The 114250-nt window shown below is 61.5% G+C and carries 105 protein-coding genes and 2 pseudogenes (1 of these 107 cut by a window edge); 57 read left to right on the top strand and 50 right to left on the bottom strand.

What is annotated here, in order from left to right; all coding sequences use genetic code 11:
- Nucleotides 1–534, top strand: partial view of a TRAP transporter large permease gene (locus IB264_RS28700; protein ID WP_025429163.1) — the end only. 729 nt of this gene lie to the left of the window's left edge; the window shows 534 of its 1263 coding nt (coding positions 730–1263); its start codon lies off the left edge, out of view; it ends in the stop codon at nt 532–534.
- Between the two features lie 30 nt (nt 535–564).
- Complete coding sequence (locus IB264_RS28695; protein ID WP_057220361.1) at nt 565–1560, top strand: TRAP transporter substrate-binding protein; 996 nt, start codon at nt 565–567, stop codon at nt 1558–1560.
- Nucleotides 1561–1714: 154 nt separating this feature from the next.
- On the opposite strand, the gene IB264_RS28690 is transcribed toward IB264_RS28695, so the two are convergent.
- Nucleotides 1715–1993: a GNAT family N-acetyltransferase gene (locus tag IB264_RS28690; protein WP_057220360.1), complete on the bottom strand. Its 279-nt coding sequence runs from the start codon at nt 1991–1993 to the stop codon at nt 1715–1717.
- A 62-nt stretch (nt 1994–2055) separates the two neighbouring features.
- Nucleotides 2056–2430: pseudogene (locus IB264_RS28685) on the bottom strand (integrase); the annotation flags it as partial.
- 123 nt (nt 2431–2553) lie between these two features.
- Between IB264_RS28685 and IB264_RS28680 the strand changes: the two are divergent.
- The 8 genes from IB264_RS28680 (at nt 2554) to IB264_RS28645 (ending at nt 12876) form a co-directional block, all read left to right on the top strand.
- Nucleotides 2554–3651 (top strand): branched-chain amino acid ABC transporter substrate-binding protein, encoded by a 1098-nt coding sequence (locus IB264_RS28680; protein WP_192434542.1) that lies wholly within the window; start codon nt 2554–2556, stop codon nt 3649–3651.
- A gap of 47 nt (nt 3652–3698) precedes the next feature.
- Nucleotides 3699–6167 (top strand): adenylate/guanylate cyclase domain-containing protein, encoded by a 2469-nt coding sequence (locus IB264_RS28675; protein WP_057219009.1) that lies wholly within the window; start codon nt 3699–3701, stop codon nt 6165–6167.
- 736 nt (nt 6168–6903) lie between these two features.
- On the top strand, nt 6904–8163 hold the full coding sequence (locus tag IB264_RS28670) for an ABC transporter substrate-binding protein (RefSeq protein ID WP_057219007.1): 1260 nt from the start codon (nt 6904–6906) through the stop codon (nt 8161–8163).
- Between the two features lie 121 nt (nt 8164–8284).
- The gene (locus IB264_RS28665) at nt 8285–9208 is read left to right on the top strand and encodes a carbohydrate ABC transporter permease (protein WP_192434540.1); all 924 of its coding nucleotides are present in this window, start codon (nt 8285–8287) and stop codon (nt 9206–9208) included.
- Nucleotides 9209–9215: 7 nt separating this feature from the next.
- Nucleotides 9216–10076, top strand: coding sequence for a carbohydrate ABC transporter permease (locus IB264_RS28660; RefSeq protein WP_025429155.1), 861 nt, complete (start codon nt 9216–9218; stop codon nt 10074–10076).
- 4 nt (nt 10077–10080) lie between these two features.
- Nucleotides 10081–11142, top strand: a complete 1062-nt coding sequence (locus IB264_RS28655) for an ABC transporter ATP-binding protein (protein ID WP_192434539.1) — start codon at nt 10081–10083, stop codon at nt 11140–11142.
- Nucleotides 11129–11899 (top strand): formylglycine-generating enzyme family protein, encoded by a 771-nt coding sequence (locus IB264_RS28650; protein WP_375154987.1) that lies wholly within the window; start codon nt 11129–11131, stop codon nt 11897–11899. The genes IB264_RS28655 and IB264_RS28650 overlap by 14 nt, the downstream gene beginning before the upstream one ends.
- Nucleotides 11878–12876 carry a ScyD/ScyE family protein gene (locus IB264_RS28645; RefSeq protein WP_192434535.1) on the top strand — a complete coding sequence of 333 codons (999 nt, stop codon included), beginning with the start codon at nt 11878–11880 and terminating at the stop codon, nt 12874–12876. Before IB264_RS28650 ends, IB264_RS28645 begins: the two co-directional genes overlap by 22 nt.
- A 79-nt stretch (nt 12877–12955) precedes the next feature.
- On the opposite strand, the pseudogene IB264_RS28640 reads toward IB264_RS28645, so the two are convergent.
- Nucleotides 12956–13196: pseudogene (locus tag IB264_RS28640) on the bottom strand (carbonic anhydrase); the annotation flags it as partial.
- A 254-nt stretch (nt 13197–13450) separates the two neighbouring features.
- Between IB264_RS28640 and IB264_RS28635 the strand changes: the two are divergent.
- The 3 genes from IB264_RS28635 (at nt 13451) to IB264_RS28625 (ending at nt 14651) form a co-directional block, all read left to right on the top strand.
- Nucleotides 13451–13696 (top strand): type II toxin-antitoxin system ParD family antitoxin, encoded by a 246-nt coding sequence (locus IB264_RS28635; protein WP_199197037.1) that lies wholly within the window; start codon nt 13451–13453, stop codon nt 13694–13696.
- Nucleotides 13689–13982 carry a type II toxin-antitoxin system RelE/ParE family toxin gene (locus IB264_RS28630; RefSeq protein WP_192434533.1) on the top strand — a complete coding sequence of 98 codons (294 nt, stop codon included), beginning with the start codon at nt 13689–13691 and terminating at the stop codon, nt 13980–13982. The genes IB264_RS28635 and IB264_RS28630 overlap by 8 nt, the downstream gene beginning before the upstream one ends.
- A gap of 324 nt (nt 13983–14306) precedes the next feature.
- Entirely contained in the window at nt 14307–14651 is a 345-nt protein-coding gene (locus tag IB264_RS28625) for a hypothetical protein (protein WP_192434531.1), read from the top strand.
- A 124-nt stretch (nt 14652–14775) separates the two neighbouring features.
- Here the strand turns inward: IB264_RS28625 and IB264_RS28620 are convergent, their stop codons facing one another.
- Nucleotides 14776–15918, bottom strand: coding sequence for a Xaa-Pro peptidase family protein (locus IB264_RS28620; protein ID WP_192434529.1), 1143 nt, complete (start codon nt 15916–15918; stop codon nt 14776–14778).
- Between the two features lie 36 nt (nt 15919–15954).
- On the opposite strand from IB264_RS28620, the gene IB264_RS34860 reads away from it, so the two are divergent.
- On the top strand, nt 15955–16530 hold the full coding sequence (locus IB264_RS34860; RefSeq protein WP_246811842.1) for a DUF6916 family protein: 576 nt from the start codon (nt 15955–15957) through the stop codon (nt 16528–16530).
- 15 nt (nt 16531–16545) lie between these two features.
- On the opposite strand, the gene IB264_RS28610 is transcribed toward IB264_RS34860, so the two are convergent.
- The 4 genes from IB264_RS28610 to IB264_RS28595 are packed head-to-tail and all read right to left on the bottom strand — an operon-like array spanning nt 16546 to nt 18760.
- Nucleotides 16546–17109: a GNAT family N-acetyltransferase gene (locus IB264_RS28610; RefSeq protein WP_192434527.1), complete on the bottom strand. Its 564-nt coding sequence runs from the start codon at nt 17107–17109 to the stop codon at nt 16546–16548.
- Entirely contained in the window at nt 17109–17642 is a 534-nt protein-coding gene (locus IB264_RS28605; RefSeq protein WP_192434525.1) for a phage tail protein, read from the bottom strand. The genes IB264_RS28610 and IB264_RS28605 overlap by 1 nt, the downstream gene beginning before the upstream one ends.
- A 33-nt stretch (nt 17643–17675) precedes the next feature.
- Entirely contained in the window at nt 17676–18206 is a 531-nt protein-coding gene (locus IB264_RS28600) for a phage tail protein (protein WP_192434523.1), read from the bottom strand.
- Between the two features lie 23 nt (nt 18207–18229).
- On the bottom strand, nt 18230–18760 hold the full coding sequence (locus IB264_RS28595) for a phage tail protein (RefSeq protein WP_192434521.1): 531 nt from the start codon (nt 18758–18760) through the stop codon (nt 18230–18232).
- A gap of 246 nt (nt 18761–19006) precedes the next feature.
- Between IB264_RS28595 and IB264_RS28590 the strand changes: the two genes are divergently transcribed.
- The gene (locus tag IB264_RS28590; protein ID WP_192434519.1) at nt 19007–24055 is read left to right on the top strand and encodes a putative Ig domain-containing protein; all 5049 of its coding nucleotides are present in this window, start codon (nt 19007–19009) and stop codon (nt 24053–24055) included.
- A gap of 497 nt (nt 24056–24552) precedes the next feature.
- Here the strand turns inward: IB264_RS28590 and IB264_RS28585 are convergent, their stop codons facing one another.
- Entirely contained in the window at nt 24553–25224 is a 672-nt protein-coding gene (locus tag IB264_RS28585) for a protein-L-isoaspartate(D-aspartate) O-methyltransferase (RefSeq protein ID WP_107027506.1), read from the bottom strand.
- A 482-nt stretch (nt 25225–25706) separates the two neighbouring features.
- Here IB264_RS28585 and IB264_RS28580 point away from each other — a divergent pair, with 482 nt between their 5' ends.
- The 5 genes from IB264_RS28580 (at nt 25707) to IB264_RS28560 (ending at nt 36217) form a co-directional block, all read left to right on the top strand.
- The gene (locus IB264_RS28580) at nt 25707–26711 is read left to right on the top strand and encodes a LysR family transcriptional regulator (protein WP_192434517.1); all 1005 of its coding nucleotides are present in this window, start codon (nt 25707–25709) and stop codon (nt 26709–26711) included.
- A gap of 116 nt (nt 26712–26827) precedes the next feature.
- Nucleotides 26828–27997 carry an HlyD family secretion protein gene (locus IB264_RS28575; RefSeq protein WP_246811841.1) on the top strand — a complete coding sequence of 390 codons (1170 nt, stop codon included), beginning with the start codon at nt 26828–26830 and terminating at the stop codon, nt 27995–27997.
- Nucleotides 27998–28015: 18 nt separating this feature from the next.
- Nucleotides 28016–29584, top strand: coding sequence for a DHA2 family efflux MFS transporter permease subunit (locus tag IB264_RS28570; protein ID WP_192434515.1), 1569 nt, complete (start codon nt 28016–28018; stop codon nt 29582–29584).
- A gap of 487 nt (nt 29585–30071) precedes the next feature.
- Nucleotides 30072–30968 (top strand): LytTR family transcriptional regulator DNA-binding domain-containing protein, encoded by an 897-nt coding sequence (locus tag IB264_RS28565; RefSeq protein WP_192434513.1) that lies wholly within the window; start codon nt 30072–30074, stop codon nt 30966–30968.
- Nucleotides 30969–31222: 254 nt separating this feature from the next.
- Entirely contained in the window at nt 31223–36217 is a 4995-nt protein-coding gene (locus tag IB264_RS28560) for an autotransporter domain-containing protein (protein ID WP_192434511.1), read from the top strand.
- Nucleotides 36218–36380: 163 nt separating this feature from the next.
- Here the strand turns inward: IB264_RS28560 and IB264_RS28555 are convergent, their stop codons facing one another.
- Nucleotides 36381–37268: a helix-turn-helix domain-containing protein gene (locus IB264_RS28555; RefSeq protein ID WP_192434509.1), complete on the bottom strand. Its 888-nt coding sequence runs from the start codon at nt 37266–37268 to the stop codon at nt 36381–36383.
- 114 nt (nt 37269–37382) lie between these two features.
- Here IB264_RS28555 and pobA point away from each other — a divergent pair, with 114 nt between their 5' ends.
- Nucleotides 37383–38555: a 4-hydroxybenzoate 3-monooxygenase gene (gene pobA / locus IB264_RS28550; protein WP_192434507.1), complete on the top strand. Its 1173-nt coding sequence runs from the start codon at nt 37383–37385 to the stop codon at nt 38553–38555.
- Here the strand turns inward: pobA and IB264_RS28545 are convergent.
- Nucleotides 38552–39073, bottom strand: coding sequence for a GNAT family N-acetyltransferase (locus IB264_RS28545; RefSeq protein WP_025429136.1), 522 nt, complete (start codon nt 39071–39073; stop codon nt 38552–38554). The genes pobA and IB264_RS28545 overlap by 4 nt on opposite strands.
- Before the next feature lie 102 nt (nt 39074–39175).
- A complete protein-coding gene (gene pcaQ / locus IB264_RS28540) occupies nt 39176–40102 on the bottom strand; it encodes a pca operon transcription factor PcaQ (protein WP_192434505.1) in 927 nt (308 codons plus the stop codon).
- Between the two features lie 93 nt (nt 40103–40195).
- Between pcaQ and pcaD the strand changes: the two genes are divergently transcribed.
- From pcaD to IB264_RS28515, 5 genes are all read left to right on the top strand, one after another.
- On the top strand, nt 40196–41008 hold the full coding sequence (pcaD, locus tag IB264_RS28535) for a 3-oxoadipate enol-lactonase (RefSeq protein ID WP_192434503.1): 813 nt from the start codon (nt 40196–40198) through the stop codon (nt 41006–41008).
- The gene (gene pcaC, locus IB264_RS28530) at nt 41001–41405 is read left to right on the top strand and encodes a 4-carboxymuconolactone decarboxylase (protein ID WP_025429133.1); all 405 of its coding nucleotides are present in this window, start codon (nt 41001–41003) and stop codon (nt 41403–41405) included. The genes pcaD and pcaC overlap by 8 nt, the downstream gene beginning before the upstream one ends.
- 13 nt (nt 41406–41418) lie before the next feature.
- Nucleotides 41419–42168 carry a protocatechuate 3,4-dioxygenase subunit beta gene (gene pcaH, locus IB264_RS28525; RefSeq protein ID WP_192434501.1) on the top strand — a complete coding sequence of 250 codons (750 nt, stop codon included), beginning with the start codon at nt 41419–41421 and terminating at the stop codon, nt 42166–42168.
- Nucleotides 42168–42782 (top strand): protocatechuate 3,4-dioxygenase subunit alpha, encoded by a 615-nt coding sequence (pcaG, locus tag IB264_RS28520; protein ID WP_057218973.1) that lies wholly within the window; start codon nt 42168–42170, stop codon nt 42780–42782. The genes pcaH and pcaG overlap by 1 nt, the downstream gene beginning before the upstream one ends.
- Before the next feature lie 117 nt (nt 42783–42899).
- Nucleotides 42900–43955 (top strand): 3-carboxy-cis,cis-muconate cycloisomerase, encoded by a 1056-nt coding sequence (locus tag IB264_RS28515; RefSeq protein ID WP_084815272.1) that lies wholly within the window; start codon nt 42900–42902, stop codon nt 43953–43955.
- A 99-nt stretch (nt 43956–44054) separates the two neighbouring features.
- On the opposite strand, the gene IB264_RS28510 is transcribed toward IB264_RS28515, so the two are convergent.
- The 3 genes from IB264_RS28510 to IB264_RS28500 all read right to left on the bottom strand — a co-directional run bounded on the left by IB264_RS28510 (nt 44055) and on the right by IB264_RS28500 (nt 45684).
- Nucleotides 44055–44390 (bottom strand): tetratricopeptide repeat protein, encoded by a 336-nt coding sequence (locus IB264_RS28510; RefSeq protein ID WP_084815273.1) that lies wholly within the window; start codon nt 44388–44390, stop codon nt 44055–44057.
- Nucleotides 44391–44423: 33 nt separating this feature from the next.
- Complete coding sequence (locus IB264_RS28505) at nt 44424–45014, bottom strand: flavin reductase family protein (protein ID WP_192434499.1); 591 nt, start codon at nt 45012–45014, stop codon at nt 44424–44426.
- Between the two features lie 61 nt (nt 45015–45075).
- Nucleotides 45076–45684, bottom strand: a complete 609-nt coding sequence (locus tag IB264_RS28500) for a superoxide dismutase (RefSeq protein WP_192434497.1) — start codon at nt 45682–45684, stop codon at nt 45076–45078.
- Between the two features lie 105 nt (nt 45685–45789).
- On the opposite strand from IB264_RS28500, the gene IB264_RS28495 reads away from it, so the two are divergent.
- Nucleotides 45790–46488: a metalloregulator ArsR/SmtB family transcription factor gene (locus tag IB264_RS28495; RefSeq protein WP_192434495.1), complete on the top strand. Its 699-nt coding sequence runs from the start codon at nt 45790–45792 to the stop codon at nt 46486–46488.
- Between the two features lie 147 nt (nt 46489–46635).
- Here IB264_RS28495 and IB264_RS28490 read toward each other — a convergent pair whose 3' ends face one another.
- Nucleotides 46636–47403 carry a 3-hydroxyacyl-CoA dehydrogenase gene (locus tag IB264_RS28490; RefSeq protein WP_057218967.1) on the bottom strand — a complete coding sequence of 256 codons (768 nt, stop codon included), beginning with the start codon at nt 47401–47403 and terminating at the stop codon, nt 46636–46638.
- Between the two features lie 598 nt (nt 47404–48001).
- On the opposite strand from IB264_RS28490, the gene IB264_RS35650 reads away from it, so the two are divergent.
- The 8 genes from IB264_RS35650 (at nt 48002) to IB264_RS28450 (ending at nt 56296) form a co-directional block, all read left to right on the top strand.
- Nucleotides 48002–48055, top strand: a complete 54-nt coding sequence (locus IB264_RS35650; protein WP_156408149.1) for a hypothetical protein — start codon at nt 48002–48004, stop codon at nt 48053–48055.
- A gap of 48 nt (nt 48056–48103) precedes the next feature.
- Nucleotides 48104–48763, top strand: coding sequence for an ABC transporter ATP-binding protein (locus IB264_RS28480; RefSeq protein ID WP_057218964.1), 660 nt, complete (start codon nt 48104–48106; stop codon nt 48761–48763).
- Nucleotides 48760–51168 (top strand): ABC transporter permease, encoded by a 2409-nt coding sequence (locus tag IB264_RS28475; RefSeq protein ID WP_192434493.1) that lies wholly within the window; start codon nt 48760–48762, stop codon nt 51166–51168. The genes IB264_RS28480 and IB264_RS28475 overlap by 4 nt, the downstream gene beginning before the upstream one ends.
- A complete protein-coding gene (locus IB264_RS28470) occupies nt 51158–52228 on the top strand; it encodes a lipocalin-like domain-containing protein (protein WP_192434491.1) in 1071 nt (356 codons plus the stop codon). The genes IB264_RS28475 and IB264_RS28470 overlap by 11 nt, the downstream gene beginning before the upstream one ends.
- Nucleotides 52229–52807: 579 nt before the next feature.
- The gene (queC, locus tag IB264_RS28465; protein ID WP_192434489.1) at nt 52808–53518 is read left to right on the top strand and encodes a 7-cyano-7-deazaguanine synthase QueC; all 711 of its coding nucleotides are present in this window, start codon (nt 52808–52810) and stop codon (nt 53516–53518) included.
- Complete coding sequence (gene queD / locus IB264_RS28460; protein WP_192434487.1) at nt 53518–53874, top strand: 6-carboxytetrahydropterin synthase QueD; 357 nt, start codon at nt 53518–53520, stop codon at nt 53872–53874. The genes queC and queD overlap by 1 nt, the downstream gene beginning before the upstream one ends.
- Nucleotides 53871–54599, top strand: coding sequence for a 7-carboxy-7-deazaguanine synthase QueE (gene queE / locus IB264_RS28455; RefSeq protein ID WP_192434486.1), 729 nt, complete (start codon nt 53871–53873; stop codon nt 54597–54599). The genes queD and queE overlap by 4 nt, the downstream gene beginning before the upstream one ends.
- A gap of 383 nt (nt 54600–54982) precedes the next feature.
- The gene (locus IB264_RS28450; protein ID WP_192434484.1) at nt 54983–56296 is read left to right on the top strand and encodes an alkyl/aryl-sulfatase; all 1314 of its coding nucleotides are present in this window, start codon (nt 54983–54985) and stop codon (nt 56294–56296) included.
- A 344-nt stretch (nt 56297–56640) separates the two neighbouring features.
- On the opposite strand, the gene pcaF is transcribed toward IB264_RS28450, so the two are convergent.
- The 9 genes from pcaF to IB264_RS28405 form a co-directional block, all read right to left on the bottom strand.
- A complete protein-coding gene (gene pcaF, locus IB264_RS28445) occupies nt 56641–57843 on the bottom strand; it encodes a 3-oxoadipyl-CoA thiolase (RefSeq protein ID WP_192434482.1) in 1203 nt (400 codons plus the stop codon).
- The gene (locus IB264_RS28440) at nt 57840–59819 is read right to left on the bottom strand and encodes a 3-hydroxyacyl-CoA dehydrogenase NAD-binding domain-containing protein (RefSeq protein ID WP_192434480.1); all 1980 of its coding nucleotides are present in this window, start codon (nt 59817–59819) and stop codon (nt 57840–57842) included. The genes pcaF and IB264_RS28440 overlap by 4 nt, the downstream gene beginning before the upstream one ends.
- Before the next feature lie 11 nt (nt 59820–59830).
- On the bottom strand, nt 59831–60226 hold the full coding sequence (locus tag IB264_RS28435) for a RidA family protein (protein WP_025429118.1): 396 nt from the start codon (nt 60224–60226) through the stop codon (nt 59831–59833).
- 92 nt (nt 60227–60318) lie between these two features.
- Nucleotides 60319–61515, bottom strand: coding sequence for an acyl-CoA dehydrogenase family protein (locus tag IB264_RS28430; RefSeq protein WP_057204709.1), 1197 nt, complete (start codon nt 61513–61515; stop codon nt 60319–60321).
- A 2-nt stretch (nt 61516–61517) separates the two neighbouring features.
- Nucleotides 61518–62360, bottom strand: coding sequence for an enoyl-CoA hydratase family protein (locus IB264_RS28425; protein WP_192434478.1), 843 nt, complete (start codon nt 62358–62360; stop codon nt 61518–61520).
- Nucleotides 62361–62368: 8 nt separating this feature from the next.
- Complete coding sequence (locus IB264_RS28420) at nt 62369–63139, bottom strand: SDR family NAD(P)-dependent oxidoreductase (protein ID WP_192434476.1); 771 nt, start codon at nt 63137–63139, stop codon at nt 62369–62371.
- Nucleotides 63136–65457 carry a bifunctional salicylyl-CoA 5-hydroxylase/oxidoreductase gene (locus IB264_RS28415; protein WP_192434474.1) on the bottom strand — a complete coding sequence of 774 codons (2322 nt, stop codon included), beginning with the start codon at nt 65455–65457 and terminating at the stop codon, nt 63136–63138. The genes IB264_RS28420 and IB264_RS28415 overlap by 4 nt, the downstream gene beginning before the upstream one ends.
- 220 nt (nt 65458–65677) lie before the next feature.
- Nucleotides 65678–66202, bottom strand: coding sequence for a MarR family winged helix-turn-helix transcriptional regulator (locus IB264_RS28410; RefSeq protein ID WP_246811839.1), 525 nt, complete (start codon nt 66200–66202; stop codon nt 65678–65680).
- Between the two features lie 94 nt (nt 66203–66296).
- Complete coding sequence (locus tag IB264_RS28405) at nt 66297–67070, bottom strand: GntR family transcriptional regulator (RefSeq protein WP_025429113.1); 774 nt, start codon at nt 67068–67070, stop codon at nt 66297–66299.
- A 161-nt stretch (nt 67071–67231) separates the two neighbouring features.
- On the opposite strand from IB264_RS28405, the gene IB264_RS28400 reads away from it, so the two are divergent.
- From IB264_RS28400 to IB264_RS28380, 5 genes are all read left to right on the top strand, one after another.
- Nucleotides 67232–68212, top strand: a complete 981-nt coding sequence (locus IB264_RS28400) for an ABC transporter substrate-binding protein (RefSeq protein ID WP_192434472.1) — start codon at nt 67232–67234, stop codon at nt 68210–68212.
- A gap of 63 nt (nt 68213–68275) precedes the next feature.
- Nucleotides 68276–69055, top strand: a complete 780-nt coding sequence (locus tag IB264_RS28395) for an ABC transporter ATP-binding protein (RefSeq protein ID WP_025429111.1) — start codon at nt 68276–68278, stop codon at nt 69053–69055.
- A gap of 5 nt (nt 69056–69060) precedes the next feature.
- Entirely contained in the window at nt 69061–69984 is a 924-nt protein-coding gene (locus IB264_RS28390) for an ABC transporter permease (protein ID WP_192434470.1), read from the top strand.
- A 15-nt stretch (nt 69985–69999) separates the two neighbouring features.
- Complete coding sequence (gene kynU / locus IB264_RS28385) at nt 70000–71247, top strand: kynureninase (protein ID WP_192434468.1); 1248 nt, start codon at nt 70000–70002, stop codon at nt 71245–71247.
- 92 nt (nt 71248–71339) lie between these two features.
- The gene (locus tag IB264_RS28380) at nt 71340–72311 is read left to right on the top strand and encodes a threonine/serine dehydratase (RefSeq protein ID WP_192434466.1); all 972 of its coding nucleotides are present in this window, start codon (nt 71340–71342) and stop codon (nt 72309–72311) included.
- An 8-nt stretch (nt 72312–72319) separates the two neighbouring features.
- Here IB264_RS28380 and IB264_RS28375 read toward each other — a convergent pair whose 3' ends face one another.
- From IB264_RS28375 to IB264_RS28345, 7 genes are all read right to left on the bottom strand, one after another.
- A complete protein-coding gene (locus tag IB264_RS28375; RefSeq protein WP_057204698.1) occupies nt 72320–73006 on the bottom strand; it encodes an ABC transporter ATP-binding protein in 687 nt (228 codons plus the stop codon).
- Complete coding sequence (locus tag IB264_RS28370; RefSeq protein ID WP_192434464.1) at nt 73003–73752, bottom strand: ABC transporter ATP-binding protein; 750 nt, start codon at nt 73750–73752, stop codon at nt 73003–73005. Before IB264_RS28370 ends, IB264_RS28375 begins: the two co-directional genes overlap by 4 nt.
- Complete coding sequence (locus IB264_RS28365) at nt 73745–74716, bottom strand: branched-chain amino acid ABC transporter permease (RefSeq protein ID WP_192434462.1); 972 nt, start codon at nt 74714–74716, stop codon at nt 73745–73747. The genes IB264_RS28370 and IB264_RS28365 overlap by 8 nt, the downstream gene beginning before the upstream one ends.
- A gap of 7 nt (nt 74717–74723) precedes the next feature.
- A complete protein-coding gene (locus IB264_RS28360; protein WP_192434460.1) occupies nt 74724–75644 on the bottom strand; it encodes a branched-chain amino acid ABC transporter permease in 921 nt (306 codons plus the stop codon).
- A gap of 93 nt (nt 75645–75737) precedes the next feature.
- Nucleotides 75738–76877: an ABC transporter substrate-binding protein gene (locus IB264_RS28355; RefSeq protein WP_025429103.1), complete on the bottom strand. Its 1140-nt coding sequence runs from the start codon at nt 76875–76877 to the stop codon at nt 75738–75740.
- A gap of 42 nt (nt 76878–76919) precedes the next feature.
- Nucleotides 76920–77756, bottom strand: coding sequence for a tryptophan 2,3-dioxygenase (gene kynA, locus IB264_RS28350; protein WP_192434458.1), 837 nt, complete (start codon nt 77754–77756; stop codon nt 76920–76922).
- A 1-nt stretch (nt 77757) separates the two neighbouring features.
- Entirely contained in the window at nt 77758–79377 is a 1620-nt protein-coding gene (locus IB264_RS28345) for a benzoate-CoA ligase family protein (protein ID WP_192434456.1), read from the bottom strand.
- 326 nt (nt 79378–79703) lie between these two features.
- On the opposite strand from IB264_RS28345, the gene IB264_RS28340 reads away from it, so the two are divergent.
- Nucleotides 79704–80534: an alpha/beta hydrolase gene (locus IB264_RS28340; protein WP_057204688.1), complete on the top strand. Its 831-nt coding sequence runs from the start codon at nt 79704–79706 to the stop codon at nt 80532–80534.
- Between the two features lie 226 nt (nt 80535–80760).
- On the opposite strand, the gene IB264_RS28335 is transcribed toward IB264_RS28340, so the two are convergent.
- The 5 genes from IB264_RS28335 to IB264_RS28315 all read right to left on the bottom strand — a co-directional run bounded on the left by IB264_RS28335 (nt 80761) and on the right by IB264_RS28315 (nt 86068).
- Nucleotides 80761–81675: a sugar phosphate isomerase/epimerase gene (locus IB264_RS28335; protein ID WP_057204686.1), complete on the bottom strand. Its 915-nt coding sequence runs from the start codon at nt 81673–81675 to the stop codon at nt 80761–80763.
- A gap of 26 nt (nt 81676–81701) precedes the next feature.
- Nucleotides 81702–82823: a sn-glycerol-3-phosphate import ATP-binding protein UgpC gene (locus tag IB264_RS28330; RefSeq protein WP_057204684.1), complete on the bottom strand. Its 1122-nt coding sequence runs from the start codon at nt 82821–82823 to the stop codon at nt 81702–81704.
- A 41-nt stretch (nt 82824–82864) separates the two neighbouring features.
- The gene (locus IB264_RS28325; RefSeq protein WP_025429097.1) at nt 82865–83752 is read right to left on the bottom strand and encodes an ABC transporter permease subunit; all 888 of its coding nucleotides are present in this window, start codon (nt 83750–83752) and stop codon (nt 82865–82867) included.
- 7 nt (nt 83753–83759) lie between these two features.
- Nucleotides 83760–84650, bottom strand: a complete 891-nt coding sequence (locus tag IB264_RS28320) for a carbohydrate ABC transporter permease (RefSeq protein ID WP_057204681.1) — start codon at nt 84648–84650, stop codon at nt 83760–83762.
- 74 nt (nt 84651–84724) lie between these two features.
- A complete protein-coding gene (locus IB264_RS28315; RefSeq protein WP_192434454.1) occupies nt 84725–86068 on the bottom strand; it encodes an extracellular solute-binding protein in 1344 nt (447 codons plus the stop codon).
- Nucleotides 86069–86827: 759 nt separating this feature from the next.
- On the opposite strand from IB264_RS28315, the gene IB264_RS28310 reads away from it, so the two are divergent.
- The 5 genes from IB264_RS28310 (at nt 86828) to IB264_RS28290 (ending at nt 91720) form a co-directional block, all read left to right on the top strand.
- A complete protein-coding gene (locus IB264_RS28310; protein ID WP_192434452.1) occupies nt 86828–88000 on the top strand; it encodes an ABC transporter substrate-binding protein in 1173 nt (390 codons plus the stop codon).
- 391 nt (nt 88001–88391) lie between these two features.
- Nucleotides 88392–89258, top strand: a complete 867-nt coding sequence (locus IB264_RS28305) for a branched-chain amino acid ABC transporter permease (RefSeq protein WP_084815279.1) — start codon at nt 88392–88394, stop codon at nt 89256–89258.
- A complete protein-coding gene (locus tag IB264_RS28300; protein ID WP_192434450.1) occupies nt 89255–90259 on the top strand; it encodes a branched-chain amino acid ABC transporter permease in 1005 nt (334 codons plus the stop codon). Before IB264_RS28305 ends, IB264_RS28300 begins: the two co-directional genes overlap by 4 nt.
- Nucleotides 90259–91023 carry an ABC transporter ATP-binding protein gene (locus tag IB264_RS28295; protein ID WP_192434447.1) on the top strand — a complete coding sequence of 255 codons (765 nt, stop codon included), beginning with the start codon at nt 90259–90261 and terminating at the stop codon, nt 91021–91023. The genes IB264_RS28300 and IB264_RS28295 overlap by 1 nt, the downstream gene beginning before the upstream one ends.
- The gene (locus IB264_RS28290; RefSeq protein WP_192434445.1) at nt 91004–91720 is read left to right on the top strand and encodes an ABC transporter ATP-binding protein; all 717 of its coding nucleotides are present in this window, start codon (nt 91004–91006) and stop codon (nt 91718–91720) included. Before IB264_RS28295 ends, IB264_RS28290 begins: the two co-directional genes overlap by 20 nt.
- Before the next feature lie 305 nt (nt 91721–92025).
- On the opposite strand, the gene IB264_RS28285 is transcribed toward IB264_RS28290, so the two are convergent.
- Both IB264_RS28285 and IB264_RS28280 read right to left on the bottom strand, forming a co-directional pair.
- Nucleotides 92026–92367 (bottom strand): hypothetical protein, encoded by a 342-nt coding sequence (locus tag IB264_RS28285; RefSeq protein WP_107027537.1) that lies wholly within the window; start codon nt 92365–92367, stop codon nt 92026–92028.
- 194 nt (nt 92368–92561) lie between these two features.
- Nucleotides 92562–93248 carry a GntR family transcriptional regulator gene (locus tag IB264_RS28280; protein WP_107027558.1) on the bottom strand — a complete coding sequence of 229 codons (687 nt, stop codon included), beginning with the start codon at nt 93246–93248 and terminating at the stop codon, nt 92562–92564.
- Between the two features lie 205 nt (nt 93249–93453).
- On the opposite strand from IB264_RS28280, the gene IB264_RS28275 reads away from it, so the two are divergent.
- The 6 genes from IB264_RS28275 (at nt 93454) to IB264_RS28250 (ending at nt 100443) form a co-directional block, all read left to right on the top strand.
- Nucleotides 93454–94497 carry a 4-hydroxythreonine-4-phosphate dehydrogenase PdxA gene (locus IB264_RS28275; protein WP_192434443.1) on the top strand — a complete coding sequence of 348 codons (1044 nt, stop codon included), beginning with the start codon at nt 93454–93456 and terminating at the stop codon, nt 94495–94497.
- A gap of 74 nt (nt 94498–94571) precedes the next feature.
- Nucleotides 94572–95558 carry a tripartite tricarboxylate transporter substrate binding protein gene (locus IB264_RS28270; protein ID WP_192434441.1) on the top strand — a complete coding sequence of 329 codons (987 nt, stop codon included), beginning with the start codon at nt 94572–94574 and terminating at the stop codon, nt 95556–95558.
- Between the two features lie 98 nt (nt 95559–95656).
- A complete protein-coding gene (locus IB264_RS28265; protein WP_057223065.1) occupies nt 95657–96157 on the top strand; it encodes a tripartite tricarboxylate transporter TctB family protein in 501 nt (166 codons plus the stop codon).
- A gap of 35 nt (nt 96158–96192) precedes the next feature.
- On the top strand, nt 96193–97731 hold the full coding sequence (locus IB264_RS28260; protein WP_107027540.1) for a tripartite tricarboxylate transporter permease: 1539 nt from the start codon (nt 96193–96195) through the stop codon (nt 97729–97731).
- A 41-nt stretch (nt 97732–97772) separates the two neighbouring features.
- Complete coding sequence (locus IB264_RS28255) at nt 97773–98711, top strand: sugar phosphate isomerase/epimerase (protein WP_192434439.1); 939 nt, start codon at nt 97773–97775, stop codon at nt 98709–98711.
- 13 nt (nt 98712–98724) lie between these two features.
- A complete protein-coding gene (locus tag IB264_RS28250; RefSeq protein WP_084815284.1) occupies nt 98725–100443 on the top strand; it encodes a dihydroxyacetone kinase family protein in 1719 nt (572 codons plus the stop codon).
- Nucleotides 100444–100547: 104 nt separating this feature from the next.
- Here the strand turns inward: IB264_RS28250 and IB264_RS28245 are convergent, their stop codons facing one another.
- The 11 genes from IB264_RS28245 to phnG all read right to left on the bottom strand — a co-directional run bounded on the left by IB264_RS28245 (nt 100548) and on the right by phnG (nt 110890).
- A complete protein-coding gene (locus tag IB264_RS28245) occupies nt 100548–101096 on the bottom strand; it encodes a GNAT family N-acetyltransferase (protein WP_057220319.1) in 549 nt (182 codons plus the stop codon).
- Between the two features lie 152 nt (nt 101097–101248).
- Nucleotides 101249–103183: a DUF3604 domain-containing protein gene (locus tag IB264_RS28240; RefSeq protein ID WP_192434437.1), complete on the bottom strand. Its 1935-nt coding sequence runs from the start codon at nt 103181–103183 to the stop codon at nt 101249–101251.
- 83 nt (nt 103184–103266) lie between these two features.
- Nucleotides 103267–104310: a HupE/UreJ family protein gene (locus IB264_RS28235; RefSeq protein ID WP_192434435.1), complete on the bottom strand. Its 1044-nt coding sequence runs from the start codon at nt 104308–104310 to the stop codon at nt 103267–103269.
- Complete coding sequence (locus IB264_RS28230) at nt 104307–105125, bottom strand: peptidyl-prolyl cis-trans isomerase (protein WP_244494178.1); 819 nt, start codon at nt 105123–105125, stop codon at nt 104307–104309. The genes IB264_RS28235 and IB264_RS28230 overlap by 4 nt, the downstream gene beginning before the upstream one ends.
- A 547-nt stretch (nt 105126–105672) precedes the next feature.
- Nucleotides 105673–106287: a DapH/DapD/GlmU-related protein gene (locus IB264_RS28225; protein WP_192434433.1), complete on the bottom strand. Its 615-nt coding sequence runs from the start codon at nt 106285–106287 to the stop codon at nt 105673–105675.
- Nucleotides 106284–106991 (bottom strand): phosphonate C-P lyase system protein PhnL, encoded by a 708-nt coding sequence (phnL, locus tag IB264_RS28220; RefSeq protein ID WP_025429076.1) that lies wholly within the window; start codon nt 106989–106991, stop codon nt 106284–106286. The genes IB264_RS28225 and phnL overlap by 4 nt, the downstream gene beginning before the upstream one ends.
- 65 nt (nt 106992–107056) lie before the next feature.
- Nucleotides 107057–107833, bottom strand: coding sequence for a phosphonate C-P lyase system protein PhnK (gene phnK / locus IB264_RS28215; protein WP_025429075.1), 777 nt, complete (start codon nt 107831–107833; stop codon nt 107057–107059).
- Nucleotides 107830–108708, bottom strand: coding sequence for an alpha-D-ribose 1-methylphosphonate 5-phosphate C-P-lyase PhnJ (locus IB264_RS28210; RefSeq protein WP_057204658.1), 879 nt, complete (start codon nt 108706–108708; stop codon nt 107830–107832). Before IB264_RS28210 ends, phnK begins: the two co-directional genes overlap by 4 nt.
- Nucleotides 108705–109811, bottom strand: coding sequence for a carbon-phosphorus lyase complex subunit PhnI (locus IB264_RS28205; protein ID WP_107028360.1), 1107 nt, complete (start codon nt 109809–109811; stop codon nt 108705–108707). Before IB264_RS28205 ends, IB264_RS28210 begins: the two co-directional genes overlap by 4 nt.
- 3 nt (nt 109812–109814) lie before the next feature.
- Nucleotides 109815–110423 carry a phosphonate C-P lyase system protein PhnH gene (gene phnH, locus IB264_RS28200; RefSeq protein ID WP_057204654.1) on the bottom strand — a complete coding sequence of 203 codons (609 nt, stop codon included), beginning with the start codon at nt 110421–110423 and terminating at the stop codon, nt 109815–109817.
- On the bottom strand, nt 110423–110890 hold the full coding sequence (phnG, locus tag IB264_RS28195; protein ID WP_057204652.1) for a phosphonate C-P lyase system protein PhnG: 468 nt from the start codon (nt 110888–110890) through the stop codon (nt 110423–110425). The genes phnH and phnG overlap by 1 nt, the downstream gene beginning before the upstream one ends.
- Before the next feature lie 84 nt (nt 110891–110974).
- Between phnG and phnF the strand changes: the two genes are divergently transcribed.
- From phnF to IB264_RS28170, 5 genes are all read left to right on the top strand, one after another.
- Nucleotides 110975–111712, top strand: a complete 738-nt coding sequence (phnF, locus tag IB264_RS28190; RefSeq protein ID WP_025429070.1) for a phosphonate metabolism transcriptional regulator PhnF — start codon at nt 110975–110977, stop codon at nt 111710–111712.
- A gap of 101 nt (nt 111713–111813) precedes the next feature.
- Nucleotides 111814–112266, top strand: a complete 453-nt coding sequence (locus IB264_RS28185) for a hypothetical protein (protein WP_192434431.1) — start codon at nt 111814–111816, stop codon at nt 112264–112266.
- A gap of 119 nt (nt 112267–112385) precedes the next feature.
- A complete protein-coding gene (locus IB264_RS28180) occupies nt 112386–112985 on the top strand; it encodes a hypothetical protein (protein ID WP_057204649.1) in 600 nt (199 codons plus the stop codon).
- Nucleotides 112982–113575, top strand: coding sequence for a hypothetical protein (locus IB264_RS28175; RefSeq protein ID WP_084815291.1), 594 nt, complete (start codon nt 112982–112984; stop codon nt 113573–113575). The genes IB264_RS28180 and IB264_RS28175 overlap by 4 nt, the downstream gene beginning before the upstream one ends.
- A gap of 13 nt (nt 113576–113588) precedes the next feature.
- Nucleotides 113589–114128: a hypothetical protein gene (locus IB264_RS28170; RefSeq protein ID WP_192434429.1), complete on the top strand. Its 540-nt coding sequence runs from the start codon at nt 113589–113591 to the stop codon at nt 114126–114128.
- Nucleotides 114129–114250: the final 122 nt, after the last annotated feature.

Here is a 114250-nt window from a genome sequence, read left to right as displayed (position 1 = left end):
GTTGCCGCAATCCTCGTCGGGCGTTTCGTGACCGGCGATCTCCGCCTGAAGCAGCTTCCCGAGATGTTCGTCAAGGCAGGGGTCCTGTCGGCCGGCATTCTGTTCCTGATCGCTGCGGCTGCCGTATTTTCCTGGGTTCTCGTCTACGGAATGGTTCCCCAGCACGTGGCGGAATGGATCCAGACGATCGCGAAAGACCCGGTGACGTTTATGCTGCTGGTCAATGTGATCCTGCTCGTCATCGGCACGGTCATCGATGGCGCGCCCGGGCTGATCATGACAGTTCCGATCCTGCTGCCGATTGCGACAGAAGTCTACGGCATCGATCCGGTGCATTTCGGCGTCGTCGCCGTGATCAACCTGGTCCTGGGCTTTCTGTCCCCGCCGGTCGGCTTGAATTTCTTCATTGCCGCTGCAGTAACGGGGGCGAAGCCCGGCAAGATGTTCATCGTAACGCTGCCGTTTTTCCTGATCTGCTGCGTCATCCTCGTGCTGCTTTCGATCTTCCCGGCACTGTCGACCTACTTCTCCTAACCGATAAACTCACAACAGAGGGAACCTGCCATGAACATTACGCGTCGAACTTTGATGAAGAGCGTCTCGCTGGGAGCCGCGGCGGCTGTCTCCGCACCGTCGATCCTGCGTGCACAGACTGCAAAGATCTATCGTCTCGGCATCACCACGCCACCGGGCCACCCCTGGAACCTTGCGGCTGAAGCCGTCGGCAAGCGTCTTTCCGAAGAAACAAACGGGCGCCTCGCGATCCAGGTCTTCCCGTCGAACCAGCTCGGCAACGAAGGCGCCATGCTGCAGCAGATGCAGTCCGGTGCGTTGGATCTCGGCTGGATCATGACCGCGGAACTCGGCTCGCGCATTCCCCAGATCGCGGCCATCAATGCGCCGTGGCTCGTCAAGAGCACGGAGAAGGTCGCTGCACTCGTTCGTCACCCGGCCGCAATCAAGCTGCTGGACGTACTGCCTGCCCAAACCGGCACGATTGGACTTGGTTACGGCATCACCACCCTGCGCGTCGTCTTCACGGGTCAGGAAACCGGCGGCATTGAAGATATCAAGGGTATGAAGCTGCGTATCAACACGACGCCGGCCTACCGTGACTTCTATCAACTGCTCGGCGCAGCGCCGACGCCAATCCCGACGCCGCAGGTGTTTGACGCTATGTCCAACGGGCAGGTGGACGGACTTGAAGCCGATCTGGATCTCTCCTGGAACCAGCGATATGACAAGGTCGCCAAGACCATGCTGCGCATGAACGCCATCTTCATGCCCTGTGTCGCGCTGGCTTCCGGCCGCATATGGAAGGGCGTTCCCGAAGCGGATCGCGAACTTATCGCCCGCCTGACCCGCGAGGAGCTCGACAAACAGATCGACGCAACCGTCGCAAAGGAAGCCACCCTCCTGCAGAACTTCAAGAATACCGGTATCAAGATCGTCGATATAGACCTGCAGAACACCGCCGAGATCATCGCCGCCTATGACGAGATCTGGCTGCCGAAGGCGCCGGTTCTGAAGGAGCTTCGGGAAGTCGGCGCAAGCCTCTGACGGAAGCAGTTTCACGTAACAATACGGCTTTCCCTGGGGGGAAGCCGTATTGGCAAAGTCTGACATACCGCCGCCCTTGAGCACGGAACGCCGGAGGCTGAAGGCGGGGATCACACCATTTGCCTGAGACCGTCGGCAACTTGCCGCACCGAACTCATCCATCGAGCATCGCGCTATATTCCGGATGCTTTACCGCGAAGGCGGCCATGAACGGGCATTTGGCGATAATGCGAGCTTGTCTTTGGCGGAGCGTCTCGAAGACCCCACGCGCCAGCCGTGTGCCGATGCCTTGCCCGGAAAGTGCCTGTGGAACCTCCGTGTGGGTGAGAACGACCCGGCCGTCTTCGTTGTGGTAATAGGCAACGGCAAGCTCATCGCCGACAGCAAGCTCGAAGCGTGATGCCGCGACATTGTCGGTGATCGTGCCGTTCATTGTCTCACTCCAATCGTTCTCTTCGGCGGACGGTCGCCTGGGGCGGATCTCGCTCAATTCAGCGTGCGGCCAAGATGGATCGTCAAACACGACAGGGGAAGGGAATTTTTGCCTTTGCGATCGGCAAAAACTGGCTCCTCGTCGGTCAAATCCTCCACACGCAGGCCGGCGATTTCCGATTGTCTACGTCCACCTGCCTGATCGCGCAGATCAATCAGGCGGTTACTGGCGCGGGTCGCCAGCAACAGGACGAGAGTATCACCCGTAACGGCCTTTTTGCTCTTTCGCTGACGTGGGCGATTGCTGGCTCTCACGGCCAATCTGAGTGCACTTTTAAGCGATGGTGCGTCGAAGTACCCGGTGAGGCCACGCCAGTCCTTCCTTGCCGAGCTCGGCATGCAGTGCTGCGGCTGTTTCAGCCAAGAAAGCATTCTGCGCGGGCGGCCCGACGACGCTGACGCGAGGCAAGGCTGTTGCGGAACCGGCCGAGGTATCCGCACTTACGCAAAGGACTGTCGGCATCGACTTGATTAGCGTAAGCTAACGTTAGGGGTACAGTGATGCACCGCGTGGTCACCATAGCTGTTGCCGCGCTTGCGGCTATCTACATCTGCCCCGCGCAGGCGGAGGTAGTGATCGGGGTTTCGGCCGCGATGACCGGACGGCTCGCGTGGATCGGCGAGCAGGGTCAGCGTGGGGCAGAGATGGCCGTAGCCGACATCAATGCGGCGGGCGGCGTCCTTGGCCAGCAGGTGCGCGTCATCAACGTCGACGATTTCTGCGATCCCGAGCAGGCCGTGGCGGCAGCCAAGAAACTGGTGGCTGACGGAGTGGTGTTCGTCGTGGGACATTACTGCTCCGGCGCCTCGATCCCGGCATCAAAGATCTATGAGGAGGCGGCGGTTCTGCAGATTTCACCAGGATCGACCAATCCGCTGTTGACCGAACAGGGCCGTGACAACGTTTTTCGAGTCATAGGTCGCGACGATAAGCAGGGGATCGTGGCCGGCAACTACCTGGCCGATGAATGGGGCGAAAAGAAAATCGCGATCCTTCACGACGGCACGACCTATGGTATGGGTCTCGCCGGTGAGACAAGAAAGCAGTTGAACAAGCGGGGCGTAACCGAAGCTGTCTACGACGCATACACGCCTGCTAAGAACGACTATTCGGCGGAGATCGCTGCGTTACAGGCCGCTGGTATCGCCGTTTTGTATGTCGGCGGGTATCATGCCGAGGTTGCGTTGATTGTACGCGCTGCACGCGACCGCGCCTACGCGCTTCAGGTCATCTCCGGCGACGCCCTGGCAACCGAAGAGTTTGCGCTGATCGCCGGCCCGGGAGCCGAGGGGACCCTCTTTACGTTCTCCGCGGACTCGCGGCGAAACCCCGAAGCTGCCCCGGTGGTGGAGCGGTTCCGTGCCGAAAACTTCGAGCCCGCAGGTTACACACTGCTGAGCTACGCTGCCGTCCAACTCTGGGCGCAAGCGGTCGATAAGGCAGCCTCGCTCGAACTGCCGGCGGTCATCGCGACACTGCGCGGACAGGAGTTCGACACTGTGCTCGGCCCGGTCGATTTCGACGACAAGGGCGACCTCACAAACCAAAGCTGGGTGTGGTACGTCTGGCGGGGTGGAGAGTATGTGCCGGTTGAATAGCAGCCCGCCACACGCCGCCGCGTCACTTCAGATTAAGTGTCGCCGCGATGCTTGAACGCCTAGGCATACGCGGCCGCCTGTTGCTGGCTTTCTTCGGCATCAGCACCTTCGCGGTGCTCGCGACGGCAGCTGCTCTTTATGCCTTCCTCCAGGTAGGCGAGGTTGTCGACAGCATAACCAAGGATCGGGTGCCGTCGGCGCTGGCGTCCCTCCAACTGTCGCGTCAAGCCGAGCGGGTCGCGGCAACTGCTCCGTCTGTACTGAATTCAACGAGCAAGGTACGGCACAACGAGGTCTCGGCTGCGATCGGGGTCGAGATGGCGCGCCTAGAGGAACTGCTTGCCGCGCTCAAGGGGGGCACGCTTGGCACGGCGGCGGTGGCCGAGATCGAGGCGGCGGTGCTTGGTCTGCGGCGAAACCTCGACGCACTCGACGACCTTGTCGCCGCCAAGCTCACCGTAGTCGCGCGCAAGGAGGAGTTGTTACGTCGCTTATCGGCTACGACAATTGCAGGCCAACGCCTTCTGGCGGCCGGCATCCTGGTGATGAATTCCAAGCTTGCGCAATGGAGAACTGTCGCGGCCGACGCGTCGCTCGCCTCAGACCGACGCGCGGCGGCGACTTCCGACCTGGTCGAGGCGATTAAGGGCTACATCCCCCAGCAGAGGGCACACCAGGAGATATCCGCCGTCAACGACGCGCTGGTTAAGTTGGCGAACGCGCCGACGCCAGGCGATCTTGCATTGATGCTCTTTCCGCTGCGCCGGTCGCTCGCCGTCCTCGAAACGGTTTCAGCCGAGATCGACGAGAAGCTACGGTCCCGCTTCCAACAGCGGGTGGGCGAGTTCAAGGCGCTGATCGATGGTGGCAACAGCATACCGAAGGCTAGACAGGACGAGTTTGCCGTCCTGGCTGAGGGCGAAAAACTTCTGGCCGAAAACAATCGGCTGTCCCGCAGTCTCACCGCTGCTGTCGATCGCCTTGTCGCTGCGGCAAACCGTGAGATCTCCTCGTCCGGTCTCGAGGCCGCGGTCGTCCAGCGCTACGGCACCGGCGTTGTCCTTGGCTCGGCCGTTCTCAGCCTGTTGAGTTCGATTCTGATTGTCTGGCTCTATGTCGACCGCAGTCTTCTCGCCCGTCTGGGAAGCGTGAGCCAGGGCATGCTCGCGATCGCCGACGGCAATCTTTGTGCGCCATTGCCTGCCGCGGGCCACGACGAAATCGGCCGCATGGCTGAGGCGCTCAGGCTGTTCCGGGACACGGCTGTCGAGATCGAGGAAAAGAATCTGCGCGAGGTTGCTGAAGCACGCCAACGGCTCGTAGATGCCATCGAGAGCATCTCGGAGGGGTTCGCTCTCTATGACGTGGAGGACCGGCTCGTTCTCAGCAACAGCCGCTACCGCGAACTGCTCTACAGCGATGTTGCGATCGAATTGACGCCCGGCACCACATTCGAGCACATCATCCGCCGGTCCGCCGAGCGCGGCTACATCAAGGATGCCGAGGGGCGCCTCGAGGAATGGGTCGCCGAGCGGCTCTCCCGGCACCGCAATCCTGGTGAACCGTGGGTGCAGCGGCGAAGTGACGAGCGATGGATAATGATAGGCGAGCGCCGCATCACAGGCGGCGGCACGGTGGCCGTTTACTCGGACATCACGGAGTTGAAAAAGCGGGAGGAGAACCTCGCGGAGAAATCCGCAGCCCTCGAGGCGCTGTCGAGCAAGCTGGCGAAGTATCTGGCACCACAAGTATACAACTCGATATTCACCGGCCGTCAGGACGTCAGGATCGCCAGCCAGCGGAAGAAGCTGACGATATGCTTCTCGGACATTGCCGGCTTTACCGAGACCACCGACAAGATGGAGTCCGAGGATCTCACCCAGCTCCTCAATCACTACCTGACGGAAATGTCGAAAATTGCTTTGGAACACGGCGCCACCATCGACAAGTATGTCGGCGACGCGATCCTGATGTTTTTCGGGGACCCGGAGACCCGCGGCGTCAAGGAGGACGCGCTCGCCTGTGTTGAGATGGCTCTCGCCATGCAGAAACGGATGAGCGAACTTTCAGAAATCTGGCGCGACATCGGCATTGAAACGCCGCTACGATGCCGCATCGGCATTCATACCGACTACTGCACGGTCGGCAACTTCGGCAGTGAAGATCGGATGGACTACACGATAATCGGCGGCGCCGTGAATCTCGCCTCGCGCCTCGAGCAGGAGGCGCCGGCGGGGGCAGTGCTCATTTCCTATGAGACCTTTGCGCAAGTGAAGGACACAATCGCTTGTGTCGAGCTGGGGCATGTCCAGATCAGGGGTATCGCCTATCCCGTCGCCACATATCGTGTCCTCGATCTGAAGACCAATCTGGTCGCCGCACGCAGCGCCGTTCGAACCGAGCTGCCGCATCTCAGACTAGAAGCGGAACCCGAGTTGATGTCTGCTGGCGAGCGAGATGAAGCCGCGACTGCGCTTCGCGACGTGCTCGATCGACTTTGCCACAAGCCTGGGTAGCGTGGTTCGCTCGCACCCGGATCGACGACTACTACTGCGGTCACTTCGTCGACCAGCAGTGATGTATCGTCCCCATCGGGAGCTGAACTGCCCGGGTCTGCTACAGCCTGAGGCCCCCAGCATCGGCGGCTCCAATTCGGGCAGGATCTGCCATGGCCTCAGACGAGGCCTCGGGGATGCGCACAATCTGTGCTGTTCTAGCGATCTAATGATCGATTTTCATTCCCGGCCCATCTGAAACCGTGATGGTGGAACTCCCGTCCAGCGTTTGAACGTGAGCGTGAAGTGCGCGGAATCACCTTTGATGTGGGCAGAGATAACGAATCCGACCACCGCCTCACTGGAGACGAAGCCAATCTATCGCGTTTTTGAGGCCGCCGGGAATGCTGCGGACATATTATGATCCGGATCTCGGCCGGCACAGTCCCTACATTCCTATCAATTGAGATCACATTCCGACGTGGGCGAACATACGACGGTGTTCGGGAATTGAGAATTGTGATCACGCAATATGCAATAGTAGCGAATGCTAATACAGACTCTCAAAATAATGCTCCTGATGTGGTAAAATCGGCTTTGGGAGCAGCGCCGGCTCGAGGAGATGCCGGACGGCGTTTCAAGTTGTCGCGTGTCTGTTCGCATGGGCGTCGAGCTCGCATCTCCGCCGTACCGGATAGGGTAGGGCCCCCTACGAAAAAGCGGCCTTTGGATATCAACTCGGAATGGGAGGTGTACGATGGTTCGCAAACTGTTTCTCGTCTTAGCTGCCGCGGCGTCCGCGCTGGCGATCAACGGGGTCGCATGGGCCGATTTCACAGTCCTCGTGCCATCGAGCAGCGAGGGTGACGGCCTTAGGGCTGCTGCCGACGACTACTCGAAGATGAAGGGCACGAAGGTGGAGATCGTGCAGGCGCCTTATGCCAATGTGTTCGAACAGGGCGCCAATGCGGGGGCAACCAAATCCGGCGTGTTCGACATCATCTTGATGGATGACCCGTGGATTCCGTTTTTCGCCGAGAACGGACACCTCGAGGATTTGACGCCATACTTCAAGAATGCGGGCATGGAAGGCCCGGACAACGACTTCCTGTCGAAGTCGCTGGCGATCTGTCGCACCCCTTACAATACGGGACCTTATGTGTGCCTGCCCTATGTGGGAAACGCCCAGATGTTCTTCTATGACGCCGCCAAGTACAAGGAAGCTGGCGTCGAGGCTCCCAAGACCTGGGATGACGTATTGAAGGCGAGCCAGACCCTAACCAAGAACGGCGGAGGTCGCTATTTCGGTTATGTCTTCCGGGGCGGCCAGGGTAACCCGGTCGTGGCCGACTTCATGCCGATCTTCTGGTCCTACGGCGCCAATATGTTTAACGAGGATCGCACGAAGGTGACGATCGATACGCCGGAAGGCGCGGCCGCGATGAAGATGTTCATGGCGCTCCGCGACGTTTCTCCAAAGGGGATCGAGAGCTACAATGCCAACGAAGTGGGTACGGCGCTTGCTGCTGGTGCCGCCGCCTCGTCTATCAACTGGCCGAACTGGGTTGCGACCTTTGAGGATCCGAGCCAGTCGAAGATGGTTGGCAAGATTTCCTACGCCCCAATTCCGGCGGGCACGAAACCGGGCAGCTCCGAAATCGGCCATTGGACCATGGGCATCATGTCGGCCTCCAAGAATAAACAGGAGGCCTTCGACTTCATGGTCTGGGCGACCTCGGCTGAGCAGATCAAGATTTCCGCCACCCGCGGCAATCCGCCTGTCCGAGCCTCGGTCTTTGCCGATCCGGAACTGACCTCGCAGGAACAGTTCCGACACTATCCGGTGTTGATGGAGGCGATCCAGGCCTCGACGCCTCGTCCACGCCATCCGAAGTGGCCGGAGATCGAGAATGCCTTCGGTATAGAGCTTTCCAAGGCCGTCGCAGGCACGATTACGCCAGAGGAGGCGCTGAAGAGCTCACAGGCAGCAGTCGAAGAGATTACGGGCCTTAAATAGGCGGCGATGCGATCTGCGCGGAGCGGGGTTTTTGGGCCCCGCTCCCATGGTGGTGACGGCAATTACCCGTAGCGCTCGCGGGGTTTGAGGTGCGTATGGACAAGCTGTTCACGGGAGGGAGATGTTGACGCCCGATCAAGGCACATTGACCACGCCGCTTCGCATGGGCGGCGGTCTGGAGTGTTGGGCAGAGCGCCATTTGCGGATCCTCATGCTTGCGCCAACGGTCCTCATATTGCTCGGGCTGACGATCTTTCCCAGCCTCTATATGTTCTATGCCGCGGTTCACAAAATCAGCCCGAACCCCGATCTGCCCTGGGAGTTCGTCGGCACCGACAATTTTGCTCGACTGCTTTCCGACACGCAATTTCACGTCGCACTCTGGAACACGACTGTCTTTACAGTAGTGGCAGTGACGACCGAATTCCTCCTCGGTCTCGGCCTGGCGCTGCTCCTCGATAAATTCATCCGCCGACTAGCCTTTCTCAAAACCGTCCTGATGATCCCCATGATGCTGCCGCCGGTCGCCGTCGCGATCACCTGGAAGATCATCTACGAGCCACAGTTTGGCGTTCTCAACGAAATCATGTTCCGTCTCGGTCTTCCACTGCAAGCCTGGGCGGGCGACGTGAACCTCGCGATGTTTTCGATCATCGTTGCCGATGTTTGGCAGTGGACGCCCTTCATTTTTCTTCTGATGTTGGCGGGGCTGGCAAGCCTGCCGGTCGAACCCTACGAGGCCGCAGCGCTCGACGGCGCCTCGTCATGGCGGCAGTTCTGGGATCTGACGCTGCCCTTCCTGAAGCCGGTCATCGCCATTGCCTTGCTCCTGCGCGTCATGGATGCGCTGCGCCTTTTCGACCTGGTCTTCATCCTGACGGGGGGAGGTCCGGCAGACCGAACGAAGGTCTTGAGTCTATACATCTATCAGGTCGCCTACCGCTTCGCCGATCCCGGCTACGCTGCGGCGATCTCGCTCTTCGTGCTGTTCGTGACGATCGTGCTGAGCACCTGGTTCATGAAGCGCATGCGGCTGGCGGAGTGAGGCGACGATGGCGACGATAAGAACACGCAGCCGGGTCCGGGAGATGCTTCTCAGACTATCCGCCTATCTGGCGATCCTCATCGCGCTGATCTTGACGCTGTTTCCCGTTTATTGGATCGCGGCGAATTCGTTCAAGTTCGACATCGACATCTTCGCAGTACCGCCCGAATGGCTGCCGCGCAACCCCACATTGAAGCACTACGACGAAGCGTTCATCCAGCGGCCGTTCCTGCGCTACGCATTGAACAGCTTGCTCGTTGCGGCCGGAACCACGATCATTTCCGTAGGCTTTGGCACGATGGCTGGCTATGCCTTGGCGCGCTTCAGCTATCCGTGGCAGTGGCGAAAGCAGATTTCGTTCTGGATCCTCTCGACGCGCATGATGCCTCCTATCGTCAGCATCATTCCGCTGTACCTGTTTTTCAACTACTTCGACATGCTCAACACGAAGTCGGCGCTCATCGTCGCCTATACCGCCTTCAACCTGCCGTTCGCGACGTGGATGATGAAGAGTTATTTCCAGGACCTGCCGGTCGAACTGGAAGAGGCCGCGATCGTCGACGGGGACACGCGCTGGGGCGCATTCCTGCATGTCGCTTTGCCGCTCGCGCGTCCAGGGCTCGCGGCGACGGCCATCTTCTGCCTGATCATCTCGTGGAACGAGTTCCTGCTTTCCCTGATCATCACGCTCACCGAGCAGTCGCAGACGCTTCCGATCGGCATCGCCGGGCGGGTGACGCAGTACAAGACCTATTGGGGGGAAATCAGCGCCGCCGGGTTCATGGCCTGCGTGCCGATCGTCATCTTCGCTTTCATCGTTCAGAAGCATCTTGTCCGGGGGCTGTCTCTCGGGGCCGTCAAGGGGTGAGACCATGGCGTCCGTCACGTTCACCAATGTCTCCAAGAAGTTCGGCGAATTCATCGCGGTCGCCGACTTGAATCTAGAGGTCCGGGACAAGGAGTTTCTCGTCCTGCTCGGCCCCTCCGGTTGCGGCAAGACGACGACGATGCGCATGGTTGCCGGTCTCGAGGAGGCGACATCGGGCGATATCTACATCGATGCGGAACGCATCAATGGCGTCCTTCCAAAATATCGCGACGTCGCGATGGTCTTCCAGTCATATGCCTTGTATCCGCACCTCAGTGTCGAGGACAATATCGGCTATCCACTGAAGATCCGCAAAGTGCCCCCAGCCGAATACAAGCGACGAATAGCCGAGGTCGCGCGGCGCGTTGAACTCGACACGATGTTGTCGCGTCTGCCGAAGGAACTCTCCGGCGGTCAGCGCCAGCGCGTGGCACTCGCCCGCGCCATCGTCCGCACGCCACGTGTTTTTCTGATGGACGAGCCGCTTTCCAATCTCGACGCCAAGCTTCGTACTCAAATGCGCGCCGAGCTGAAGCATCTCCAGCATGAACTGCAGGTCACGACGATCTATGTCACCCACGATCAGATAGAGGCGATGACACTCGCCCACCGCGTGGCCGTGATGAACAAGGGCGTGATCGAGCAGCTCGGAACGCCGAGGGAAATCTACAACGATCCGCGCACCCTCTTCGTTGCCGGATTTATCGGCTCGCCGCCGATGAATCTGATCCCCGGGGAGGTGACAAACGGCGTGTTCGTTAGGGCCGGCCTAAGGGTGGCGGGTCTTGGGCGGGCAAACATCTCTTCCGCCGTTCTCGGTGTGCGTCCAGAGGACGTCCATGCGGCCGGAGCCGAGGATGCCGACGTCAATCTTGTTGCGCCGATCTATTCGGTGGAGCTCACGGGCGAGAACACGCTTGTAAGCCTGCAGTTAGGCGGCCAACTGATGACTTTGCGCGCCGACAAGAACTTCGCTGGCCAGATTGATCAGCGGATCGGCGTGAAGGTTGCGACAGATCGCGTCTTTCTGTTCGATGGAGGGACACAATACCGTGTCGACTTCTGACATCTGGACGGCGGCGATTGCAATCACAGTGGCATTCGCCGCGGCCGCCGCCGATGCCGGTCCCATCGACGGCAATCCGCTGATCGAGATCCCTGCCGGCGCGTTCGTCTTCGGTCGTGACGACGGCCCCGAAAATGAACACCCGCGCCGCGTGCTGTGGGGGCGGGCCTTCGCGATCAACCGTACCGAGATCACGAACCGACAATACGGACGCTTCATCGATCAGACCGGTCACCGCCCCGCCTTCTACACAAATCACCCGGTTCTGGGATTGGACGACCGGCCGGTCGTCGGGGTGAGTTGGGGAGACGCCGATGCTTTTTGCAGTCACTACGGGTTGGCGCTGCCGTCGGAGCAACAATACGAGAGAGCGGCACGCGGAACGACGGGCAGCGCATTTCCGTGGGGCTCGGCCTCTGGGGACTTGGTGCGGGCAAATTCCGGCGCGGATATCTGCTGCTCCGGCGACGCGCGCGACGGTTATCCGATGACCGCGCCAGCAGAGTCCTTCGCCGATGGCGCAAGCAGCGAGGGCGTCCTCAATCTTGTCGGCAACGTCTGGGAGTGGACCAGTGATGTTTACGCGCCCTATGACGGTGGGGCTGCGGCAAACGTTACGGGGCTATACCGCGTGCTTCGCGGTGGCTCCTGGAACAGCGATGCACGCCACCTTACGACGACCTATCGCCTCGCCTATAATCCGGAATTTCGTTTCTCAGCCAATGGTGGCTTCCGATGCATTCGCTCCGCGGCTTGACAATCATTGCTGGTCTTCTGTTCCTGGCAGTCGGCGCTAGCGCAGAGCCGGCAGTCGCACCCGGCTACCGGCTAGAGACCGTTAACCTGCCGGGTGCCGCGTTCGCCGGTATGTCCCGCGACGGCGAGGCTCTGCTCGTCACCGATCTGGCCAGCGGCCGGCTTTATCGCCGCGACGCGGAGGGTAAGCTCGTCGCATTCGGTCCGGTCTTTTCGCATGGCCTCGATGTGATCGGCGACCCGACCGGTCCCTACCGTGTCGTGCGTGCCGGTAACGTTCTTGTCGTCGCCCAAGGGTGGACGCCGGCCAACTCCGACGCAGGCCCGTATGATCACGCCCTCGTTGCGATCGATGGGGCTGGCGCGGTCCGCGTCATCAGCAGCGATTTCTGGAATCCGTTCGACTTCATCTTGGCGAACGGCGTTTACTACGTGATCGATGCCGCGCGAAACAGCGTCGAACGGGTGCAAACGGACGGGCAGAAGAACACGATCATGACGTTCCGCCGTATGGCCGAGGCGGCGACGGCACTGCAGGATCTTTCGCCGACAGAGTTCGCGACCGGGAACAGCTATGAAGTCGATGCTGTGCCGACCGGCATCGGGCTGCGCGACCGGCGCCTTTATGTCGCGCTGTTCGGCGGATTTCCTTTCCCTGCCGGTGCTGGAAAGATCGTGTCGATCCCCGAAACCGGTGGCGCGTCAAATCCGCGACTTGACGTCGAAGGCCTGAATGCGCCTGTTGCTATCGCCTTCGACAGTGATGGAGAGATGCTTGTTCTCGAACACGGTATCTACGATCAGCCGGAAGGTTTCCGGAAGGGCAGCGGTCGTTTGCTCAGACTCGACACAATGACGGGCAGCCGAAAGATCATTCTCGACGCTTTGACACGACCGGTGTCCGTCCTCGTCTGGGACGAGCGGCGGCTCGTCGTTTCCGATCTGGGCGGCAACCTCCATTTTCTGACACGTGAATAGGCGCACTGACTACCAGTGTGACGACCTATCGAGGCGAAGACGGTGTCGGGTCGCACTTCAAATGGGCAACGAGTGCTTCACCGCTGACAACTGCGCGAATGCCGCCGCAACCGTAGTAACCGCATATGATGATGTGTTTAACGCCAAGCTGATTGACAGCATATTTCACGACGGACAGCATGGGTCAGTCGGATCGATCAAGTTGGGAGGTTGCGGTGCAAGAACACCTCGCCAGACTCGAGGCCGGCGATGACGTTGGCCGGCACGCTGCTATCGGAACACCCGATCCATAGATACTCTGGCCGCGACACCGACGGTAGCGGAGCGTCAGGATATCGGCATCAAAGCGGCGGTTGTGGAACACGCCGAGAATCAACCCTCTCCGTTCGCTGTGCTTCGAGTTGCCGACGGGGCGCGCAGGAGCGGGGGCAACTCTGCGAAGCATGCCATCCTCTCGTCGTCCTGGTGCTAGTCCTACTGGGCACGTGAATTGATCGGTGCACCCTGATCGTTTACAAAGATTGTCAATCCTTGTAGGCTTGGGCGGTGAAAGGATGCCCACATGCATGTCTCTTTGACCGAAAAGCTCGATGAATATGTCCGCGATAAGGTGGCGTCGGGCCTCTACAACAATGCCTCGGAGGTGATCCGCGAGGCGCTGCGTCTCAAGATTGCGGGTGAAGAATCGGATGCGTCGAAGCTGCAGCAACTGCGCGAGGCGCTGGATCCTGCCTGGCGTCAGGCCGACGCGGGCGCTTGTGTCCCCTTTGATCTGACCGCGATTCTCGATGAACTCGACCAGGAAACGGCGCGTGCCTGAATTGGCGATCACGCCGCTTGCTCGTGAGGATGTGAAGGAAATCGGCCGCTACACCCAGCGAACTTGGGGAGTGGCGCAGCGCGATGTGTATCTGCGTGGGTTCGCCGCTCTGTTTGAGCGTCTGCGCACCGGCGCGATCGTCGGCCGGCTGCGCTCCGAGGTTCGCGATGGCTTGCTGTGCTACCCTTACAATAGGCACTTGGTGTTCTTTCGAAGGGACAGGCATGGTGACGTGGTAATCCTACGCGTCCTGCATGAGCGCATGGATTTTGAGCGGCATCTATAGCCCTCTCCAAGGCGACAGCAGGTCGTGTCGTTGCCAGTTAAAAGCGAGAATGCGGCTGAACCTCGGTCTGATTGGGGCTGTCGGCGGAATGGGTCATTTCCTGCCTGCGATATTGATCCGTGTAAGAAATTAGTGCGGGAAAGGGCAGACGAAAGGCGTTGATGCCAACCGGCAGCGATCGCGTGAAACGTCCAATGGTTGCCGCCTTCACGATTGTCATACGAAGGACGAGCGCGGCAACCGCCGTTGATGCCGGGGAACCTTACCTGGCCTTTGTCGTTCAGTTCTCAATAGGCTCAACTGAACTCTATTGAGGAGGCGGACATGCAAAAGTCCATTCATAACCTTTTGGCGGCAGGCCTGCTCGCGGTCGGCGCCCTCTCAGCCGTTTCATCCACGTCGTCGGCGCAGTCCCTCGACCTCTACATCGGCCCGGACGGACGTCCTGAGCTGCGCGATAGAGATCTGGACCGTCGATACTACGAGGACGAGTACGAGCGGCCTGGCTGTAGCGAGCGGCAAGCGCTTCGTCGTGCATCGAGACTTGGACTACGTGATCCGGAAATTCAGGCCGTGACACGCAGACAAATCGTCATCGATGGCGAACGGCGCGGGCGGTTCGTGACAGTCGCATTTGCCAACCGGCCCGGCTGTCCGCGCCTCGGCTAAGCGTGCTGCTTCATTAAACAGGCTGGACCGCCGCAAGTGCTCTATCATCGGCCAGTCAGTCAGTTCATCGCAGGCTTCATCGCCTGGACTGATGGCATCATGCCCCCGAGCGTAGTCATGTCGTTCAAGCAAAAGGCTGAGTTGGGCCGGTGGCGGGTTGTGTGAACCAGCGCGGTCCAGTGTCAGACATGAATATGTGGTCTTCGAGCCGGATACCGAACTGACCTGGTACGACGATCATCGGTTCGTTGGAGAAGCACATGCCGGCACGAAGGCGCGTGCCGTTACCGCGCACGATGTAAGGTTCTTCGTGGATCTCGAGGCCCAGACCATGACCGGCCCGATGGGGTAGGCCCGGTAATCTATAATCCGGACCAAGGCCCTCGCGCACGAGCACCGCTCGGGCCGCCTCATCCAGCATGCGAGCCTCCACGCCGATCTGCGCGGCTTCGAAGACCGCCTGTTGTGCCTCGCGCTCGATCGACCAGACGCGCTCAAACTCTGCGTCCGCCTCGTCCAGCATGTAGGTGCGGGTGAGGTCCGAGTGATAGCCGTCGATGCGTGTTCCCGTATCGACGAGGATCGCCTGTCCCTTCTCAAGCACCTGGTCGCCATCTGCCCCATGAGGCAGGGATGTGGCGGTTCCGAATGATACGATACAAAAGGTCGAGCCACCGGAGGCGCCGAGCGCGCGATGTTGTTCATCGATATAGCGCACGACATCGGATGCCCGTATACCCGGCTCCATCATGACGTGCGCGCGTTTGTGAACCTCGAGGGTGAGATCCATCGCGTACTGGATCAGCGCGATTTCGGCTGCTGACTTGCAGAGCCTGAGATCACGGATCAAACGAGCACCATCACCGATGCGATCAACGCCGAGATTCCTGACGAGCTCATGATAGGCAAACAGCGGCAGCGCATCGTCGAGCGCGAGCATATCAGTGGCTGCAAGCAGTGAAGCAATGAGCCGAGCGGGGCTTTCCTCTTCCTCCCAAGTGGCGATTTCGCCAGGCAGGTGCGGCAGTGTTTCCACGCGACTGCGCTCGAAACCCGGAACGATGTAAGTAAGTGCCGTGGGTGTCACCAGCGCACCGAGGAGACGTTCGCTTTGATGCCAGACAAGGCCAGTGAAATAGCGAAGGCTTTCTGTCGCTCCTATCAGAACGGCTGAGAAACCGGCAGCTTCCATGTTTTCGCGCAATCTTCCCAGTCGCGCATGTCTTTCCGTAGCGGAGATCGAGGCAGGGCGGGATGGCAAAGGCATGTCGGCTCCTATGTCAGAATCTTTGAGGCTTTGCCAATGTTCGAGGCCAAAACCCATCTGTCGATTTTATATATTTTATATGTAGGCAATTTGTCGACAAAGATATTGGCGCGCGACACCCACCAAACGAAACGAAGGGAACAGAAGCCGATGTTCTTGTTCTGTGCTGAAAATTTCGCTGAATGTACAAGGGGAACGCTAGCGGTCGCTTTCATAAGAGCGAAAGAACTCGAGATGCCCGAAGTCTTTTGCGCTCAACCGCAATGCTGTAGGTGTACAGCCATCGACCTAAGCGGGAATCATCGGGGAGAACAGCGCATGGAACTTCTGACGCTTCAAAATTTTGCGGGTTGTGTCGGCCAGGCGTTTGATCTGTCTCTTGGCGAGAGCACCGTGCCGCTGACCTTGGCGGAAGCTTCTCCGGGCACAACACAGATCCTGCCTGGCATGCGGCGCGCGCCTTTTTCCCTGGTGTTCCGCAGCAGTTCGGCGATCGTCCTGCCGCAGCAGATCTACCGCCTGAGGAATGCGTCGCTCGGCGCGCTGGAGATCTTCCTCGTACCGGTCGCCAGGGACAAGCAGGGCATCGTCTACCAGGCCGTATTCAATTGATGAGGTGAAAGGCGGTCAGAGACGCCCAGTCTCGGCGAGGTTGCAGCAAGACCATTCCATCTGGACGTGTGAACCACCATTCTCCTCGGCTCGAAAACCAAGACGATGGTAGAGAGCCTGCGCCCGGAAGTTATGCTGCTCGACGTGCAGGACGACGGCCTCGCAATCGGACACCGTCGCCTCGTGCTGAATGGCCGCCAACAGCGTGGTTCCGTGGCCTTGACGGCGCCATTGCGGCAAAAAACCGATATCGACGATGAGCCAACGCTCCTTCTTTGCATCAAGATAGACGCGGCCGGCTGGCTCGCCTCCGATCTCGACAACGAGAAAATCTGCGTCGGGAAACGTCGCCATGTAGTGGCGATGCTGGAACAGGAACTGCTGTTGGAGAAAGGCGTGTTTCTGTTCGATTGACCAAGGCACCGCCGCCAGTTCGTCCGCTCGAAACGACCGGTAGAGCTGTAGCAGAAACGGAAAATCCTCGGATGTGGCGTGGCGCAAGGACATGCCCGCGACCGGCAGGCGAGGCGGATCGAGGCGTGCCGGAAATCCGATCGTGGCAATGTCGGCTGGCAACATCACCCGAACGACGGGAAGGTGCCGTTGAGGGCAATGCAGAAGTTCACGGCAAGATAAGGCTGGCGGTTTTCATGCGGCACGTTGTTGCCCGCCAAGCCGATCATGTTTGACGCGAATTGGGCATTCGGCTGAGCGTCCTTTGCCGTGACCGAGCTCTCTATGGGCAGGGTCAACGCGTTGCCGGCAGAAGGTGCGCTTGCCCGTTTTGCCGAGTCGGTCTGGTTGTAGATCGTGAACCCGTGCGAATGCGCCGGCATTTCCGACGTGCTCAGTGTGACGTTGTTTTCGCCGAAAACCTCGCCGATGCTGCGTTGCGAAAGCCCAGGTGCCGTGCCCTGGTTGCAACCGGTGCGTCCGGTAAAGTTTGGCAGCTGAAAAGTGGTCGTGCCATCGCCTCCGTAGGCCACGCCCAGCAGTGAGAACAAAGCCGTGTTCTGCCGAATTGCAAGCGTCGCGCCATTGCAAAACGCCCAGTCGCGGGGTGCGAAATTGAAGCCGAATAGCTGGATTTCACCAATGAAAGGCTCTGACATTTCTATTCCCTTATCGTGAAATGGAGGTCCGCATCAGCCTTGCGACGGGAAGACGCCGAAGAGGGAAATGCAAAATTGTACCGTCAGCGTCGGCATCATGTTGTCGTGGGGGTGGGTGTCGCCGGTGGGCCCGGTCGAGTTCGGGGACGTATTGAACCCATTAAGTCCGGTGACATCAGTGGCATACATCGTGTTGCTCGAGAGTGCGCCGAGTTCGGCGTTCGTTCCGATCGCCCTCGCGTTAGCTGAAGTCGTCGTTGCAAACATCGGATGGTTGTGCGGCGGCAGTTGGGTGCTGAGCAGCGTCACGGTTTCCGTGCCGCCAATTTGACCGGGTAGGCGCGTGCTCTGGCCCGGCCCTGTGCCCTGATGCAGGGGTACGCGACCGCGAAGGTCGGGCACGCCGAACGTGTTCTGGCCATCGCCGCCATAGGTGGTCCCAAGCAGCATGTACAGTGTGTCATATTCCGCGATCGACAGCAGCGAGCCATCGCAAGCCTGCCAGCCGGTCGGCACGCGGGAAAAGCCGAACATCCGAATTTCCCCTAGATAGGGAGTGCCCATTGGTTATCCTCCGGCGGCTGGGTTCAATTGCGGGAAGGGTAGATGCCCTGCAGCGCAATGCAGAAATTGATGACGTTGAATGGCTGCATATTGGAGTGCGGTTGCCCGCCGCCCGCCGCCGCGACGCTCTGAGGCGACAGCAGAACCTGCGTTTCACCGGATGCCGCATAGATTGGCAAGGACGTGGTGCCGTAAAGCGTGTTCGTCGGGTTGCGTTGATTGGCTTCAGCAGTCGTTCCGTTGCCTTGATGCTGGTGTGCGGGAATCTGCTGCAAAGTCAGTGTCACGGCCTCAACGCCGCCGACCGCTCCGATTGGATAGGGTGTCGGCGCCCAGCTGGGATCGGCAGATGACCCGGCCGCGACCGGCGTGCGGCCCTGCAGATTTGGCAGGGCGAAGTTGGTCGTACCGTTGCCGCCATAGTACGTCCCCAACAAGGAGAACAAAACTTGGTTCTGGGCGATCCCCAATAGCTGGCCGTTGCAAAGCGCAAAACCGCGCGGTGCAAAGTCGAACCCGCACATCATGATCTGCCCCACAAAAGGTTCGGTCATGGTTGCCCCCATCCCAAGAAAGTTTGACGACTCTGGATTTACCTCTGCGGCGCACTCTCTCTCATAACGAGCATCTTGGGAAGGGTGGCCTGACAAACTTTTTTACCAGGATTCCCGCATACGTAGCACGATGCTGGGTTGTGTGACTCAAGTTTCCATGGCAATCAGTGGATGAGGCGGCGAACGGACTGATCGTGACGATGGACTTCCGTCCATGTGGCGCGCAGTGCGCACAGGGGCGGGACAATGGCTCAGAATTCGTTTGGGCGGGCAAATCTGGTGCGCGGTCATCGCACACCCGTCGCTTACTTCCTTGGTTTGTTGGTGTTCGTCTGTCTGGTGACGCTGTGGCCGGTATCAGCGGCGCAAGCGGCCTGTACGTCACCTCAGACCGCCACGATTGCGTCGGGCGGCACCGCGACCTTCAGCTGCGCCGATTTCGGCTTCATCGGCCCTGCTGACACGTCCCCGTCCCACGGCAGCCTGACATTCGGTACGCCTCAGAACGTATCTCTCCTCATCTATACCAACAACGGCGACGGAGCGGTTTCCGACACCTTCGTCGTCAAGGACGACTTCGGCATCCCGATTACCTTCAATATCACGATTACGCCTTCGACCTCGCCGCTGACAGTAACGCCAGCAAGCCTCGCGTCGCCCGCAATCGGTACGTCCTACAATCAGGCGCTCAGCACCACAGGCGGCACTGGCCCCTACAGCTATACGCATAATGTCGGCAATCTCCCCCCGGGCATCACTTTGTCGTCTTCCGGCGTGCTTTCTGGTACGCCAACGGGATCCGGTCCCTACAACTTTACTGTGCGTGTGACGGATTCAACCGCGCCGACGCCCCACACTGTCGACAAGAGCTATAGTGTGACGATCGCCGCGCCCACGATCGTTGTAACCCCGAGTGGCCTGCCGGACGGCGGGGTAAGCGTTCCCTACAACGTGCAGTTTTCGGCTTCCGGAGGGACCGCGCCATATACTTACACACGCGATGTCGGCAGTCTGCCGGCCGGGCTGACTCTTTCGAGCAGCGGGCTCCTGGCCGGGACGCCGACGGCGGCCGGTAGCTCGACGTTTACCCTGAAGGCCCAGGATAGCACGACGATTTCGACCGGTGGCGTGCACTTCAAGACGCAGAACATTACGATCACCATCAATAACTTCCCGCCATTGACCCTGTCGCCGGCCAGCGGTTCGGCGCTTTCCGCCGGTACGGTGGGCGCCGCCTATTCGCAAACAATCTCGGCCAGTGGCGGTTCGGGCTCGATCAGCTATGCGGTGACGTCGGGCGCTCTTCCTGCGGGCCTGGCACTGAATGGATCGACCGGTGCGATCATCGGCACGCCGACGGCGGGTGGGTTCGGCACGGCGAACTTCACGGTGACGGCGACGGCCGCGACCACCGGCTCCGCTTCGGCTAGCTACTCGATCGCGATTGCAGCACCGCCTGTGGTGCTGACACCGTCGAGCGGCGCCTTGGCGGGCGGCACGGTTGGCGTTGTGTATCCGGGTGTGTCAATTTCGGCGAGCGGTGGGTTGGGGACGATCAGTTACGCCGTGACATCAGGTGTTCTTCCTGCAGGCCTCGCCCTGAACCCGTCAACCGGTGCGATCAGTGGCACGCCGACGGCGGGCGGGTTCGGCACGTTCAACTTCACGGTGACGGCAACCGGCGCAACCGCGGGTTCGGCTTCGGCCAGCTATTCCATCACGGTGGCCGCGACGCCGGTGGTGCTGACGCCGTCAGATGGTACGACGCTAACGGCGGGAACCGTTGGCTCGGCCTATTCCGACGCATCGATTTCGGCGACCGGCGGCGCGGGCGCGATCACCTATTCGGTGACCGCTGGCGGTCTGCCCGCGGGCCTCACTCTCAATACGTCGACCGGTGCGATCAACGGCACGCCGACGGCCGGCGGGTTCGGTACGGCGAATTTCGCGGTGACGGCGACGGCCGCGACCAGCGGCTCGGCTACGGCCAACTATACGATCGTGATCGGAGCACCGCCGGTGGTGGTGACGCCGGCCACAGGTACGGCTCTGATAGCCGGCACCGTCGGTTCTGCCTACTCGCAGACGATTTCGGCAAGCGGCGGTGTGGGTGCGTTCACCTATGTGGTTAGCAGCGGAGCGCTTCCCGATGGCCTCACTCTGAATGCGTCGACCGGCGCGATCAGCGGCACGCCAACTGCCGGTGCGTTCGGTACGGCGAATTTCACGGTGACGGCGGCGGCGGCCACGGCGGGTTCTGCATCGGCGACCTACTCGATTGTGGTTGGAGCTCCGCCCGTGGTGCTGACGCCGGCAACCGGCACAGCGCTTTCCGGTGGCACGGTGGGCTCGTCCTACTCGGACACCTCAATCTCCGCGAGCGGCGGTGTCGGCACGTTCAGCTATGCGGTGACATCAGGCGCTCTTCCGGCGGGCCTTGCTCTTGATGCGGCCACCGGCGCGATATCAGGCACACCGCCGGCGGCCGGTTTCGGCACGACGAGTTTCACCGTGACGGCAACCGCGGCGACCAGCGGTTCGGCTTCGGCCAATTACTCGATCGCCATTGGAGCGCCGGCTCTGGTGCTGACGCCGGCTACCGGCACGGCGCTTTCGGCCGGCACCGCCGGCTCGTCCTATTCGGATACGTCGATCTCGACGGTCGGTGGTGTGGGGGCGATCAGCTATGCGGTGACCGCCGGATCGCTGCCGGCAGGCCTGAGCCTCAATGCGTCGAGCGGCGCGATATCAGGCACGCCGACGGCAGGTGCGCTCGGTACGGCGACCTTCACGGTAACGGCAACGGCGGCAGTAACCGGTTCCGCCTCTGCAAGCTACTCCATCGCAATTGGAGCCCCGACGCTGGTGTTGACTCCGGCAACCGGCACGGTGCTTTCAGCCGGAACGGTCGGCGTTGCCTACTCGGATACGTCGATCTCGGCGAGCGGCGGTGTTGGTACGATCAGCTATACGGTGACCGCCGGATCGCTGCCGGCAGGCCTGAGCCTCAATGCGTCGAGCGGCGCGATATCAGGCACGCCGACGGCAGGTGCGCTCGGTACGGCGACCTTCACGGTAACGGCAACGGCGGCAGTAACCGGTTCCGCCTCTGCAAGCTACTCCATCGCAATTGGAGCCCCGACGCTGGTGTTGACTCCGGCAACCGGCACGGTGCTTTCAGCCGGAACGGTCGGCGTTGCCTACTCGGATACGTCGATCTCGGCGAGCGGCGGTGTTGGTACGATCAGCTATGCGGTAACGGCCGGTTCGCTGCCGGTGGGCCTGAGCCTGAATGCGTCGAACGGCGCGATATCAGGCACGCCGACGGTCGGCGCGATCGGCACCGCGAACTTCACGGTGACGGCGACGGCGGCGACCAGCGGCTCTGCCACTGCGAGTTATTCGATCACGGTCGCAGCGGTGCCGGTAGTTTTGACGCCGGCTACCGGCGCGACGCTTTCATCCGGCACGCTTGGCGTCGCCTATTCGGACACGTCGATTTCTGCAAGCGGCGGCGTTGGTGGGTTTACCTACGCCGTGACATCAGGCGCCTTGCCTGGCGGTCTCATGCTGGATGCGTCAAGCGGCCGCATTTCCGGAAGGCCGTCCGCTGACGGCGACTTCCGCTTCACCGTGACGGCAACGGACGCGAGCGGCGCCACAGGGCAGGCGAACTACTCGCTCTCGATCCTACCCAGCAATTTTGTCTTCAGCCCGTCTGCCGGTGCGCTGCCAGACGCGATGGTCGGCGAAGCCTATTCTTCGCGCATTTCGGCGACCGGCGGCGTTGGCGCTCTGGTCTACAGCGTCAAGAGCGGCGACCTGCCGAAAGGCATGGTTCTCAACGTCTCCACCGGGGAATTGACCGGGCCACTCGCCAGCGACGCGACGCCCGACACCTACCGCTTCACCATCGCGGTGACCGACAGCCGCGGCGCCAGCGGATCGGCCACCTATACGCTGAAGCTGAACGGACGCTCTGTCACCGCGCCGGACTTCGTCGTCGACGTTCCAGCGGGTTCGGCGCCGAACAACGTTTACCTCAACAGCGGCGCGACCGGTGGCCCGTTCATCAGCGCCGCAATCGCCTCGGTCGAGCCTCCGATTGCCGGCAAAGCAGAAATCGTCGAGGGGGAACTTGCGGCCGCGGGCAGCTTCACACCGGTCGGCTACTATCTCAAGTTCACGCCCAACCCATCCTATTCCGGCTCTGCCGTTGTTGGTTACACGCTGCACAGCGCGTTCGGCTCCTCCAATGTCGGCCACGTAACCTATCGGATTGCGCTCGATCGCGTGGCAGTCGGAGAAGAGATCGACAGCCTCGTGCGCGACTTCGTCCGCACACGGCAGAACCTGCTGTCGTCGACGGTCCAGGTGCCGGGCCTTCTCGATCGACGTCGGGCTGCGGCGAGTACCGATCCGGTGACGACGGCTGTAACGCCCTCGGACAAGGGCGCACGGCTCGGCTTCTCCTCCAGCCTCGCCCAGATCCAGGCAGCACGTGATGCAGCCGATGCGGCTGCAGCCGGCCAAACCTTCGTGAAGACTGACCAGCTCTTTGACATCTGGGTGAACGGTAGCTTCCTGTTCCACAAGGATGAAGATGACAAAAGCGACAAATGGGGCAATTTCGCGCTGTTCTCAGTCGGTGCCGACTATCTCATCAACGACCGTGCTTTGGTCGGCCTGTCCTTCCACTACGACTACATGACGGATCCGACGGCGGAGGACGCCGAACTGACCGGCAATGGCTGGCTCGCCGGCCCCTATGCCTCGTTCGAAATTGGGCAGGGCGTCTTCCTCGACGCCAACCTGCTCTATGGCGGCTCGTCGAACGACATAGACACCGGCATCTTCGGCGGCAGCTTCGACACCAGCCGCTGGATGGCGGATGTGAAGCTCACCGGCGAATGGCAGCTCGACGAGCTCACAGTTCTGACGCCGAAACTCAGAGCCGTCTATTTCAACGAGGAGACCGACAATTACAGCGTCAGCAATGCCCTCGGCGAGACAATCGATCTCAAGGGCTTCATCGAGGAACAAGCCCGCTTCAGCATCGGCGTCGATGTCCAGCGGACGCTGGAACTGCAAAATGGGTTGACGCTGTCGCCAACGATCGGCGCGGATGTCGGCTATGCCTCGCTCGATGGCGAAGGACTATTCGGAAGGGTCTCGGCCGGGCTTGCGCTTTCCAACAATGACAACTGGGACCTCGGCTTCTCGCTGCTGTTCAACATCGAAGGCGACGGCTCGCAGTCGGCCGGTGCCAAAATCGGCGCGCGTGTCAGCTTCTGACAAACCGCGCGAGGAAACGCAGATGATCGGTGATAGCGGTCAGCCATCGGATATAAGGCGGCCAGTGACGGATTGTGCAGCGATTGCTGAGACGAACCACGTGGTGAGTGGTCTGAGGCACTGTCGATCGCAAAAGGGCGGGCCACCCCAACCTCGCAGGCGACGCTTTACATCGCCTTATTCCTCAAGCCTGCGAAAGCGCTTGTTCTGAACATCAGGTCGCACAATGTATCGATCGGATCCATTCCGGTCGCGGCACTCGATTTCATCGACCGGCAGAACAATACCCAGTATGGTTCTGCTGTTTCAACTCCACCCGCACGCACGTCAACACCGACCTGAAATCCTTGGCAAACATCGTGCAGGCAATGATGCTGGCTTTCGGTTCAAATCCCCTCACATCAGGTTTTGTCAATCAGCCGAGCGTCTGCATGGGCGTGGTAAACGATCCTCGGAATAGAATGTGAGGGTCTATTTGCCAGATGGCAACGCGGGCATCAGACCGTCTCGAGCCGGCCGAACCGAACCGGGATGAATTGCCGCGTCTCGAGTCGTCCCGCCGAATCCTTGTCAATGACAGTCAAAAACTGTTGTTCAGAGCCCATAGGAAGAACCAAACGGCCCATTGGCTTGAGCTGCTCGAGCAAAGCCGGCGGCGCCTCCTCGGCCGCCGCCGTAACCAGGATCTTGTCGAATGGCGCGCGGTCGGGCCAACCGCCAGACCCATCGCCGACACGAATGCCGACATTTGATATGCCGAGGCTCCGGAGGAGAGCCTCGGCATGGCTTGCAAATTCCTCGATGATTTCGACGCTCCAAACTTGCCCGGCGAGCTCCGCGAGGATTGCGGCTTGGTAGCCCAAGCCGGTGCCGATCTCGAGCACTGCCTCATGCGGTTGGGGATCAAGGAGATCGATCATGAGAGCGACCATGAAGGGCTGCGACACGGTTTTATCGAAGCCGATCGGCAGCGGCATGTCCTGATAGGCAAAGGGCGCAGCCGGGGCGGGCACGAAGAGATGCCGGGGCACCCGCAGCATCGCTGCCATCACCCGTTCATCGAACGCCGCCTTGCCCAGTTCTTCGCTTTCAAGGTCGGCATAGATCGCAATCACCTCGACCATGTGCCTGCGCAGAACCGCAAGGTGCTTTTCGTTCATTGGCCTCATGAGCGCGGGCCCTCCTCAGCCAAGTGGGTGCCAGCTAGGTTTCTCACATTAAACGGCCATGGGTATGCGATCGCAAGATCAAAAGGCCAACAATGGCCCCAGCGATCCGGCGCCTCACAGGCAAAGGCTTCAGAAGAGTGGAACTGCGGACCCAGCAGTGATGTCGTCCATTGTCTCACGCGGTCCCTTCTCTTGCGTGGACTGTCGCGCGTGGCGCAGTCTCGCTCAATTCAATGGGATTCCCATCCACCATAAAAGGCTCACCGAAGCCAGGTACAGGATGGCATCTGCAAGCAGCCTCTGACCGGGCTTCAAAGTGGCAGCGACCGTTTCATTCCGGCAAGGCCATTGCCGCACGTCTTCCTGCATCATCATTTCACACCTTCCCGTGGGTTCGCGCTCCAGCCCGCTCGCCGCGGCGGCGCGCATCTGACTGGCGGGATATGCGAAGCCCGGGTACATTAATCAAATGAAGTAGGGCCATGTCGAATATGCGTGACGTTCATAATCTCGATCTCAATCTCGTGCGGATCTTCAATGCGGTGCTGGACGAGCGTGGCGTCACCCGGGCAGCCGAGCGCCTGCATCTGACGCAATCGGCCGTCAGCCATGCCTTGGCGCGACTGCGCGAGATCATCGGCGACGAACTGTTCATCCGCGGTCCAGATGGCATGCACCCGACGCCCCGGGCGGCCGAATTGGCGCAATCGTTCAAGCCGGCTCTCGTCCAGATCGAGGCTGCGGTGTCCGAGCCGGTTTTCAATCCGGCAACGTCCGAGATCGAGTTTTCGATCTCGACCTCGGACTACATCACCGCAACGATTGTCCCGGATTTGATGTCGCGCATGCGCAAGGCGGCGCCGAACGCCCGCTGCCGCGTGCGCGCACTCAGTGAAATGAACATCACCGAGGAACTCGATCGCGGGACAATCCATGTCGCCATCGGCGTTTTCGGCAAGACGCCCTCGCGCTTCGTCAGCGAACCGCTGTTTTCGGACCAAAGCGTCTGGCTGATGTGCCGGGATCATCCCGCCGCCTCGGGCGCCTTCGGCCTGCGCGAACTTTCGCTCTATCCGCAGATCGACATTCTGATCTCTGATCAGATCCAGGCGGGTGCCGGCGCGACAATCGATCAGGGCGGGCTGGAGCGCGCCTATATCACCAGCAATCCGCGGCATATCGAGGCCTTGCTCGGTGCCGAAGGCCTGGTGCGCAAGGTCGGAGCCACCGTTTCTCACATTTTGGCCGTGCCCTCGCTGGTCGCCGCGACCGACATGATCGCCTTCATGCCGCTGCAATTTGCCAGGCGCGCGGCCAAGGTATTGGGTCTGACCTGGAGGGAGCCGCCCTACCAGGCGCCGGCGTTTCAAATCTCCATGCTGTCACATCGCACCATGGGCGCACATCCGTCGGTGCAATGGCTGCGCAACGAGCTGATCGAAAGCGCCAGCGCTATGGCGTGGAAGAATGACGCCGGCTATCTTTGATCTGCATGAATGACATTCATTTTTCAAATGCCAATTGATCATTTCATTCATTGCCGCTCAGGGCTCATATTGTCGAAATCTTGATCTGGTCCAATGGACCCAAAGGATTTACGGCAATGAACGCAGTCGTCACGGAACTTCCCATTCAGGACAAGCGAACGGCTCCGACGCAGACCCCAGCAACCGGCCGGTCGCAGAGCGACGAGCCGAGGCAGACGAAAAAGCCGCGCCGCAAGCGGAGCTATATTGCCCTTACGCGCTCCGCGGTCATCGTCATGGGCATAGGCCTTGCCACGGTCATACCGCTCGGCTGGGGGCAGTGGGTGGCCGGCTTCACCGACCAATCGACCGACAACGCCTATCTGCGCGCCGACACGACGCCGGTGAGCACACAGATCGGCGGACATGTCCGCGCCGTTCTCGTCAAGGATTTCGAGCGCGTGCACGCCGGCGATATTCTGGCCGAGATCGATCCTTCCGAATATCAGGCCAAGGTCAGCCGTGCGCGGGCTGCTGTATCGGCGGCCGAAGCGGCGATCCGCAACGTCGATAGCCGCGTGCAGTTGCAGCACCGCATCATCGCGCAGGCGCAAGCGAGTATTCAGGCGACGGCCGCAGACCGCGATCGCGCGGCCGCCGAGCATGGTCGGCAGAAGACACTCGCCCGCGACGGCTGGTCGACCGGCCAGAGGCTGGAAGAGGCGCTTGCCGCCATCCGCCGCTTCGAAGCCCAGATGATCGAAAAGCAGGCTGAAGTCGATGCCGAACGGCAACAGTTGGATGTGCTTGGCACGCAGCGTGACCAGGCATCGGCCGAGCTTGCAAGCCGGCAGGCGGAGCTTGAGCTCGCCGAAATCGAACTTGGCTATACCAAGGTCATCGCGCCGACCGACGGCGTCGTCAATGTGAGCAGTGTGCGTGCCGGCCAGTATGTGTCGGCGGGGACACGCGTGATCTCCGTCGTTCCGCTGCCGAACGTCTACGTCGTGGCGAACTACAAGGAAACGCAACTCGGCAAAGTCCGCGTCGGCCAGTCCGTCACGATCGCCGTCGACATGTTTCCGGGTGAACGCCTTGCCGGCCGCGTAGAACAGATCTCGCCGGCAAGCGGTTCGGAATTTGCCCTGTTGCCGGCCGACAACGCCACCGGCAACTTCACCAAGGTCGCGCAGCGCATTGCGGTGAAGATAGCGCTGACCGATGTGCCCGAGGGGCTGCGCCAGCTGCTGCGGCCCGGCATGTCGGTCGTATCGACCATTCACACCGATACTTCCGCCAAGGGTTGAGGACGGGGAGGGCTGACGATGACATCCGTTGCGATCGCAAAGCCTGGCGTACCGTTTCCAGGCCTGAAAACCATCGTGGCGGTCGGAGCCGTGCTTCTGGGCACCTTTACCTCGATCCTCAATTCGCGCCTGACCGAAATCGGGCTGGCGGATATCAGAGGCGCGCTGGGCCTCGGCTTCGATGAGGCGTCGTGGATCACGACGGCCTATGTCGTCGCCGAGGTTACGGCGATCCCGGCAGCGGTCTGGTTGCGTGGCATTCTCTCGCCGACGCGCGGGGTCATCATCGGCGCGGGGCTGTTTTCGATCTTCTCGCTGGTCATCCCGCTCAGTCCCAACCTGCAGGTGCTTTTGACATTGCAGGCGCTGAGGGGCTTGAGCGCCGGCATCCTGATCCCGATGGCTTATGCCGTCATCATGCGCCACTTGCCGCAGCAGCAGCGTCTCTATGGCTTGTCGCTCTATGCGCTCGTCTCGGCCGCCACGCCCAGTCTTTCGGTCTCGCTCGAGGCCTGGGTGATCGATCGCCTGTCCTGGCAGTTCCTCTTCTGGCTCAATGCCGTCCCCGGCGCGCTGACAGTCTTTGCCGCCGGTTATGGCCTGGCGCACGAGCCGATCAAATACATGCGTTTCCGCAAGGTGGACGGTTTTGGGCTCCTGGCACTTTCGCTTGGCCTGGCGGCAGCGGTAACGGCGCTCGACCAGGGTAACAGGCTGGATTGGCTACACTCGGGCCTGATCGTCGGGTTGCTTCTGGCCGGCGTGTTCCTGATCGGCGCCTACCTCGTCCACGCCGTGCTGCATCCGAACCCGGTCGTCAGTCCGAAGCTGCTTTGGCGGCGCAATGTCGGGCTCGGATTGCTGATGATGTTTGCCGTCAGGCTTGCCATCATGTCATCCGCCTTCCTGATCCCGCAATATCTGATCCGCGTTCAGGGCTATCGGGCGCTCGAAAGCGGCGGGCTGTTTCTCAATGCCGTGATCCCGCAACTGCTGCTGACGCCCGTCGTCGCTTGGCTCTGCTACAGGGTCGACCCGCGCAATCTCTTGGCCGTAGGCGGGATCCTGGCCGGCGGCGGCATCCTGATGGCGGTCAATCTCTCCAGTGTCTGGGCGGCCGGCGATTTCCTGATGCCGGTGATGCTGCAGGCGCTCGGGGCGCCACTGTTGGCGGTGCCGACCATGGTTCTGATCACCGAAGACATCCAGTTCCAGGAAATACCCTGGATCGCTTCCCTCGTGCATATCGTCAGGACTGTCGGGTCGGCCGTCGGCATGGCGCTTGTTGCTACGGTCGTGCGCGTGCAGGAGCAGGTTCATTCCAACCTGATCGGCCTTCATGTGCACAGCGGCAACTCCGAAGCGCTCATTCGTATAGAGACGCTCGCGCGCACGCTGCGGCCACGGGCGTCTGGCGAACAGGATGCGATAGGGCAGGCGACTGCAATGGTGGCCAGGGTGGTTCAACGGGAAGCCTATACAATGAGCTACGCCGACGCCTTCTTCCTGCTCGGCATCATCATGCTGCTGGCGACGGCGACGTCGCTCGCCATGCGCCGGCCATCGCTGCCGGGGCGGTTCCTGTAGCGGAAAAGCCACGTCTCCTTCGGCTTGTGGGGCGCGTCTGCTCTCTACCCGCGAAGCTTTCGCTCTGGCCCTGCGGCACAACCGCCGATATCGCTTCGTTTTGCCAACCATCGACCCAAAAAAGGGGGGCTTGGGCGATGCAGATGGCTCTTGCATTTTTCTCACGTTCAACCTCAACTGGCGGCCGTGGGCGGATGCTGCGTTGCGAAACGCTGCTGCATGACGATGGAGGGGGGCCATCGGAACGCGCGCACTTGAGTAATTATCGATTTCAGAGCTCCGCTTGTCGCCGCCCCTCGGCGATCATCGGACGTGTCCGTCGTTGTCACGCCATGGTTTCCTGGGGCGGCAACGACACATTGCGAAGCCTACCCCATTCCTTATTCACATATTGGTCGCCATGAACGAACAGTTTCAACCGTCCGACCTTTCCGACACAGCGCCGCCCTACGAGTTGATAGAAATTGCCGAGTGTTTCCAGCCAATCGTGGGACAGCCTTCGTATGACTGGGCCTATCTGGCGGCCACTCACCTCATCGGCTCGCCTGCCAACGTCGCGATTTCGGCAATCCTGGAGGAAACCGGCAGGCTCGCCGGCGCCGATCGCGCCTGGATGTTCGAATACGACGACGATCTTCTGCGGTTCCGCAATACCCAGGAATGGGCCCGCGAGGGCGTGTCGTCGCACGTAGAAGATCTGCAGCAGACGCCGGTGACGATGATCGGCTGGCTGCATCAGTGGCTGGTCGCCGGCAAGGCGGTCATGATCAATGACGTCGCCAACCTTCCGCGTCCCGCGCGCGTCCTTCAGGCGGAAATGCTGCGTCAGAACGACAAGAGCGTCCTGTGCGTGCCGGTCTTTCATGACGGCACCTTGCGCGCCTGTATCGGCTTTGATGCGACGCGCGCGAAACGCCGGTGGCCGGTGCCCGAGATCCACCAACTTGCCCGCTGTGCAAAACTGATCGGCATCGCTCGCTATGGGCGAGCCCCGACGGACGGTCAACGCGACGGAAGCACCGTCAGCGCACTCACCGGCACCGAGCCCCTCGTGCATCTGCATATGCCGGGGCGCACGCGCGGCGTTCCGCTGGCAGCGATCGTCGGATTGCGTTCCGCCAAAGACTACACGCAGATCTGGTTGAGAGACGAAGCGGCGGTGCTCGATCTACGGCCGTTGTCGTTTTGGATCGGCCTGCTTCCGAAGTCGAACTTCCTGCGCATCCACCGCACCACGGTGATCAACATTTCTCATGTGACCGAGTTGGACCGTCACGCAGGCCCGACCAGGCAGGGTTGGGTTGTGCGCCTGCGCAAGCTCAATACGCCATGGGCCGTATCACGGCCCTACAGGCAGGAATTGCGCAGCCGGCTGGGGATCTGAGATTGTCCACAATCGCCGACCTCCCGCTTTGTCGTTTCGTCGAACCTGTAGGTTGTTTCGTCGATTGGCCGTTGCCGCTTTAGGGTTGCCGTGCAAGCCAGCATCCTGGGATATTTGGGATGATGGCGAGGGGCAAGCCTTTGAAAAAGATCAATTGTACGAACAAGGGCTTGGCTGGCGGGCTTGAGGGTGAGGAGAGCCGGGGTAATCGGCCCTTGGCGAGACGTCGCCCGGTGGGCGGCAGGCAACGCCTCTTGCTGAGTAGCACAGCGCTATGGCTGTTTGCCGCTTCTGGTCTTGCCCTCGGCATGGTCGCGATCACGCCTTCGTCTGCTGAGGCGGCAGGAAAGGGCGGCAACGGCGGTAGCACAGGTGGTGCCGGTGGTGGCGTGGACGGAAACCTGCAGGGCACACCTGGCGCCGATGCGACCTATTCCGGAAATGGCGGCGGCGGTGGCGGGCCGGGTGCCGCCGGCGGCGCGGGAAGTCAGCTCGGTACCGGTGTTGCCGGCACTGGCGGCGCAGGCGGTACCGTTGGCAGCCCGAATGGAACGTCAGGCGGTAATGGCAGCGGCAGCAGCGGCAATTATGGTGGCGGCGGCGGCGGTGGTGGTGGCGCGCACGGCAGCGTTGGAGTTGCCGCTGGCCGCGGTGGCGATGGTGGTTCTTCGCCAAGTGGCGACGGCGGTGGTGGCGGTGCTGGTGGTTATGGCCGGATTGTCGCCTCTGGCAGCACCGATAGCATTACCGGAGCGACAGTCTCAGGCGGGCAGGGCGGACATGGCGGTGCCGGCGGGGGAGCGTCGGGAGGCGTTGGGATTGGTGGCAGCGGTGGTGACGGCGGTGATGGCGCCGCGCTGATCGGTGGCGGCACATTGACGGTGAACACGCAGCTTACCGGCGGCAACGGCGGCAACGCCGGCGCCGGCGGCGACGTTACTGAAAAGCGCAATGGTGATGGCGGCATCGGCATTAGCGCGTTGAACGGCGGCACGCTGATCATCAATGGCAGCGTGACGGGCGGCGTGGCAGGAAGCGGCGGGACGGGCGGCGCGCATGGAGCCGGCATTTTTGGCCGAAACCTGGATGTAACCCTGGGCGCCTCCGGGTCGATCATCGGCGGCAATGGCGGCAGCGCCAATGCCATGACCTTCGATGGTGGTGCGAACACGTTCCGGTTTCTCGCGGCGACGCCGGGTCTTGCGGGCAACATCGCGATCAACAATTCCGCCAGCCTGACGATCGACCAGACCGGTAGCGGCAGGATCAGCAATACGATTACCGGCAATGGCTCCCTCATCAAATCCGGCAACGGCACGCTGACGCTGACGGGGATGAACACCTATACGGGTGCGACGAGCATCGCGGCAGGTGGTACGCTTGCGCTTTCCGGCCAGGGGCGGATCAACGCCTCGAGCGGCTTAACCGCCGACGGCGTCTTTGACGTCTCGGCGGCATCTTCGGCACAAATCAACTCGCTTGCCGGCAGCGGGCAGGTGGTGCTCGGTGGCAAGACATTGATGATCAACAACGCCGCGGGCACTTTCTCCGGCGCGATCAACGGCACCGGCGGCATCTCGGTCAATGGTGGCACGCAGGTGCTGACCGGCACCAACGGCTTCACCGGCGGTGCCGGTATCGCTCAGGGTGCGACGCTGCAGATCGGCAATGGCAGCACCGGTGGTTCGCTCGCATCTGATGTGACCAACTACGGTGCACTGACCTTCAACCACTCCGACAATGTCACCTATGCCGGCTCGATCAGTGGCCCCGGCTCGTTCTCCCAGATCGGCAGCGGCACGCTGACCTTGACGGCGACCAGCAGCAGCCGCGGTCCGGTGACGATCGGAACGGGCAGCACGCTGCAGCTCGGCAATGGCGGCACGACCGGCTGGATCGGCGGAACCAACAACTTCGTCGGCTCGATCACCAACAATGGTGCTCTGGTCTACAACCACTCCAACAATGTCAGCTATGCCGGCAAGATCAGCGGTACCGGCACACTCTCGCAGGCCGGAACAGGCAGGCTCACACTGACGGGCGACAGCTCGTTATTCGGCGGCGCAATGTCGGTTACGTCGGGTACGACTTATGTCAACGGCCAGCTTGGCGGCAACGTCAATGTCGGCACCGGCGGTACGCTCGGCGGATCGGGCAGGATCGCAGGCGACGTGACGGTCGATGGCACGCTTGCGGCCGGAAACAGCCCGGGCACACTGACGATCGGTGGTGACCTGATACTGAACGGTGGCTCCACATCGGTATTCGAGCTGAACACGCCCGGTATCGCCGGCGGCGTGGGTGCTGGCGGAAACGACCTGGTGAAGATCGGTGGCAACTTGACGCTCGGTGGCGCGCTGAACGCTCAGGTGGCATCCGCCGGATATTACCGGCTGTTCGAATATGACGGTTCGCTGTCGGGTAGTTTTGCCGCGACCGCGGCGACATCGACGGCGCCGGGCTTCAGCGTTGCCAGCCATCAGGTCCAGACGGGCATCGCCAAGCAGGTCAACCTGTCGGTGCTCGGCAGCGGCCAGACCCTGCATTTCTGGGATGGAGCAGATACGGCCGGCAATGGCGCGGTCAATGGCGGCACCGGCACTTGGACGTCGGCCGGCACCAACTGGACGGGCGATCCGTTGCACGCCGGCATCAATGGCAGCTTTGGCGGATCCGTCGGCGTCTTTGCCGGCGCGACCGGTGGTGTGGTCAATGTCGTTGGCACGCAGAGCTTCGACACGCTGCAGTTCTCCACGACGACCGATGGCAGCGGTTACACCATCAATGGCGGCGTGCTCGCCTTCAATCCGGCAAGCGGCATGGCGGCAACGATCAATGTCGGCAGCGGCGTCGCAACGACGATTGGCACGGTGCTGCAGAACGGTGCAACCGGCAGCGGGCTCAACAAGGTCGGCAACGGTACGCTGACGCTGACGGGAATGAACACCTATACGGGCGCGACGAGCATTGCGACCGGCGGCACGCTTGCGCTGTCCGGCCAGGGGCGGATCAACACCTCGAGCGGCTTGACCGCCAACGGCGTCTTCGACGTCTCGGCGGCTTCATCGGCACAAATCAAGTCGCTTGCCGGCAGCGGGCAGGTGGTGCTCGGTGGCAAGACATTGATGATCAACAACGCCGCGGGCACGTTCTCGGGCGCGATCAACGGCACCGGCGGCATCTCGGTCAATGGCGGCACGCAGGTGCTGACCGGCACCAACGGCTTTACTGGCGGCGCCGGTATCGCTCAGGGTGCGACGCTGCAGATCGGCGACGGCGGCACGGGCGGATCCCTTGCATCGAACGTCACCAATTATGGCGCGCTCACGTTCAACCAGTCAGACAATGTGACTTATGCGGGTTCGATCAGCGGCCCTGGCTCGTTCTCGCAGATCGGCAGCGGCACGCTGACCTTGACGGCGACCAGCAGCAGCCGGGGTCCGGTAACGATCGGTACGGGCAGCACGCTGCAGCTTGGCAATGGCGGCACGACCGGATGGATCGGCGGCACCGGTAACTTCGCCGGCTCGATCACCAACAATGGTACCGTGATCTTCAACCGCTCGAACGACGTCAGCTTTGCCGGCACGTTTTCCGGCAGCGGTGCGCTGAGCCAGGTTGGTACCGGCAAACTTACGCTGACGGGCGTCAACACCTTTACCGGTGACACGGCCATCACGTCGGGTTCGCTGGTCGTCAACGGCTCGCTTGCAACCTCCCGCCTGACGACCATCTACCGCGGCGCTCGCCTCGGCGGCACCGGCACGCTTGGAAACACGACCATCCAGAGCGGCGGCGTGCATGCGCCCGGCAATTCGATCGGCACACAAACCATTGCCGGCAACTATACCAACAACGGCGTCCTACAGATCGAAGGCACGCCTGCGAGCACCGACAAGCTTATCGTTTCGGGCGCAGTTGATATTTCCGGTGCGACGCTTGATCTTCTGCTCTCTCCCAACACGGCGGCGAGCTGGAGCCCGGTCAACGGCCCGTTCATCCTCATCGACAAGCAGAGTTCAGGCGCCATAACCGGGACCTTTGCCTCGATCGTCGACAATCTGGTCTTCCTCGATCCGACCGTCGACTATAGCGGCGGCGACGGTAACGACCTGTCGCTTAAGCTGACCCGCAACGACATCAGCTTTGCCAGCGTCGCCCGCACGCGCAACCAGATTGCCGCTAGCACCGGTGTTGATGGACTGGGGGTTGCGAGCCCTATCGTCAATGCACTCTCGCTTGCAGCAACGCCCGAGGCCGCGCGCACGGCCTTCGACCTGCTTTCCGGCGAAGTGCATGCCTCCTTCCAGTCGATCCTGATCGAGGACAGCCGGTTCCTGCGCGACGCGGCAAACGATCGTTTGCGCTCGGTTCTTGGCGCCGTGGGTGCCAAGCAGACTTCCGGAAACAGCACGGCGGCTGAGACGGGCGAGCTCGCCATCTGGTCGCAGGGTTTCGGCTCCTGGGGCCGTTGGGATGGCGACGGCAATGCGGCAAAGGCGGATCGCTCCATCGGCGGCTTCTTCGTCGGTGCCGATACGCAGGTGGACGAATGGACCGTCGGCGCGCTTGCGGGCTATTCGCGCTCTTCGATGGACATCGACGCACGGTTTTCTTCGGCGACATCCGACAACTATCATCTCGGGCTCTATGCCGGTGGACAATGGGGCGACGCTTCGCTGCGAACAGGTGCTGCCTATAGCTGGCATGACATTGAGACGAGCCGCTCGGTTTCGTTCCCAGGGTTCTCCGATCGTCTTGACGCCGACTATGATGCCGGCACCGGCCAGGTCTTTGGCGAGTTCGCCTATGCCGTCAGGACCGGCACGGTCGAGTTTGAGCCGTTTGCCAATCTCGCCTATGTGCAGCTCAACCGCGATGGTTTTGCGGAATACGGCGGGGCAGCTGCGCTCGTGGGCAGCGACGCGTCGCAGGACACGACATTCACGACCCTCGGTCTGCGCGCAGCATCCAGTTTCGACCTCGGCGGTGTACTGGCGACGGCGCGCGGCACGATCGGTTGGAAACACGCCTTCGGCGATACGCTGCCGCTGTCGTCGAACGGGTTCTCGTCTGCGAGCACCTTTACCATCGCCGGTGTTCCGATCGCCGAGGATGCGGCGGTGCTCGAAGCCGGTCTCGACTTTGCTCTTACGCCGGATGCTAATCTCGGGCTGATTTACGCCGGACAGTTCGCCAGCGGCGTCAGCGATCAGACGTTCAAGGCAAATCTGAGCCTCAAGTTCTGAGGGATCCGATTCGACACAGACAGCCGCTTGCCTAGGTCCTGTGTGATCTTGGCCGGCGGCTGTTTCGTTTCGGAAACGGAGGCGAAAAAGCAGGTGGCCGCAATAGGCAGCGCCACCACCAGGAGCGCGCGGCCGGCTCGGCAATTGATTGCCATCAGAGTGCCTATGCTCCGAGCTTCGTGCGCTCGGCAAGCCGCCAGGCCCTCGGTGTCATGCCGGTCTGGCGCAGGAAGAAGCGAGAGAAATAGGCGGGATCGGCGAAGCCGAGCCGGAAGCTGATCTCCTGCACGCTGCCGCGGGTGAAGACGAGCTCGCGCCGTGCTTCGTCCGTCAGCTTGCGTGCGATGATCTCGTGGGCGCTTTGGCCGGTGATGCTGCGGGCGATACGGTTGAGATGCGTCGGCGATAGGCCGATCTCGCGTGCGTAGAACGCTGCAGGCTTGTGCGCGCGATGATGTTGCTGGACGAGGCTGAGGAAAAGTTCGACGCGCTGTTCGTTTTCTGTGTCGGCGGCGTCGTCCTCGACGGGTTGCGCTTCATCGAGGCGGGCGCCCAGCGTCAACGCCGACGTCAGATAGGCATCGAGCAGGTCGGTGCGGTGGCTCCGGCTGGCTTCCCATTCCGCACCCAGCCGCGCAAGGGTCAATGCCACATAGCGGCCGTCGTCGCTGCCGTCGAGGCGGGTGAGACGTGGCGTCGCCATCCAGGCGCCGAGCCGGCTGCGCTCGCCGGGCGATACCCTGAGATGCGTGGCGAGGACCGTGAACACGAACCCGTCGACATCTCGGGAAAAGCGGAAGCCATGGCTGATCGCCGGCGGCACGGTGATCATCACCGGGGGACGAATAGGGTGCGCCGTGTCGCCGAACACTGCGTCTCCCGATCCGCCGGCAATGTACAAGATCTGAAAGAAACTCTCATGACGATGCAGCCCGATCTCCCAATGATGCAGGCTGCTGCGCGACGGGATCGTCTCACAATGCAGCCAGAAATCCGGCCGTTTCAGCGATTGTTCGCCGTAAAGCTGGTAGGTTGGAACCGTTCTTTTCATCGCCCGCATCCGTTGGTGATGTTCGATTAGTGCAATTTCCTGACCGAAATGTCCATTGAGCCTGATGGCTCTCCCGAGCAGAGTCTTGTCAAAAGGCAATTTCGGGAGGAATGCATGCGCACACAGGTCGTCATCATCGGGTCAGGTCCATCGGGCCTTCTGCTCGGGCAATTGCTGACCGGTGCCGGCATCGACAACGTCATCCTCGATCGCGTGAGCAAGGACTACATTCTTGGCCGGGTGCGGGCCGGCGTGCTGGAGGAGGGAACGGTCAACCTGATGGACCTTGCGAAGGCCGGCAAGCGCATGCATGCCGAAGGCCTGCCGCATGACGGCTTTTCGCTCGCCTTCGATGGCCGGGATCATCGTATCGACCTCTACGACCTGACCGGCGGCAAGCGCGTGATGGTCTATGGCCAGACGGAACTGACGCGCGACCTGATGGAAGAGCGCGCGCTCACCGGCGCACCGTCGATCTACGCTGCGGCAAATGTCGAACCGCATGATTTCGATGGCCACAATCCATACGTCACCTATGAACTGGACGGCATAAGTCATCGTATCGATTGCGATTTCATCGCCGGTTGCGACGGCTTTCACGGGATCAGCCGCAAGTCGGTTCCTGAAAAGGCGATCCGCACCTTCGAAAAAGTCTACCCCTTCGGCTGGCTCGGCATTCTTGCCGATGTCCCGCCGGTCAGCCATGAACTGATCTACGCCAACCATCCGCGTGGGTTTGCCCTTTGCTCGATGCGCTCGCAGACCCGCAGCCGCTATTACCTGCAATGCGCGCTCGACGAGAAGATCGAGGCTTGGACGGATCAGCGCTTCTGGGACGAACTCAGGCGGCGATTGCCGGCGCACCATGCCGAGGCGTTGGTCACCGGCGCGTCGTTTGAAAAATCGATCGCGCCGCTCCGCTCCTTCGTCGCCGAGCCGATGCGTTTCGGGCGGCTGTTCCTGGTTGGCGACGCCGCGCATATTGTGCCGCCGACCGGTGCCAAAGGTTTGAACCTTGCGGCAAGCGACGTGCACTACCTCTTCGAAGGGCTGCTGGAACATTACCAGGACCGCTCGAATGCCGGGGTCGAGGCCTATTCGACGCATGCCCTAGCGAGAGTGTGGAAGGCGGTGCGGTTTTCCTGGTGGATGACCACGATGCTTCACCGTTTTCCGGATACCGGCGATTTCGACCAGAAGATCCAGGAGGCGGAGCTCGATTATCTCACCCATTCGCGCGCCGCCTCGACAGCGCTTGCCGAAAATTATGTCGGGCTGCCGTTCTAAGCCAGGTTGTTCGCCGCGAGATCGCTGCGCAGCATGCCGTAAATGGCGGTGTCCCACCTGATATCGCCAACCCTGGCCGACGACCGCCGAACGCCTTCCCCGATAAAACCGAGCTTCAGATAGGTGCGGATTGCGGCCGTGTTGAAGGTATAGACGTTGAGTTCCAGTCGCTCGAAGCGGGCGTCTGCGAAGAAGCGCGCGATGATGCGCTGGAGAAACGGATGGGCGAGGCCTTGGCCACGAAGCCGCGGATTGATCGCCACGCGGCTGAGCCGACCGACGCCATTTTCCCAGTCGAGCGCGACCTGGGCGTGACCGGCCAGATTGTCGTCGACAATGCCGGCAAACATCCAGCGCGTCGGTGCATCCCCGGATGTCGAAGCCTGCATCTCCTCGAGCTGCGTCTCATCAAGCGGAAAGCGGAGCCCGGGCCCGCCCCATTGAATGAGCGCTTCGGCAGTCGGGAACCAGTCCAGCATGTCGGCAATGTGGTGTCCGGCGAAGATTTCGAGCTGCATTGGATCGATCGCATGGTGGTTTCGGTGAACGGATGAGGGCCGCAATCTCGGCTGACGAGGAGGTTTTGTAAAGGTGGCTCGGTGTCCGTTACCGGACGACCGTCAGGCTTTCGGCGCGATAGCCGCTGCCGCCTCGCGGATGGTCTGCATCAGGATGGAAAGCGGCAGCGACGGAATGGCGTCCGCGCGCATCGTCAGGCCAACCGGGCCCTTTGTCTCGCTGGTGTCGATCGGCAGGACCGCAAGTGTGCCATCCTCGATGTCGCTGGCAACGACACCCGCCGAAATGATCCAGATCGCGTCGCTGGCGCGCACGAAGGCGCGGCCGAAGGCGTCGGAGACCGTTTCGATCTGGTTCGGCAGGCCCGGTATGCCGTTGGCAATCAGGAAGTGTTCGACGAAGGGGCGGATGATGGAGGCACGCGTCGGCATCAGCACCGGGTAGTCGCCGAGATGAGCGAAGGCCGATTGCGCGCCGGAAAGTAAGGGATGACCGGCTCGAGCGGCAAAAACCACCTGTTCGGAATAGAGGTGCTCGAAGGAAAAGCCGGTCATCTTTTCCGGCGCCGCCAGCCGGCCGACGACGAGGTCGAGATCGCCGACCCGCAACTGTTCGAGAAGCACGGCATTCTCGCCGGTGACGATCTTGATCCGTGCGCCGGTATCCTCCTTCAGGAACAGCGACATTGCCCGCGGCATGATCCGCGTCGAGACCGTCGGCAATGCTCCGATGCGCACCGGCAAGCCATCACCGGAGCGCTCCTGCGAGACCGAATCGAGCCCCTGGCGCAGTGCCGTTAGCGCCGCACCGGCATGGCGAAGAAAGACCTCGCCATAGCGGGTGATCTTGATGCCGCGTCCCTCGCGCTCGAATACCGCAACCCCCAGAACCTCCTCCAGCTCGCGGATCGTCTTGGTGACAGCCGGCTGGCTGACATGCAGGAGTTCGGCCGCCTTCATGACGCTCTTCTGCCGTGCGACCTCGACAAAAGTCTGCAGATGACGAAACTTGACCCGAGCGTTGACCATGGAATTCATAACTCGTGAGTTAATGGAATGCCGTGAAATATCATTTTACCTAACCAGATTAAACAGACAATTTGGTTGCAGAGGAGAAGCGCCGTGCAGTTTGCCCGCATCAACGACATCACAATCCACTATCAGGTCATCGGCGCCACGGCCGAGCGGCCGGTGCTGGTCTTTGCCAATTCGTTGGGCACCGACTTTCGCATCTGGCGTGACGTCATCGTCCGCCTTGCCGGCGACTATGCGATTGTTCTCTACGACAAGCGCGGCCACGGTCTCTCCGATATCGGTCCGCTCCCTTACGCGATCGAAGACCACGCCAATGACCTTGCCGGCCTACTCGACATGCTCTCGGTCAGCCAAGCGATCGTGTGCGGCCTCTCGGTCGGCGGGCTGATTGCCCAGTCGCTCTATCAGCGGCGGCCGGATCTCGTGCGGGCCCTCGTTCTCTGCGATACCGCGCACAAGATCGGCACGCCGGAACTGTGGGCGCAGCGCATCGCGGCCATCGAAGCCCATGGCATTGAGGCGATCGCCGACGGCATCCTTGAACGCTGGTTCACGCCTGAGTTCCGACGCCCTGAAAATGCAGCGTTGATAGGCTACCGCAACATGCTGATCCGCCAGTCGGTAACGGGCTATGCCGCCACCTGCGGTGCGATCCGCGATGCCGATTATACCGAAGCGGCTGGGCGCATCGCCGTGCCCGTCCTTTGCGTCGTCGGCGACCAGGACGGATCGACGCCGCCGGATGTGGTGCTTGGCACCGCTCGCCTTATTCCCGGCGCCCGCTACGAGGTCATCCGCGATGCCGGGCATATCCCTTGCGTTGAAAAGCCGGAGGCACTGACTGCGGTATTGCGCGCCTTTTTTGAGATTGTAACGCATGGAGACAACAGCCATGAGTGATGCCTTCGCGCCCTCCGACCGCTATCGCCAGGGCATGGCGACGCGGCGGGCCGTCCTTGGCGACAACCACGTGGACCGTGCGCAATCGGCCTCGACCGATTTCGACCGGCCGTTCCAGGAACTGATCACCGAGGCGGCCTGGGGACACGTCTGGTCGCGACCGACCTGGACGAAACGCGAGCGTTCGATCGTAACCATCGCGCTTCTGGCGGCACTTGGCCAGGACGAAGAGGTTGCCATGCACGTGCGTGCGACCGCCAATACCGGCGCCAGCCGTGACGATGTCTGCGAGGCGCTGTTGCATGTGGCGATCTATGCCGGCGTTCCGGCGGCCAACCACGCAATCAAGATCGTCAAACAGGTCTTTGCGGAAATGGACGCCGGCAAGGCGGCCTGACGGGAGCAACGAGATGTCCGATGGAGCCAACCGGAAGCCGGAGACCGGCGCCTTTTTTCCCCGCGACAGGAACTGGCATGCGCCGGCGCTGACGCCAGGCTACAAGACCTCGGTGCTGCGCTCGCCGCAGAAGGCGCTTTTGTCGCTCGACGGCACCATTTCCGAAATCACTGGCCCGGTCTTCGGTCATTCGATTCTGGGCGATCTCGACAACGATCTCATCCACAACTTCGCCAAGCCGGGCGAAAGCGCGATCGGCGAGCGCATCATCGTTCATGGGCGCGTACTTGACGAACGCGGCCGGCCTGTTCCCGGCGCTCTTCTTGAATTCTGGCAGGCCAATGCCGGCGGGCGCTATCGCCACAAGAAGGAAAGCTATCTCGCAGCGCTCGATCCGAATTTTGGCGGCTGCGGTCGCACGATCACCGATGAGGAAGGCTTCTATTCCTTCCGCACGATCAAGCCCGGACCCTATCCCTGGCCGAATGGTGTCAACGACTGGCGCCCTGCCCATATCCATTTCTCGGTTTTCGGCCACGGCTTTGCGCAGCGATTGATCACCCAGATGTATTTCGAGGGCGATCCGATGATCTGGAAGTGTCCGATCGTCAACACGATCGCCGATCGCCGTGCGATCGAGCAACTGATCGCGCCGCTCGATTGGGCAAACACCATTCCGATGGATGCGCGGGCATACAAGTTCGATATCGTCTTGCGCGGTCGCCGATCGACGATGTTTGAAAACCGCATGGAGGGCAATTGATGGTCCAGGCGCTCGGCTATTTCAAGGAAACGGCGTCGCAGACAGCCGGTCCCTATGTGCATATCGGCCTCACGCCGAATTTCTGCGGCATTGGCGGCGTCTATGACGCCGACCTCGGCACAACGATGGTGAGCGAACGCACGCTCGGCGAACGCATCACCGTCAGCGGCCGGGTGCTCGATGGTACGGGGACGCCGCTTCGGGATGCGCTGGTGGAAATCTGGCAGGCAGATGCGGCAGGGCTCTACAATTCGCCGTCGGAAATGCGCGGCGCGGCGGATCCGAGCTTCTCCGGCTGGGGACGGTGTCCGACCGGTGCAGAAGACGGCGTCTTCCGTTTCGACACGATCAAGCCGGGGCCCGTGCCCTTCAAGGACGGCCGGCCGATGGCGCCGCACATCACATTCTGGATCGTCGCGCGCGGCATTAATATCGGATTGCACACACGGATGTATTTCCCCGATGAAGCCGAGGCGAACGCCGCCGATCCCTTGCTTTTGCGCGTCGAGCATCGCCATCGCGTCGCGACGCTTGTCGCGACCGGCAGCGCCCCTAGTTATGTCTTCGACATTCACCTGCAGGGTGAGAAGGAAACGGTCTTCCTCGACATCTGAAGCCGGAATGTCACGCGAGAGGCCGATCCGTTGCATCTTGCTGCATGGACGGCGCAAGGCAGACCGTGGCATTCCGTTCAAGCGCGAGCGGGCATCGCGACATCAATCGGGGGGACCATGACCTATTCCGCTTTCGATCATCCCTATCTCTCCGGCCTTCTGGGCGACGAGGCGGTCGCCGCCGAGTTTTCGACTGCCGCCGACATTCATGCGATGCTCTCCTTCGAGGCGGCGCTGGCGCGCGCGGAAGCGATCCACGGGGTCATCCCGGAAAGTGCTGCCGACCGCATCACCGAGGCCTGTCGCGGGTTTTCTCCCGATGTCGCAGCGCTCAGGCGGGCCATGGCTGTCGACGGCGTCGTCGTTCCTGAACTTGTTCGACAGTTGCGTGCGGCCGTCGGCGGTGAGGCTGCAGCGCATGTGCATTTTGGTGCGACCAGCCAGGATGTCATCGATACGAGCTTGATGCTGCGCATGAAGGCTGTTGCCGAACTCTTCGGCACTCGTCTTGGTGATGTCGTTTCGGTGCTTGAGGAATGCGACGATCGATGGGGCGAGCGGATGCTGATGGGCCGCACGCGCATGCAGGCGGCTATACCAATCACGGTATCCGATCGCTTGCGCACCTGGATCGAACCCTTGCTCGATCACAAGGATCGGCTGCAGGCGATGGATCGCGACCTCTTTGCGGTCCAGTTCGGCGGTGCGGCAGGCACGCTCGACAAGCTGAATGACAAGGCCGACGATGTTCGTGCCACGCTGGCCGAGGAACTGGCGCTTGCCGACTTCCCGCAATGGCATAGCCAGCGTTCCGAAATTGCCGACTTCGCCAACGCGCTGTCGCTCGTCACCGGCAGCCTCGGCAAATTCGGGCAGGACGTCGCGCTGATGGCGCAGCAGGGCGATGAAATCGAACTTGCCGGTGGCGGTGGATCGTCGGCGATGCCGCACAAGCAGAACCCGGTTGCCGCCGAGGTGCTGGTGGCGCTTGCGCGGTTCAATGCGACGCAGCTTTCCGGCATCCATCATGCGCTGGTGCACGAGCAGGAGCGCTCCGGTGCTGCCTGGACGCTCGAATGGCTGATCATGCCGCAGATGGCGGGGGCAACCGCAGCGGCGTTGCGTCTAGCAGCCGAGCTTGCCGGCAATATCAGGCGGCTTGGCTCCGCCTGACGCCTAGCGCATCGCAATCCCTAGAAGTCGCGACTGCGCTTCAGGTTCTTGTTTTGCGCATGTCGGTATCGCCACTTTTGCGCGACATGCTTTGAGCCGTTAGGGCGAGCCTTTGTTCGCGGCCGCACACTGCTTGTCCAGCCGCTTGAGGAAGACGTTGATCTCGCGCGCCACCTGCAGGTCGCCCTTTTTCTCGGCCACGGATCGCCCCTCAGTCCAGATGCGCCGCGCCTCTTCGATGCGGTTCAGTTTCAGCATCGCCGCGCCGATGAGCTTCCAGGCGGCCGAATAGCTGGGATCGAATTCGATTGCACGCCTGAGGTGGAGAAGGGCGGTCTCGGCATCCGTCTCCTGCAGACAGATGCTGCCGAGGGTGAAGCGCAAGAGCGCGTCATCACGCCCGTCGTCCAGAAGTTTTTCAAGCACCTGTCGCATGGTCGCTCCCAAATGGGTGTCCGTTCGCGCCGCTCAGAGTGTTGGGCACGAGGTGGCCGATGGCAATGGGCGCCCGCCAGATGTGGCGGAAAAGGGCGCCGATCGCTCAAGTGCCTGGTATTGCCGCTCGCTCCAGAGCAGAGGGTCGGCATAGCCAGCGGTTTCCGTGGCGATGATTGTTCCGACAAAGAGCCGGTGGTCGCCAACAAGGATGGAAGCACTGAGGACGCAGTCGAGCCCGGCGGCGGCGCCGAGAAGACGCGGCCGGCCGGAAGGCCAGTCCGCCCAGATGCCGACGAGATAGCGGCTGGCTGCCGCGACCCGGCCGGCGAAGGCGTCGGCAACCAGTTCCTGCCCCTGGGCGAGCATCGCCAGCGAAAATCCATGCTGTTTCGATATGGCGTCGGCAAGCGCGCTACCCGCCTTGATCGAGACGACTATGGACGGAGGGTTTGCGGAAAGCGAGAAGACGGCGGTCGCCGTCCGGCCCTGGCACTCGGAGCCGCTGCCGGAGCTGACGACGCAGACGGTTGACGCCAGCCGCGCCATCGTGTCTGCGAACAGAGGTCTGGTGACGGCAAGTTCGGCGTGAGCGTCGATATCGACAGAGGTGGTCTGGGTCATGGGCGCAATCCGGCTGAGGCATGGGCGTGGTGCCGCCGGCGCGGCACCACGGAAGGCGTGATCAGGCGGACTTAAGCTCAGCCTCGGCGAACTCGTAGTTCGCCAACCGATCGAGGAAATTGCTGACATAGTCGGGGCGGCGATTGCGGTAATCGATGTAGTAGCTGTGTTCCCACACATCGAGACCGAGCAGGGCCTTGCCCTCATTGGTGGCGATCGGGTTCGAGCCATTGGCAGTCTTCGTCACCTTGAGCTTGCCGCCGGCGTCGAGCACGAGCCAGGCCCAGCCGGAACCGAACTGGCTGGTGGCCGCCGTCTTGAACGCGTCCTTGAAGGCGGCGACGCTGCCGAAGTCTTCCGCGATCTTCTTCTCAAGACTGTCCGGGATGCGCCCGCCCTTGGAGGAGAGATTGTTCCAGAACAGAATGTGGTTCCAATGCTGTCCGGCATTGTTGAAGACCGGCGCCAATTCCGCCTTGCCGTTGGCATGGCGAACGATGTCTTCCAGCGAAAGGCCAGCGAGAGCCTGGTCCTTTTCAACGAAGCCGTTGAGGGCGGTGACATAGGCCTGGTGGTGCTTGCCGTGGTGGAATTCCAGCGTCTCGGCGCTCATTCCGGCTTCGGCCAGAGCGCCGATGGAAAAGGGGAGGGAGGGGAGTTCGAAAGCCATGGTTGAAATCCTCTTCGGCCGGATGGAACGCAGCGAATGTCTTGTGCGAGATCCATCCGGTGTGTATTTAACAAGACAATTCTTTGTAAATCTCCGGGCAATAATATGTCAAGCGATCACTTGTTAAATCCGGATCAAAGCCAGGGACGTTCGCCGGCCGAACGCATCCTGCTGGCGCTGAAGCTGCATGGGCCGCAGACGGCGGCGGCACTCGGCAAGCGCCTGTCGATATCAGGTGAGGCGGCGCGCCAGCAACTCGTGCGCCTGGCCGAGGAGGGGCTGGTAAATTCCTGGTCGGAGGCGCGGGGCGTCGGCCGACCCTCGCAGTTCTGGGGGCTGACCGCCTCGGGCCATGCGGAATTTCCCGATACCCATGCGGAGTTGACTGTCCAGCTGCTGCGCACAATCCGCCAGACGCTCGGCGACGCGGCGGTCGATCGGGTCATCGCGGCGCGCGAGGAGGAGACGCGAACCGGCTATCGCGCAGCGCTCGACGGCGCCATTAGCCTGCGTGATCGGGTGGAGAAGCTCGTGCGCCTGCGAACCGCCGAAGGCTACATGGCCGGCTACGAGGAGACGGGCGACGGCACTTTTCTCTTCGTCGAGAACCATTGTCCGATCTGCGCCGCCGCTGCCAGTTGCCAGGGCTTTTGCCGTGCGGAGATCAATATCTTCCGCGACATTCTCGGTCGCGACGTCGCGGTCGAGCGCACCGAACATATTCTCGCCGGCGCACGCCGTTGCGCCTATGTCATTGCCCCGGTTCAATCGCGGGCGGTGCACGGTGAGCGTTCCGGCGCCTGATTTTCAGATGCTGTACGGAAATGCTTGTGGCGCCGCGCGACAAACACGGCGTCCAAGGGATGCCATACCGTTCGAAACACGCTGCCTGTTCAGACAGTAGCACATTTGGCCGGACGCAACGCGCATCCGGGCTCTCAGATATCAGTCTCAGCGTGCGCCCATGCGAAGCGCTCCGTCGAGGCGGATGACTTCGCCGTTCAGCATCCGGTTTTCGCAGATATGCTGGACAAGGGCCGCGAATTCCTCCGGCTTGCCGAGGCGCTGCGGGAAGGGAACGCTCTTGCCGAGCGAGTCCTGTACTTCCTGTGGCATGCCGGCCATCATCGGTGTTTCGAAGATGCCCGGCGCGATCGCCACGACACGGATGCCGTGCCGTGCCAGTTCGCGGGCAATTGGCAGCGTCATGGCGACGACGCCGCCCTTCGAGGCGGAATAGGCAGCCTGGCCGACCTGCCCGTCGAAGGCAGCGACAGATGCGGTGTTGATGATGACGCCACGCTCGCCGTCGTCGCCGGGCGCTTCCTTTTCCATCGCCGCCGCCGCCAGGCGGATCATGTTGAATGTGCCGATCAGATTGATGCCGACCGCACGCGCAAAGCTGTCGAGCCGATGAGGGCCGTCGCGCCCAAGTACCCTTTCGCCCGGCGCGATGCCGGCGCAATTCACCAGCCCATTAAGATGGCCGAAGGTATCAACGGCGGCGGAAACTGCGGCTGCGCCATCGGTCTCGCTCGTGACATCCGTCTTGACGAAAAGAGCATTGCTCCCAAGCGCCTCGGCCATCTCCCGCCCGGCGTCTTCGTTGATATCAGCAAGGACGACACGAGCGCCCTTGCCGTGGAGCAGGCGTGCAACGCCGGCACCAAGGCCAGATCCGCCACCGGTCACAATGAAGACTTTTCCGTCGATCAGCATTCCAGAACTCCTCCAATACCGAACTCCGCCACCGTTTGGCAGTTGTCGCCAACGACAGGGGCCGGAGTTCACCGCCATCAGGCGGTGATGGCGAGACGTTAGCCTCTTTGAAACGCGGCGGAAATCGGCCGAAGTGATTTTTGATTTTGTGTTGCCGATAAAATGGCGTCCCTCCTGCCGCCGTCAACGGCTGCACTCGTTGGTGGGCAAGGCTCTTGTAGAAAGACACGGCGTTTGACCTAACTGGTGCAACAAATTCAATCGCTTAGAATGACCTGCGCCATCGCAAAATATCCCAAATGTCAGCCTAATTTGACCGCACCTCTAACCTGTAGAAATCGCTATGATTTTTTGAGTGCTGTCGGGGTGCTTTTTTGATGGTTTCCTAGCGCTGGGGCGGTCGCGTAAATTAAGCGGAAGCGAACTCCGCCTTGACTTCCGCTGATATCCCGCACGTAGAGTCTCTCGCCACCGCCTTCATCTCCGAGCTCGTCTTGGTGGCGAACCAAGTCGCAGGCTTGACGGCCTTCGAACAGCGCCGGCTGCTTGAGCGTGCGGTAGTGACGATCCGTGAAATGCGCGAGAACGTCGGGATTTCATACGCCAACTATGCACCGCGCCTGTCGCTGTTGCCGTACCAGTAGTCAAATAGCAAGGTGAGGCGTGGTAACCGGCGTCGGTGCCGCTAGATTAACTCTCTATGATTCTGAACCTGACCGACATCACGAAATCCTACGACACCGCTGAGGGTCCGACTGCCGTTCTCCGGGGGGTTGATCTTCACCTCGACAGGGCACAGAGCCTGGCTCTTACAGGTGAGTCTGGAAGCGGTAAAAGCACATTGCTTCATCTGATAGGCGGCCTGGACAAACCGGACAGCGGCACGATCTTGGTCAACGGGCGTGATATCGGGCAGCTCGACGACAGCGGTCGCGCGCTCTACCGCCGAACTGAGGTCGGCGTCGTCTTTCAACAGTTCAATCTGATCCCAAGTATCAACGTTGCGGCGAACATCTCCTTCCATGCCAAGCTGGCGGGACGCTCCGATCCCGTCTGGGAAGCGGAGCTCGTCGAGGAGCTCGGCCTCGGCCAACTCCTGGGCCGTTACCCCGAACAGCTCTCGGGCGGCCAACAGCAGCGGGTCGCCATCGGGCGGACGCTTGCGGCGCGACCGCCATTGATCCTAGCCGATGAACCGACCGGAAATCTCGACGAGGCGACAGCCGATGTCGTGCTTGATATTATGCTGAGGCTCAGCAAATCGGCCGCTACGGCGCTCTTACTCGTGACCCATTCCAGCCGCCTGGCCGAAAAACTCGATCGTCGAATTCTGCTTCGCGGGGGGAAGGTGGTCGAATGAGCCGGATCGCTTTCTGGGCTCTGCTTTCGCACTGGCGCTACAGGCCGCTGCAGTGCGCGACACTGATCCTCGGGATCGCGCTCGCGACGGCGCTCTGGTCTGGCGTGCAGGCGATCAACGCGGAGGCCCGCGCAAGTTATCAACGCGCGGCGACCGTTTTCGAACAGGGTAATCTTGTGCAGCTGGTTGCGAGGGACGGCTGGGGGATTTCACCGCAAACGTACGCGAAACTCCGCAGGGGGGGCTGGAGCGTTTCTCCCGTGATCGAGGGCGATCACAGGTTCGGCCAGAGCCGCATTAGGCTGATCGGTATCGATCCATTGACGATGCCTTCGGAGGGACAAGGATTCCAGGTTTCAAACGCGTCGGACCTCGTCGAATTTGTCGGCGGTGCCGGACAAATCATCGTCTCGGCAGCAACGGCCGCGCGGCTCAAGGAAACTGACGGCCTATCAGTTAAGATCGCTGCCGATCTTCCAGACGACACGGCCTTCGTCGACATCGGCGTCGCCGATCGTCTTCTGAACCGCGATGCGGCTTTGAGCAGGATCGTCGTCACGCCGTCGCAGAAGCCCGGGCTCGCTCCCGTCGGAAATCTCGCGCCCGAGCTCGTTGTTAGAGATGCCGGTGAACGCCCTGATGTTGCACGGCTTACCGACAGCTTCCACTTGAACCTTACCGCGTTTGGCTTCCTGGCTTTCGTAGTCGGCCTCTTCATCGTCTATTCGGCCACGGGACTGTCTTTCGAGCAGCGACGCGGCACATTCAGGACGCTCAGGTCGTTGGGGATCTCGCTGCGAAGGCTCACGACGATGTTGCTCATCGAGGTCACTGCTTTCGCGCTGATCTCCGGCGTTCTAGGCGTGGTCATCGGCTACTTCGTGGCGTCGGCGCTACTTCCAGGGGTCGCGGTAACGCTGCGAGGCCTCTACGGAGCAAGTGTGTCCGGAACGTTGACCCTCAGACCGGAGTGGTGGGCGGCCGGACTGGCAATGGCGTTGCTTGGTTCCATTCTGTCATCGGCACAGAGCCTCTGGCGCGTTTGGACCATGCCGATACTTGCGGTACCGCAGCGGAGAGCCTGGGCGCGGGCGTCGGCAGCCGGGCTAGCAGTGCAGGCGGCCACTGGTCTGTTGTTACTGCTGTTCGCGCTTGGGCTGGCCTCATTCGGCACCGGCCTGTATTCCGGTTTCGCTGTGCTCGCGGGTCTACTGCTCGGTGCGGCGTTAATCCTGCCCGCCCTGTTGGGGTTCGCGATGAGCACCGGGGAGCGGCTTTCCAAGAATGTGCTCGCGAACTGGTTCTGGGCCGACACGCGACAGCAGTTGCCCGGCCTATCCTTGGCGACTATGGCGCTCCTGCTCGCACTTTCCGCGAACATCGGCGTCGGCACCATGGTGGCGAGCTTCCGGCAAACGTTCTTGGGATGGCTCGACCAGCGTCTAGCCGCCGAGGTTTACGTCACGGCTCGCGATGAAGGCGAGGCCGCGCGCTTGCGTGAGTGGTTTCCCGCACACACGAAGGCCATCTTGCCGATCTGGAGCATCGAGGGCGACGTCGTTGGACAACATATGCAGATATACGGCGTCGCCGACGACCCCACCTATCGGGATCACTGGCCCCTGATTGTCGGCTCTGCCGGGGTCTGGGACGAGCTCGCAAGCGGGCGGGGCGCGCTCGTGAACGAGCAGTTGTGGCGGGGTGGGAAAGCCGCGCCCGGACAGGAGATTGAGCTTCCGGGCGGTTGGCGGACAAAGGTGGTCGGCGTGTTTTCGGACTACGGCAATCCGAACGGCCAGGTCATCGTGGGGCTTAACGCTCTTGTCCGGCACTATCCGGAGGTTCCAAAACTGCGCTACGGGCTTCGCATGGATCCCATGCAGGTCGCGGACTTCAGGCAGCGGCTCGTCCGCGAAGTGGGTCTGCCGGAAAGCAGTATTATCGACCAGGCGTCGCTTAAACGACAATCCACCGCCATCTTCGAGCAGACCTTCGCCGTCACCGGAGCGCTGAATGTCCTCACGCTGGCTGTAGCAGGATTCGCGATGTTCTCCAGTTTGCTGACGCTGTCTTCCGTTCGCTTGCCGCAATTGGCTCCCGTATGGGCAATGGGGCTACGCCGTCGCGATCTCGCGCTCTTCGAAGTTGTCCAGACAATCGCCCTCTGGCTGATGACCTTCGTCGTCTCCATCCCGGTCGGGCTGGCACTCGCCTGGGTTCTGCTGGCGATCGTCAACGTAGAGGCTTTCGGATGGCGGCTGCCGCTGGTGCTTTTCCCTCTGGACTGGCTGAGGCTCGGGGCGATCGCCTTGGCCGCCGCTCTGATATCGGTGCTGATCCCGGTACGACGGCTGGCCACAACCGATCCGGCAGACCTTTTGAGGAGCTTCGCCAATGAACGCTAAAGCGATGATGCTCCTGCTAATTGCGTTTGCCACCTTGCTGGCCCCGGCGGCGGGCCTCACTCAAGGGTTCGCGGGCCTCGGCTCGGACGCCCAAGGCTTTGCCGTACCACAACGAGGAGTCACGCTGGTGTTCCCCAGAGATCATGGAGCCCATCCGGACTTCAGAATCGAGTGGTGGTACGTAACTGCAAACCTCGAGACGTCCGACGGGCAACGCACGGGCGCGCAGTGGACGCTTTTCCGTTCCGCCCTTGCTCCTGGAAATCGTCCCGGCTGGTCCGACCCGCAAATCTGGATCGGGCATGCCGCGATGACCACGGAAAACCGCCACTATGTAGCGGAGCGGCTTGCAAGGGGCGGAGTGGGACAGGCCGGAGCCACCCCCGAACCGTTCGAGACGTGGATCGACGACTGGCAGATGAAAGCCTCCGGAGGTGCCGCCCACGACCAGTTGGACCATCTTGATCTCAGGGCGAGCGGCAAAGATTTCGCCTACCAGCTGGTGCTCCGGGCGAAGGGACCGTTGGCGCTGCAGGGAGACCGTGGTTATTCGGTCAAGTCCCTGGCAGGCCAGGCGAGTTATTACTATTCTCAGCCGTTCTACGAGGTCCGCGGCACCGTGGAGCTCGACGGCAAGCCGCTCGATGTCTCGGGAAAGGCTTGGCTCGACAGGGAATGGTCGTCGCAGCCGCTGGCTTCCGACCAGACCGGCTGGGACTGGTTCTCGCTTCATCTTGCCTCGGGGGAAAAAGTGATGGCGTTTCGCTTGCGCGACGGAGGCGAAGGCTACACCTCCGCGAACTGGATCGCGGCCGACGGGAAAACGTCACCGCTTGCTTCAAACGATGTAGTCTTCGAGCCGCTACGGACAGCTGAGGTCGGCGGTCGATCGATGCCAGTCGAGTGGAGGGTCAGGATCCCCTCCCGAGGTCTCGATATCAGAACGACAGCACTGAACGATCAGTCGTGGATGGCGACATCGACCCCGTACTGGGAAGGCCCCATCGCATTTGATGGTAGCGTTTCGGGCGAGGGGTATCTTGAGATGACTGGGTACTAGTTGGCGCAGGCTGGCACACCTTCAAGACCGTGGGAGAAGTAGAAGCCACAAAGCTCAATCGTGGCAACAGTTTCAGCCTTCGGGATAAATGGAACATGCGAGAAGGGTAGGTCTCGCTTTCGTAAAGGTGCTTCCGGGGCACAAACGTTCAAGCCGATCCAGCTGCGAGCGGAAGACCATCGGCTATCTGTAGGGATGGAGGTGGTGCATTTCTTTGTCTTTCGAGGGGTTTCTGAAGACTAACCAATGTCTTTGCAAGTAACATCTGGTTTGCGATATTAAGTCTAATTATATCCAGGAAACTTGCGCTGCGAGTTGATCGACGGTCTGAATTTTAAACGGGGACGCCATTGGGGCCGTACAGGAACAGCCGTTAGCAGATCGCGATTTGAGCCGTGTCCCGCTTTTTTCATTAAATTATAGGATGATAAGCCATTGCTTAGGTCGGTTTTTGGTTTTCGGACATTTTGCTCGAACTTCTACACTCGACGCTAAGGGCTGGCCAAAACCGCAGCAATGGCTTAGAAGTGGCCCGCATCCGGTCGCAGCCCACCCGGTCAAAACAAGGGACCCATTATTATGAGAACTATCGTCATCTGCTCCGGCGGATTGGACTCCGTTTCGCTCGCGCACAGGATCGCGGCGGAGCACGAACTCGTCGGCCTTCTTTCCTTCGATTACGGCCAGCGCCATCGCAAGGAACTCGATTTCGCCGCTGCCTGTGCCCACCGGCTTGGCGTTCCACACCAGATCATCGACATCACCGGCGTTGGCCGGCATTTGACCGGATCGGCGCTGACTGATGACGTCGACGTGCCGGATGGCCATTATGCCGAAGAGACGATGAGGGCTACGGTGGTGCCGAACCGCAACGCCATCATGCTGGCGATCGCCTTCGGCCTCGCCTCGGCGCAAAAGGCCGACGCCGTCGCCGTTGCCGTCCATGGCGGGGACCATTTCATCTACCCAGATTGCCGTCCGGGCTTCATCGATGCGTTCCAGAAAATGCAGGACGAGGCGCTGGAGGGCTATGGCACCGTTCAGCTCCTTGCACCCTATGTCAATGTCCCGAAGGCCGCCATCGTTACGGACGGCGCCAAGCACGGCACGCCTTTTGGCGAGACGTGGTCCTGCTATAAGGGCGGTGCACGCCATTGCGGTCGCTGCGGTACCTGCGTCGAGCGGCGTGAAGCCTTCCATCTCGCCGGTGTTGATGACCCGACCGCGTATGCCGATCCGGATTTCTGGCGCGCTGCCACCCGCCGCTTCTCGGCAGAGGAGGTTCGCTGATGTACCGCATCACCAAGGAATTCCACTTTTCCGCCTCGCATCAGTTGAGCCATCTGCCCGCCGATCACCAGTGCGCGCGGCTGCACGGTCATAACTACATCGTTGAGGTTGAGCTTGCCGCCGCGGATCTCGACGACAACGGCTTCGTGCGGGACTATCACGACCTGGCCCCGCTGAAGCGCTACATCGACGGCAGCTTCGACCATCGCCATCTCAATGACGTGCTCGGTCATGAGCGGGTGACGTCGGAGTGCCTGGCCAGGCATTTCTACGACTGGTGCAAGGAGCGGCTACCGGAAACGTCGGCAGTTCGCGTCAGCGAGACGCCGAAGACCTGGGCGGAGTATCGGCCATGACGGGTGCGGCGATCCGCGTCAGCGAGATCTTCGGGCCGACAATCCAGGGTGAGGGCGTGTTGATCGGCCAGCCGACGGTGTTCGTGCGCACAGGCGGCTGCGACTACCGCTGTTCCTGGTGCGATACGCTGCACGCCGTTGACAGCGAGTATCGCGAACAGTGGCAACCGATGTCGGTCGAGGAGATCTGGATGGAGGTGAGACGGCTATCGGGCGGCGTGCCGCTGACAGTCTCGCTTTCCGGTGGAAACCCCGCCATCCAGCCGCTCGGGCCCTTGATCGATCGCGGCCATGGCGAGGGCTATCGCTTTGCGCTTGAGACGCAAGGCAGCGTCGCCAGGGACTGGTTCGCCGACCTGGACGTCCTCGTCGTCAGCCCGAAGCCGCCGTCGAGCGGCATGGAAACCGATTTCGAGAAACTCGATGATTGTCTTGCGATGGCGGCCGGTCGGCCGATGACGGTGCTCAAGATCGTCGTTTTCGATGATCACGACTACGCCTATGCCAAGGATATGGCCGGGAGATACCCGGCGCTGCCGGTCTATCTGCAGCCGGGAAACCACACCCCACCACCGCCGGACGACGCCAGTGCGACGGTGGACATCGATGGCGTCATGAACCGCATGCTCTGGCTGGTCGACAAAGTGACCGGCGACAGATGGTTCGATGCGCGGGTGCTGCCGCAGTTGCACGTCTTGCTATGGGGCAATCGACGGGGCGTTTAAGACAGGGAAAGCGCTGTCCATAATTTGGGCCGGGGCCCTTGCGGGCTTTCGTCCTGCTCAGTCTGCCCGCTCCGCTACTCGACGCGTGGCACCGACCAATCACCACTCAAACTGGAATATGAAAAGGCTTTCCTGCATCGCGACCGCCTGTCGGTCCGTCTGGTCACGGATGCCAATGGCAACCTCGTCGAACAAACCGGCTATGCCGCCTTCGGCGAGCGCACCAACACGGCGATTCTCAAAAATCAAAGGTACCATTCCAAGGTGGTATCTATTACCTCCCTTTGCAGCAGCAACTGCAGCGGCTCTACGGACTGCCAGCCGCTGCCATTCCTGGAGGTGTCATGCCAGGATCATGGAGCCGTGGGGTAGGAGTAGCTTTGATGGTCGTTTCAATTCTTGGCCTGTCGTCGCACCCTTTTGCAGATGAGTTCGCCGGACGTGAGCAACTACGAGAGAGTTCCTCCGAATTCCGGAAGGAGGTCATTAAAATCACGGACGGCGTCTTCGCCGCCGTTGGCTACTCGGCAAGCAACGTCACGCTGATCCAGGGACACAAGGGCTCGATTATCGTCGACACATCCGCGAACCCTGTCGACGCTGAGGCAATCGTGGGCGCCTTTGGGGATCGCTTGGTCCGTCCTGTCCGGGCGATCATCTACACCCACAATCACCCGGACCATTCTGGCGGCGCGAAGGTGTTTGCCGGGACTGACAAACCCGAAATCTACAGCCACCAGACGCTGGTGGAATCCGGTCCAGAGTTCGGAAGGGGACCGCGCGACGGCGGCGACGCCTTCGGCACGAAGCTACCCGACAACCTGTTCATCAACGCAGGCACGCAGCTCGAATACGGCCGTGTGACACCGCATACGCGGGAGGGCTACCTGCCGCCGACCCGCACCTTCAGTGGTGACAGTGAGACCATCGAGGTGGCGGGGGTCCGGATGCAGCTCATCCATACGCCAGGAGAATCTCCCGAGAACACGGCCATCTGGATCGCCGACAAGGGCGTGCTAATCCCCGGAGACGATTTTCTCAAATCGTACCCAAACCTTTCGCCGATTCGTGGCCTTAAGCTGCGCCCCCCGGAGAAGTGGATCGCCAGCCTCGACAGGATGCTCGCCTTGAACGCCACCTACCTGGTCCAGGGTCACATGCGTCCGATCCTCGGGAAGGACGAGGTGCGCAAGGCTCTCGTCGACTATAGGGACGGGATCAAGACCGTCCTCGACCAGACCCTTGCCGGCATCAAGCAGGGAAAGACGCCGGACGAGCTTGTGCAAGAGGTGAAACTTTCTCCTGAGCTGGCAACGAGTCCATACCTGCAAGAGTACTACGGCAGTGTCGCTTGGACCGTACGCGGCATTTACGCCGATTATGTCGGATGGTTCGATGGGAACGCCACCAATCTGAACCCTCTGCCACCTGCGGAGCGTGCCCGCAAAATGCTCGTAATGACAGGAGGGGCAGAGCAGATGATTGCTCGTGCCAGGGAAGCAGTCGAAGCAAAGGAGTTCCAATGGGCGGCCGAGATGATCGATTATGTACTGGCCATTGACCCTGCGAACATAGCAGCCAACGAGATCAAGGCCCGGGCACTAACCGAGTTGGGCGAGCGCCAGATCAACGCCACCGCCCGGAACTATTACCTCACCACAGCTCAGTATCTGTCGAAGGGAAAGGAACAGAACTAGTCTTCACAACGGAGTGGCCGTCACTAGACGGCGTCCGATGCCGGCGTCTTGCGCAACGGGAATGAAAGAGCTCCCATCATGGCTTCGAACACCACACGATAACCAGTTTCCGAGCCCTAGGTCCCTCTCAAACCCGTGCTCGCTCGGACGCGAAAGGCGGCGACCGATAACCGCGTTCTTTCACAAAGATCGGCTACGTCGCTTACCCAAAAAGGGTGCCGCCAGGCCGCACGGGTATCAACTGCCTGAATGGGGCGTTCTCGATTTTATTTCTACAACATGGACTGACGATCTGCGCAAACCGTGAGACACGCCAGGCCGTAATGCAGGAGCATCCGTCGGCATCACGGTCGCGTCAGTAACATCGAGATGCCTTGTCCAACGCCAATACACATGGTGGCGACAGCTCGCCTTGCTCCTCGAAGTTCAAGTTCCAGTGCTGCGGTCAGCGCAAGGCGCGCACCGGACATGCCGAGAGGATGTCCCAAGGCAATGGCGCCGCCGTTGGGATTTACGTGGGCGGCATCATCCGCAAGGCCTAGCTGCCGCATGCAGGCGAGAGCCTGGGCTGCGAAGGCTTCATTGAGCTCGAGGACATCGATATCGCCGATGCCAACGCCGAGACGGTCCAGGAGCTTTCTGGTGGAATAGACAGGGCCCATACCCATGATGCGTGGAGGAACACCCGCCGTTGCCATCCCTTCGACGCGAGCAAGCGGCGTGAGGCCGTAGTGTTCGACCGCGCGGCCTGAGGCAAGCAGAAGTGCGGCCGCGCCGTCGTTGACACCGGATGCATTGCCGGCTGTCACGGTGCCATTGGTGCGGAACGGCGTCGGCAGGTTGGCGAGCTTCTCGAACGTTGTCTCGCGCGGATGCTCATCCTCTAAGACGTGCGTCGTCTCGCCCTTGCGCCCTTTGATCGGATAGGGGGCGATTTCGCGCGCGAAGCGGCCGCTCTTTTGCGCAGCCGCAGCGCGGGCCTGGCTGCGGAGCGCAAAGCCGTCCTGGTCCGCGCGTGAGATAGCAAACTCGGCTGCAACGTTTTCGGCGGTCTCCGGCATGGACTCGATGCCGTACCGTTCTTGCATGACCGGATTGACGAACCGCCAGCCGATCGTCGTGTCGTGCACCTCGGTGCTGCGTTGGAAGGCGTTTTGGGCCTTCGGCATGACGAAAGGCGCGCGCGACATGCTTTCGACGCCACCGGCAATCACGACTTCCGCCTCGCCGAGCCGGATCGCGCGTGCGGCGTAACCGACGGCATCCAGCCCCGAGCCGCAAAGCCGGTTGATCGTCGTGCCAGGAACCGCGTCCGGCAATCCGGCAAGCAAGGCGGCCATGCGGGCCACGTTGCGGTTGTCTTCGCCCGCCTGGTTGGCACAACCGAAGACGACCTCATCGATCGCTTCGGCCGGTACGGACGCGACGCGCGCCAGCGCCTCGCGGATTACGTGCGCGGCGAGGTCGTCGGCACGGGCGACCGACAAAGCGCCGCCGTATCGGCCGATGGGCGTGCGGACGCCATCAATGATATAGGCCTCGCTCATGATTTCAGGTCCTTGCCTTGCTGCGCGGTAAACATCGGCCCGCCCTTGTGGGCCGGAAAGCCGTAACCGTTGATCATCACCAGATCGATGTCGCCGGGGCGCGCGGCGATGCCTTCGGCCAGCAGCGCCGTTCCTTCATCGACCATCGCCTTCAAAAGCCGGCCCATGATCTCTTCGGCAGTGATGGCTCGCGGCGTGATGTTCTTGGCGGCGCGCGCCGCCTTGATCATCGCCGTCACTTCCGGATCGACGGTGCGCTCGCCGTTGGGGTAGGCGTACCAGCCGCGGCCACTCTTGCGGCCAAGACGGCCCGCCTCGCAAAGCCTATCGGCGATCTCGACATAACGTGCGGCAGGATCCCGCGTCGCGGCCTGCCGCTTCCGGCGCGCCCAGGCGATCTCCAACCCGGCCATGTCATTGACGGCGAAGATGCCCATCGGAAAACCGTAAGCTTCGAAGGCGGCGTCGATCTCGTCCGGCACGGCGCCATCCTCGAGCATGAACTCTGCCTCGCGACGATAGGCGGAGAAGATGCGGTTGCCGATGAAGCCCTCGGTAACGCCGCAGACGACGGGTAACTTGCCCAGGCGTTTGACGAAGGCGAGTGCACTCGCCAGCACATCGGGCGCGGTCTTGGCGCAATCGACGACTTCGACAAGCCGCATGACATTGGCGGGCGAGAAGAAGTGCAATCCGACCACCCGCGACGGATCGGTCGTCGCCGCGGCGATCACGTCGGGATCGAGGTAGCTGGTGTTGGTCGCCAAAATGGTGCCTGGCGCAAGGATGCCGTCGAGCCGGCGAAACAAGTCCATCTTGACCTGGAGGTCGTCGAACACCGCTTCGATGACGAGATCAGCGGTGACGAGGTCTGCCGCTTCAGCGGTGGTCTGTAATCGGGCGATGCAGTCGTCGCGTCCATCCGCGTCCATCCGTCCGGAGCGGACGGTTTTGTCGAGTGTCTCGGCAATGCGGGCGCGCGCGTCGGCGGCTGCTTCCTTTGTCTGTTCCAAAGCGATGACGCGACAGCCGCTGGTCAGGGCCGAGACCGCAATGCCTGCCCCCATCAGCCCCGCGCCGACCACCGCAATTGTCTGAATTCTGCGTGGCGAGACTGTCTCTAACCCTTCGACCTTGCCGGCGGCGCGTTCGGCAAAGAATACGTGCCGCAGGGCAGCGGACTCGACGGAGTCGCGTAAACGCAGGAATGTGCCGCGTTCTTCCGCCAATCCCTGTTTCAGATCGACTTGACCGGCCGCCTTGACGAGACGTACCGCCTCGACCGGAGCGGATTGGCCGCGGGCTCGCGCCAGGACCTTCGCCTCCGCCGCGCTGACGGCTGCTGCGTCCACCGTCGGGACCGCCATCAAGCCGGTGCGACGGAGCGGCTTTGCACCCAGTTCGCGCAGGAGCGTAAGGGCGGCGGCTACAGGGTCCGCGGCGGTGCCATCGGCAAGGCCGAGTGCGACAGCTTCGCTCACGTTGACGGTGCGCCCCGTTCCGATGAGATCGATGGCCGCGATCGTGCCGATCAGCCGTGGCAGGCGTTGTGTCCCGCCAGCACCCGGAACGATGCCGAGCTTCACTTCGGGCAGTCCGAACGCGGCCTTTTCTCCAGCTATGCGGCCGTGGCAGGCGAGCGCCACCTCGCAGCCTCCGCCAAGGGCGGAGCCATTCACCGAGCAGACGACCGGCTTTTCGAAAGTCTCGATGCGATCGATCACCTCGGAAAGCATCGGCTCCATGGGAGGTTTGCCAAACTCCTTGATATCAGCACCGCCGATAAACGTGCTGCCCGCACCGGTGATCACGAGACCGGTAATCGTCGGAAGGTCAGTAGCATGATCCAAAGCAGCCATCAGGCCGGACCTGACATGCGCCGACAGCGCGTTGACGGGCGGGTTGTCGATGGTGACGACGAGAGCACCTTGTTCCCGACGGGCGGAAACGCTCTGCGAAAATCTGATCTCTGGCATGTCGGCAATCCTCAATCGGGGATGACGGCCGTGGCCTGGATCTCGATCTTGGCCCGGTCTTCGACCAGCGCGACCACTTGCATTGCCGCCATTGCAGGGAAGTTCCTGCCGATGATGTCGCGGTAGGCTTGGCCGATACCGCGGAGGTTACCGATATATTCCTGCTTGTCGGTGAAGTACCAGGTCATCGTCGTGATGTGGTGCGGCTCCGCCCCCCCGGCGGCGAGCACCGCGACCACATTTTTCAGAGTCTGGCGGACCTGCTCGACGAAATCATCGGTTTCGAACTCGGAGCGCTCGTTCCAGCCGATCTGACCGCCGACGAAGAGAGTGCGGCCCTTCGCAGCGACGCCGTTGGCATAGCCGATGGGCTTTGCCCAACCTTCAGGTTGCAGGATGGTGTGCATTGGTTGTCTCCAGATGTTGCGTCAGTGCGGCTCGGATATCGTCCGGCCATGCAAGGGAAGCGTGGTTGGCGAGCGAGGTGGTGACGCCACCGTTATCGTGCCGTGCCCTTCATCAGCTCGCGGCCGATGATGAGCTTTTGAACTTCGGTCGCGCCTTCGTAGATGCGCAGCGCACGGATCTCACGATAGAGCCGCTCTGTGATCTCGCCGACGCGTACCCCCCGACCGCCGAAGAGCTGCAGCGCCTGGTCGATGACCCACTGCGCATTCTCCGTCGCCGTCATCTTGGCCATTGCCGCCTCGCGAGTCGTCGGCCGCTTTTGCACGTCGCGTTGCCACGCCGTGCGGCAAGTCAGAAGGGCTGCGGAGTCGATCGCCGTTGCCATGTCACCGAGTGTGCTTTGCGCGGTCGGCAGGTCGGCAAGCGTTGCGCCAAACATCTTGCGGTTCTTCGCATGTGCCACCGCCTCGTCGAGCGCGCGACGGGCAAAGCCGATCGCGGCGGCAGCGACGGATGGGCGGAAGATGTCGAGCGTGCGCATGGCGATCTTGAAGCCTTCGCCCGGGCTGCCGAGAAGCTGTGACGACGGAATACGGCAATTGTCGAAACGAAGCCGGGCGAGCGGATGCGGCGCAATCGTCTCGATGCGCTCGGCGATCGTGAAGCCCGGCGTGTCGGCAAAGACCACGAAGGCGGATATGCCACGCGTGCCGGGCGCCTCGCCGGTGCGGGCAAAGACAGTGTAGACGTCGGCAATGCCTCCGTTCGAGATCCAGGTCTTCTCGCCGTCGAGCACGAAATGGTCGCCGTCGCGGCGCGCCGCACAGGCCATCGCCGCAACATCCGAGCCCGCATCGGGTTCGGAAAGCGCAAAGGCGGAGATGCACTCGCCGCGGGCGACCTTGGGTAGGATGGCCTGCTTCAGCGCCTCGGAGCCGGAAAGGCTGATCGCGCCAGTCCCCAGCCCCTGCATGGCGAAGGCGAAGTCGGCAAGCCCGTCGGTATAGGCGAGCGTTTCGCGGATGAGGCAAAGCGATCGGCTGTCGATGTCTTCGCTCGTACCGCCGAACGCCTTCGGCACGCAATGGCGAAGTACGCCTGCAGCGCCGAGCGCTGCGACCAGATGTTTGCAGGCGGCATCCACATCCCGGTGATCGACTTCGCCAAGACCGCCGCCGGCAACGAAGCCGTCCAATTCGGCGGCAAGCGCGCGATGCCTATCCTCGTAGAATGGCCAGTCGAGATGGTCGCGGGTTGGTGGGCGCAAAGCCGTCTCATGGGAACTCATGCTCAATTCCCTTTGAATTCCGGCTTCGCCTTGGCGGCAAAGGCCTCGAAGGCGCGGCGGAAGTCGCCGGTCGCCATACAGATCGCTTGGGCCTGCGCTTCCGCTTCGATCAGCTGATCGATGCCCATCGCCCATTCCTGGTCGAGCATCTTCTTCGTCATAGCATGGGCGAACCACGGGCCGTCGGCGATGCTGCGTGCGAATTTCTGCGCCTCGGCAAGCAGCGACGGACGCTCGTGGAGGGCGTTGTAGAAGCCCCAGGCGTGGCCCTCGGTCGCGGTCATGACCCGGCCGGTGAAGAGCAGTTCGGCGGCACGGCCCTGGCCGATAATGCGGGGAAGGATGCCGCAGGCGCCCATGTCGGCGCCGGCCAGCCCGACGCGGGTGAAGAGAAACGCCGTCTTCGCCTCCGGCGTTGCCACGCGGAAGTCGGAAGCCATCGCCAGGATCGCGCCGGCACCGGCGCAGATGCCGTCGACGGCTGATATGACGGGCTGCGGGCAGGCGCGGATCTGGCGCACCAGTTCGCCGGTCATGCGGGTGAAATCAAGCAGATCCGGCATCGACATGCGCGTCAGCGGCTCGATGATCTCGAAGACGTCGCCGCCGGAGGAGAAGTTGTCGCTGGCGCCGGTCAGCACCACGGCGCGCACATCGCTGGCGCGACCAAGCGCCCGGAAGAGATCGCAAAGCTCCTCGTAACTTTCGAAGGTCAGTGGGTTCTTCTTTTCCGGACGGTCGAGCGTGATCGTGGCGACCCGGCCGTCAGCGTCCGTTTCGAACAGGAAGTGCTTGGCCGTATGGTCTTTGAAGGCGCGCTTCTTGGCCTGCATCGGGTTTGTCATGTCTATCCTCAGAGAACTTCGCCGCCCGCCACTGGGATGGCCTGGCCGGTGATCGCGGTTGCCTTCTCCGACACGAGCCAGGAGACGGTGTGTGCGACCTCGTCGGGCGTCACCAGGCGCCCTTGCGGATTGGAACGGGCAAGGCTGGCGCGCGCCTCCTCGCGCGAACGGCCAGTCTTCTCGCTGATCGTGTCGAGCGCACCGTCGATGAGCGGCGTGTCGGTGAACCCCGGGCAGACGGCATTGACGGTCACGTCGGTGCGGGCAAGTTCGAGCGCCAGCGCCCGCGTCAGGCCGATGACGCCGTGTTTCGAGGCGCAATAGGCTGAAACATAGGCGTAACCGGTGAGGCCCGCGGTGCTTGCGACATTGACGATCCGGCCGTTGCCGGCCCGGCGCACGGAGGCAAGGGCTGCCTGCGTCACAAGAAACACCCCGGTCAGGTTGACCGTGAGCACTCGTTGCCAGAGTGAAAGATCGGTTTTCTCGAACGGCGCCGAAGGAGCCTCGCCGGCGCAGTTGACGAGAACCGCAATCTCTCCGCTCTTCGCAATCGCAGCCGAAATGCCTTGCTCGACCGCTGCCGGGTCGGTCACATCGAACTCATGGTGGACGTGGGCTTCGCCGCCTGATGAGTGGATTTCCTCTTTCACGGCTTCGAGCGGCGCGGCGCGGCGCCCCACAAGGCTGACGATATGGCCATCGGCTGCGAGTGCTAGCGCGATCGCCTTGCCGATGCCGCTTCCGGCGCCCGTGACGAGGGCGTGTCTGCGGTTCATGGCTTGCCTACCGTCGTTGCGGCGCGCGCCAGATTGTTCACATATTGCGCGCGGGCGGAGTGGTATTGCTTTGGCCAGGGCTGCCCGTCATAGCCGATCTTCGCCGCCTCGTGCATGACGAAGGACGGGTCGGCCAGATGCGGACGCGCAATTGCGCAGAGGTCGGCACGGCCGGCCGCAATGATGGAATTGGCGTGGTCGGCTTCGGAAATCGCTCCGACGGCGATGGTCGGAACCTGGATCTCGTTGCGGATCTTGTCGGAAAATGGTGTCTGGAACAGCCGGCCGTAAACAGGTTTTTCTTCCTTCACCACCTGACCGGAGGAGCAGTCGATCATATCGGCGCCGGCTTCCTTGAACAGGCGGGCGAAAATCGCCGCATCGTCAGGAGTGTTGCCGCCTTCGTGCCAGTCATGCGTCGAAAGGCGCACCGACATCGGTCGGTCCTCGGGCCACGCCTTGCGGATCGCGTGGAACACTTCGAGCGGAAAGAGGGCGCGGGACGCATGGTCGCCGCCATAGTCGTCCGTGCGGAGGTTGGTGAGCGGCGACAGGAAGCTCGACAGCAGGTAGCCGTGCGCCACGTGCAGTTCGAGGATGTCGAAACCGAGGTCACGGGCGCGTCCGGTCGCCTGCACGAAGTCGGCGACGACGAGGTCCATGTCGGCTCGGGTCATTTCGCGCGGCGTATCCGAATGCGCGAGGTAAGGCAGGGCCGACGCGGAAATGAGCGGCCAGGCGCCCTCGTTCAAGGGCTGGTCGATCCCCTCCCAGGCCAATTTGGTCGCACCTTTTCTTCCGGCATGCCCAAGCTGGATGCCGATCTTGGCAGGCGTCTGCTGGTGCACGAAATCGACGATGCGCTTGAAGGCCAACGTCTGTTCGGCGTTCCAGAGTCCCAAGCATCCGGGCGTGATGCGGGCGTCAGGCGACACGCACGTCATTTCAGGAAAAACGAGGGCTGCGCCGCCCATGGCGCGCGCACCGAGATGCACCAGGTGAAAGTCGTTGGGCACGCCGTCGGTCGCCGAATACATCGCCATTGGCGAAACGACGATGCGATTCCTGAGCGTCAGGCCGCGAAGCTTGAAAGGCGTGAACATCGGCGGCGGAACCGTGCCATTCGACGCCGGCTCGGCGCCGGCACGTTCGGCGAACCAGCGTTCGAAACCTTCGAGCCAGTCCTTGTCGCGAAGGCGAAGATTCTCGTGGCTGATACGCTGTGAGCGGGTCAGCATCGAATACATGAATTGCTCCGGCTCCAGCGTATCGGCATAGCGCGTGCCGGCGACTTCGAACCACTCCATCGCATTGCGCGCCGCATTTTGGATGCGGGCGACATCAACCCGGCGTATCTCCTCGTAAGCCGCGAGCACAGCCGGGATGTTGGCTTCGTCGTGGCCGAGGATATCGAATTGTCGGGTAAGCTCGATGGCGTCATCGATCGCAAGCTTGGTGCCCGAGCCGATGGCGAAATGCGCAGTGTGGGCGCTGTCCCCCATCAGGACGACGTGGCTATTGCCGTTGAAGTGGCTCCACTTCTCGCAAATCAGCCGGCCGAAGTTCAGCCAGGCAGAGCCGCGCAAGTGCCGCGCATTGGTCATCAGCCTATGGCCGTCGAGCGTCTCGGCAAAGAGTTTTTCGCAGAACTCAATCGACTGCTGCTGGTCCATATGGTCGAGACCATGGGCCTGAAAGACGTCATCCGTGGTTTCGACGATGAAGGTCGAGGTGTTCTCATCGAAGCGGTAGATATGCGCCTGGAACCAGCCGTGTTCGGTGCGTTGGAAGTCGAAGGTGAAGGCGTCGAAGCGCTTGTCCGTGCCGAGCCAGACATAACGGTTTGGCCGAACGACCATGTCGGGTTGGAATACGTCGGCGTATCTATTGCGGATCCTCGAGTTGACGCCGTCGGAGGCGATGATGAGGTCCGCATCGGCGAATTCCTCGTCGCTTTCGACGTCGTGCTCGAACGCGAGTTCGACACCGAGTTCGAGGCAGCGATCCTGGAGGATATTGAGCATCTTCTTGCGGCCGATGCCGACGAAGCCGTGGCCCGTCGTCCTGATCTTACGGCCCTTGAAAACCAGTTCGATGTCGTCCCAGTGGTTGAAAGCGACCTCGATCGCCTCGGCAGTCTCCGGATCCCATTGGCGCATCGACTGCATCGTCGCATCCGAGAAGACCACCCCCCACCCGAAGGTGTCGAAGGCGCGGTTCCGCTCGACGACCGTTATGCGGTGTTCCGGGTGCTGGCGCTTCATCAGCAGCGCAAAATAGAGGCCGGCTGGCCCGCCACCGATACAGACGATCCGCATGTCGTTCTCCTCCCGAGCTCCGGCTGCGTGTGTCACCGTCCAGATGGCGTCGACCGTCATCCCGGACTGCGAGGAGCAGGGTGGACTCGTTCCAGAGAAATTTCAAGCTTAAAATTGTTTCGACAAATGTGACGACGCTACATGCGTCCGGAGTGCGGTGCGCGAGTGGCGAACCGTTTCGGAGCATCTCGGGAGACGGCGGAAAGAAAGGCGCAGTGCCTTAAGTGTTCCGGGCCAACGCAGCAACGATGGATCGCTTGAGCTTGGCAAGCTCGTCCATCAACACACCGCCCTCCTTCGCTGAAAGTCCAGCGAACAGGTCGGAGATCCAGTCGGAATGCCTTGCCGCCATCTTCTCGAATTCGGCGCGGCCGAAGGGCGTCAGCGCGATGATCTGTACACGTCGATCCGTCGGCAGTGTCGTACGGCTGATGCGACCGCTCTCGGTCAGCCGTTCCACAAGAACCGTTATGTTGCCGGGTGAGACCATCATGCGCTTAGAGACTTCCCCCAGCACCATGCCATCAGGCGCTCGCTCGAGCTGGGCCATCAGGTCGAAACGTGGCAGGGTGGAGTCGAATTCTTCCCGGAGCCGCCGGCGGACTTCGCTCTCGACCAGTGTCGAGCACGTCAGCAGACGCAGCCAGAGCCTGAGCTCGACACGGTGATCGCCGGGAGCCTCGAGGGCCTTGGTCTCGCCATCCACCCATTCCGGCGAGATGTCGAACTTGTCTTCACCCATCATACCAAACGTCCACTTTCGCAAAGCTGCAGGCGTATACTGCCGCCTTGCCCTTATTAGAGATGTTTCCGGCTCTTGGACAGGCTGCGTTGGGCCGTCATTTGGACGCAACCCCCGGCAACGACGGGTGCCCGGAAGATTGAGAACGGCCACCGTCCTCGGATTGGACATAGACATTGACGGTAAAGCCGATGTGGTCGGCCATCAGCGTCCTGGCGCGCTCGAAATCTCGATCAAGTGCCGCCTCCATCAGCTCAGTGTGATGCTCGATCGCCATCGCGTCTTGCAAGGCGGCGACCGCTTCCTCGTATCCCTTGCTCATCCCTGCGGCAGCCCTCAATGTCGGGGCCAGGCTGAGGAAACGGTGGTGGCGACGAAGCTGATCGGAAATCGTTGACTGGAAGCGGGTCAACCAGTTCGATCGTGCCGCACCGATCAGTGCTGCGTGGAAGGCGGCGTGCTTTTCGTCCCACTCGTCGATCTCGCTTTCGGAGAAATGCTCGACCGAGACTTTGCAGCGGGACAGCCGGTAATGCGCGGTGACGACGGCCGATTCCCATGCGCTGTCGCCGTTCTCGATCGACTCGAGAAGCAACGGCATTTCGACGGCCAGGCGCGCGCGTGTGAGATCGTCCAGTTCCTCGCGCGAAACCGGAGCAACGGCAAAGCCGCGGTTGCTGATCGCCGTGACCAGGCCTTCCGCCTCCAGACGCGACAGTGCTTCGCGCAGAGGTGTCCAGCCGATTCCGTAGCTTTCGCGCAGCACACTCAGCTTCATCGGCGCGCCAGGCTTGAGACGCGTCGCCAGGATATCGCGTCGCAGCAGCCGGTAGGCCAATTCGGTTTTGGTCGACTGTTCGTGGTCTTGCATCAAGTTCCCTTAACGCCCGCATCGGATCGATACAAATATATATAGTTCTGCGACTCTGATGAAAATATATATATTTATTTGACAAGAAGTCTGACCGTCTCCATCATCCACCCACGCCGCCGAGGAGGGCGGTAACGCTCGTCAAATTCTGGGAGGGATGTATGAGCAAGAGGACTTGGCTTTCGGGATTGGTTGTCGCCGGCGCGCTGGCGTGGGGAGCGGGAACGGCCGCTGCCGATCCGATCCGTATTGGCATCGCCAATTTCGGCGAACATCCGCAATTGAGCGCATCGATCGCCGGCTTCAAGAAGGCGCTCGCTGAAAACGGCTTCGTCGAGGGCACCGATGTCGTTTACACTGAAAGCCACACCAACTTCGACGCCTCGCTTGTTCCGCAGATGATTGCCAAGCTGCAGGCCGAGCAACCGAAACTGATCTACACGATCACAACGCCGGTCTCGCAGATCGCCAAAAAGGCGCTCGCCGGATCCGGTATTCCGGTTATCTTTTCCGCCGTCACCGATCCGGTCGCCGCGAAGCTGGTTCCGTCCTGGGGGGCGGGTGACGACGGCATGACTGGCGCGACGGACCTTCAGGATGTGGCTGCCGTGATGGCCTTTACCCGCAAGCTCCTTCCGGAGGCCAAGCGCTTCGGCGTGCCGTACAACCCTGGCGAGGCGAACGACACGGCGCTGCTCGAGAAGATCAAGGCGGCTGCACCGGCCGCCGGCTTTGAGGTCGTGGCCGTTGGCGTCGACAACGTCAACGACATCCAGCAGCGCATTGCCTCCTTCGCCGGCAAGGCCGACGTGATCTATACGCCCGCATCCAACCTGCTCCAGCCGGCAATCGGCGCCGTCTCGGCGGCTGCACGCCAGGCGCAGATCCCGATCGTCAACTCCGACGATGGTGCTGTGCGCGACGGCGTCGTGCCGGCAAGCTTTGCCGTCAACTACGAGCAGGTCGGCATGAATGCCGGCAAGATTGCCGCGGAGATCCTTGGGGGCAAGGACCCGAAGACGATCGCGCCGTCGCGTCCGAGCTATGAGGACCATGCACCGCTGATCTCGAAGAAAGCGGCGGCGGCCTTCGGCATCGCAATACCGGCATCGCTCGCCGATTGCGGCTGCCTGGTCGACTGATTTTGGGCGAATAGGTGACGGCGTCGGGAGCGCCGTCACTTCATGGGTTATGAGGGGGAGCCAATGCTGGAAATCAGATCGGCCCGCAAGGTCTTCTACAAGGGGCAGGCAGACGAAAAGGTCGCACTCGACGGCCTCAGCCTCAGCCTTGCAACAGGCGAGTTCGGCGTCGTCATCGGCTCGAACGGCGCCGGCAAGAGCAGCATGCTCAACGCCATCTCCGGGGCGCTCGCGCTCGATAGCGGCCAGATCGTCATCAATGGCGACGACGTGACGGCGACGCCCGTGCACAAACGCGCCATGCGGCTTGCGCGCGTGTTCCAGGACCCGATGCGCGGTACCGCCGCCAGCATGACGGTGGCCGAAAACATGCTGCTCGCCGAGCTTCGAAGCAACAAGCGCACCCTGCGCCGCGGGCTGAACGCGGCAAGGCTCACCGCCTACAAGGAGCGCCTGTCGCTTCTGGGCCTCGGCCTCGAAAAGCGTCTCGACACGCGCGTGGAGCTACTGTCGGGTGGCCAACGGCAATCGTTGTCGTTGATCATGGCGGTCGGCGGTTCGCCGGAGCTGCTGCTGCTCGACGAACACACCGCGGCGCTCGACCCGCGCACTGCCGACATCGTCATGCAAGCAACGATCCGCGCCGTCGAAGCCTTGAAGCTGACGACGCTGATGGTGACGCACAACATGCAGCATGCCGTGGATTTCGGCCACAAGGTCGTCATGCTCGATGCCGGGCGCGTCCGCCTCGAAATCGATGGCAAGGACAAGGCCCAGACGACGGTGCCGGACCTGATCGGCCATTTCTCCGTCAAAACCGACCGCATGTTCCTGGCGAGCTGACGATCATGGATATTATTCAAAACACAATCGCGAGTTTCGTCTCGCTCGTTCCCGTCACGCTGGCCCAGAGCCTGATCCTTGCCTTCGTCGTGCTGGGGATCATGATCCCGTTTCGCATGCTGAGCTTCCCGGATCTGACCAGCGAGGGCGCGTTCCCGCTTGGCGGTTGCGTCTGCGGTGTACTGATGGCGGCCGGCATGTCGCCGCTCGCCGCGATTGCCATCGCACTCCTCGCCGGTTTTGTCGCCGGCTGCTGCACGGCGTTCATCCATCTGAGATTCCGCATTCACACGTTGCTTGCCGGCATCCTGATGATGACGATGCTCTATTCGATCAATCTGCGCATCATGGGCCGGTCGAACCTGTCGGTTTTCGGGGCGCCGACGATGTTCGACTGGGTGCCAGGGCTGCAGCCGGGCTTCCCGGCAAGCAAGATCGTTGTCGCCGGCCTCATCGCACTCATCGTCTTCTTCCTGCTCTATCATTTCTTCAGGACCGAGAAGGGAACGGCGATCCGGGCCGTCGGTGCCAATCCCGACATGGCGGAAGCGCAGGGCATCAACGTCTGGCTGGCGACGATCGGCGGCGTCGGGCTTGCCGGCGCGTTTTCGGCGGCAGGCGGAGCGCTGATGGTGCAGTCGCAGGGCTTTGCCGACGTCAACATGGGCCTCGGCATCCTTATCAATGGGCTCGCGGCGCTGATGATCGGCGAGGCGATCGTCGGAAAGCAAAGCGTGTTGCGCCAACTCGCCGCCCCGTTTGTCGGCGCGGTCGTCTACTATCAGCTCGTCTCCTTCTGCCTGGCCGCCGGCATGCCACCACCGGATCTGAAACTTGCGACTGGCCTCTTCGTTCTCGCCATGCTGGCTCTTCCGAGCATCAAGCGAAGCCGCGGGCCGGCACCCGCCCGCGAAACCGTTCGTGAATAACCAAGGACCATCTTCATGAGTGCAGTTCCTGATTTTGCAGCGATCGAGGCGATGGATGCGGCCGACGTGCTACGTCCGATGCGCGATCGTTTCATCCTGCCACCGGGCCTCATCTATCTCGACGGCAACTCGCTCGGCGTTGCTTCGACCGCTGCCTTCGACGAGCTTCGCAAGGCGGCGACGGAGGAATGGGGCCAGGATCTCATCCGAAGCTGGAACACGGCCGGATGGTTCGAGATGCCGCTTGCGCTCGGGGACCGGGTTGGCCGACTGATTGGCGCGGCGGCCGGCCAGACGGTCGTTTGCGACACCACATCGATCAACATCTACAAGGCCCTGCATGCGGCGATGGCGCTGCGGCCGGAGCGCTCGGTGATCGTCAGCGAAGGCAGCAGTTTCCCGACCGACCTCTACATGGCCGAGGGCGTGGTCTCGACGCGTCCGGGTGCGGCGCTGCGTCTCGAAGGGGTCGATGCGCCCGAGATCGAAGACCTGATCAACAGTGACGTTGCCGTGGTTCTGGTCAACCACGTGAACTACAAGTCCGGCGAACTGCGCGACATGGCGGCGCTGACGCGCAAGGCGCATGAGCATGGCGCGCTGATCATCTGGGATCTCTGCCATACGGCAGGCGCGCTGCCGATCGATCTTGAGGGCGCTGATGTCGATTTTGCCGTCGGCTGCACCTACAAGTACCTGAACGGCGGTCCCGGAGCACCAGCATTCATCTATGCCGCGACGCGTCACCATGGCGATATCCGCCAGCCGCTCAGTGGCTGGTGGGGGCATGCGCGCCCCTTTGCCTTCGAGAAGCACTACGCGGCCGGCGAGGGGATCCGCCGCTTCCTTTGCGGAACGCAACCGATCCTGTCGCTTCGGGCGCTCAAGGGCGCACTCGACGTCTGGGACGAGGTCGACATGACCAAGTTGCGTGAGAAGAGCATCCGGCTCACCGACCTCTTCATCACGCTGGTTGAGGCGAAATGCGGCGCCTACGGCCTCGAGCTCGAGAGCCCACGTGACGGCGCGAGGCGCGGAAGCCAGGTTTCGTTCAGCCATCCCAACAGCTACGAGATTATGCAGGCGCTTATCGCCCGCGACGTCATCGGCGACTTCCGCGCGCCGTCGACGATTCGTTTCGGTTTCACCCCGCTCTATGTAAGCTACGCCGACGTTTGGCAGGCGGTCGAAATTCTGGAAGAGATCCTGCGCACCGGTACATGGCAGGATGCGCGCTTTGCCGTTCGTGCGGCCGTGACCTGATCTGATAGCATCGACAAGCTGCGGGCGGCATACCGCCCGCAGCGTCACACTGAGACGCCGATAAAGATCGCGCCGCCCAGGGGACTTTCGCAATGACCGCTGCACCACACCGGCCGACATTGGACGAAATCGCCGAGGCGCGTGGCCGCATCGCTCCCCACGTCGCGCGCACGCCGCTGGTCAGGCTCGACCTCGGACTTTCGGACCGGCAAATCTTCCTGAAACTGGAGACGCTTTCTCCGATTGGCGCCTTCAAGCTCCGCCCAGCGCTGAATGCAGTGCTGTCGCGCGACCCTGCTGCTCTGCGGGGCGGCGTGGCGGTCACGAGTTCCGGCAATATGGCCTACGGCATGGCCTGGGCCGCGCGCCTCATCGGTGTTCCGATGGTCGCCTATATGTACCGCGGAGCGCCACAGACCAAGATCGAGGGCGTGCGCGACCTTGGCGGGGAGGTGCGCTTCGTGAGCGCGGAGACCTGGTGGGACTACATTGTCTGCGCGGACAGCCCGGATGCGCCGGAACTGCTGATCAATCCGGTGACCGATCAGGCGGTGCTTTCCGGCAACGGCTCGATCGGCATGGAAATCGTCGAGGACCTGCCCGATGTCGACGTGGTGCTGACCCCCTATGGCGGCGGCAGCATGACCACCGGGGTCGCCAGTGCCATCAAGATCGGTTCCCGGTCGGCACGCGTCTTTGCGGTCGAAGACGACAGCGCCGCCCCGGTTTGCGCCGCACTTGAGGCGGGGCGGATTGTGATGATCGAAACCCGCCCGTCCTTCATCAAGAGCATCGGCGCTCCGTCGCTGGTCCCGCAGCTTTGGCCGGTCGCACGCGAACTGATCGACGGGGCCATTGCCGTCAGTCCCGCTGAGGTGACAGACGCGATGCGGCTTTTGTTCAGGAAGGCCAAGATCGTGGCAGAAGGTGCGGGCGCCGCCTCACTTGCCGCCGCGATCGCCCGACCGGACCTTAAGGGAAACATCGTCTGCGTGATTTCCGGCGGCAATATCGACGCTGTGGCCTATTCCGTCATGCTTGGTGGCGGCATTCCCGCCGCCTGACTGAAAGCTTAGACGCCGAGATAGCGATCCTGAAGCGCCGGCGTCAGCGCTGCCGGCGATCCCGTGAACACCGTCGCGCCCTTCTCCAGCACGAAGCAGCGGTCGGCGAGGGGTAGCAATTCCGAAAGCGTCTTGTCGACGACGAGGATCGATTGGCCGGCCGTCTTCAGCGTACGGATCGCCGACCAGATGTCCTGCCGGATCACTGGCGCCAGGCCCTCGGTCGCCTCGTCCAGAATGAGCAGGCTGGGATTGGTCATCAGCGCCCGGCCGATGGCAAGCATCTGCTGCTCGCCACCGGAAAGCGTATTGGCATATTGGTCGCGCCGTTCGCCGAGGCGGGGAAAGAGCGCGACCACCTTCTCCAAGGTCCACTCGCTGCCACGAGCGGTGGCAACGAGGTTTTCCATGACGGTGAGGTTCGGGAAGCAGCGCCGTCCTTCGGGCACGAGGCCAAGGCCGAGTCTGGCGATCCGGTGCGGCCGCATGCCGAAGATCGCCTTGCCCGCGAAGCTGATCACACCTGAGCGCGGGCGCACGAGGCCGAGGATGGAGTTGATCGTCGTCGTCTTGCCCATGCCGTTGCGGCCCATGAGCGCAACCACTTCGCCCTCCCGCACATCGAGATTGACGCCGAAGAGCGCCTGGGAAGCGCCATAGAAGGTTTCGAGACCTTTCAGTTCCAGCAGGCTCACGCGGCTTCTCCCAGGTAGGCGCGGCGCACTTCCGGGTCGCTGCGTATTTCCTCGACCGTGCCCGTCGCGATGATGCGGCCATAGACAAGCACGGATATCCGATCCGCCAGTGCAAAGACCGCGTCCATGTCGTGCTCCACAAGCAGCATCGGTGCCTGCTGGCGCAACCCATCGAGGAAAGACGTCAGCCGTTTGGAGCCCTCCGGCCCCATGCCGGCCATCGGCTCGTCGAAGAGGAAGGCCTTCGGCGAAAGCGCCAGCGCAATGGCGATTTCAAGCTGCCGGCGTTCTCCGTGCGAGAGTGCGGCTGCGGGTACATGGGCGCGCGCGGCGAGGTCGACGCGCTCCAGCATCGCCATTGCCGGTTCGGTCAGGTCCTTGTCATCGACCACCTGGCGAAAGAAACGAAAGCTGCTGCCACGGCTTGCCTGCACCGCTAGCATGACGTTGCGAAGGGCCGAGAACTCCTGCGCGAGCGAGGAGATCTGGAAGCTGCGCGCAAGTCCAAGCCTCGCACGGGCGGCCATGTCGAGCCCACTGATGTCGTGGCCGAGAAAGCGGATCGTGCCGCTATCGGCCTTGAGCGAACCGGCGATCTGGTGGATCAGCGTGCTTTTTCCGGCGCCGTTCGGACCGATCAGCGCATGGATTTGTCCCGGGTGAAGCTTAAGGCTCACCCCGTCGGTGGCCTTGAGCGCGCCGAAGGATTTTCTGAGGTCGCGGATTTCAAGAATGGCCTCAGACATGGCGCGGCTTTCCCGAGAGCAGGCCCAGCAGCCCGCCGCGTGCAAAAAGCACGATGCCGAGCAGGATGAGGCCGAGGAAGAACTGCCAGCGCTCGGTGATGCCGCCGAGCACATATTCGAAGAACACGAAGATCATGGCGCCGGCGACGGGCCCGAACAGCCGGCCCTTGCCGCCGAGAATGATGAGAACGATCAGTTCGCCCGACATGTGCCACGACAGCATCGAAGGGCCGACGAAGCGATTGAGATCGGCATAGAGCGCACCGGCAAATCCGGTGATCATCGCGGAGACCGCGAAGGCGACGAGCCGGATGTTGAAGGGCGCGATGCCGACGGCGGCAAGGCGGGTGCCGTTCTGTCGCGCTGCCTGCAGGGCACTGCCGAAGCGTGAACCCTCGACGATGCGGAACAGGAGAAGCGTTGCCATCAGCGCGGCGTAGCAGACCAGGAAATAGGGCAGGGGCTTGGCGGTATTGACGCCGGGAAAGGCGTTGCGCATCGACATCGACAGGCCGTCTTCGCCGCCATAGGCCGGCCAGGAGATTGCGAAATAGTAGATCATCTGCGCGAAGGCGAGGGTGATCATGATGAAATAGACGCCTGTCGTGCGCAGGCTGATCGCACCGATGGGCAACGCAACGAGCCCTGCGACCACCACCGCCGTTATCCAGATGAGTGGCATCGACGTGGTTGCCGGAATGTCGGCGAACAGCGGTTCGCCATTGAAGGCGTGCGTCGCAAGGATACCCGCGACATAGCCGCCGAGGCCGAAGAAGGCTGCATGGCCGAAGGAAAGCAGCCCGCCGAGCCCGAGCGCCAGGTTGAGGCCGACGGCGGCAAGTGCCAGCACGGCGACGCGGGTTGCAAGCGTCACATAGAAGGGCTCGCCCATGCCGACGGCGACAAGCGGTGCGCCGAGTAGGAGGAGCGCCAGAAGCAGATTGACTGTCGTTTCGCGGTTCATCGGGACCTCACGACTGCGCGGCAAACAGGCCGCTCGGCCTGAAGGCGAGGATGAGGGCCATGACGACATAGATCAGCATCGAGGCCAGCGCCGCCCCGATCGTGGTTGCCTGCGATGCGGGCATGGTCAATGCCAGCAGCGAGGGCAGCAGGAAGCGGCCCATGGTATCGACGACCCCGACGATCACAGCGCCGACGAGCGCACCCTTGATGGAGCCGATGCCGCCGATGACGATGACGACGAAGGCGAGGATAAGCACCGGTTCGCCCATTCCGACCTGCACCGACTGCAGCGCCCCGACCAAGGCGCCGGCAAGGCCTGCAAGGGCTGCGCCGAGCGCAAAGACGACTGTGTAAAGCGTGCCTATATCGACGCCGAGCGCTGCGATCATCTCGCGGTCCGACTCGCCCGCCCGGATGCGCATGCCGAGCCGGGTCCTGGAGATCAGCAGATAAAGGCTGACGGCAACCGCGATGCCGACGCCGATGATCGCCAGGCGATAGAGCTGATACTGACCGCCGCCAGGGAGCGGCACAGCGCCCTGAAGCAGGGGCGGTATATCGAGATAGAGCGGGAACGGGCCGAAAATCCAGCGCGCACCTTCGGACAGGATCAGGATCAGCGCGAAGGTGGCAAGCACCTGATCGAGATGATCACGGTCGTAGAGCCTGCGGATGACGGCGACCTCGATGATCGCACCGACGCCGGCGGCGGCCGTGAGGCTGGCGATCAGCCCCAGCCAGAAGGAGCCGGTCGCGGCTGCGACGGTGGCGCAGGCGAAGGCGCCGATCATGTAGAGCGAGCCATGGGCGAGATTGATCAGACCCATGACGCCGAAAATCAGCGTCAGGCCGGCGGCCATCAGAAACAGCATCACGCCGAGCTGGAGCCCGTTGAGCAGTTGTTCGATCAGGAGTGCGGTGAACAAGAGACCGGTCCAAGCTTGGTGTGAGGGGCGCATGGATCATCGACCGGATGTCAGCACGAAAGCCGAGCACCCGGGCGACGACGGGTGCAAGTCTTACATCCCGCACTTCTCGGCGTAGGCATCCTTGTGATGCTCGAAGGCAGTCGCGATGATCTTGTTGGTCAGGACGCCGTCATCTTCCTTCACCACCTCGCGAACGTAGATGTTCTGGATCGGGTGGTTGTTGTTGTTGAAGGCGAACTCGCCGCGCACGGACTTGAAATCCGCTGCCTTGAGCGCCGCACGGAAGGCGTCCTTGTCCTTGACGCTCGCCTTTGAAAGCGCTGCGAGGATCAGGTTCGCCGTATCCCAGCTCTGCGCCGCGTAGATCGAGGGCAGGCGCTTGTACTCGGCCTTGAAGGCTTCGACGAATTTCTTGTTGGCTTCGTTGTCGAGATCCTTGGACCAGGTTGCCGAATTCTTGACGCCAAGGGCCGCGTCGCCGATCGCCGGCAGAACGTCCTGGCTAAAGGAGAACCCGGGCCCCATAACCGGGATGCCGACGCCCGACTGGGCATATTGCTTCATGAAAGCGATGCCCATGCCGCCGGGCAGGAAGAAATAGACGCTATCGGCACCGGAGGCGCGGATCTGGGCGATCTCTGCGGCATAGTCCGTCTGGCCGACCTGGGTATAGATCTCGCCGGCAAGGTCGCCCTTGTAGTAGCGCTTGAAGCCGGTCAGCGCGTCCTTCCCGGCCGGATAGTTGGGCGCCAGGACAAAGGCGTTCTTGTAGTCTTTGTTGGCGTATTGTCCCATCGCCTCATGGAAGTTGTCGTTCTGATAGGCGACGTTGAAATAGTTCGGGTTGCAGTTCGCACCGGCAAGCGCCGAAGGGCCGGCATTGGGCGAGAGATAGATCACGTCCTGTGCTACCGCGTTCGGAACGACGGCCATGGCGAGGTTCGACCAGATGATCCCTGTCATCAGGTCGACCTTGTCGCCCTGGATCATCTTCTCGGCGATCTGCACCGCAAGTTCCGGCTTCTGGGCATCGTCTTCGATCACCAGCTCGACGTCCTTGTTGCCCGATTGCTTAATCGCAAGCGTGAATGCGTCGCGCATGTCGATGCCGAGACCGGCGCCGCCGCCCGAAAGCGTGGTGATGACGCCGATTTTCACCGGCTCGGCGTAGGCAAGGCTCGACGTCGCAAGCACGAGGCCAAAAACGCTCGCTGCCAGAATGCGGTTCATGCTGTTCTCCTCCTAGTAGGTTCCCTTTTGAGTTGTGTTCTATCAGAGACCTGTGCGCACATGCCAGAGCTCTGGGAAGAGTTCCACCTCGAGCATCTTCTTGAGGTAGGACGCGCCGGATGTTCCCCCGGTTCCGCGTTTCATGCCGATGATGCGCTCCACCGTCGTGACGTGGTTGAAGCGCCATCGACGGAAGTAATCCTCGAAATCGACCAGCTTCTCGGCGAGCTCATAGAGCATCCAGTAGCGCTCGGGATCGCGGTAGACCGTCTGCCAGGCCGCAAAGACCTTGTCGCTTTCCGTGCGCGTTTCGCGCCAATCCGTCCTGTCTGCTTCCTCGCCGACATCGAACCCTTTGCGAGACAGGAGCCGGATCGCCTCGTCATAGAGCGACGGTGCGGCTAAGATCGCTTCCAGCTGTTTAAGGATCTCGGGACGATGCGTGTGTGGTCCGAGCATGGCGACGTTGCGATTGCCGGCGAGGAACTCGATCGCCCGGTATTGCCACGACTGGAAGCCGGATGACTGCCCCAGAGACTCGCGGAACTGCGTGTATTCGCTGGGCGTCATCGTGCGAAGCACGTCCCAGGCGCTGTTCAACTGTTCGAAGATGCGCGCCACGCGCGTCAGCATCTTGAAGGCGGGTTCCAGCCGGTCTTCACGGATCGACCGGACAGCCGCGTTGATCTCGTGCAGCGCGAGTTTCATCCAGAGTTCAGACGTCTGATGCTGAATGATGAACAGCATCTCGTCATGAGCCTTTGAGAGCGGCTCCTGTGCGTCCAGCACTTTCTCCAGCATGAGGTAGTCGCTGTAGGACATGCGCCCCTTAAACGACATCTGGGCGCCTTCCTTGGAAGGATCGTATGGTTCGCTCATTTCAGTTCTCCAACCGCAATCGGAACCGCTGGATCTTGCCCGTGGCTGTCTTCGGCAGGCTGTCCAGGAATTTTACCGACCGTGGATATTTGTAGGGCGCGATCGTCGCCTTCACGTGATCCTGCAAGCGCTTGATCGTCGCCTCGTCTGCCGACACGCCGGCCGACAGCACGACATAGGCCTCGACGATCTCGCCGCGCTCGGCGTCGGGTGCACCGACGACGGCACACTCAACGACTTCCGGATGCGAGATCAAGGCCGCTTCGACTTCTGGGCCGGCGATATTGTAGCCCGCGGTTATGATCATGTCGTCGGATCGGGCGGCGAAATGGAAGAAGTCCTCCTCATCCTGATAGAAGGCGTCACCCGTGAGATTCCAGCCATCGCGGACATAGTCACGCTGGCGCGGATCGGCCATGTAGCGGCAGCCGGTCGGGCCGCGCACTGCAAGCTTGCCGATCGTGCCGCGAGGAACTTCCTGCATCTCGTCGTTGACGATCCGTGCTTCGTAGCCGCCGACGGGCTTCCCGGTCGAGGCGGCCTTGCGGTCCTCGAACCGGTTGGAAATGAAGATGTGCAGCATCTCTGTCGCGCCGATCCCGTCGAGGATCGGCTTGCCAGTCTTGTTCGTCCATTCCTCGAAGACGGGGCCCGGCAGTGTCTCGCCGGCCGAAATTGCAACCCGCAGTGATGAAAGGTCCGCGCCGTTGTCCATCGCCTTCATCATCGCCCGATAGGCGGTAGGGGCGGTGAACGAGATCGTTGCTTTGTATTTCTCGATAATCTCCACCATGTTCGCGGGCGTCGCGTGCTCAAGAAGCGTTGCTGCCGCCCCGAAGCGTAAGGGAAAGATCGCAAGGCCACCGAGGCCGAAGGTGAATGCAAGTGGAGGCGAGCCGACAAAGATATCGTCGGGTGTGACCCCTATGACTTCACTGGCGTAGCCGTCTGCGATCATCATCAGATCGCGATGGAAGTGCATGGTTGCCTTCGGGATCCCGGTCGTGCCCGAGGTGAAACCGAGAAGCGCCACGTCGTCCCGACCGGTGTGCACCGCCTCGAAGAGGACGGATTTGTCGAGTGCAATCCGGTCAAGTTCAGCGTCGTGGTTTGCAGTCCCGTCGAAGCTGACGACCTGTTTCAGGTAGCGGCTATCCTTGGCGCAGGCGACCATCTCGTCCATCAGACGTGTGTCACAGAGCGCCAGGCTGATCTCGGCCTTGTCGATGATCTTAGTCAGCTCTCCGGCTCTGAGCATCGGCATCGTATTGACGACGACGGCGCCGGCCTTGGTGGCTGCCAACCAACAGGCGACCATGGCGGGGTTGTTGGCCGAGCGTATGAGCACGCGATTGCCGGGCCTGACGCCGTAATTCTCGACAAGCGCATGGGCCAGCCTGTTCGTCCAGTCGGAAAGTTCCTTGTACGTTCGCCGACGACCGTTGCCGATCAGGGCGGTGTGGTCGCCAAAGCCCTTGGCGACCATGGCGTCGGTCAGTTCGACGGCGGCGTTAAGGTGGTCCGGATAGTTGAAGCCTTCGAGAAGGAAGTCTGGCCATTCTTCCGGCGGAGGCAGATGGTCACGGGTAAACGTATCGACGTGTGAAGTCGGTCCAAGCATGTGGCGGCTAATCCCCTGTTCCGTTCCTGCCTGTTGCTCAGGCATTTTTAAAGCCGGCTATAATTCTTGCGTTCGTGCGGAGCTCGGCCGTGCAAACCGGTTGCGGGCGTCGCCGGATCGTTGCCGATGAAGCGCGTCGTCGCTGAGACGACTCCAATGATGGTGATAGGCACAGCGAGACCTCCACTTCTCGGCTGAACATGGGGCAGCATCGCACCGCTCAAAAACTATTTCAAGCCTAAAGTTTTTTTTGGATGATGGCATTGTGTTTACCGGTCTGGCAGGCGATTGCTACGCCTGAGGAGAAAACTAGGAGGATTAAATCGATGCTGGAACGCCGCATTACCGATTGGGACGACGCCTATGCGAATGGCTCGAATATCGCTCGTGGCGACCTATGGCCGGAAGCCTGGGTCAAGCCAGCCGAAGCCTTTCGCAGTGCCCTTCGGGCAGCGGGGCGTGCAAAACTCGACCTCCGCTATGGCGAGCGGACGAGAAACCGCATGGACCTGTTTTTCCCTGATGGCTCAGCCAAGGGCCTTGTCGTCTTCGTGCATGGTGGATACTGGCTGCAACTCGATAAGAGCTTTTGGTCGCATTTGGCCGCCGGCGCTGTTGCCAGCGGCTACGCCGTCGCCATCCCCTCGTACACGCTTTGCCCCGAAATTCGCATCGCTGGGATCGTCGAAGAGGTAGCTGCGGCCATCGGCGAGGCCTCGAAGCTGGTCGATGGGCCGCTGAATTTGACCGGGCATTCGGCCGGAGGGCATCTCGTCAGCCGGATGATCACGACGACCGCGCCGCTGGCGCCGCATGTACAGCAGCGGATTCGAAACGTCGTCTCGATCTCGGGCGTTCATGACCTGCGTCCGATCATGGCAACCACGATGAACGAGAGGCTTGCGATCGACGAGAGCGAGGCGCTTTCGGAAAGCCCGGCTCTGCTGCGCCCCATGGCAAATGCCCGCATCACCTGCTGGGTCGGGGGCGGCGAACGGGCCGAGTTCTTGCGCCAGAGCGCTCTGCTGGCCAATATCTGGACCGGACTGGGTGCAACAACGGCCGCGACCGCGGAACCGGACAAACATCATTTCAACGTTATCGACGGCCTCGCCGACGTCGGACACGCCCTCACGCGGGTGCTGCTTTCGGAGTGAGCGGAGCAGTATCGCTTTCTGATCACTGCCAAGTCAGAAACTGCGCCCCGGAAAGCGCCGGCGTGCCGGATTGAGTTCCGCCGTGCGTCGGTCTGTATCGGTTCGTAATAGCGATCAAACGGGCCGTCTGACGAACGCGCTTCTAGGGATGGTGCAGTTGTCCCGCCGCACATGTGCGGCCGGACAACCAATCAACATGGATGGTAACGCGCTATCCGGAACTTCGTCAGGCAGCTGATCGAAGGCCCACCACGGTAGCCAAACGCCTTGCCCGTTCCAGGCTCGCAGGTTGCTGATCGGCAAAACGCTCGGCGTTTATTTCCATGATTAATGCCGTGTCTGGAAGGAAGATCAGTTCGGCGAAGATGTCATCCCAAGGAATATCGCCCCAACCAATTGGCAGATGCAAATCTCCGATGCCTAGTGCCGTCGCCTCAGCTGGATGATAGAAGCGGTTCATGGAGTAGGGCAGCCCAAAACTGTCGTGAACATGCAGGTGGCCTGCCACCGGTGCCATTGCCCGCAATTGCTCGCGAAAATCCAGCCCGCGATGCGTGGCCTCGATGTAGGCATGCGAGAAGTCGATAAGCGCAACGACGTTGTCGGAGCCGATCGAACGGACTGTTTCGGCGACCTGGCTCGGTGTTTGCCGATACTGTCCCGTTTCCGTCGTGAAAATGTTTTCAAGCGCGATGCGTACCCCATATCCTTTTGCGATATCCGACATCTCTGCGAGTGCGTCGCGTTCCATCTTGTCGAGATCAGCGGCGCTCTCTCCGGCGGCAAGCTGCGCCGCGCCGGAGTGATGGACAAGGATTCCCGCGCCGAGCCGATCGCACAGCTCGAGCATCGCTCTCACGACCTTCTTCTGCAAATCGTGATGCTGGCGATCCATGAAGTTGGATACGATCTGACCGTGCAGCGAAAGCTTCTTGAAACGGTACTTGCGCGTGATGTCGGCGACGCGCTGGAGCCGATCCTCGATGAGGCGACCTCGGCTGATGATCTCCTCGCCATAGATCCCGATCTCGCAGGCATCCGCGCCCGTATCGGCGATTTCGCGCAAAGAAGCGTCAAGGCTCGACAGATCTCCCTTGCCCGTCCGGTTGCAAAAGCCAATAGCGGATATGAACTCGTTCATTTCCATCTCCTTCGATGTTGCGATGATCAGACTGCTTCGAGCACCTGCCGCGCATTGCGGCCACTGCGAGGCTCGACTTCAAGCTCGATACGCCGACCAGTCTCTCGGTCGAACAAATGCAAATGTGCAAGCGGCAGTTCCAGCGCGATCCGGTCGCCAGGCCTTACGTACGTCTCTTCATCGACACAGGCTGCAAAGGGCTGGCCATCCAATTCCGAGTGGATGACGCGGCCAGCTCCGAGCTCTTCTACAAAGTCCACTTTCATCGAGATGCCTCTTGCCCCAGTGGCAACAACACACTGTTCCGGACGAATGCCCACGGTCACACGTCTTTCACCCAAGCGTGTGGCAAGAGCCCTGTCGATCGGCATCTTCGTGCCGCTGAACGCAAGGCAGGCGTCATCGACGTTGATGTGAGCGTCAAACAGGTTCATCGCCGGCGAACCGATGAAGGAGGCGACGAAAATGCTTGCTGGGCGGTGGTAGATGTCAAGCGGCTGGCCCACCTGTTCGACGACGCCCTTGTTCATGACGACCAGCTTGTCTGCGAGAGTCATCGCTTCTACCTGATCATGCGTGACGAAAACGGACGTTGCCGACAGGCGCTGATGGAGCTTGCGGATCTCGGCGCGCATGGTGACACGAAGCTTGGCATCGAGATTCGACAACGGTTCGTCGAAAAGGAATACGTTCGGTTCGCGGATGATCGCGCGCGCCATGGCAACCCGTTGCCGCTGGCCACCGGAGAGGGCCGCGGGTTTGCGATCGAGATAGTCGGCGAGCCCGACGATCTTGGCTGTCTCCTCGATGCGGCGAAGGCGCTCTGCCTTTGGTACGCCAGCGACTTTCAGGGCATAGCCGATGTTTCCCGCGACCGTCATGTGCGGATAGAGGGCGTAATTCTGAAACACCATGGCGCAACCGCGTTCGCGCGGTTCAAGCCTGTTAACGACCCGTCCGTTGATGGCGATCTCACCCGCGGTGATTTCCTCCAGTCCCGCGATCATCCTGAGAAGTGTGGATTTGCCACAGCCTGATGGGCCGAGGATCACCACGAATTCTCCCGACGCAAAAACAAGGTCGATGCCATGCAAGGTGGGGGTCTTGCCGTAAGATTTACGCACGGCGCGAATTGCGATGTCAGCCATGAACGAGGACCTCTTTTATTCTGCAGATGGGGGAAGCGGTTTCATTTTTCGGTGGCCACCAGGCCCCGTACGAACCAGCGCTGCAAGACGGCAACGACGACCAATGGGGGCAGCATGATGATCAGCGATCCGGCGAGCGTCACATTCCAATCCGGCGTGCCGTTGTCGGCCGGCAGGAGTGCGACCAGCGACATCATCGTGGTCTTATAGGCAGGGTCCGTCACCATCAGGAGCGGCCAGAGATACTGGTTCCAGCCGTAGACGAACATGATCGTGGTCAGAGCGAGCATGTTGGTGCGCGAGAGCGGCAAGAGCATATCGATAAAAAAACGGACCGGGCCCGACCCGTCCATTCGCGCGGCCTCGGCTAGTTCATCGGGCAGAGTTAGGTAGAATTGGCGGTAAAGGAATGTTCCGGTGGCCGTTGCGATTAGCGGCAGCGTGAGACCGGCGTAGGAGTTGAGAAGGTTCCAGTCGAGGGACACCTCGAAACCAGTCGCAGCGGAGATGAGAAGCCGTACGGGCTGAAACAAATCGGCAGCGACTGCGTAGGTGGGCACGACACGCACCTCAAGCGGCAGCATCAACGTGATGAACACCATCCAGAAAAAGAAGCCCTTCAGCGGGGTTCGGAAGAATACGATGGCAAAGGCAGTCAACGCTGACAGTGCGACCTTCCCGACAGTCACGAGGCTGGCCATCACGAAGCTGTTCAACATCGCCGTCCCGAGGTTCGCCCGCGTCCAGGCGGCGCTCATATTCTCAAACAGGCGATCCTGCGGCAGGAAACTGAAGGGTATGGCGTTGACCTGCTGAAACGTTTGGCTCGCGCCCGACACGATGACGATGAAGGGACCTATCAGCAGGAGGAAGCCGAAGATCATCACGCCATAGGTGAGGGCGTTTGCGAAAGGGGTCCGCTGAATCATGACTGCCTCACTTGTAATGGACCTGGCGCTCGATGAAGCGGAACTGGATAAAGGTGAAGATCATGATGAGGCCGATGAGCACGAGGCTCTGGGCCGACGCGCCGGAGTAGTTCAGTCCACGGAACGCCTCCTCGACGATGCGGAAGACCATCACATCCGTGCCGTGGTTCGGGCCGCCATCCGTCGTACGCGCGACGATGCCGTAAGTGTCCGCACCGACGAAACCTTCGGTCATCATGATCACGAGCAGGAAGAAAAGCGTGGGCGCAAGCATCGGTATCTGGATGTCGAGCGCGCGGCGTATCGGGCCGCAGCCGTCCATCGCTGCAGCCTCGATGAGCGACCGCGGGACAGACTGCAGACCTGCGAGAAGGAAGATGAAAGTGTAGCCCGCCCATTTCCAGGCAAACACGACGATGACGAGAATAAGGGCATGGCTGCCATACTTGGCTGGGTTCCAGAAGTCCGGAAAGGCGGCGTTGACCGATGCCATCAGCCCGCGCTCTGGCGACAGGATGAAACGGAAGGCCATGCCGGCAGCAGGTCCCGCAATCGCGTAAGGCAGGATGTAGAGGAACCTGAAGGGCGCGGAACCCGGTAGCTGGCGGTCAACCGCCAGGGCAAGAACAAGGCCGATAAAGATCGTAGCCAAGGTGCCACAAAGGGCGAACGCCAGGCTGACCCCAACGGAATTCCAGTAGAGCGGGTCGGCGAACACTTCCTTGAAATTGGCAAGTCCGACGAATTCCGCAGTTCCACCGAAGGGCGGTTCGAGCGTGAATGCCCAGCGCAACACCGCGACCGCCGGCCAGTAGAAAAAGAACAGGATCAGGATGATCTGTGGCAGGGCGAATAGGCTGGGCAGCCACCAGCTACGAAAGGCCGCGCGCTTGTCCATGTGTGCAAATTCCGTGCGTAAGAACAGGTATGGGAGCCTGCCATCGCTCAGGCAGGCTCCCGACGGATCAGATTTTAGTTCAGCGTCTGACCGGCGTAGGTTTTCTCGAAGCGACGCAGCACTGCGTTGCCACGTTCGACCGTCTTGTCGAGCTCGGCCTGCACGTCTGCATTCTGCATGAAGATCGCTTCGAGGGCCGTTGCGAATTCCTTGCGGATCTGAGTGAAGCCGCCCAGGCGAATGCCACGGGTATTTTCCGACGTCGGCGTGAACGAGAGGCTCTGGATGGCAAATTCACGCCCCTTGTAGGGCGCCTTGTCGTAGAAGCCGTTGGACTTCATCGCGTCGAAACCGGTCTTCGTTACCGGAATGTATCCCGTCACCGTCGACCACCACTCGGCCATTTCCGGTGTCGCGATGTAGTTGAGGAATGCTGCTGCACCCTTGTATTCCGCTTCCGGACGGCCAGCCAGCACCCAAAGGGATGCGCCGCCGACCAGCGAATTCTGACGCTCTGTGCCTTTCCATACCGGCAACATGGCGACATCCCACTTCACGCCCTCGGGAAGGGACTTGCCGATGGTGCCATGGTCGGCGATCGAGGTCTGTATCATCTGGCAGGTCTGGGACGTGAAGGCAGGGACGGTATCCATGCCAAGCTGCTTGGTCTTGACGACGAAGAGCTTCTCGTCTGCCATTTTCTTGAAGAACTTCACGTGATCGACGAACTTGGTCTTGTTGACGACGAGTTCGGCATCCAGCCCCTGGTAACCATTCGCCTTGGTGGCGATCGGCTGGTTATGAATGGCCGAAAACTGCTCCATGAGCGGCCATGTGTCGAAGTTGAAAGCGAGCGGGCATTCGAAGCCGGCGGCCTTCAGCTTGCGGGCCGCTTCCTCGACCTGTTCCCAGGTGTCGGGCTTGAAGTCCACGCCGGCCTTCTGGAACGCATCGACGTTGTAATAGAACATTGCAGTCGAGGAATTGAAGGGGAAGGAATTCAGTTCGCCCCCAGCGGTCGCATAATAGTTGGCGATGCCGCCGAAATAATTGTTCCAATCGATCGTATAGCCGTTGTCGGCCATCAGCTTCTTGGCCGGCACGAACGCGCCGGACAGCATCATGTCCAGGGTGCCGGCATCGTAGATCTGCGTGATCGCGGGCTGTTTTTTGGCGCGGTATGCCGCAATAGTGTTTTGCAGGGTCGTGTCGTATCCGTTTTGCGTGGTGCAGACGATTTCGAATTCGGGCTGGCTATCGTTGAACTTCTTGCACGCTTCCTGAACCCGCTCTCCAAGATCACCCGAAAGACCGTACCAGAATTCGAATTTCGTCGTTTCAGCTGCTGCTGGTGAAGGGCCAAACGCGGCGGTTGCCATCAGGCTGATAAGTGCGAACGTGGTGGCGGAGTCTCTCATTGCAAAACGCTCCTTGCAGAATGGGGGTCACCAAAATCGGCGACACGAATGAGCCGGAGCGCTTGCTAACAGTTGAGTGTGACATTCCCTGCCAAATCGAATGATGAAACGATGAAAGTTCGATTACGGTATTATGAACGGCCGAGCGCGCATTGGCGTTAGGCTTCTTCCCAGGTGGTCGGAACGACTGCCGCCAAACCAAAGTTTGTGCGAACGAATGAAGTGTTCAATTTTTTTGATTGAACCGATCTGCGAACACGAACCAGTTGATCGCTGCGCCAGATGGTGCGCTATCGACCATCGCTCTCCTCGTGGATGGAAGTCACTGCTGCTATCGCAGGATCGCGTAGAAGCTGCGCTCGCTTCGCCGCAGCACGAATTTCCTGCGTGAATTCATGCGTGGAAGTGCGCTCCCTGAGAAGTACTCCGCACCGAAGATCTCGAATTCAAAGGTTGGTCACGCGGCGAGATTCTGCCGGTGCCGGGAGGAATCGGTACGCACCTTGGGTTAAGCGCTAAATCTCTGTCTTCGCCGGGCAGCGCTTTGTTCAACACGCTTTGGACCCAGGTCTCCGGTGCTAGTGCCATAGTTAAACGCTCACCGAAAACCAAGACAAAACATAACTGTTGAATTATGATTTCCACCCCATATTTCATTTTTGCATCACCGTTTCGCATGGCAAACTGACAGACATCAAAATCGAATTGCTTTGCGATGACGGCCCGCAGCGGGAGTGGACGGTGCCACAGGGAGGAAATATGAAACGGACAATTCTGGCCGCGCTCGCGGCCTTGGTCATGGGCGGTGCAGCCTATGCGGACACGATCAAGATCGGCGTCGTTGGACCCTTTTCCGGTCCCTTCGCGCTGCAGGGCAAGAACTTCAAGGCTGGCATCGACGCCTATATGGCGTTGAACGGCAGCAAGGTCGGCGACGATGATATCGAGATCATCTATCGCGACGTGCCGCAGGCCGATCCGGCGCAATCGAAGGCGCTTGCCCAGGAGCTGGTCGTCAAGGAAGGCGTGCAGTATCTGGCCGGCTTCTACTTCACTCCCGATGCAATGGCCGTCACGCCGCTTCTGGAACAGGCCAACGTGCCGCTGGTGATCATGAACGCGGCGACGTCGGCGATCGTGACCAAAAGCCCGCTGGTGGTGCGTACCTCGTTTACCACCTGGCAGACCTCGACGCCGATCGCCAAGGTGGCGAAGGATGCGGGCGTCTCCAAGGTCATCTCGGTGGTCAGCGACTACGGCCCGGGCGTCGATGCTGAACATGCCTTCAAGGCCGGTTTTGAGGCGGCCGGTGGACAGGTCGTCGAAGCCATTCGCATGCCGCTTGCCACCAACGACTTCTCGCCGATCATGCAGCGCATCAAGGACTCTGGTGCCGAAGGCGTCTTCGCCTTCCTGCCGTCGGGCCCGACCACGCTTGGTTTCGTCAAAGCCTATAACGAAAACGGCCTGAAGAGCGGCGGCATCAAGTTCTTTGCTCCAGGCGATCTGACGCAGGAATCCGATCTGCCGGCGCTTGGCGAAGCAGCGCTCGGCATCCAGACGACGTTCCACTACGCCGTCTCGCACGACAGTCCGGAAAACAAGACTTTTGTCGAAGCGGCCGCAAAGGCCATCGGCAATCCGGCCGAACTCTCCTTCCCCTCGGTCGGCGCCTATGATGGCATGCATGTGATCTACAAGATGATCGAGGCGACCGGCGGCGAGCAGGACGCGCAGAAGGCCGTCGATGCAGTCAAGGGTCTTTCCTGGACGAGCCCGAGGGGCCCGGTTTCCATCGATCCGGAATCGCGCCACATCACGCAGAACATCTACCTGCGCGAAGTAACCAAGGCTGATGACGGCACCTACTACAACAAGGAAGTTCAGACCTTCGAGAAGCAGGGCGATCCCGGTCTGGCGGCGCTGAAATAGGCTTTTGGGCAATTTGGGTTCCCGTTGAGCCCCGCCCACATTGGCCGCAAAACACCGGCGTCCGGCGAATAGAGCGATCCGGGCGCCCCAAAGCATTTCCAGGAAAAGTGCGAAGCGGTTTTCCGTGAAGGGAATGCAAAAGATAGGGATGCACTTCCAGGAAAAGTGCGAAGCGGTTTTCCGTAAAGGGAATGCATAAGATAGGGACGCATTTCCAGGAAAGGCGCGGTGCGTTTTTCCATCCGGGAATACCTGAAATGGAAAGATGGAGCGTTTCGGTGCCTCCGTTGAAGGCGGAAACGAACCACGCGCGTGCGGCTGTTTGCCGGGGATGGGTTCGTCTCGTCCGCCCCTCAGCCGTCAGTGATAACGAAAGGCATCGGATAGCCCCATGCAAACAGTCTTCAGCATCGCGATCGATGCCCTTGCTTATGGCATGGTGCTCTTCGTCATCTCCATCGGGCTTTCCGTCACCATGGGGCTGATGCGCGTCGTCAACCTTGCGCATGGCGCATTTGCCATGATCGGCGGATACATCGCCTCCTATGCGGCGCGCGACCTCGGCCTTGCCTATGGATTTGCCATCGTGCTTGCCGTGTTCGGCACGATCCTGATCGCCATCCCGATCGAGCGTCTGCTTTATCGTCGCATCTATGGGGCGCCGGAACTGACCCAGGTGCTGATGACGATCGGCATCACCTTCTGCATCATCGGCATCGCCAACTATGTCTTCGGGCCGACGCTGAAGACCGTGCCGCTGCCGGGGCAACTGCAGGGCTCTGTCGATCTCGGTTTCCGCGCGATCGCCACGCATCGGCTCTTTGCGATCCTTTGCGGCCTCGCCGTAGCCATCGCCCTCTGGTACGCGATTGAAAGGACGGCGTTCGGCGTCAAGCTGCGGGCCTCGGTCGACAATGCCGCCATGGCCGCTGCACTCGGCGTGCGCACCGAGATCGTCTATGCCGTGAGTTTCGCGGTTGCCGTTGGCCTTGCCGCCTTCGGTGGAGTGGTCGGTGCCGAACTTCTGCCGGTCGAACCCTATTATGCGCTGCGCTACATGGTGACCTTCCTGGTCGTCGTGTCGGTCGGCGGTGCGGGCTCGATCCCCGGCGCGCTTGTCGCCTGCCTGCTGCTCGGCGGCATCGACACGACCGGCCGCTACCTGATGCCCGAGTTCGGCGAATTCTTCTTCTATCTGGCCGTCATCGCAATCATCTGCGTCTTCCCGCGCGGACTTGCCGGGAGAGCCAAGGGATGACCATGACCACCACCAACGACCTGATTGCACGGACAGCGGGCAAGCGCCGCTTCGGCGGCGGCGACCTGATCGGTCTCGGCGTCATTCTGGCGCTCGCTATTGTCGGCTACTTCCTGTTTCCCAACAATCTGGCGCTGCTGACGCGCATCATCGCCATCGCGCTGTTGGTGCTCTCGCTTGACCTCGTCACCGGCTATTGCGGGGTGGCGACGCTCGGACACGCGGCGCTGTTCGGCGCCGGTGCCTATGCCGCGGGAATTGTCTCGGCGCATTACGGCATCAACGATCCCTTCGCGATGCTCGCCTTCGGCATTGCCGCCGGCGCCGTTGCCGGCCTCATCTGCGGAGCGGTGATCCTGCGTGCACACGGTCTTCCGCAACTGGTGCTGTCGATCGCCCTCATCCACCTCTTCCATGAGTTCGCCAACAAGGCGTCGTCCTGGACCGGCGGCAGTGATGGCCTGTCCGGCATCGCGCCGAGCGCTTTGCTCGGTCTTTACGAGTTTGACCTGTGGGGACGCACGGCTTACGTCTTCGGCGTCGTGCTGCTGGTGCTTGTCTTCGCCGTCCTGCGGCTGATCGTGCGCTCGCCCTTCGGCATGCTGTGTCGCGCCATCAAGGAAGACCCGATCCGCATCCGCTCCATGGGGGCTTCGCCGAAGGGCGCGCTGATGAAGATGTATGTCATCGCCGGGGCCGTGGCCGGTGTCGGCGGCGCGCTCAACGCCATCTCGACGCAGGTGGTCGGTCTCGACAGCCTGTCCTTCACCATGTCGGCCGAAAGCCTGGTGATGCTCGTTCTCGGTGGAACTGGTTCGCTGTTCGGCGCGCTCACGGGCACCATTGTCTTCATGTTCTTCGAAGACGTCGTTTCCGCCGCCAATCCGTTCCACTGGCTGACGATGGTCGGTGCCCTGCTGATCGCCGTCGTCCTCTTCGCGCCGAAGGGGCTCTACGGAACGGCAGCCGCCTTCGTTGCCCGCCGCCGGGAGGCAAAGTGATGCAGCCCATTTTTGAAGTTCGCAACCTCAAGCGTGCCTTTGGCGGCCTGGCAGTGACCAATGACGTAAGTCTCAGTATGGCGCCGGGCGACCGCGTGGCGCTGATCGGCCCGAACGGCGCCGGCAAGACGACGTTCGTCAATCTGGTCACGGGCAACCTTGTTCCTGATTCTGGCGAGGTTCGCCTCGGCGGCGAGACGGTCACCCGTATCGATGCCATCGGCCGGGTGAGGAGAGGGCTGGTGCGCTCCTTCCAGGTCACGCGCCTGTTTCTCGACATGACGCCGGCCGAGCATGTTGCGCTCGCCGTTTTACAGCGCGACGGCCGCTCCGGTCGTCTGTTCGGCAATTTTCTCTTGATGCCTGATGTGATGGATGAAGTCGGGCAACTGCTTGGCAAGCTCGGGCTTCGCGAACTGATGCATCGCAAGGTCAGTGAGATCGCCTATGGCCAGCAGCGCCTGCTTGAAATCGCCGTGGCGCTTGCCTTGAAGCCGAAGGTTCTTCTGCTCGACGAGCCGGCAGCCGGCGTGCCGCAGAGCGACACCGGTCGCATCGAGCAGGCGCTCGCCGATCTACCGGCGGATCTCGCCGTGCTGATGATCGAGCATGACATGGATCTGGTCTTCCGCTTTGCCAAGCGCGTCGTTGTCCTCGCGGCTGGCGCCATTATCTTTGACGGTTTGCCGTCTGATGTCACCCAGGATCCGCGGGTGCGAGAAGCCTATCTGGGGAGCTATGCCAATGCCAGCCACGCCGCTTGAGGTGGAAAACCTGTCCGCCGGTTATGGGCCGACGCGGGTGCTCGAAGGTATTTCGTTCTCGGTTCCAGCGGGCGCGCGCCTGGCCGTTCTCGGCCGCAACGGCATGGGCAAGACCACGCTGCTGGCGACGCTTGCCGGCCAGACGAAACGCTATGACGGTCGTATTCGCATAGGCGATGCTGATGTGACATCCCTGCCAAGCGCTTCACGCGCTCGCAAGGGCCTGGGCTTCGTGCCACAGGCGCGCTGCGTGTTTCCGACCCTGACCGTCGAGGAAAACCTGTTCGTCGGTCTCAAGGACCGGCCGAAGACTGCACTGCAGGAGGCTTACGACATGTTTCCGCGGCTTCACGAGCGGCGGCGCAACCTCGGCAGCCAGCTTTCCGGCGGCGAGCAGCAGATGCTTTCGACGGCGCGCTCGATCCTCGGTCGTCCGTCGATCCTGCTGCTGGATGAGCCGCTCGAGGGGCTTGCCCCGGTGATCTGCGAGGAACTGATGAAGGCCTTTGCCGAGCTCGCCAAGACCGGCGACATGACCATCGTGCTGGTCGAACAGCGCATCCAGAGCGCGCTCGATTTTGCCGATCAGGTCATCGTGCTGGAGCGCGGACGCGTTGCCTGGGCCGGCACGCCGCAGGCGCTTTCAAGCGACCACGACGCGGTCGAGCGGCTGCTCGGCGTTGGCGGGCTTCATTGAACCGGTAGTCCCCACGCCGCCGATCGTGTGTTGGCTTCACGTTTTCCTCGACCGTGACAGATCGAGTTTGCTTCTTTTTATCGAAGGTCACGGCGCGCGCCATCAGCTTGCCGTCATACTTGGCTTCAAGGAATGCGCGATGCCGTGTTAGCGCCGCGAACTGATGTCCGAGTCGCTATTATCAATGTCATCCGACACACGCGGGCCGGTACATGTTGAGAACTACACCGCCCGCCAGTTAGCTGCTCTCGGAGCGGTTCTGGCGATGGACACCATGATGTTGCGTTGAAGCTCGGTCAAAGCCGTCAGTGACCACCATCAAGTATGGACAACATCTCCCTTCCCATCGCAAAGGCTCTGGCATCGCCTCTTTCGATGAGCGCATTCGCTACGACCCGTGACCGACTTGGGACATCATCGAGCTTCTTGACGTCGATATTGTCGAATATTCGCAAGCCATAACGCTCGGCCGCCAGCGTGAGATATTCCGCTAAACGATCCTTACGTTTTCTGCGATCTTCGCGCATGCCTGCGGCGGCGCTGACAATATCATTGCGTCGATCGCGCGGAACCAGCACTTCCGCTCGAACGAGGTCAGCTGCGCCACTACGCTCAGGGTGCCTTTTCATCCTGTCTCGAGACGCCATCGCCGATCCCCTTCCTCGCCAAAATATGCGTATCCCGGATACGCATCAAGTTGGATCACGGACATGTCATCTCGGCGCCGCCATACATGGGGCGACGGACAGGGCGGGGCCGCTCAATATATGGGGTCGATCCTGAGAATAGGACCCAGGGCAAGAAAGAGCCCGTTAGCTTAGAACGCAACTGCGACGCTTCTTCAAACCGAAGCGCGAACGCGCTCCCAGGCGTTCATCAGGTGACGGCCGAGCACTTCGGACAGCTTGGCCTTGTCGCGGGCTTCGAGCGCAACGATCATCTCGTCATGCTCGGCAACCGCGGCCGCCCATTTTTCCGGGCCTTCGTGGCCGATGAAGCGGATGCGCTTCAGCCGTGTCTGCAAGACGCTGTGCATGTCGGCGAGCGCCGCATTTTCGGCGAGCTGGACGATTGCCGAGTGAATCTGCTGGTTGAGCTTGTAGTATTGCAGCCGGTCGCCGACCTTGTAGCGGCGGACCATCTCGTCGTGTAGGGCGCGAACTTCGGCAATGCCGGCGTCGCTTGCCGCTTCACAGGCGAGCTTGCCGGCAAGTTCCTCCAGCGTCTGCAACACCGTCAGCATGTCGTGCACGTCCTTGGCGCTGAAGCGCTTCACGACGGCGCCGCGACTGGGCACGAGCTCCACGAGCCCTTCACTCGCCAGATACTTGATGGCTTCGCGCAAGGGCGTGCGGGACACGCCGAGCTGCTCGCCGAGTTGGCCTTCATGCAGCCGTGTGCCGGGCGACAGGTCGCCTTCGATGATCATGTCGCGCAGGTGGCTGACAAGAGTGTCATGCAGAGCGGTTCGCCTGATCGGGCCGGGGCCGCCGTCGGCGCGTCTCTCCAGTGGTGTGATTTCGTTCATCATTTTGCTTCTGCGTTTGGTGGCCGCGTGTCGGCCATCCGTTCCCCGTGCGTGCCGATTGAATCAGCACTGTCTGATTGAAGCATGGAGACAGGGCTCGTCATCGTCAACAGAAAATGCTGCATACAGAATACAAAAGACTTGATGCAGAATTTTGAATAACGTATGACAGCCTGCGAGAAGCATGAAGTGGAGGACATCTCACATGACGACCAATGGTGCTGCCGGTAACGGCGCGCGTCCTGTCATCGCGCTTGCCATGGGCGATCCCGCCGGCATCAGCCCCGAGCTGACCGCGCGGCTGCTGGCCCTTCCCGATATTCGCGAGGCCGCGCACATCATCACGATCGGCGATCGCCGCATTCTCGACGAAGGCGCCAAGGCTGCCGGTCTGACGCTCGATCTCGAGCCCTCTTCGCTTGAGGATCTCGACAAGGCCGGGACCGCCCGTCACGTATTCGTCGACCTCGGTCATCTCGATCCGGCAGACGTCGATCGCGGCGAGGCGACGCTCGCCGGCGGCACGTTTGCAACGCGCAATTTCCGCACCGCGCTGGAGCTTGCTCATGCCGGCAAGGCCGAGGCCGTGTGCTTCACGCCCTTCAACAAGAAGGCCATGCGCTTTGCCTATCCCGGCTATGACGACGAGATTCGTTTCGTTGCCGACGTGCTCGGCTTCACCGGCAAGGTTCGCGAATTCAACGTCCTCGAGAAGGTCTGGAATGCGCGTGTCACCTCGCACATTCCGTTGAAGGATGTGGCTGACAATCTCTCGGTCGAAGGCATTCTGGCCGAGGTCGAACTGACACAGGCCTGCCTCAAGGAAGCCGGCTACGAAGAGGCGAAGATCGCGATTGCAGGCCTCAACCCGCATGCCGGCGACGGCGGCAGCTTCGGTATGGAAGAGATCGACATCATCGAGCCGGCGGTCGAGAAGGCCAAGGCGCTCGGCTACAACGTCGATGGCCCGTTCCCGGCCGACACCGTTTTCGTGCGCGCACTCAAGGAAGGCTTCAATGCCGTCCTGACGATGTATCACGATCAGGGTCAGATCGCGATGAAGCTCATGGGCTTCGACAAGGGTGTGACGATGATGGGCGGCCTGCCGTTCCCGCTCTGCACTCCAGCCCACGGCACGGCCTATGACATTGCCGGCAAGGGTATTGCCGATGTCGGCGCAAGCCGCGAGGCGCTTCTGCTCGCCGTTCGCATGGCGAAGAAAAAGGCTGCCCTTTCGGCTGCCGCCTGATTTCGCGCGCTTTCAAGCACTACCGGCGCAGGAGGAGGTCTTGCGCCGCATCTCACTCAACGGGAGGACTAGATATGAAGAAATCCGTTTCTATCGCATGCATCATGGCAGCCGCATTCGGCGTTGCCGCTCCGGCGTCGGCCTTCGAGCCCGACCGTCCGGTTGAATTCGTCGTCACGGCTGGCCCGGGCGGCGGCACGGACATCTTCGCGCGCACGATCCAGGCGATCATCGGCAAGTACGAACTGATGAAGGCGCCTGTTGTCGTCACCAACAAGGGCAGCGCCGGCGGCGCCGAAGGTTTCGTCTACACGGCGACCAACAAGGGCGACGCGTACAAGCTCGCATTCGGCACCAACAATGCCTACCTGCTGCCGGTCCGCGCCAAGGTGCCTTACAAGGCTGAGGACCTGACGCCTGTTGCAGCGCTTGCTTCCGACGAATTCATTCTCTGGGTCAATGGCAAGGCGTCTTACGCAACGGCTGCCGACTTCGCCGCCAAGGCCAAGGAAGGTGGACTGAAGATCGGCGGAAGCCAGTCGAAGGACGTCGATCAGATCCTCACCTCGATGATCAACGAGGCGACCGGCGCGACCATCAACTACATCCCATTCAAGAGCGGTGGCGAAGCGGCTGTTCAGCTCGCCGGCGAACACCTCGACGCCAACGTCAACAACCCGAGTGAAAACCTCGGCCAGTGGCAGGCCGGCATGGTCAAGCCGCTGTGCGTCTTCAAGAGCGTCAAGCTGACGAACGACGCCAAGGTTGCTGGCGACAAGGGCTGGAGCGACATCCCGACCTGCAAGGAGACGGGCATTGCCATCGACAACTACTCCATGCCACGCACCGTCTGGCTGCCGGCTGGCGTGGAACCCGATGCCGTCAAGTTCTATGCGGACCTGATGCGCAAGGTTTCCGAAACGCCGGAGTGGGCGAAGTATCTCGCCGATACCTCGCAGTCTCCCGCTTACATCGCTGGCGACGATTTCAAGGCCGCCATCGAGATGGACGGCGCCGCAGTCGGCGAAGTTCTGAAGCGCGAAGGCTGGCTCGCCAACTAAATCAGGCGATATATCGGGACGGGCGCCTCGACAGCGCCGCGCGTCAAGCATGACGCGCGAAGGGGAGCGCCCGTCAACCGGTTTGAAAGGTCACGATCATGAGTGAGAACAGTGCGAATGGGCTTTCCCGCTTCGCGGTGGAGCTTGGCGTTGCCGCGTTGACTGGTATCTTTGGCGCAGCCGTCTGCTATGGCGCCTCCGATGTCGGCGCCGGATGGAGCGATTTCGGCCCAGAGGCTGGTTATTTTCCCTTCTACATCGGCGTTCTGATCATTCTGGGAAGCATTGCGAATGCGATCGGTGCATTCGTGAAGCATCGCGGCACGGGTGATATCTTCATCGACGGCGCCCGCGCCCGCGTCGTTGCCTCATTCCTCTTGCCTCTTGTCGCCTTTGCCGGCGTCTCCGCTTGGCTCGGGCTCTATGTCGGGACGGCGCTTTATATCGCCGGCGCGATGCTCTTCCAGGGGCGTTACAAGTGGTGGATCGCACTGCCGGCGGGCGTGGCCGTTTCGCTCTTCTTCTTCATCGTATTCGAGATCGGCTTCAAGGTTCCGCTTTTGAAGGGGCCGGTTGAGGCATGGTTCGGGATCTACTGATCCTGACCGCTTAAAGTTTCCCCGGGAGGAATGACATGGAAAATATCGGTCTTCTGATCGATGGCTTCGGCCACATCCTCAGCTGGAATCACATCCTGCTGATGATGGTCGGCGTCACGCTCGGCATTCTCGTCGGTGTTCTGCCCGGCCTCGGCGCGCCAAACGGCGTATCGCTGCTGTTGCCGCTGACCTTCTCCATGGATCCGATCTCCGCCATCATCCTGCTCTCCTGCATGTATTGGGGAGCGCTGTTCGGCGGCTCGACGACATCCATCCTGTTCAATATTCCGGGCGAGCCCTCGTCGGTCGCAACCACCTTCGACGGCTATCCGATGGCCAAGGCAGGGCAGGCGAGCCGCGCCTTGACGCTGGCCTTCGTCTCGGCCGGCATCGGTGCGCTTGCCGGCGTCGTGATGATCACGCTCCTGTCGGGCTGGGTCGCGAACTTCGCGCTGCGCTTCTCGTCACCGGAATACTTCGCGGTCTACTTCCTTGCCTTTGCAAGCTTCATCTCGATGGGTGCGCAATCGCCGTTCAAGACGCTCGTCTCAATGATGATCGGTTTCGCGCTTGCATCGGTCGGCATGGACACAATCTCCGGCGATCTGCGCCTGACCTTCGACATCCCGACCCTGATCAAAGGCGTCAGCTTCCTGATCGCCGTCATGGGCCTCTTCGGCATCGGCGAACTGTTGCTGACAACGGAAGAAGGGCTGCGCTTCGAAGGCATCAAGGCGCGCGTCAGGCTCGCCGAAATCGGCCGTACCCTGGTGGAAATCCCGCGCTACTGGCTGACGATCGCGCGCTCGACCATCATCGGTATCTGGATGGGCATCACGCCTGCCGGCCCGACCGCAGCCTCCTTCATGAGCTATGGCGTCGCCCGTCGTTCGGCACGCGACAAGTCGAAGTTCGGCAAGGGCGACCCGCGCGGCATCGTAGCACCCGAGACTGCCGACCATTCGGCCGGCACTTCGGCACTGTTGCCGATGCTGGCGCTCGGCGTTCCCGGTTCGGCCACGGCTGCCGTCATGATGGGCGGCCTGATGATCTGGGGCCTGACGCCCGGTCCGATGCTGTTTACTGACCGGCCCGATTTCGTTTGGGGTCTGATTGCCTCGATGTATCTCGGCAACGTCGTCGCCGTCATCCTGGTGCTCGCCACCGTGCCGCTCTACGCCTCGATCCTGCGCGTACCGTTCTCGATCATTGGCCCGATCATCGTCGCGGTCATCTTCTCCGGCGCCTATCAGGTGGCCAATTCCGTCTCCGATATCTTCATGGTCATCGGCTTCGGCGTGCTGGGCTACGTCTTCAAGAAGCTCGATTATCCGCTGGCGCCCCTGGTTCTCGCCATGGTGCTCGGCGACAAGGCCGAGGATGCCTTCCGCCAGTCCATGCTTCTGTCGAGCGGATCGCTGAATATCTTCTGGTCAAATGCGCTGGTTTCGTCGTTGATGGGCCTTGGCCTGGCAATGCTGCTGTCGCCTGTCGTCTTCGGACTGATCGGCCTGGTTCGCAAGCGCAAGGGCGATGATGCAACATCGCCGGGCGACGGTAGCGCGGCGGCTTGACGGAGCCGCCGCACCAAACTTCAAAAAATTGGGGAAACGCCATGGCAAACGCGCCGCGCAAATGGATCCGTGACACCTGGCCTATCGCGGCCGCCATGATCCAGTATCCGAACATCCTGGCGGATGGCCGCTCGGTTCAGGACCAGTCGGTCGAGGAATGGGCACTGACACTCGATGACGTCGTCGATGCCGGCTTCACTGAGCTCGACCCGACCGACAGCTGGATCCGTCTTGCCGATTTGTCACCGGCACGGCTTGAGAGCTTCGTCGCATTGACGCGTGATCTCGGCTTGACCATGCCGGGGATCTCGACTGCGCGTCGCAGCGTCATCGATCCTGTTCATGGTGACGAGTATCTCGCCTATGGTCATCGGGTCATCGATACCGCAGCCGCGATCGGGGCAGGTTCGGTCTCCTTCGGATTCTTCGGTCCGTTGACCGATGCGCAGAAGAAGGCGCTGTGGTTCTGGACAGTCGATGGCGTCAAGAACCCTGATGACGCAGCCATCTGGCAGAAGGGTGTCTCGCGCATCCGCGAGCTCGGCCGCCATGCCGAAGAACTCGGCATCGAGCTGGCGCTCGAGATGTATGAAGACACGTACATAGGTTCCGCCGATAGCGCGGTGCGCTTCGTCACCGACGTCGGTCTTGCGAATGTCGGCATCAACGCCGACCTCGGCAACCTGATCCGCCTGCATCGTCCGGTCGAGCACTGGCAGGAAATGATGGCGAAGGTTGCACCCTTTGCCAAATACTGGCACGTCAAGAACTACAACCGCACCGAGGACGAAACTTCGGGGCTGATCGTCACCCATCCAGCCCCGCTGGAGTTCGGCGTGATCAACTACCGTTCCGCCATTCGCATGGCGCTTTCGCACGGGTTCCAGAGCCCGTTCCTCTGCGAGCATTACGGTGGCGATGGCCTTTCCGTCAGCGCAACCAATCGGGACTATCTGAGGCGCATTCTGCCTCGCGACTAAGGAACAAGTAGCGATGACCACGATCTTTGACGCACCGGAAGATTTCGCCGTAACCGCGCTCGCCGGCTTCAGCTCCATCTATGCCCGCAATGTCCGCCTGGTGAAGGGCGGCGTCGTGCGCTCGACCAAGGTGCCGAAGGGCAAGGTCGCCGTCGTTATCGGTGGTGGCTCCGGCCATTATCCGGCCTTTGCAGGTTATGTCGGCCCAGGCATGGCTGATGCTGCCGTCGCCGGTGACGTCTTTGCCTCGCCGTCGACCGCTGCCGTCGCGCGTGTCTGCCGTCATGCCGACCAGGGCGGCGGCGTTCTCCTCGGTTTCGGAAACTATGCCGGGGACGTCCTGAATTTCGGCGTTGCCGCCGAACGCCTTCGGGCCGAAGGCATCGACGTGCGCATCGTGCCGGTGACTGACGATGTTGCCAGCGCTGCCGCTGAAACGGCGCCTAAGCGCCGCGGCATCGCCGGCGATCTCGTGGTCTTCAAGATTGCAGGCGCTGCGGCCGAAGCCGGTCTGTCGCTGGACGAGGTCGAGCGCGTCAGCCGCCTTGCCAATGATCGCACCGTCTCTTTCGGGGTCGCTTTCGGCGGCTGCACCCTGCCGGGCGCGAACCGTCCGCTCTTCACCGTTCCGAAGGGCGAAATGGCACTCGGTCTTGGCATTCACGGCGAGCCGGGCATCAGCGAAGAAAAGGTCGTAACGGCAACCGAGCTTGCGAAATTGCTTGTCGGCAAACTGCTGGCCGAGCGTCCGGCCGGGACGGCAAAGGTTGCGCCGGTGCTGAACGGTCTGGGCTCAACCAAGTACGAAGAGCTTTTCGTTCTTTGGGTCGCTGTCGAACAGGAATTGAAGGCGGCGGGCCTCGAAATCGTCGATCCGGAATGCGGCGAGTTCGTCACCAGCCTGGACATGCAGGGCTGCTCGCTGTCACTGCTCTGGCTCGACGAAGAGCTTGAATCCTACTGGCGTGCGCCATGCGATGCACCGGTGCTGCGCAAGGGCGCGATCATCAACGCGGAGCCGGCGACCGATACGATTTCCGATGAGGATGGTCCCGCGACCTTCGCGCCTGCGTCGCAGGCCTCCAGGGAAAGCGGTAAGTGCATTGCCCGGTTGATCGGCAAGGTTGCCGATGCCCTGAAGCAAGCTGAAGACGAACTCGGCCGTATCGACGCCTTTGCCGGCGACGGCGACCATGGCCAGGGCATGCGCCGCGGCTCTGCGGCGGCCCAGGAGGCCGCGAACTCTGCGGTAGCGGCTGGGGCAGGCGCTGCCAGTGTGCTGGCAACGGCGGGCGATGCCTGGGCCGATCGCGCGGGCGGCACGTCGGGCGCAATCTGGGGCCTGCTTCTTCGCTCCTGGAGCAACGCATTTTCCGACGACGACAAGCCTGCGGATGCGGCCATCATAGAAGGTGCGCGGCTCGCGCTCGACGGCGTCACCCGTCTCGGACGCGCCCGCGTCGGCGACAAGACCTTGGTCGACGCCCTCGTGCCGTTCGTCGACACGTTGGAGCGGGAATTTGAAAACCTGAAGTCGTTGAACAAGGCTTGGGAGGCGGCGGCCAAGGCTGCTAGCGATGCGGCTGACGCCACGTCCAGCCTGACGCCGAAACTCGGCCGCGCGCGGCCGCTTGCGGAAAAGAGCATCGGCCATCCGGATGCAGGCGCGGTGTCGCTGGCGCTGACAGCTCGCGTTGCCGCCGACTTTCTGAAGGAAGACGTCGACGCCTGATAACGCCGTCCGGTCCACTCCTCGCAAAAAAGGGCGCGGGTCCTCCCAACCGCGCCCTTTTTGTTGTCTTGGTCTTGCGCCTGGCCCAAACCGGTCGTTCGCCGTCAGCGGACCTTAGAATACAGCAACGCGTCTCTTGCTTCATTCGAGACGTTTGGATGAAGAAGATAGCGGCGCAGAACAGCTTCACGGGCCATGCCAGCCTTCTCCATCACGCGCGACGACGCGATGTTGACGACGTCACAAGTCGCCTCTGTTCGAAATATAGTTGGGTGCGCGAGAGCATGTTCCAACAACCAGCTAACAACCTCTGTGGCAACCCCCTGTCCCCAGTGGTCCCGGCGAACGATCCAGCCGTATGATACCCGCCCGGAAGCTACGCGCGGCTCCACCGTTCCAATGATCTGCTCTGGCGCTGTACGCAGGGCAATCAGAGATGGAAAACTTGTCCCGGCATCCCACTCTCGCTCCGCTTGCTCCAGAAAAGCGGTAGTCTGCGAAATGTCGGAGTGGGGCCTCCAGACCAGGTAGCGAGTAACGTCCACGTCAGTGGCCCAGCCTTCGAAAACCGACGCCGCATCAGATGCCTGGGCCTTTCGGACAAAGAAGCGTTCGGTGTTGAACGTCTCGGGTAGTCGATATTTCTCAGTCATAAAAATATCCATAGATTCAGAATCGTAGTTCTAAGATGGTCACAGACGTGGGGCTTCTTGAGGCTAAAACCAGATCGAGACTTTGGCAATCAATGACCGGTGTTGGCGCAAAGCGGCCAACGCCGCATAGTGGTCGGTATCAACCTTCTCGCCTAGCCCGCAGGATTGTACCAGATCGGCGACGTGTAAGCCCGCTCCTGCGACGTCATTGGCACTTCGGACGGCATGGTGACGCCGAAGTACTTCGCGTCGTAGGCCGTCCAGCGCGGCGTCGGAATTTCCAGCACTCTAGCGTAGTAGAAGGCGCGCTGGGCCGGGTCGAAGGCGGGGTCGGTCCAGACCGAGATCAATTCTGGCGCGCCGATGGTATTGGTCCAGGTGGCGTCGGCGACGTCAACCGTGTTTCCCACAGGCGGCAGCTTGCCGTCAGCGCCAGGCTTACGTTCTCCGGACCATGCGGCGTCATAGACTTGCTCGTGCAATTGCCCCGCCGCATCCATCCAGCCCTTGACGATCTGATAGCGGTCGAGGTTCGCGCCGATCGGGTCCTTCAGCGCAGCCACCAGAAACGTAGGAGCCTCTTTCCCTGCGGGCGCGGGCGGCAGGTCACCTCCCATCGGAACACCCTTGGCGTATCCGACCGCTGCCGGGCTTCGCGTCTTGGCGTCCGCCTCGGCGAACTCCCATCCGCCAAACAGCCGAACCAGCATCCGCGGCCCAGTGGTGGCGTAGACCTCCTTACGCTTCATCGCGTCGAAGATGGCTTCACGCGTGTTCTCCATCGCCCAGACGGCAGCATAGCCGCTCGAAGCGACTTCCCAGCCCATGACCTCCTTGTCGCCGAACTTGGCGATTGGGTGTGTCGCGCGGCCGGCGCTCGGTTCTGCCGCAGGGAGTTTGCCAAAGAAGTTGTTCTCTTCGACCGCGGCGAGCGACGTGTGGGAATCCGTCGATCCGATCAATCCATATTTGTACGGGTTCACGCCAAGCTCTTTCTCGAGTTTCAGGCCGTTCTTGAGGGCCGAGCGCGCATACTCGAACTGCAGCATATCAGGAGTTTTCGCCGCACTCAGGTCGAGGTTGCCCATATCCCACCGCTCGAAGTTGGCGAACTCGTCAGTCGGCGACAGAGTAGGATGCGTCTCCCCGTCGCCTTTCATCTGGGTAACTTCCATCAGCGGCTCAAGGCTTGCCCGGGTGCGCGCATACTCCGCGGTGATAGGCTTTCCTCCGACGGGATTGATCAACGGGAACATCAGGCCGTTCGACAGATTGCCGTTATGAGGGATGGCGAGCACGCTGCCGCCGGTCTTCGTCTGGTAGTTTTGGAGAGCCTTCCATAGGTCTTCCGGATTGTCGCTCTGCAAGGACGAGAATGGCAGGATCGGCTCCGTCTTTTCCGCGCCATCGCGGAAGACGACCACGCGATGCAAGTTGTTGCCGCCGGTGTTGGATGACCACTCATAGCCGATCAACGCAGTAAACGTGCCGGGATCGTTGTATTTATCCGCAGCCTGGACGTTCTTTTGCCATACCGACCGCGTCAGTTCGTCCGAACGAAGCGCAGCCGGCAAAGGCTTGCCTCCACCGCCGACGCTCGCCATGATTTCGTAGTAGACGTTCATCGCCTGGTCGCCGCCGGCTGCCATCATCTGGTTCCAGCGTTTCAGTTCAGGATCATTCATCAAGGTCGGGTTTCCGGTCTTGATTTCGCCCAGCGTGCCCATGTTCTCGGCGTGATCGGACACGACCAGAAAATCAAGCGGGCGGCTCAATCGTGCATGCTGACCGGTCGAGGAGATGACTTCCTCGCCGCGTGCGAAGCGATAGGCTTCCTCCGGTCCGAGGGAGTTGCCGAAGGCGATGGCGTCGAACGACTGAGACGTGTGCAGGTGCGTATCGCCAAACAGCGGACGGGACGGGAACCTATTGCCGGCGTAAGGCGAATACCCCGGCTTCGGGAAGAGTGTGTCGACCATATTGGGATCGAGCGTCCCCTTATCTATGGTTTCCTGTGCCAGTGTGGGGTAACCAAATGCCGTGGTCGCAACCAAGGCCAATCCGGCCAAAGGCATCATAACGCGCATGACATCCTCCCGATCGACGGTTAACTTCTCGCTCTCATCTTTCCTACTCAACGAACTGTAAGAACTTCACGGCTTGCGCTGCCCTACAGGAACATGGCGTCAAGCCGCTGGACGCACCAAAATGCCGCGACAATCCCGATCGCGTACGCCGAGGCAACGGCTGCCCCGCGCGGCATTGCGGCAAAGCGACGGACAACATGCGCCAGCGTCAGCAATGCTCCGATGAACGCCAGTTGCCCAAGTTCGACCCCGAAATTAAACGCCACCAATGCCAGCGGGGTGTCGCCTTGCGGCAAGCCGATTTCGACAAGCGCGCCAGCGAAACCGAAACCATGCAGCAGCCCGAAGGCGAAGGCCACCATCCATGGACTGGTGATCGCAAGGCTGGTCTGGCCACGCTCCATGCGCACGATCTCCGCCGCCACCATGACGATGCTGATGGCGATCATCGCCTCGACTGGTCGCGATGGTAGTGTCACCCAGCCGAGCGTCGCGCAGGTCAACGTGATCGAGTGAGCAACGGTGAAGGCGGTAACCGCCTTCACCAGCCTGCGCCAGTCGCGCACGATCAATATCAGAGCGGCGACGAAGAGCAGGTGATCGAAGCCAAACGCGATGTGCTCGATGCCCTGACGAACATAGGTGGTAAAGACGCCCCAGGTGCTTTGCGATGCGGGTATCAGCGCAGATGGCGTGCCGGGTGTCAGCCGAGCCGTCCAGGTGTTGCCATTGGCAAGCACCAGGTGGACCAGGGCGTCGGTCATGGTGTTCTGCAACCCGTCGATCAGCACCGTCTGGCCGGCGAGGGGCTCCAGGGTTCGGATGCGCCAGGTCTGTACCATCGCATCGCCGGTCGGATGCGAGACGACCGGGGTCATCATCTCGATCCTGCCGGAAAACAAGGCTTTCAGCGCCAGCCGCGCATTGCCCTGCATGGGCGTCTTGAAGAGTACGCGCAACTCGTTCGGCGCTTCTTCCCGGATGCTGAGGTAGGCAGGGCGCACTTCATGGGCGATGGCGGCCTCCGAGAACAGCATGGCAGCCACTGTAAGTGCAACCAGCCAGACCAACCTCGCTGCGGGGCAAGCCTCTCGCACGAACACGGATGGGCGGGGTCGCGCGCTCATTTCGCAGCCGCCTTCGACGCGGGCTCGGAACCCAGAGTCGCGCTCACGCCGTCATCCAGTTCGACTCCATACTTCCTGCGAAGCTCGGCGAGATAATTGCGGGTAAGCTCGGCTTGCTTCGCGCTGCGCCACTCGGCGAGAACAGCGTCGCGCGCCGTTTCGAAAGGTTTCGGAGTTGCCGACGCGCGCTGTGTGACAAACACCAGATGGAAGCCATAGCCGGATTTCACCGGTCCGCTCCACCCGCCCGGTTGAAGTGCCAGGACGTCGTGCGCGAAATCGGCACCGAACATGGCCGAAATAGCCGCTGCGTCTGCATCGTCGAAGCTGTTCCCGAGGAGCAGCCGGTCGCCTGCCGCCGGCTCGACGTCGCCGCCGTTCAATTTGGCGAGCGCCGCCTTGGCGTCTGCCGCAGCGTCAACGCGGCGCTCGGGACTGAAGTAGGCCTGCTTGAACGACAACTTGCCAGGCGTCTCGAAGCGCGACGAGTTGGCGGCGTAGAATTTCCGCAGTTCCGCCTCAGTCGGCTCAGCCAGTTGGGCGGTGTCCTCAATCATGAATTTGAGTTTTTGCGCCAGGCGGCGGCGGATGATGGTGTCATCCTGATCGAGGCCCATCTCCTTGGCCTCGCGTGCCAGAAGCCTTTCGTTCAGGAGACCGTCGACCATTCCCTTCAACTCGCCGGCGGTCGGATCACGTAACCATTGGCTCGACCACGTCTGCCTCAGCCATCGGATGTCGCCCTCGCCGATGCGGACAGGTTCAGCCCCGTCCTGCGCCCGATTGTCATGCAACCATGAGTAGCCGCCAAACATGACAGCGCCGGCGACGGCGAAATGCAGTAGAGGTTCTCTGAGCAACTTCATACAGCCATCTCCGTGTTCCTTCCGGTGAGTGGCAGAGAAGAAAATTCAAAGTCACAAGGTCAGTGCAGTTCCTCTATTCGGCCAACGTCCGCCACCTTTTTTCCAGGGCGGTGCCGATGACATTTATGCGCCCGGAACGGCATAATCTGCAATATGTATTCGAGGTGATGTTTACGTCACTTCGCATGGCTTTATCCCGCTTGCATAGTGTATATCCCTATCGCGCACTGCGGTTTAACTTGCGGATGCCTGTCGGCTTTCTTTGTCGGTAGAAATGATTGTCCTTACCCCCGATAAGCTTTGTGATTCTGGGTGATATATACTAGTTGCAATCAGTTGGTTTGCAATCCAGGACTGAAGAAAGCGCGCTCGACGGCGAACATCCAACTTCACATGACGCTCCCTAGCGTCCGCAAACCCCCACCAATCCGGACTTTCGAGGCGTTTCTGCCGCGGGGCAGCTTCGGCCCCAACTGCGGCGCTGATGTCGGCGTGCTCAGGCGTAGCGAACGAGAAACTCTTCGGCCGTCAGCTCGCGGAAATCGTCGAGCGCCTTGCGCAGGCGCTGATGGTCCCAATCCCACCAGGCAAGGCTGTCCATCCGTTCGCCGATACCGGCATTGAACCGATCGCGGATGAGCTTTGCCGGCACGCCGCCGACGATCGTATAGGGTGCCACGTCCTTGGAGACGACAGCGCCGGCTCCGATCACCGCACCGTTGCCGACATTGACGCCTGGCAGCACCGTCGCACCGTGACCGATCCAGACGTCATGGCCGATCGTCACCCGGTTCGACCGGCGCCAGGCGAAAAGATCGTGATCGACTTCGGTATCGTCCCAGTAGTTCGGAGCGCGATAGGTGAAGTGATGCAGCGTTGCGCGCCAGGTCGGATGGTTGGTGGCGTTGATGCGCACCGCGGCAGCGATATTGACGAATTTGCCGACCGTCGCGCACCAGATCGAGCCGTCCTGCATGATGTAGGAGTAGTCGCCGAACTCGACCTCTTCCAGGCGCGAGCGCTCGTGGATTTCGGTGTAGCGGCCGAGCGTCGAGTTGTTGACGCTCGCGGTCGGGTGGATGAAAGGCTCAAGACCGAGTTTATGGCTCATGCGGCTGCCTTTCGCGGTGAGAAGGCCGATACGTCGAGAATGCGGTCAGCCACCGCGTCGCGGACTTCCTCATCGTGGAAGATGCCGATCAATGCCGTTCCCTTCGCCTTCTTCTCGGCGATCATCTCGACGACCACCGCACGGTTTTTCGCGTCCAGCGAAGCCGTCGGTTCGTCGAGAAGCAGGATCTTGTGGTCGGTGATGAAGCCGCGGGCGATGTTGACGCGCTGCTGCTCGCCGCCGGAGAACGTGGCTGGCGGCAACGACCATAGTTCTTTCGGCAGGTTGAGCTTAGACAGAAGCTCGGCGGCCCGTGCGCGGGCATCTTCCATGGCGACGCCACGCGCCTGCAGCGGCTCGGCGACGATATCGAGCGCCGAGACACGCGGCACGACGCGCAGGAACTGGCTGACATATCCGAGCGTTGCGCGCCGGACTTCAAGCACGGTGCGCGGTTCGGCAGTGGCGAGGTTCACCAGCTTGCCGTCGTGCTCCATCAGGATCTGGCCCTCATCGACGCCGTAATTGCCGTAGAGCATTTTCAGGATAGAGCTTTTGCCGACGCCTGAGGGGCCGCCAAGGACGACGCATTCGCCTGATTTGACCGAGAAGGAGACGTTGGCGACGACAGGCAGGCGCACGCCGTCGCGCAGGTGCATGGTGAAGCTCTTTGCGACTTCGGAAACAACAAGGGGCGTAGCCATGATTCTTACTTTCCTTTGCGCATGATCTTGATCGAAAACCGATTTTTACTTTTCGGGATCATGCGTCATACCTGCAGGATGGAGGAGACGAGGAGCTGGGTATAGGGCTCGCGCGGATCGTCGAGCACGCGGTCGGTTAGCCCCTGCTCGATGACGGCGCCGTCCTTCATCACCATCATGCGGTGCGACAAAAGCCGTGCGACAGCGAGATCGTGGGTGACGATGATGGCGGCAAGGCCAAGATCGTGCACAAGCCCGCGCACGAGATCGAGCAGGCGAGCCTGCACCGAAACGTCAAGGCCGCCGGTCGGCTCGTCCATGAAGACGAGGCGAGGGGAGGTGACGAGATTGCGGGCAATCTGCAGGCGCTGGCGCATGCCGCCCGAAAAGGCGCGGGGCTGGTCGTCGATGCGGTCGATGCCGATCTCGACGCGTTCCAGCCAGTCGCTGGCGGCGGCACGGATGTTGCCATAGTGCCGGTCGCCAACGGCCATCAGGCGCTCGCCGACATTGGCACCGGCCGAGACCGTCATTCTGAGGCCATCGGCCGGGTTCTGGTGGACGAAGCCCCAGTCGGTGCGCATCAGGAAGCGTCGCTCGGCCTCGCCCATGCGGGCGAGATCCCGATACTGGCCGTCGCGCATATGGTATTCGACGATGCCGGATGTCGGCATCAACCGGGTCGAAAGGCAGGACAGAAGCGTCGTCTTGCCCGAGCCGGATTCTCCGACGATCGCCAGCACTTCGCCGGGGAAGAGGTCGAAGGAGACGTTCCGGCACCCGATGCGGCTTCCGTAGAATTTCGAGACGTCGTTGACTTTCAGAAGCGGTACGGCACTCATTCTGCGGCCTCCTGGCGGGCAAGCATGTGTCCAGCATGGCCGCAGTCGCGGCGGTCTTCGCAATGGTCGGTGTCGGAGCAGACGAACATGCGTCCGCCCTTGTCGTCGAGCACCACTTCGTCGAGATAGACGTTCTCGGCGCCGCAGAGGGCGCAGGGCTTGTCGAACTTCTGCACTTCGAACGGGTGATCGTCGAAATCGAGGCTGACGACCTCGGTATAGGGCGGAACCGCATAGATGCGCTTTTCACGGCCGGCGCCGAAAAGCTGGAGCGCTTCCGACATGTGCATCTTCGGATTGTCGAACTTCGGCGTCGGCGAGGGATCCATGACGTAGCGACCCTCGACCTTCACCGGATAGGCATAGGTGGTGGCGATATGGCCGTTGCGGGCAATGTCCTCATAGAGCTTCACATGCATCAACCCGTATTCTTCGAGCGCGTGCATCTTGCGGGTCTCGGTCTCACGCGGCTCGAGGAAGCGCAGGGGCTCCGGGATCGGTACCTGGTAGACCAGCGTCTGGCCCTCCCTGAGGCCTTCCTCGGGAATGCGGTGGCGCGTCTGAATGATGGTTGCTTCCTTAGTCTTCGTCGTCACTGCGACATCGGCGACCTTCTGGAAGAAGGCGCGGATCGACACGGCGTTGGTGGTGTCGTCGGCACCCTGGTCGATGACCTTCAGCACGTCCTTCGGTCCGAGGATCGACGCGGTAACCTGCACGCCGCCGGTGCCCCAGCCGTAGGGCATCGGCATTTCGCGCGAGGCGAAGGGAACCTGGTAACCTGGGATGGCGATCGCCTTCAGAATGGCGCGGCGGATCATCCGCTTGGTTTGCTCGTCCAGATATGCAAAGTTGTAGGTGGCAAGGTCGGTCATTCGGCGGCCTCCTTCATGCCGTCCTGGCCGCCGGGGCGGGCAGCGTCATAGTCGCGGCGCATGCGCCGAACGAGGTCGAGTTCAGCCTGGAAATCGACATAGTGCGGCAGCTTCAGGTGTTCGACGAAACCGGTCGCCTGCACGTTGTCCGCATGAGAAATCACGAATTCCTGGTCCTGCGCCGGCGCAACGATGTCTTCGCTGAATTCGTCGGTGCGCAACGCGCGGTCGACGAGTGACATCGACATGGCCTTGCGTTCGCTTTGGCCGAAGACGAGGCCGTAGCCGCGGGTGAACTGCGGCGGCTGTTTCGCCGATCCCATGAACTGGTTGACCATCTGGCACTCGGTGACGCGGATGACGCCGAGGGAGACGGCAAAGCCGAGCTCGGGCAGGTCCAGTTCGACTTCGACTTCGCCGATGCGGACTTCGCCGACGAAGGGATGCGTGCGGCCATAGCCGCGCTGGGTCGAGTAGGCGAGCGCCAGCAGAAAGCCCTCGTCGCCGCGTGCCAGGGCCTGCAGGCGCAGGTCGCGGGCCATTGGAAATTCCATCGGCTCGCGGGTGAGGTCGCCCATGACATGGCCTTCGGGCATGCGGCCGTCGCCTTCGATCAGCCCTTCGCCGTCGAGAATGTCGGAGACGCGCATCACATGTTCGCCAGGCTCCTTGACGGCCGGCTCCTCGACCGCTGCGTCGTCGATCAACGAGGGGTCGAGCAGACGATGGGTGTAGTCGAAGGTTGGGCCCAGCAATTGTCCGCCGGGCAGGTCCTTGTAGGTGGCCGAGACGCGGCGCTCGACCTTCATGGTCGCGGTATCGACCGGCTCGGAATAGCCGAAGCGCGGCAGCGTCGTGCGGTAGGCGCGCAGGATGAAGATCGCCTCGATCATGTCACCGCGCGCCTGGCGCACGGCAAGGGCTGCGAGCTCACGGTCGTAAAGCGAGGCTTCGGCCATGACGCGATCGACGGCAAGGCCGAGCTGTTCGACGACCTGCTGGATGGTGATCGACGGTAGGGCGCGGTCGCCGCGGCGCCGATCGGCAAGGAGGCGATGGGCGTTGGCAATGGCGGCTTCGCCGCCCTTCACTGCAACATACATGGGTTAAACCTCCTGGCGAACGAGTCGGGTGGTGCGCGGCAGGCAGAGAACGCTGTCGCCTGATGTCAGCACGAGGTCGATGCCGCGCGGGAAAATCGCGCGGTTGGCGCTCCAAAAGTCTAGGAAGACTTCAGGCAGGCCACGCACCGCAATGGTGATGTCGTCCTTGATACCAGGTCCGTGGGCGGTCAGCGGTTCGCCGCCGGTCAGCGCCTCAATCTCGATGACGAGCGTCGTCGAGCGATCCGGGTATTCCTGCGTGCCGAGCGAAAACTGGTCGAAGCCCGGAACCGGCGCGCCCTTCTCGACAAAGGCAAAGCGTGCATCGGTTTTGGTGTCCGTCACCGGTGCGCCGGTGTGGAACGCGATCCACTGCGGTACTGCGGATTTGCCAAGGGCGGGCGTGAGCCAGACTGCCGTGTCGTGATCGCACAGCGTCAAGGCCACGGCTCCGGCAGCCGCGCCCATTGGCGCCGGCGGGATGCTCGACGCCTCCAGGCGGATGATCTGCCCCGGGCGGGCAAAGCCGTCCATCAGGCTCTTGAATACGGATTGGGCGGAAAACACCGGGTCGGCGAAGGCGCCGGCATAGATTTGCGATTGGCTGGCCATCAGTCGTCTCCGCGAACCATGGTGAAAAAGTCGACGCGTGTCGCGGCGGTTTCCTCTGCGCTGCGGCGGTCCTCCGCCTCGATGCGCGAAGCAATTGCGCGGTGAAGCGCCTCGACGGCCGGGCGGTCGGCTTCACGCTGGAAGAGCGCATCGAAGATTGCAGCAAGGCGGGCGCGCTGCTTGTCAGTGCCCAGCAACTGGCCATGGCCGATTTCGCCGGTCGAAAGCCGGATCGTCGCGCGCGATACGGTTGCCTCGCCCAGATTGAAGGCATCGCCGCCGCCGCCGATGCGGCCGCGAACCATGACCAAGCCCGTTTCCGGTCCGCGCACGGGCGACACATCAGGCTTGTCGGCAAGTGCCTCCCAGGCGGCCATGAGTTCTTCCGAAGACGCGCGGGCCAGCAGCCGCATGCCTTCCTTGCGCGCCATCTCCGGCGGACTTTCCTGTTTCAGCTTCGCATCCATCATTTTCACCTCAAATGTCTATTGATCTAGACAAGTGCACATCTTATACTTTTCCTTAGCGTCCGCAAATGACAGGCTTGTGACATGGCAATGCGAAAAGTGGTTGAACGGCAGACAGGGGTCGCACTCTGGCGGCAGATCGCAGACCGGATCCGGCTGGCGATCAGCAATGGCGACTACGACGCTGCCGGCATGGTGCCGCCCGAAACGGTGCTTGCGGGCGAGTTTGGCGTCAACAGGCACACCGTCAGGAGTGCACTGGCAGCCCTTGCCGAGGAAGGGTTGGTTCGTGCCGTCCAGGGCCGCGGTACGATGATCGAGCGCAAGGAGAGGGTGAGCTATCCAATCTCGCGTCGCACCCGCTTCTCGCAGGGTCTCGGCCGGCAGGTGAAGGAGATCGGTACCCGCCTGCTCGGCCATGCCGAACTGAAGGCATTTGGCGACATTGCCTCGGCACTGGGTATCGCGCCGGGTGAACCGGTGATCGAATTGCGCACCGTCAGCAGCGGCGATGGCCGTCCGCTCTCCGTTTCGTCAAGTTACTATCCCGCCGCCCGGTTTCCCCGCATGGCGGAAGAGTTCGAGCAACGGCATTCCGTAACCAAAGCGTTTGCCGCCCACGGCCTTGACGACTACGTGCGCGTTTCGACCGAGATCGTCGCCCGCCATGCCGACAGCGACGAACTCTCGATGCTGAAACTCTCGGCTGGTGCGATCGTGCTGGAGGCGCAGTCGGTCAATGCGGACCTCGACGGCAAGCCCGTGGAGTATTCCCGCAGCTGTTTTGCCGCCGACCGAATGAAATTGCGGATCGAAACGTAATCTGCCGGGTTGCGTTAATTCGTTTTTGCCTGCAAAAGTTGATCTTCGTGCCCAGTCGACCAATAGGAAATGTCTGAACGGATTGGTGGAGACGAGCTTCGGTGAGCGGACGTGTAGGCTTACTGGTTTTGATCGGTACTTTGCTGCTGGCGGCGCAATCCGTGCGGGCGGACGATAGCGGAATTTCTGGGCTCTGGCGCGAAGTGGGCGCGACGCTCATACGCTGCCAAGGCTGCCTCAGCGTTGTTCGGCACGGCACTGTCCTTACCGTTGTCAGCGAAGCGGGCTGGTCGGCAGTTGTGACTGCCAACAGTTACGGCCCGACATCCTACGCCAGCGGAACTGGGCGATGGCGGCCTAACATCGGCGCCAAACAGGCGGATGAACCGTTTGAGGTGCATCTCTCCCTCGCAGACAGTCGGCTGGTCGTCGTCCTGATGAAGGAGAGCGACCACGGTGCGTCCCCCCATGTCAAGGTCAACTACGAGAGGCGGCTGCCCGCCTTAGACAAGAGTTTTGGAAAGCTCCGCAAGATCAAGATAAGTGAAGAATGATCTCGGCGGTGCCTGCCGTAGTGCGATGGGGACTGCTGAAAAGCCTGAGAACTTTGATTTCTCGGCCAAGCCATACTATCTTGCGGTTGCAGGAGCGATCAAACCTGGGCGGAGGTGCGATGTCGATCGCGCGACGGTCGAAATTGAAGCGGCGTCTTCTGGCGATGCTCGTGACGGGCATCGGAGGCATGGCAGCTGCGGCCGCCTCCTTCGCAACCGCAGTCTATCAGGCGGCCAATCCCGCTCCCGTTGAGCTTGCCAGGATGGGCGAGCCAATCGACACAGGTCGTTGGGTTATCACGATAAACAATGCCTCGATGGCGGAAGTTCCCCCTACGGGAACCAAGCCAGTCGACCCCAAGCGGTTCCTGACGGTCGACCTTGAACTCGACAATCGCTCGGCCGCGACAAGCAATGCGTTCATGCAGCTCGTCTCGATCGAGACGCCGATGTCGGTCCAACTTCCAGAGCCGGTCTACTACCTCGCCCGTGACAAATGGATCGCGAGCGCGATCAACCCTGGCATGCCGGAGAAACTCATCGCTGTTTGGGAATGGCCGGAGGGTTTGCCGAACCCGAAGGCGCTGCGCTTTTCGGTCGCCAAGCAGATCTACAAACCGCGCGACAATCTCTATGGCGCGCCCGGATGGTTTGATGACGGCAAGGCCGCCATCGTCGAACTGGCCGTAAGCGGGCAAACGGACGAGGCAGTGCGATGATCGCCGGGTTGCGTACAATCCTGTTGCTCGGACTTGGCGCTCTCGTGCTCTACGCCATGCAGCACAACACGCCGGGCTATGGCGATATCACGTCGCCGATTGCGATCCGTGGCAAAGCGGGCGAGCGGGTGGAAAGCCATGCCTTTGCCTATGGTGCCGCGAATGTGCATCTGGCGCGGGCGGTCAAGACCGAGAGCTTCGGACGGGTGCGCGACTATTCAAGCTCGGGTGTCTGGTTGGTCATCGAAGGTGCAGCGGTTGCCAAGAAAGAGAGCCTGACGTTGCTATCAGCGGAATGGTTGTCGCCAAGCGGAATCCGCTATGCCCTTAGTCAACGCTTCTCGACCATGCGTGGCTATCTGCCGACGGAGCGACTGGAGCCGGGCTTGCCCAAGCCGGTGCTCGTAGCATTCGAGTTGCCCGAGACGGCGATCAGCGGCGGTCGTCTGCTCATCGCGCGCTCTGGTCTGACCCCTCTCGGCGAAGAACTTTGGATCGCGCTCGACCAGAAGGCACCACTGGAAATCAAACCATCGATCACGCTTGCGCGCGGCAGCGGCAGCATGCCGTGGACGCTGGCTGCAAAATGACGAGAGGCAGGTCATGAGCGAAAGACGCCTGTTCTGGACCTGCCTCGTGGCACTCGTCGCCGTGCTGCCATTGGCGATAGTGGTCCACGCCTGGGATAGTTTGCGTGAGATGCCTTTGTTTTCCGGTAAGCGCGACATCATCGTCGAAAGCGGTGTGGTCCAGCCCTATGCGGGCGGGCAATGGAAGCTTGCGGATCTGAAACGACTGCCCGGTCCATCTGATGACGCGCGCGTTGTTCTGGCGGAATTCGAGAGCGAACCGAAAGATCTGGCAATGCTGGCCCAGAGTGCGTGCCGCGTTCGGCTGGTGGATGCGGAGGGGCGGCGCTTCGAGCCCTTGATGCTGACGGAACCAATCGTGCGCGAGATGTATCCCGAAGTGGCGGATCGCCCGCGCTGTTCGAGCCTCGCTTTTGCAAATGCCGGAAACGGCGGCACAGTCAGAATGGCGGAAAGTTTTATGGTGCCGGCCAAGGCAAGCGATCTTTCGCTCGTGGTCGAGGTTTTGGGAGCAGACGACGGCACGCTCGTTTTCAAGTGGAAGCGTAGCTAGACTAAATGTTCGCCTTGGGACCGGGTGACCCGTCTCACAATATGCAGGTATCGAGGGTTGCGTGAGTTATCCTCGCACAGAGCCTCATGCATAGGAGACGGGCCGTGGCAGACACTATCACA

It is taken from the genome of Ensifer sp. ENS11, from assembly GCF_014851895.1.
In the GTDB taxonomy this organism is placed as follows: domain Bacteria; phylum Pseudomonadota; class Alphaproteobacteria; order Rhizobiales; family Rhizobiaceae; genus Ensifer; species Ensifer canadensis.
Note: the sequence above shows the minus strand (reverse complement) of the source record. Positions and strands in the feature narration are given on the sequence as shown.

Excerpts from the sequence above, each read along its gene's own strand:
- IB264_RS28625 (WP_192434531.1), top strand. The coding sequence starts at position 14,307 with ATGCAAAAGTCCATTCATAACCTTTTGGCGGCAGGCCTGCTCGCGGTC.
- IB264_RS28405 (WP_025429113.1), bottom strand. The coding sequence starts at position 67,070 with ATGCAAGACCACGAACAGTCGACCAAAACCGAATTGGCCTACCGGCTG.
- pobA (WP_192434507.1), top strand. The coding sequence starts at position 37,383 with ATGCGCACACAGGTCGTCATCATCGGGTCAGGTCCATCGGGCCTTCTG.
- IB264_RS28315 (WP_192434454.1), bottom strand. The coding sequence starts at position 86,068 with ATGAGAGACTCCGCCACCACGTTCGCACTTATCAGCCTGATGGCAACC.
- IB264_RS28595 (WP_192434521.1), bottom strand. The coding sequence starts at position 18,760 with ATGACCGAACCTTTTGTGGGGCAGATCATGATGTGCGGGTTCGACTTT.
- phnL (WP_025429076.1), bottom strand. The coding sequence starts at position 106,991 with ATGGCTACGCCCCTTGTTGTTTCCGAAGTCGCAAAGAGCTTCACCATG.
- IB264_RS28175 (WP_084815291.1), top strand. The coding sequence starts at position 112,982 with ATGATCGCCGGGTTGCGTACAATCCTGTTGCTCGGACTTGGCGCTCTC.
- IB264_RS28400 (WP_192434472.1), top strand. The coding sequence starts at position 67,232 with ATGAGCAAGAGGACTTGGCTTTCGGGATTGGTTGTCGCCGGCGCGCTG.
- IB264_RS28240 (WP_192434437.1), bottom strand. The coding sequence starts at position 103,183 with ATGCGCGTTATGATGCCTTTGGCCGGATTGGCCTTGGTTGCGACCACG.
- kynU (WP_192434468.1), top strand. The coding sequence starts at position 70,000 with ATGAGTGCAGTTCCTGATTTTGCAGCGATCGAGGCGATGGATGCGGCC.
- IB264_RS28390 (WP_192434470.1), top strand. The coding sequence starts at position 69,061 with ATGGATATTATTCAAAACACAATCGCGAGTTTCGTCTCGCTCGTTCCC.
- IB264_RS28255 (WP_192434439.1), top strand. The coding sequence starts at position 97,773 with ATGGCAAACGCGCCGCGCAAATGGATCCGTGACACCTGGCCTATCGCG.
- IB264_RS28410 (WP_246811839.1), bottom strand. The coding sequence starts at position 66,202 with ATGATGGGTGAAGACAAGTTCGACATCTCGCCGGAATGGGTGGATGGC.
- pcaH (WP_192434501.1), top strand. The coding sequence starts at position 41,419 with ATGTCCGATGGAGCCAACCGGAAGCCGGAGACCGGCGCCTTTTTTCCC.
- IB264_RS28515 (WP_084815272.1), top strand. The coding sequence starts at position 42,900 with ATGACCTATTCCGCTTTCGATCATCCCTATCTCTCCGGCCTTCTGGGC.
- IB264_RS28205 (WP_107028360.1), bottom strand. The coding sequence starts at position 109,811 with ATGTATGTTGCAGTGAAGGGCGGCGAAGCCGCCATTGCCAACGCCCAT.
- IB264_RS28180 (WP_057204649.1), top strand. The coding sequence starts at position 112,386 with ATGTCGATCGCGCGACGGTCGAAATTGAAGCGGCGTCTTCTGGCGATG.
- IB264_RS28295 (WP_192434447.1), top strand. The coding sequence starts at position 90,259 with ATGCAGCCCATTTTTGAAGTTCGCAACCTCAAGCGTGCCTTTGGCGGC.
- IB264_RS28605 (WP_192434525.1), bottom strand. The coding sequence starts at position 17,642 with ATGTCAGAGCCTTTCATTGGTGAAATCCAGCTATTCGGCTTCAATTTC.
- IB264_RS28655 (WP_192434539.1), top strand. The coding sequence starts at position 10,081 with ATGGCGTCCGTCACGTTCACCAATGTCTCCAAGAAGTTCGGCGAATTC.
- IB264_RS28395 (WP_025429111.1), top strand. The coding sequence starts at position 68,276 with ATGCTGGAAATCAGATCGGCCCGCAAGGTCTTCTACAAGGGGCAGGCA.
- IB264_RS28305 (WP_084815279.1), top strand. The coding sequence starts at position 88,392 with ATGCAAACAGTCTTCAGCATCGCGATCGATGCCCTTGCTTATGGCATG.
- IB264_RS28250 (WP_084815284.1), top strand. The coding sequence starts at position 98,725 with ATGACCACGATCTTTGACGCACCGGAAGATTTCGCCGTAACCGCGCTC.
- IB264_RS28690 (WP_057220360.1), bottom strand. The coding sequence starts at position 1,993 with ATGAACGGCACGATCACCGACAATGTCGCGGCATCACGCTTCGAGCTT.
- IB264_RS28340 (WP_057204688.1), top strand. The coding sequence starts at position 79,704 with ATGCTGGAACGCCGCATTACCGATTGGGACGACGCCTATGCGAATGGC.
- IB264_RS28475 (WP_192434493.1), top strand. The coding sequence starts at position 48,760 with ATGAGCCGGATCGCTTTCTGGGCTCTGCTTTCGCACTGGCGCTACAGG.
- queC (WP_192434489.1), top strand. The coding sequence starts at position 52,808 with ATGAGAACTATCGTCATCTGCTCCGGCGGATTGGACTCCGTTTCGCTC.
- IB264_RS28170 (WP_192434429.1), top strand. The coding sequence starts at position 113,589 with ATGAGCGAAAGACGCCTGTTCTGGACCTGCCTCGTGGCACTCGTCGCC.
- IB264_RS28325 (WP_025429097.1), bottom strand. The coding sequence starts at position 83,752 with ATGATTCAGCGGACCCCTTTCGCAAACGCCCTCACCTATGGCGTGATG.
- phnF (WP_025429070.1), top strand. The coding sequence starts at position 110,975 with ATGGCAATGCGAAAAGTGGTTGAACGGCAGACAGGGGTCGCACTCTGG.
- IB264_RS28670 (WP_057219007.1), top strand. The coding sequence starts at position 6,904 with ATGGTTCGCAAACTGTTTCTCGTCTTAGCTGCCGCGGCGTCCGCGCTG.
- IB264_RS28420 (WP_192434476.1), bottom strand. The coding sequence starts at position 63,139 with ATGAACCGCAGACACGCCCTCGTCACGGGCGCCGGAAGCGGCATCGGC.
- IB264_RS28490 (WP_057218967.1), bottom strand. The coding sequence starts at position 47,403 with ATGCTGATCGACGGAAAAGTCTTCATTGTGACCGGTGGCGGATCTGGC.
- IB264_RS28245 (WP_057220319.1), bottom strand. The coding sequence starts at position 101,096 with ATGACTGAGAAATATCGACTACCCGAGACGTTCAACACCGAACGCTTC.
- IB264_RS28285 (WP_107027537.1), bottom strand. The coding sequence starts at position 92,367 with ATGGCGTCTCGAGACAGGATGAAAAGGCACCCTGAGCGTAGTGGCGCA.
- IB264_RS28275 (WP_192434443.1), top strand. The coding sequence starts at position 93,454 with ATGACGACCAATGGTGCTGCCGGTAACGGCGCGCGTCCTGTCATCGCG.
- IB264_RS28270 (WP_192434441.1), top strand. The coding sequence starts at position 94,572 with ATGAAGAAATCCGTTTCTATCGCATGCATCATGGCAGCCGCATTCGGC.
- IB264_RS28575 (WP_246811841.1), top strand. The coding sequence starts at position 26,828 with ATGAACGCAGTCGTCACGGAACTTCCCATTCAGGACAAGCGAACGGCT.
- pcaG (WP_057218973.1), top strand. The coding sequence starts at position 42,168 with ATGGTCCAGGCGCTCGGCTATTTCAAGGAAACGGCGTCGCAGACAGCC.
- IB264_RS28470 (WP_192434491.1), top strand. The coding sequence starts at position 51,158 with ATGAACGCTAAAGCGATGATGCTCCTGCTAATTGCGTTTGCCACCTTG.
- IB264_RS28495 (WP_192434495.1), top strand. The coding sequence starts at position 45,790 with ATGTCAAGCGATCACTTGTTAAATCCGGATCAAAGCCAGGGACGTTCG.
- IB264_RS28450 (WP_192434484.1), top strand. The coding sequence starts at position 54,983 with ATGGTCGTTTCAATTCTTGGCCTGTCGTCGCACCCTTTTGCAGATGAG.
- IB264_RS28370 (WP_192434464.1), bottom strand. The coding sequence starts at position 73,752 with ATGTCTGAGGCCATTCTTGAAATCCGCGACCTCAGAAAATCCTTCGGC.
- IB264_RS28345 (WP_192434456.1), bottom strand. The coding sequence starts at position 79,377 with ATGCTTGGACCGACTTCACACGTCGATACGTTTACCCGTGACCATCTG.
- IB264_RS28230 (WP_244494178.1), bottom strand. The coding sequence starts at position 105,125 with ATGTTTGGCGGCTACTCATGGTTGCATGACAATCGGGCGCAGGACGGG.
- IB264_RS28620 (WP_192434529.1), bottom strand. The coding sequence starts at position 15,918 with ATGCCTTTGCCATCCCGCCCTGCCTCGATCTCCGCTACGGAAAGACAT.
- IB264_RS28675 (WP_057219009.1), top strand. The coding sequence starts at position 3,699 with ATGCTTGAACGCCTAGGCATACGCGGCCGCCTGTTGCTGGCTTTCTTC.
- IB264_RS28610 (WP_192434527.1), bottom strand. The coding sequence starts at position 17,109 with ATGTTGCCAGCCGACATTGCCACGATCGGATTTCCGGCACGCCTCGAT.
- IB264_RS28570 (WP_192434515.1), top strand. The coding sequence starts at position 28,016 with ATGACATCCGTTGCGATCGCAAAGCCTGGCGTACCGTTTCCAGGCCTG.
- IB264_RS28555 (WP_192434509.1), bottom strand. The coding sequence starts at position 37,268 with ATGAAAAGAACGGTTCCAACCTACCAGCTTTACGGCGAACAATCGCTG.
- pcaQ (WP_192434505.1), bottom strand. The coding sequence starts at position 40,102 with ATGGTCAACGCTCGGGTCAAGTTTCGTCATCTGCAGACTTTTGTCGAG.
- IB264_RS28310 (WP_192434452.1), top strand. The coding sequence starts at position 86,828 with ATGAAACGGACAATTCTGGCCGCGCTCGCGGCCTTGGTCATGGGCGGT.
- IB264_RS28600 (WP_192434523.1), bottom strand. The coding sequence starts at position 18,206 with ATGGGCACTCCCTATCTAGGGGAAATTCGGATGTTCGGCTTTTCCCGC.
- IB264_RS34860 (WP_246811842.1), top strand. The coding sequence starts at position 15,955 with ATGTTCGAGGCCAAAACCCATCTGTCGATTTTATATATTTTATATGTA.
- IB264_RS28680 (WP_192434542.1), top strand. The coding sequence starts at position 2,554 with ATGCACCGCGTGGTCACCATAGCTGTTGCCGCGCTTGCGGCTATCTAC.
- IB264_RS28210 (WP_057204658.1), bottom strand. The coding sequence starts at position 108,708 with ATGACCGACCTTGCCACCTACAACTTTGCATATCTGGACGAGCAAACC.
- IB264_RS28545 (WP_025429136.1), bottom strand. The coding sequence starts at position 39,073 with ATGCAGCTCGAAATCTTCGCCGGACACCACATTGCCGACATGCTGGAC.
- IB264_RS28505 (WP_192434499.1), bottom strand. The coding sequence starts at position 45,014 with ATGACCCAGACCACCTCTGTCGATATCGACGCTCACGCCGAACTTGCC.
- phnG (WP_057204652.1), bottom strand. The coding sequence starts at position 110,890 with ATGGATGCGAAGCTGAAACAGGAAAGTCCGCCGGAGATGGCGCGCAAG.
- phnH (WP_057204654.1), bottom strand. The coding sequence starts at position 110,423 with ATGGCCAGCCAATCGCAAATCTATGCCGGCGCCTTCGCCGACCCGGTG.
- pcaF (WP_192434482.1), bottom strand. The coding sequence starts at position 57,843 with ATGAGCGAGGCCTATATCATTGATGGCGTCCGCACGCCCATCGGCCGA.
- IB264_RS28440 (WP_192434480.1), bottom strand. The coding sequence starts at position 59,819 with ATGCCAGAGATCAGATTTTCGCAGAGCGTTTCCGCCCGTCGGGAACAA.
- IB264_RS28665 (WP_192434540.1), top strand. The coding sequence starts at position 8,285 with ATGTTGACGCCCGATCAAGGCACATTGACCACGCCGCTTCGCATGGGC.
- IB264_RS28355 (WP_025429103.1), bottom strand. The coding sequence starts at position 76,877 with ATGAACCGCATTCTGGCAGCGAGCGTTTTTGGCCTCGTGCTTGCGACG.
- IB264_RS28500 (WP_192434497.1), bottom strand. The coding sequence starts at position 45,684 with ATGGCTTTCGAACTCCCCTCCCTCCCCTTTTCCATCGGCGCTCTGGCC.
- IB264_RS28280 (WP_107027558.1), bottom strand. The coding sequence starts at position 93,248 with ATGAACGAAATCACACCACTGGAGAGACGCGCCGACGGCGGCCCCGGC.
- IB264_RS28235 (WP_192434435.1), bottom strand. The coding sequence starts at position 104,310 with ATGAGCGCGCGACCCCGCCCATCCGTGTTCGTGCGAGAGGCTTGCCCC.
- pcaC (WP_025429133.1), top strand. The coding sequence starts at position 41,001 with ATGAGTGATGCCTTCGCGCCCTCCGACCGCTATCGCCAGGGCATGGCG.
- IB264_RS28590 (WP_192434519.1), top strand. The coding sequence starts at position 19,007 with ATGGCTCAGAATTCGTTTGGGCGGGCAAATCTGGTGCGCGGTCATCGC.
- IB264_RS28695 (WP_057220361.1), top strand. The coding sequence starts at position 565 with ATGAACATTACGCGTCGAACTTTGATGAAGAGCGTCTCGCTGGGAGCC.
- IB264_RS28265 (WP_057223065.1), top strand. The coding sequence starts at position 95,657 with ATGAGTGAGAACAGTGCGAATGGGCTTTCCCGCTTCGCGGTGGAGCTT.
- IB264_RS28330 (WP_057204684.1), bottom strand. The coding sequence starts at position 82,823 with ATGGCTGACATCGCAATTCGCGCCGTGCGTAAATCTTACGGCAAGACC.
- IB264_RS28300 (WP_192434450.1), top strand. The coding sequence starts at position 89,255 with ATGACCATGACCACCACCAACGACCTGATTGCACGGACAGCGGGCAAG.
- IB264_RS28480 (WP_057218964.1), top strand. The coding sequence starts at position 48,104 with ATGATTCTGAACCTGACCGACATCACGAAATCCTACGACACCGCTGAG.
- queD (WP_192434487.1), top strand. The coding sequence starts at position 53,518 with ATGTACCGCATCACCAAGGAATTCCACTTTTCCGCCTCGCATCAGTTG.
- IB264_RS28320 (WP_057204681.1), bottom strand. The coding sequence starts at position 84,650 with ATGGACAAGCGCGCGGCCTTTCGTAGCTGGTGGCTGCCCAGCCTATTC.
- IB264_RS28585 (WP_107027506.1), bottom strand. The coding sequence starts at position 25,224 with ATGAGGCCAATGAACGAAAAGCACCTTGCGGTTCTGCGCAGGCACATG.
- IB264_RS28290 (WP_192434445.1), top strand. The coding sequence starts at position 91,004 with ATGCCAGCCACGCCGCTTGAGGTGGAAAACCTGTCCGCCGGTTATGGG.
- IB264_RS28430 (WP_057204709.1), bottom strand. The coding sequence starts at position 61,515 with ATGAGTTCCCATGAGACGGCTTTGCGCCCACCAACCCGCGACCATCTC.
- IB264_RS28225 (WP_192434433.1), bottom strand. The coding sequence starts at position 106,287 with ATGAGCCATAAACTCGGTCTTGAGCCTTTCATCCACCCGACCGCGAGC.
- IB264_RS28380 (WP_192434466.1), top strand. The coding sequence starts at position 71,340 with ATGACCGCTGCACCACACCGGCCGACATTGGACGAAATCGCCGAGGCG.
- IB264_RS28425 (WP_192434478.1), bottom strand. The coding sequence starts at position 62,360 with ATGACAAACCCGATGCAGGCCAAGAAGCGCGCCTTCAAAGACCATACG.
- IB264_RS28435 (WP_025429118.1), bottom strand. The coding sequence starts at position 60,226 with ATGCACACCATCCTGCAACCTGAAGGTTGGGCAAAGCCCATCGGCTAT.
- phnK (WP_025429075.1), bottom strand. The coding sequence starts at position 107,833 with ATGAGTGCCGTACCGCTTCTGAAAGTCAACGACGTCTCGAAATTCTAC.
- IB264_RS28335 (WP_057204686.1), bottom strand. The coding sequence starts at position 81,675 with ATGAACGAGTTCATATCCGCTATTGGCTTTTGCAACCGGACGGGCAAG.
- kynA (WP_192434458.1), bottom strand. The coding sequence starts at position 77,756 with ATGAGCGAACCATACGATCCTTCCAAGGAAGGCGCCCAGATGTCGTTT.
- IB264_RS28580 (WP_192434517.1), top strand. The coding sequence starts at position 25,707 with ATGTCGAATATGCGTGACGTTCATAATCTCGATCTCAATCTCGTGCGG.
- IB264_RS28365 (WP_192434462.1), bottom strand. The coding sequence starts at position 74,716 with ATGAACCGCGAAACGACAGTCAATCTGCTTCTGGCGCTCCTCCTACTC.
- queE (WP_192434486.1), top strand. The coding sequence starts at position 53,871 with ATGACGGGTGCGGCGATCCGCGTCAGCGAGATCTTCGGGCCGACAATC.
- IB264_RS28645 (WP_192434535.1), top strand. The coding sequence starts at position 11,878 with ATGCATTCGCTCCGCGGCTTGACAATCATTGCTGGTCTTCTGTTCCTG.
- IB264_RS28415 (WP_192434474.1), bottom strand. The coding sequence starts at position 65,457 with ATGCGGATCGTCTGTATCGGTGGCGGGCCAGCCGGCCTCTATTTTGCG.
- IB264_RS28660 (WP_025429155.1), top strand. The coding sequence starts at position 9,216 with ATGGCGACGATAAGAACACGCAGCCGGGTCCGGGAGATGCTTCTCAGA.
- IB264_RS28510 (WP_084815273.1), bottom strand. The coding sequence starts at position 44,390 with ATGCGACAGGTGCTTGAAAAACTTCTGGACGACGGGCGTGATGACGCG.
- IB264_RS28260 (WP_107027540.1), top strand. The coding sequence starts at position 96,193 with ATGGAAAATATCGGTCTTCTGATCGATGGCTTCGGCCACATCCTCAGC.